Genomic DNA, 114,657 nt, shown 5'->3' with positions numbered 1-114,657 from the left:
GAATTTTCCACCTCGACCGTACTATCGCTGACGGTCAATGCCGACGCCGCCGCGTCTCCGCCGATCTCGCCGATGCCGTCGAGAAAGCCCTGCACCTGCCCGCCCAGCGCTTCGCCCTGCGCCTGCAGTTCGCCCGCCGGCCCGGCTTCGCCAGCCGCCAGCAGGTCGATCAGGCTGAGCATGTGGTCGCAGCAGCCAAGCAGCAGTGTGGTCAGCGCCGGGGTGACGCCCAGCGCGCCGTTGCGCAGCGCATCGAGGACATTCTCGACGCGGTGCGTGAAGGCTTCGATGAAATGGCATTCGATGACGCCGGCGCCGCCCTTGATCGTGTGCGCGGCGCGGAAGATGGCGTTGATCTTGTCCGGGTCGTCCGGATTCTGTTCCAGACCGAGCAGGCTGGATTCCATCTCGGCAAGCTGCTCGCGGCTTTCCTGGACAAAGACGCTGGTGATTTCATCCATGCTCGTCTCCTCTTCTCAGCCGGCTTCGTGCGCCGGAATGACCAAGGGGTCGCCCAACTCGGCGGCCAGATCGCAGAAATCGATCAGCGAACTGACGGCCTGACTGTGCGCGACGATGCGTACCCGCTTGCCCGAGCGTTGCGCTTCTTTCTTCAGCAGCACCAGCAATTGCAGGCCGGCGGCGTCGATCTCGGCCACTTGCGACAGGTTAAGTTCCAGTTCGGCGGTGGCCGCCAGCGCGTCGAGCAGTTGCTGCTTCTGCGCGAGTGCGTGGTAGATGGTCAGCGGCTGGCTGACGACGAGAGGGTCCTTGGCAGACATCGGGTACTCCTAGAAAAGTTCGATGCGCGAACTGACCGGCGCCACACCGGCTGTTTCATGCTTCAGCACGCTTTGATGCGTGCTGCGCTGGCTTTCCATCACATAGCGGCTGTACAGCGCCTGCAGATGCTCGGCGATCGGTTCGTACTTGAACGCGGGATCGTCGAAGGCGCGTAGCCGCTCCGCCAGCAGGCCGGCGTGGCCGTCAAGGCGGGAGAGCGCCTGCATCGCCTGCTCGATCTGCTGCCGGCTGACATCCTGGAACTGGACGCTGGCCTGCGCCTCCATGAACATCGCCGCCAATTGCTGGCTGCTGTCGCTGATCTGCTCGAGAACACCGGCTTCGTGCCGCATCAGTTTCTCGTAGCCATGACCGAGTTCGTTCATCTGGCTGGAGAAGAAATCGAGCAATTCCCTCTCCTGAACCAGGTTGACGTTGGACAGATTGTCCCGGAACTGCTCCTCGATGTGCTCGGCCACAGCGGCAATCCCCTGACTGATCTTGAGCACCGCGGCCTCGGTCTCGCCCGACAGCTTGCGCACTTCGTCGGCGACCACGGCGAAGCCGCGCCCCGCCTCGCCGGCGCGAGCCGCCTCGATGGCGGCGTTGAGCGCCAGCAGGTTGGTCTGGCCGGCGACGTGCTTGATCAACTGGACCAGCGATTCGAGCGAACGCGCTTCCTGGACCACCTGCGTCACCCGTAGCTGATCCTGCTCCGATTCCTGCTGGCGCTGTCGAGCATAGCCCTCCATGCGCCTCAGCACCTCCTGGTTCTGGGCGATGCGCGCTTCCGAATCCCTGGCCAGTTCGGCACTTTCGTCCGTTGTCCGGCTGACGAAACGATCAAGGCAAGCAACCACTTCGTCGATGGTCTGCAACTGGCTGACAATGGCAAAGGCGGCACTTTCGGTTTCGTCGATGACCCCCTTCAACTGGCCACGCACCACTTCGTTGAAGTCCCGTACCTGCACCAACTCGCCCGAGACCTCTTCGTTCACTTGATGGAATGCGGCTTCCTGACGAGCATGCCGCGCTGCGACATCCCCCAGGCCGAGCGAGCAGTCGCGAAAAAAGGCAAGCGAGACAAGGTATTGCCCGAGAAAGGCGACAGCGACGATAAAAACCGTACCCAAAGCGTCAGCCAGGCTGGCTGGCGCGAAAGCTCGATGGAAGACGTCATGCATCAAATAGACGGCAGCACCGGCCCCCAGCGCCACCATTGCGCTAACCAGAAAGGCCCGCCACAGGAAGCTTGTCTGGCTCATCAGCGGATAACCAGCTTGATGGTATTGAGCAACTCGTCCGCCGTCGCCGGCTTGACGATCCAGCCCGACGCCCCGGCCGCCTTCGCCTCCAGCTTGCGCGACTGCTGCGACTCGGTGGTCAGGAACAGGATCGGCACGAACTTGCAGGCCGCCAGCTTGCGCACTTCCTTGATCAGGTCGATGCCATTCATCCCCGGCATGTTGAGGTCGGTGATCAGGAGATCGATCTTCAGCCCGCCCTGCAGCTTGCGCAGCGCTTCCTCGCCACTGGCCGCCTTCTCGGTCGCATAACCGGCCTTGGCGAGAATGCCGGAAATACTCAACAGAATGGTTGCCGAATCATCGACAAGAAAGATGGTTTTCATATTGACTGCCATGCCCCACATAAACGTCTGGAAATATCTGATTCCTGGAAATCCCCGGAAATCGCTCACCCCTTGTTTTTCTCAGCCCCCTCCGGAACGCCGGCAATGGCGCTCGATCGCACTGATCAGGAGTTCGAGATTGAGTGGCTTGGCAACATGCTCGACCATGCCGGCAGCCAGGCAGTTATCGCGCTCATCCGCCAGAGCGTGCGCCGTGATACCGATGATCGGCAGCTCGGGCGCCATCTCCCGCAGGCGACGTGCCGCGGCGTAGCCATCCATGACCGGCATCATGATGTCCATGAGCACGACATCCCAGGCGTCGGCGCCACTCCGGGCAACTTCCTGCACGGCTTCCAGGCCGTTTTCCACGCAGCTCAGGCGAACCCCTTCGTCGGCCAGCATCTCCTGCAGCACCAGACGGTTGATCTCGTTATCCTCGGCCGCCAGGATGCGCACATTGCTGAGCCGCGGCCCCGTCGCAGCGACCTCGGCTCCCTCCTTGAGCGCCAGCTCGGTCGGCCGCAGGGGAAGCCGGACTTCGAACACGCTGCCGAATCCGCTACGGCTATCCACCCGAATCTCGCCCCCCATCGCCTCGACTAGACGCCGGCAGATCACGAGACCGAGCCCGGTGCCGCCAAACCGTCGGGGAATCGATGTTTCCGCCTGCTCGAAAGGCGAGAAGAGACGGCCCATTTGTTCCTGCGTCATGCCGATGCCGGTGTCGATGACACGGAACATCAAGCGCGCTTCGACCACGCCGGCTTCGAGGACGACGCTTCCCTGATCGGTGAACTTGATGGCGTTGGAAAGCAGGTTGATGAGTATCTGCAACAACCGGGTTTCGTCGCCCAGGCAAGCCGCGGGCAGCCTGTCGTCCTTGCGGATGGAGAAGCGGATGCCTTTGCTCCGCGCACGCTCCACCGTCAGATCGACGGCCCGGTCGATCAGTCGCTGCAGGCTGACCGGGCGCGATTCGAGCTGCAGCTTGCCGGCTTCGATTTTCGAGAAATCCAGGATGTCGTCGATGATCGCCACCAGCAATTCCCCGGATTCAAGAATCCGTCGGAAATTCTCTCCACATTTCCGGTCGCGATTGGCGCGGGCGCCAACTTGCGCCAAGCCGATCACGGCATTCATCGGCGTGCGAATCTCATGGCTCATGTTGGACAGGAACTCACTCTTCACCCGGCTCAGACGCTCGGCATTCAGGCGCGCCTGCTGCAGGTCGGCCGTTCGCTCGGCAACCAGTTCCTCGAGGTGTTCGCGATAGGCCGCCAGTTCCTGTTCGTTCTGGACGCGCTCGCTGACGTCCTGCTTGACGGCGATGTAGTGGCTGATCTTCCCATCGCGGTCGGGGATCGGCGTGATCGTCTGGAACTCGTGATAGAGGCTGCCGTCCTTGCGCCGATTGATCAATTGCCCTTTCCAGACCCGACCACTGGCAATCGTCTGCCAGAGGCGCTCATATTCGCCAGGGTCCTGCTGGCCGCTGCGCAGCAGTTCGCCGGGGCGCCGGCCGAAGGTTTCGTGCGCCGCATAACCGCTCATCTCGAAAAAGGCGGCATTGGCCCATTGAATGCTTCCGTCGGCCTCAGTGACAATGATCGCGTTGGCTGCGGCATCCAGCGCCGCCACCCGCAAGCGCAGTTCACTCTCGATCTCCCGGCTGGAAGTGAGGTCCTGAATGATCACGGTGGACAGTTGCCCGGCGTCATTTTCTTCAAGCGGCGCGGCCGACATGGCAACGTTGAGCGGATGCCCGTCGCTGCGCAACATGCGCAGCTCGATCTCGTAAGTCGCCCCTTGCGCGAAACGAGCGAGCTTGTCCCGCCCGACCCTGGCAAAGCTGGCCTCGTCCGGATAAAGCTTGCGTGACGACTGACCGATCAATTGATCGGCCGAATAGCCGGTCAATGCGCACAAGGCCGGATTGACTTCGATGAAGCGGCGCGCCGCATCCATGACCGCGATGCCGATCGGCGCCGAACCAAGAATGGCGCGCAAGCGTGCTTCGCTCGACGCCGGCGCGGACTTCGCCTCGACCGGCGCCTGCTTGCTTTCTTCCTTGGCATCCAGCAGCCGGCGATTCTGCTTCTCCAGTTCAATCTGGTAATGGCAGAGCTCTTCCGCCCAGAGCGCGGGATCTTCCCTGCTGCTGAGCAGCAAGTTCCTTGCCTCTGCGATATCACCATTGCGTAGCGCGCTCCGCACGCGTTCGGCAAGCATTACCGGCTCCTGCAAACGGGTATTCGGTTCGATGTCCATCCAGCCCTATCCCCTGAGACCATCCAATTCGCCACAAACTGCAGCGAAAATCGGGTGAAGACCAGATGTCACATCTATCTAAAACAACAAAGATGGCACAAAGCTTCTTTGGTGCCCAATATTCAGAAAATGCTTATCTGTTATGCCAAAGATGATATCGACTGCCGTCGACACCCGATATTCACGAAAACCGCTATTCCTGTTACCAGGAAGCCGGTAGGTGAAATCCGCAATAAACCGTCTATTCCTGATCGAAACCGCAACTGATGACGTAACGGGTCAGTTCGGCGATGCTGTGCAGATCGAGCTTGCGCATGATGTTGCGGCGATGCACCTCGACCGTGGACGGCGCAATGCTCATCTGCTCGGCAATCTGGGTCGAGGTGCGGCCCTTGGCCACCTGCACCAGAACCGCGCGCTCACGAGGGCTGAGCTGGGTCTGCGGTGGACTACCGAGCATGCCGGGGAGCGCGGCATTACCGGTCAACAAGGTTGCCGCATCGGGACAGAGATAATGGCGCCCGCTTCGTACCGCCTCGATGGCGCGCAGCAGTTCGTCGCTGGCCTCGGCCTTGGTGACGTAGGCGGCCGCGCCGGCGTCGAACATGTCCAGCACGTAGCGCCGCTCAACATAGGTGGACAACGCGATCACCTTGGTGGCCGGCATGGTGGCCAGCAACTGGCGGGTAGCCTTGATGCCATTCGTCCCCGGCATGCCGATATCCATGCATACGATATCCGCTGCGCTCTGTTGCGCCAGTTGCAGAACATCGCTGCCGTTCCCGGTCTCCCCCACGACCACCAGGCGGGGCACGCGTTCGAGCAGCAAACGCAGGGCTTCGCGGAACATCCGGTGATCATCGGCGAGAAATATGCGCTTTGTCATATTGGACTTGTTATCGACTCAATCCGCAAAAACCTCACCGGTGGGTAATGCAATCGGGTTGACGGTCCTCTCTTATGGACACAAGGACAAAAGCAGCGCTATCGCTAGCCAAGCAGGCTTCCACCACACCGGACCGCACAGTCACTTTCGCCAATCGCGCCTCACTTTCGTGGCGCCCCCCAAGCCCCCGATGCTCACCGAGTTCCGCCCCTGTTACATGTCAATCTCGCCGGCGGCAAACAAATCTAGAAAAAGCCCAGCAAATGACAGATGTGATTTATTTATAGAGCAAAGGATGATATCCATCGACCACGGAATGCGGTAGCCCGGAAACCCCCTAGCCGAACTACCCGGATACCGGTATTCCCCCCCAGGCTGCGTCGGATTGGCGCGCCCGAAACCAGCGCTTATCGCCCTTGCGGAGAGCGTAGCGCGGCGGAGCCGGCGTCGGCTCCGCTCAAGCGAACGCCGCCGCGGGAATCCGGCCAAAAATGCGCGTCCCGCTGCCTGCGGCGGACTCGAGAGCAAAGCTGCCGCCCGAGAATTCCGCCATTTCCCTCATATTGACCAAGCCCAGACCGCTTTCGAAAGAGGGCTCGCCGAGGCGCCCCACGTCAAACCCGCTACCGTCGTCGCTGATCGACAAGCTCAGACCGCAACGGTCCTGGACCATGCCAACCACGACCGTCGTGGCGTGAGCATGCTTGGCAACATTGGTCAGTGCCTCCTGGAAAATACGGAACAGCGCCGATTCCAGTTCCGCCGCCAGCACTGACGGTGGCGCCGCTACGTCGATCCGGACGACGATGCCGGTGCGACGCCGGAAATGCTGAGCATAGCTTTCCATCGCGGGAAGAAGGCCGGCGTAATCGAGCAACGACGAGCGCAACTCGGCGCTGATGTCGCGAATACTGGCAACGGTATCTTCAATCAGGGCACGGGTGTCTTCCAGGCGGGCGGTGATTTCATCGTCTCCGCTGGAACACAGGGCTTCGCTCAGCAGACCGAGGTTGATCGAGATCGCCGCCAGATTCGGACTGGTCCGGTCATGCAGATCGGCGGCCAGACGGCGGCGCATTTCCTCCTGCGTCGCCAGCAGGTGTCGAGACAGCGATTCGATCCGCCCCGCCTGGTCGCGCAGCACGTCTTCGTCACGCTTGCGGGCCGTGACATCGCGCAGTACGGCAACGAACTGACTGGCCTGTCCCTCGTCATCGAAAACCGGCGTGATCGACAGTTCATTCCAGAACGGCGTGCCATCCTTGCGATAGTTCAGCAGTTCGCCATGAAACGGCTGGCGAGTCTGCAGGGCGGCACGGATCGCCGCCCGGCTTGTCGGGTCGCTGTCCGGCCCCTGCAGGAAATTGCACTCCCGGCCACGAATTTCGGCCAGCGTATAGCCGGTGATTGTTTCGAAAGCGCTGTTCGCATAGGTGATGCGCTGCGCGGCGTCGGTGATCAGCACCCCCTGCGAAATGGCTGACAGGGCATTGTCCCGCAGACGCAGCAGATGCAGTTGATCATGCAACAGCCGCTCCGCCTCCTTGCGTCGCGTGATGTCGAGGTGGGTGCCGACGACGCGCAGCGGACGCCGGGCGCCATCCCGCTCGATCACCTTGCCGCGACTGAGAATCCAGACCCAGTGACCAGTGCGGTGACGCAGCCGGTACTCGTTTTCGAAAACGCCAGCGTCAGAGGCCAATTGTTGCTTCAGTTCCCGCTGCAGCGGATCGACATCGTCCGGATGCAGGCGACCTTCCCAGGCGTCGGCCCGCGTCACCACCGGCTCCGCCCTTTCGCCGAGCATCGCCGCCCAGCGGGCATCGACCGAGACCTGTCCGCTCGGCAGGTGCCAGTCCCACATTCCAAGATCGGCCCCGGCCAGCGCCAACTCAAGACGTTGACGACTCTCTTCCTGCTGACTTTCCTGGCACTTGCGCGCGGTGATGTCGCGAAACTGGTTGATGCTGCGCAACTCGCCCTTGCTGTCAACGAACAGGGTCGAGATGACTTCGGCGGGAAAGCGCCGGCCGCTACCGTGGATGCAGGTCAGTTCGCCCCGGGCCTGACGCGTGCGCAGGCGTTCGACGAGGCCATCGCGCAGGCGTGGATCGTCCATATCGACGATCCCGGCTCGCCCGCGACGGCGGAATTCTTCCTCACTCAGGCCGAACAGCTTGCACGCCGCCGGGTTGGCGGTGTCGATGCGACCATCCGGCCAGGCAAAGATGATCGCCTCACCGGTATGCTCGTGGATCAGCCGCCAGCGCTCCTCGCTTTCCCGGAGCCGTCTCTCGTTCTCCTTGCGGACGCTGATGTCGAGATGCGTACCGACAGCGCGCAACGGACGCCCCGCGGCATCCCATTCGAGGACCTTGCCGTGGTCCAGTATCCAGATCCAGTGACCGTCGCGATGACGGACCCGATGTTCCGATTCGTAGGCTGGTGTCTGGCGGCGGAGATGCGCGATCCAGGCGGCCTTGGTCCGCGCCCGGTCTGCCGGGTGCAGGCGGCTGCGCCAACTGTCGATGTGTGGCGCCAGTCGTTCCGGCGACTCGCCCAGCATCGATGCCCAGCGCTCGTTGAAGAGGACCCGTCCGCTGGGAATGTGCCAGTCCCACATGCCGAGATCGCCTCCGGCCAAGGCCAGTTCCAGACGCTCGCGGTCCTTTTCCCGCTGCGCCTCGACTTGCTTGCGCTCGCTGACATCCCGGGCGAAACCGATGGAACCCAGCAATTCGCCGTTCGTGTCGAAAAACGGGGCCTTGTAGGTCTCGAACCAGAGACGCTGGCCATGCGTGCATATTTCCTCCTCGACGACCATCTTCTGATGCCTGCTGATCACCTCGCGGTCGACCGCCCGATATGCTTCGGCCAATTCGCGCGGCGCGATGGCGAAATCGTCCTTGCCGACCAGAGCTTCTGCCCCGCCCAGGCCAAAGGTCAGGACGAAGGCTTCATTGACGGCGAGAAAGCGGCTTTCCGTGTCCTTCAGCCAGGCCGGAAAGGGAAGCCTGTCGAGAATGGCGCGAAAGCAGGTCTGCGGGTCGCTCGGAGAATCGGACTGCCGGCTCGCGACCATTTTCAGAACGCCTGATCACGCAGTTGTTGCGACGCGCTCCGGCGGAAACTGCCTCTGTCGTTCATCATCGATCCCTCTCTTGGCGATCCGCGGCAGTATTTCGGCTTTGTCAGAGAGGGTCAAGCACCTGCCGCGACAGGGACGACAATTGCCACCAATTGACCGACGGGAGCAGGCAATGAGCGCCGCCGACCGACAACCGGCAGAGCGCGCCTACTCGGCCGCCGCCGGCTTCAGGGCGGCCCGTAGCGCCGCTTCGCCGAGGTCCGGGCAGACTTTCTCGATGAAGGCGTGGGCATAGCTGCGCAGGTAGGTGCCGCGGCGCACCGCAAGGTGCGTGGTGTTGGCCGGGAACAGATGCGGCACCTCGATCAATTGCAGGTTGCGGTCCTGTTCCGGGTGGTAGGCGACCGAGGCGACGATGCCGACGCCCAGCCCGAGGCCGACATAGGTCTTGATCACGTCGGCGTCGATCGCCGAAAGCACGATGTCGGGCACCACGCCGGCGTCGGCGAAGGCCGCATCGACGTGGGCGCGACCGGTGAAGCCTTCGTGGTAGGTGATGACCGGATACTCGGCCAGCGCTTCGAGCGTCACCGGCCGGCAGTCGAGCAGCGGATGGCCGTCGGGCACGATGATCGCGTGGTGCCACGAGTAATAGGGAAAGGACGCCAGTTCCGGCACCTTGTTGATCGCCTCGGTGGCGATCCCGATATCGGCCCGGCCGCTGACCACCAGTTCGGCGATTTCCTGCGGGCTGCCCTGGAGCAGGGTCAGGTGTACCTTGGGATAGTCCGCCTTGAACCACTGGATGATCTTCGGCAGCGCGTAACGCGCCTGGGTGTGCGTCGTCGCCACGACGAAGTGGCCGGTCTCGCGGCTGGCGAACTGGTCGGCGATGCGGCGCAGGTTCTGGGTGTCGAGCAGGATGCGCTCGACCACCCCGACCAGTTCCTTGCCCGGCTCGGTCAGGCCGAGCAGGCGCTTGCCGCGGCGGACGAAGATCTCGATCCCGAGTTCGTCCTCGAGGTCCTTGATGTGCTTGCTGACACCGGGCTGCGAGGTATACAGCGCGTTGGCCACCTCGGTCAGATTGAACTCCTGACGCACCGTCTCGCGGACGATCCGCAGTTGCTGGAAATTCATGCTCGCTCTCCCGTCGGACACCCGGTCCGCATCATCGATCAGCGAACTTTAAGAACATCCGGTTATGCCGTGAAATAATTAAAAACGAATAGCAAATCACGAAAACGGATATAGGGTTCAATCCCGCCGCCGTTCGCGCGCCCGATGCACCCGGTAGCCGTGGCTGCGCAGCAAGCGGACGGCACCGTCGATCGACTGGCGCAGCGCCGCCGGCAACTCATCCGCCGGCCCGGCCGGCGCTGCCGGCGGCGCCAGCGTCAGACCGTGCTGCGCCAACCAGTCGATGATCGCCTGCAAGCTCTTCTGGCCGATGCCCTCGGCCCGCTGCAGGCGCCGGTAGCCGAGCGCACAGACCTCCTCGGCCGTGAATTCGGCGCGCCCGAACAGCTTGCACAAGGCGTGGCGCGCCGGCGTCGGCAGGCATGCCATGCCCGGCTCAGGCGGCGCTGGCGGCCTGCTCATCGTCCTTGCCGAAGAGCCTGAGGCGCGACGGCAGCAAGCGGACGTCCTGACCGTCGCGCAGCCCGAGTTCGAGCACGCGCTGGCGCGTGATCTCGACTTCGAAGTGCTGGCCGCTCGCGCCGTTGATGCCGTCGAGTTCGACGCGGGCGGTAACGCCGAAAGCGAGGATGCGATTGATCCGGGCGGCGATGCCGGCGCTCGCCGCCGGATCGGTGTCGATTTCCAGCTCGTGCGGCCGGGCAAAGGCGACGACTTCGGCACCGTGGGCAAAGTCATGCGCTTCGTGCGCCAGCGTGTCGTCGCCGACGCGCAGCGATGCGCCGTCGACCCGGCCGTGGAAGAGATTGACCGAGCCGAGGAAGCCATAGACGAACGGGGTCGCCGGGTGGCGATAGACTTCTTCCGGGGTGCCGATCTGCTCGACCTTGCCGTGGTCCATCAGGACGACGCGGTCGGCGACTTCGAGCGCTTCTTCCTGGTCGTGGGTGACGAAGATCGAGGTGATGTGCAGTTCGTCGTGCAGCTTCCGGAGCCAGCGCCGCAGTTCCTTGCGCACCTTGGCGTCGAGCGCGCCGAACGGCTCGTCGAGCAGCAGCACCCGCGGCTCCACCGCCAGCGCCCGGGCCAGCGCGATGCGCTGGCGCTGCCCGCCGGACAACTGCGACGGAAAGCGGTCGGCCAGCCAGTCGAGCTGGACGAGATTGAGCAACTCATGCACCTTGTCCTTGATCTTCGCTGCCGACGGCCGCTGGCCGCGCGGCTTCATGCGCATGCCGAAGGCGACGTTGTCGAACACCGTCATGTGCTTGAACAGCGCGTAATGCTGGAAGACGAAGCCGACCTGGCGCTCGCGCACATGGGTGCCGGAGGCGTCGTCGCCGTCGAGCAGGACCTGACCCGAGTCGGCCTGTTCCAGCCCGGCGATGATGCGCAGCAACGTCGTCTTGCCGCAGCCCGAAGGCCCCAGCAGGGCGACCAGCTCGCCGGTCGGGAAATCGAGGCTGATGTCGTCGAGCGCGGTGAAATCGCCGAACTGCTTGTGGATGTTCTTGACCTGGATGCTCATGATACGGATTCCTGGGTGTCCCGGTACGACCGGGCGGCCTGATGTTCGACCCAGTTCTTGATGACCAGCGTGACCAGCGCCAGCAGCGCCAGCAGCGAAGCCACGGCGAAGGCCGCCGAGAACTGGTATTCGTTGTAGAGGATTTCGACGTGCAGCGGCAGCGTGTTGGTCTGCCCGCGGATGTGCCCGGAGACGACGCTGACCGCGCCGAACTCGCCCATCGCCCGGGCGTTGGTCAGGATCACCCCGTACATCAGGCCCCACTTGATGTTGGGCAGCGTGACGTACCAGAACACCTGCCAACCTTTGGCGCCAAGGACCACCGCCGCCTCTTCCTCTTCCTTGCCCTGCGCCTGCATCAGCGGGATCAGTTCGCGGGCGACGAAGGGAAAGGTGACGAAGACGGTGGCGAGCACGATCCCCGGCACGGCGAAGATGATCTTGATGTCGTGGTCGGACAGCCAGCTGCCGAACCAGCCTTGGGCGCCGAAGACGAGCACGAAGACGAGACCGGCGATGACCGGCGAGACCGAGAACGGCAGGTCGATCAGGGTGATCAGGATCTGCTTGCCGCGGAACTCGAACTTGGCGATCGCCCAGGCCGCGGCAACGCCGAAGACCAGGTTGAGCGGCACCGAGATCGCCGCCGCCAGCAGCGTCAGCTTGATTGCCGACAGGGCGTCGGGATCGACCAGCGCCGTCAGGTAGGTTTCCCAGCCCTTGCGCAGCGCCTCGACGAAGACTGCGACCAGCGGCAGCAGCAGGAAAATGGCGAAGAAGCCGAGCGCCAGCGCCAGGATCGTCCATTTGACCAGCGGCGTCTCGCGCGTCGCCGCCTTGCTCTCGAAGCGCGACGCATGGTCGGCGCCGAGATGCATCGTGGTTGCGCCAGCCATCAGCGGTCCCTCCCGGTACGTTTGGCGGTCCACGCCTGCAGCCCGTTGATGATCAGCAGCAGGGTGAAGGAAAACAGCAGCATCACCGCGGCAATCGCCGTGGCGCCGCGGTAGTCGTACTGTTCGAGCTTGGTGATGATCATCAGCGGCGTGATCTCGGAAACATAAGGCAGGTTGCCGGCGATGAAGATGACCGAGCCGTACTCACCGACGGCGCGCGCAAAGGCCAGCGCGAAGCCGGTCAGCAGCGCCGGCAGCAGGATCGGCAGGATGACGTGGCGGAAGGTCTGCCAGCGCTGCGCGCCGAGGCTGGCGGCGGCCTCCTCGAGTTCGGTGTCGAGGTCTTCGAGGATCGGCTGCACGGTACGCACGACGAAAGGCAGGCCAATGAAGATCAGCGCCACCAGCACGCCGAGCGGTCCGAACGCGACCTTGATGCCGAGCGGTTCGAGGTACTGGCCAAGCCAGCCGTTCTTCGCGTACAGCGCGGTCAGCGCGATGCCGGCGACGGCGGTGGGCAGCGCGAACGGCAGGTCGACCAGGGCATCGACCAGCTTCTTGCCGGGAAACGAGTAACGCACCAGCGACCAGGCGAGCAGCAGCCCGAACACCGCGTTGATCGCCGCCGCCAGCAACGAGGCGCCGAACGAGAGTTTGTAGGTGGCGACCACCTGCGGCGCCGTCACCACCTCGACGAAGCGTTCCCAGTCCAGCTCGAAGGCCTTCAGGAAGACCGCGGCGAGCGGGATCAGGATAAGCAGCGACAGGTAGCCGAGCGTGTAGCCGAGGGTCAGGTTGAACCCCGGCAGGACGCGGAAGGTTTTGGCGCTGGCCATCACTTCCTCGCGACGATCTGGTCGTAGAGCGCGCCGTCGGCGAAATGCGCCTTCTGCACGGCGGCCCAGCCACCGAGCTTCTGTTCGACGGTAAAGGTGCGGATCGCCGGGTACTTGGCGGCAAGTTTCTTCAATACCGCCGGGTCGCGCGGCCGGAAGTCGTGTTTGGCGATGATTTCCTGGCCGGCCGACGAGAACAGGAAGTCGAGGTAAGCCTTGGCCAGCTTCTCGCTACCGCGCTTGGCGGCGACCTTCTGGACGATGGCGACCGGCGCCGCGGCCTCGATCGACAGCGACGGATAGACGATGTCGAACTTGCTCGAACCGAGTTCCCGGGCGATCAGGATGGCTTCGTTCTCGAAGGTCACCAGCACGTCGCCGACATCGCGCTGGGTGAAGGTGGTGGTCGCGCCGCGACCGCCGCCGTCGAGCACCGGCACATTGGCGAACAGCTTGCTGACGAAGTCCTTGGCACCAGCCTCGGAACCGCGCTTGTCGAGGGCGTAACCCCAGGCGGCGAGGTAGGTGTAGCGTCCGTTGCCGGAAGTCTTCGGGTTGGGCACGATGACCTGCAGGCCGGCGCGGGTCAGGTCGCCCCAGTCCTTGATCTGCTTCGGATTGCCCTTGCGCACCAGAAAGACGGTGGTCGTCGTGTACGGCGTCGCCTCGTGCGGGAACTGCTTGCGCCAGTCGGCGGCGACCAGGCCGCCGCGCTCGACCAGGATGTCGATGTCCGGCGCCTGGTTCATCGTGATGACGTCGGCTTCCAGGCCGCCGATCACCGCCCCGGCCTGCTTCGACGAGCCGCCGTGCGACTGGTTGATGCTGACGTCCGCCCCGCCCTGCTTCTTCCAGGCGGCGACGAAAGCCGGGTTGATCTCCTTGTACAGCTCGCGCGAGACGTCGTAGGAAACGTTGAGCAGCGAGGTCTGGGCATGCACCGCACCGGTCAGCAGGCAGGACAGCGCGAGCAAGGTGGTCTTGAGCTTGGGGATCATCGGGGGCTCCGTTCTTGTGATTGATGGCTGCAGTCTAGGGAGAGCGACAGCGCCGCCCAACGAAGAAAAGCTGATTTCGATATCCACAAAACGGATAAAGCCGGCCCGCGTCATCGGCGCGGCCGGCTTCAGGAAGGGACACCCCGGCGACTTACTTCTTGCCGTACACCTGGTCGAAGCTGCCGCCGTCGGCGAAGTGCTTCTTCTGCGCCGCCTGCCAGCCGCCAAAATCGTCGATCCTGATCAGCTTGAGCTTGGGAAAGCGCGCCAGGTCCTTCGGGTCGGCGAGTTCCGGTTTGATCGGCCGGTAGTAGTTCTTGGCAGCGATCTTCTGCCCCTCGGCCGAATACAGGTACTCGAGATAGGCGGTCGCCACCTTGGTCGTGCCGCGCTTCTCGGTCACGCCATTGACCACCGTCACCGGCGGCTCGGCAAGGATCGAGAGCGACGGCACGACGATCTCGAACTTGTCCGGGCCGAGTTCGTTGATCGACAGGAAGGCTTCGTTCTCCCAGGCCAGCAGCACGTCGCCGATGCCGCGCTGGACGAAGGTGTTGGTCGCGCCGCGGGCGCCGGAGTCGAGCACCGGCACGTGCTGCAGCAGGTCCTTGACGAAGGCCTGGGCCTTGGCTTCGCTACCGTACTTCTTCAGCGCGTAGCCCCAGGCGGCCAGGTAGTTCCAGCGCGCCCCGCCGGAAGTCTTCGGGTTCGGCGTGATCACTTCGACGCCCGGCTTGATCAGGTCGTCCCAGTCCTTGATCCCCTTCGGGTTGCCCTTCTTGACCAGGAAAACGATGGTCGAGGTGTAGGGCGAGCTGTTGTGCGGCAGGCGCTTCTGCCAGTTGGCGGGGAGCAGCTTGCCGTTCGAAGCCTGGGAAATTGCATCGATGTCGTAGGCCAGCGCCAGGGTGACGACGTCGGCTTCCAGGCCGTCGATCACCGCCCGCCCCTGCTTGCCCGAGCCGCCGTGCGACTGCTTGACCGAGACATCCTGGCCGGTCGTCGCCTTCCAGTGCTTGGCGAAGGCGTTGTTGAACTCGACGTACAGTTCACGCGTCGGATCGTAGGAGACGTTGAGCAGCGTGCTCTGCGCCTGGGCCAGGCCGGCGAACAGCGCGCCGGCGAGCAGCGCGTAACGGATGATTGAGTGCTTCATGATTCACTTCCTCGCTTGAACTAAGTGAATCCACTCTAAATGCCGGCTGCCGGCGCCAAAAATAATAAAAACTGCGTTGCTTATACGCGCCCGCCTCACTCGGGCAGGCGCGTCGCCAGCACCTCGTCGACGCGGTTCTTTTCCATGTCCATGACCTCGAAATGCCAGCCGGCCCAGTCGAAGGCTTCGGTCTTGCGGGGAATCCGCCCGAGCTGGACGATCACGAAACCGCCGACGGTGTGGTAGTTGCCCAGTTCCTCTTCCGGCAGTTCGCCGATGCCGAGCAACTGCTTCATCTCGTCGATCGGCAGCAGGCCGTCGAGCAGCCAGCTACCGTCGTTGCGCTGTATCGCCAGCGGCGACTCGACGGCGCCGGAGAGGACGTCGCCGACGACGGTGCCCATCAGGTCGGACAGGGTGACCAGCCCTTCGGTGGCGCCGAACTCGTTGGAGACCAGCGCGATCTGCGTCTGGTTGGCCTTGAAGAATTCGAGCAGGCCGATCAGCGACAGGCTGCCCGGCACGTACTGCAGGGGCTGCAGCGCCAGCTTGCCGAAGTCGAGTTCGCGCTCGGAGAGCAGTTCGCGCAGCAGGTCACTGCTATCGACAAAGCCCAGTGCGTTGCCAAGGCCGCCCTTGCTGACCAGGTAGCGCGACACGGTGCGTTCGCGCAGCAACTCGATGTTCGCTTCGTGCGCAGCACTCAGGTCGAGGCAGGCGATGTCGGCGGCCGGCGTCATGATCGCCGCCACCTTCCGGTTATCGAGGCGGAAGACGTTGCCGAGAATTTCGCTTTCGGTCTGGTCGAGGTCGCCGTGCTTGCGCCCGGCTTCGATCAGGAAGCGGATCTCGTCGGCCGCCGTCGCTTCCGCCGACCCCTTGAGCGGGAAGAACTGCAGCAGCCAGTCGGCGGTTTTCGAAACGACCGAAACCAGCGGCCGGGTCAGGCGGATCAGGAAGGCGATCAGGCCGGACAGCGCCTCGGCGACGGCTTCCGGGTGGGCCAGCGCCAGCCGCTTCGGAATCACCTCGCCGAAAACCAGCGAGAAGAAGGTGATGACGATCACCACCAGGGCGAGCGCCAGCGCATAGGCCGGCCCCGCCGTCAGCCCGAAGCCGAGCAGCCAGGCCTCGACGCGCGGCACCCAGAGCGCCTCGCCATAGACGCCGGAGAGCATCGCCAGCGCGGTGATGCCGAGCTGTGTCGTGCCGAGCAGACGGCTGGCGTTCTGGCGGAAGCCGATGACCACCGCCGCTGCCGCCTTGCCCTGCTCGGCGCGGATCGCCAGATGGGTATTGCGGCTGGCGCCGATCGCCATCTCGGCCATGGCGAGCAGGCCACAGCCCAGAATCAGGAAGACCAGAATCCAGATTTCCATCATCCTTGAAACCTCAGTTGGACGCGCTTGGAAGATTCGCCGCCGCTCTGCGCCGGCAACCGATGCCTACTCTACACCAACGCGCAAGGCCGGCAGTGGCGCGGCGCCGCTGGCATTCCCGCTCATCCGGCTGCCGTTCGGCCGACGCCAGGGAATACGGCGCGCCACCTGGCATCCGGCCGGCTCAGGGAATGAATGGCAGTTGCAGGCCCGCCGTGTCGCCGGCGCCACCGCCGACTGCCAGGCAGGCCTCGCGGAACAGGCGGCCGGCGAGGCCGGGGTGGCGGCTGCGCTGGCGGACGAAGTAGAAGTGCCGGCGCAGGTCGAACTGCGGCGTCGGCAGCTCGACCAGGCTGCCGCGCCGGAAGGCTTCGCGCAGCGCCAGGCGCGACAGGCAGCCGAGGCCGATGCCGGATTCGACGGCGCGCTTGATCGCCTCGGTGTGCTCGAGTTCGAGCGCCAGCCGGAACGCCGGCAGGCGGCTGCCGATGCAACGGTCGAACTGGCTGCGCGTGCCCGACCCCGGTTCGCGCAGGACCCAGGACTGTTCGCCCAGAGTCGCGCTGTCGACCGCCGGGCGGCCGGCCAGCGCGTGCCCCGGCGCGCAGAAGACGACCAGTTCGTCGGCCAGCCAGGGCTCGACCAGCAGGTCGGGATGCGCCACTTCGCCCTCGATCAGGCCGAAATCGCAGTCGCCCCGCAGCAGGCGGCCGGCGACGGTTTCCGAATTGGCCACCTGCAGGCTGACCGGCGAATCCGGGTAGCGGCGCATGTAATCGACGACGATCAGCGTCGCCAGGTAGTTGCCGATGGTCAGCGTCGCCCCCACCGCCAGCGGCCCGGGACGGCCGCCGCCGAGGTAGTCGTCGACCTCGCCGGCCTGCGCCAGCAGCGACTCGGCCAACGCCAGCAGGCCGCGGCCGCTGCTGTTCAGGTGCAGGCGCTTGCCGACGCGGTCGAACAGCGGACAGTCGTAGGCCCGCTCCAGCTCGACCAGCGCACTGCTCGCCGCCGACTGCGACAGCGCCAGCCGCCCGGCGGCGAGCGAAACGTTTTCGCTGCGGGCGATGGCGACGAAGATTTCGAGCTGGCGCAGGCTGAACTTCATATCGATTTCATCAATAACGAATAGAAAAATTATCCGCTTTTGTTTCAAAGCCACCAAGCCTAAGCTGCACTCACTTCCTCCCTGCCTGCCGCCGACCATGAGCAACTTCAACCGCGAAACCGTCCTTTCCGTCCATCACTGGAACGACAGCCTGTTCAGCTTCCGCACCACGCGCGACCCCGGCCTGCGTTTCATCAACGGCCAGTTCGTGACCATCGGCATGGAGGTGAACGGCCGCCCGCTGATGCGCGCCTACAGCGTCGCCAGCGCCAACTACGAGGAACACCTCGAGTTCTTCAGCATCAAGGTCCCGGACGGCCCGCTGACCTCGCGCCTGCAGCACCTGCGCCCGGGCGACGAGCTGCTGGTCAGCCGCAAGCCGACTGGCACGCTGGTGCTGCGCGACCTGAACCCGGGCAAGCGCCTGTTCCTGTTCGCCACCGGCACCGGCCTGGCGCCGTTCATGAGCCTGATCCACGATCCCGAGATGTACGAGCGCTTCGAGAAGATCATCCTCATCCACGGCGTCCGCTGGACCAGCGAACTGGCCTACCACGACTACATCGAGAACGACCTCAGGGAACACGAGTACCTGGGCGAGGAAATCCGCGACAAGCTGATCTACTACCCGACCGTGACCCGCGAGCCCTTCCGCAACGAGGGCCGGCAGACCGACCTGATCCTCTCCGGCAAGCTGTTCGCCGACCTCGGCATCGCACCGCTCGACCCGGCCACCGACCGCGGCATGATCTGCGGCAGCCCGGCGATGCTCAGGGAAATCTCGGCCATGCTCGACGGCTTCGGCTTCCACATCTCGAAGCACATCGGCGAGATGGGCGACTACGTGATCGAGCGCGCCTTCGTCGAGCAGTAAGCGGGGCCGGCCTCAGGCCGGCGGGTCGTCGGCGTAGCCGTGCTCGGCCTCCAGCTCGGCGGTGAAGCTGGCGACCAGCGCGGCGCGCCCGGCGCGCGTCGCAATCCGTTCGAGCAGCGCGGCGAAAGCCGCGTCGTCGATGTTGCCTTCGGCGCGATTGACCGCCAGCACCTGGACCAGAAATTCGATGTTCTCGCGGTCCTCGGCATCGCCCGGCTGGCGGCCCAGCGCGGCGGCGAGCGCGCCGGCCAGCGAATTGCCGGCCGGTTTGGCATCGGCCGCCGGCACGTCGGCGTGCGCCGCCTGGACGATGCGCTGCAGGTCGGGATGTCCTTCGGGTAGGGTCTTTTCCATGGAATGCGCCTTCGGTTGCAATCAGACAGTTGGCGACGTGAAGCGTCAGTGGCTGCGCCCGCAGCGCGCGGGCGGCTTCGGCGCCGGCGCCGTCATTGTGCCGGAAATGACGAAGGGCGGGCCACCCGGACCCGCCCTTCTCTCTTTAGGCTAAGACCTGTCTCAGACCGGCTCGAACAGCATGGTCGCCGCCGCGGTATTCGAGATCGGGATGTGGAAGTTGGAATGCACCACCCGCACCGCGCCCGGCACGGTGCCGCGGGCGACCAGCCAGTTGAGCAGCTCGACGCCTTCGTTGCCGGTCTGCTCGACCAGGTCGACGTCGGAGAACTGGGTGGCCCAGGTCGGGTCGTTGACCATGCTGTCCATGAACTTGAGGTCGAATTCCTTGTTGATGAAGCCGGCACGCTCGCCTTCAAGTTGGTGCGACAAGCCGCCGGAGCCGATCACCAGGACCTTGGCGTCTTCCGGGAAAGCCGCGATGGCGCGGCCGATCGCCTCGCCCAGCCGGTAGCAGCGACGCGCCGACGGCAGCGGGAAGAGCACGGTATTGACGCAGACCGGGACGCTCTTCACCGGCCACTTCTGTTCCGGCCAGAGCAAGGCCATGGGCAGCGTGAAGGCGTGGTCGACCAGCATTTCCTGGCAGGCGACCATGTCGAAATCGTCGCGCACCAGGCTGTCGCGGATGTGCCAGGAAAGGTCTTCGGCGCCCGGAAAGCTCGGCATCGTCGGAATGCCCCAACCTTCGTCCTCGCTGACGTATTCCGGCGCGGTGCCGATGGCGAAGGTCGGCTGCTTGTCGAGGAAGAAATTCAGGCCGTGGTCGTTGTAGCAGGACACGACAATGTCCGGCTTGACCTGGTCGAGCCATTCGCGGATCGCCGGGAAGCCGTCAAAGAAGGGCTTCCAGTACGGGTCCTGCTGGAGGTTGAGATGGATCGCCTTGCCCAGTGCCGGCACGTGCGAAGTGGTCAGGATGCCTACGATTTTTGCCATGATTCAGTTCCCCGCCGCGACCAGTTTGGCCTTGAAATCTTCCTTGCTCATCCCCGTCTGCAGGGCGCCGATGTCCTGCATGTCGAGGCCCAGGACGCCGCCGGCCAGCTTGCCGAGGAAATAGACGCCGCCGCCGACGCGGATCAGCGCCAGCACGTCGCGGCCGAGGATGGCCTGGGTCTGTTCCTGGCTGAGGCCGAACTTGCGGCAATAGGCGGCTTCGTCGCTGACGAACTCGTCGCGGTTGGCCTTGCTGTTGAACGAATAGCACATCTTGTTCAGCGCATAACCGCGACGGGCGGCCTCGTGATCGAAGATCGGTGCGCCGGGAATCGTTCGCTTCGGCGGACGAATGCTCATGTTGCGTCTCCTGTAAGTGTTGTGAATCGCTGCTTGCTGAGGGACTGCGATAACCCTTAGCCCGAGAGGGATTCTCCATCCGGCGAACAACAAAATAAATAGATTGCTTATAATGCAATTCATGAACGATTTCGATTATTTGGACCTCGACGGAAAACTGCTGCGCCTGCTCATCGCCGTCCATGAAGAAGGCTCGGTGACCCGCGCCGCGCTGCGCCTGGGCGTCACCCAGTCGGCGGTCAGCCACATGCTCGACAAGCTGCGCGGCATCGTCGGCGATCCGCTGTTCGTCAAGTCCGGCCGCTCGGTGGTCGCCACCGCCCAGGCCGGGGCGTTGGTCGCCGAGGCGCGCGAACTGCTCGACCGCCTGCACCAGTTCGGCAGCAAGGCCGGCTTCACCCCGGCCAGCCTCGAACGGACACTGACCATCGCCGCCAACGACCTGCAGCGCGACCTGCTGTTGCCGGCGCTGTTCGGGCTGCTCAAGGAAGAGGCGCCGGGAATCAGCCTGCGCGTCATTCCGTCCAACATCCCGAGCGCCGAACTGCTGCGCTCGGACCGCTGCCAACTGGCCATTTCGCCGCGCCCGCCGGAAGGCGCCGACATCCTGCAGCGCCGGCTGTTCAACGACAGCTACGCGGTCTTCTTCGACCCGGCAGTACGCCCGCCCCCCGCCGACCTCGCCGACTACCTGGCGGCCGAGCACATCACCGTGGTTTATGAGCCGCAACGCAACCTGGATATCGACGACCATCTGAAAAGCCGCGGCATCCAGCGCCGCTTCGCCGTCAGCGTCGCCAGCTTCGGCGGCATCCGCGCCTTTCTCAAGGGCTCGAACTACCTGGCGACCCTGCCGCATCGCCTGGGCGGCAACCAGCTAGCCGGTTTCGCCCGCACCGCAACGCCCTTCGCCTGCCCGGAGATGCCGATGTACGCGATCTGGCACCAGCGCTACCAGCACGACCCGATGATGCGCTGGCTGCTCGACAAGCTGTACCGGGTCAGCCAGGGGCTCGAGCCGACCGCCTGAGCAGCGCCAGGCTGCCGGGCAGCAGGAACAGGCCGAGCGCGCCGACCACCGGCAGCACGCCGAGCAGCGAGGCCAGCGCGCCGGCAAGCAGGCCGCCCAGCGCATCGAAGCCGAAGCGGGTCGAACCGAAGATCGAGATCACCCGGCCGCGCAATCCTTCCGGCGCGAGCTGCTGCAGCCGCGTATTGGCGGCAATGTTGGTGGCGCCGATGCCGGCGCCGATCAGGCAGACCATGGGTAGCGCCAGCGCCAGGCTGCCGACGTAGCCGGCCAGCGCAAAACCGAGCAGGCCGACGGCGGCAAGCGCGCAACTGCCGATCGCGAAATCCGGCCGGATTTCGCTCCTTGCCCGGGTCGACAGATAGAGCGAGGCGACCAGCGCGCCGGCGCCGCCCATGCCGAGCAGCCAGCCCAGCGACTGGGCGCTGCCGGCGAACACTTCCTTGGCGAAAACCGGCATCAGCACGACGTAGGAGGACGCGGTGACATTGACCATCGCCACCGCCAGCAGGGCGACCCTGGCGTCTACGGTGCTACGGACGAAGGCGGCGACCTCGACCAGCGCGCTGGCGGTCTTCAGGCCGTGCTGCCGGGGAATCTCGGCGCGGATGGCGAGCACCGCCGAAATCGGCCCCAGGTAGGACAGGGCGTTGATCAGGAAACACAGACTTTCGGGAGCGACGGCAAGGAGCAGCCCGGCGACCGGCGGGCCGATCAGGCGCCCGCTATGCACCACCGCGGCATTGAGCGCGACGGCGTTGGGCAGCGTCGTCCGGTCATCGACCAGATAGAGCAGCAGGCTCTGCCGGGTCGGCAGGTCGAAACTGTTGAGGATGCCGAGCAGGCCGGCGAGCAGCAGCAGGTGCCAGACGGCGACCGCGTCGAAGAAGACCAGCCCGGCCAGGACCAGGGCCTGCGCGGCAAACACGCACTGCAGGCCGATCATCAGGCGGCGCCGGTCGTAGCGGTCGATCATCACACCGGCGAGCGGCGCCACCACCAGTTGCGGCGCCTGCGACAGGAAGGCGGTCAGCCCGAGCAGGACCGGCGAACCGCTGATCCGGTACACCAGCCAGGACATGGCGACAGCCTGGATGAAGGTACCGAGGACGGAACAGATCTGGCCGTAGAAATAGCGCCGGAAATTCGGCTGGCCGAGCGCCGGCGCGCGGTCGACGATACGGCTGGCGAGGCCCGCCGCGCTCATTCCGGGAAGCGCTCGGTGTCGATTTCGGCCAGCGTCGCCGCGTTGTAGCGCGGACCGCTGACGGTATGCCGGTTGATCAGTGCGTCGAGGCGGTCGATCAGGTCGCTCCCCAGGCTGACCCGGGCGGCGCCGAGGTTGTCGGCGAGATGCGCCGGCGAACGGGTGCCCGGAATGACCAGCGTATGCGGCTGCCGGTGCAGGACCCAGGCCAGCGCCAGTTGCGCCATGCTGCAGCCGGCTTCGGCGGCGATGGCGCGGTAGCCGTCGAGCAGACGCCGGTTGCGCGCGTAGTTGTCGGGCGCAAAACGCGGCATCGCCAGGCGCAGGTCGCCGGGCGAAAGTTGCGCCGCCGGGTCGTTGAGCTCGCCGCCGAGGAAGCCGCGCGCCAGCGGACTGAAGGCGACGAAAGCGGCGCCGATCTCGCGGCAGATTTCGAGAACGGCGATTTCCGGCTCGCGCGACCAGAGCGAATACTCACTCTGCACGGCGCTGACCGGATGTACGGCGTGCGCCCGGCGCAGGGTTTCGGCCGACACCTCCGAGAGACCGATCGCGCGGATCTTGCCAGCCGCAACAAGGTCGGCCAGGGCGCCGACGCTGTCCTCGATCGGCACCTTGAAGTCGCGCCGATGCAGGTAGTAGAGGTCGATCACCTCGGTCTGCAGACGCTGCAGGGCGGCGTCGCAGGTCGCCTTGATGGTTGCCGGGCGACCGTCGATCACCCGCTTGCCATCGACCCCGGTCATGCCGCACTTGCTGGCCAGCACGAAACGCTGCCGGTGCGGGCCAAGGACTCGGCCGAGCAGACTCTCGTTGGCGCCGAAGCCGTACAGCGCGGCGGTGTCGAAGAAATCGACCCCGCTGTCGAGCGCCTGCAGCAGCAGGGCGGCCGCCGCCTCGGCGCTCGGCGGCTGGCCGTAGGCGTGGCTCAGGTTCATGCAGCCGAGGCCGATGACCCCGACCTCGAACGGCCCGACTTTTCTCTTCAGCACGCTCAACCCCGCTTAAGCAGCAAGCTGCTTTTCCAGCTCGCCGAGCACCCGGTAGCAATCGAAGACCTTGCCGACCGAGGCGTTCGGCTCGCGGCCCTCGCGGATCGCGGCGAAGAATTCGCGGTCCTGGAGTTCGATGCCGTTCATCGACACATCGACCTGCGAAACGTCGATCTTCTCTTCCTTGCCGTTGTAGAGGTCGTCGTAGCGGGCGATGTAGGTACCGCTGTCGCCGATGTAACGGAAGAAGGTGCCGAGCGGCCCGTCGTTGTTGAAGGACAGCGACAGCGTGCAGATCGCGCCGTTGGCGGCCTTGAGCTGGATCGACATATCCATGGCGATGCCCAAGGTCGGGTGGATCGGCCCCTGGATGGCGTTTGCCTTGACGATAGGCGAACCGCATTGGTAGGCGAAGAGGTCGACCGTGTGGGCGGCGTGGTGCCACAGCAGATGGTCGGTCCAGCTGCGCGGCTGGCCGAGCGCGTTGATGTTGCTACGGCGGAAGAAATAGGTCTGCACGTCCATCTGCTGGATGTTGAACTCGCCGGCCGCGATCTTCTTGTTCACCCACTGGTGGCTGGGGTTGAAGCGACGGGTGTGGCCGACCATCGCCACCTTGCCGGCCGCCTTCTGGGCATCGACCAGCGCCTGCGCGTCGGCCCAGGAATCGGCCATCGGAATTTCGACCTGGACATGCTTGCCGGCCTGCAGGCAGGCGATCGCCTGCGCGGCATGAACCTGGGTCGGCGTGCACAGGATCACCGCGTCCACCTCGGGCAGCGCCAGCGACTGCGCGAGGTCGGTGGCGACGTGCGGAATGCCGTACTGGGCGGCAACCTTGGCGGTCTGCTCGGGATCGCGACCGATCACCGAAACGACCTCGACATCGGCGATGTTCTTGATGGCGTCGAGATGCTTGATGCCGAATGCGCCGGGACCGGCCAGCGCGACCTTGATGGTTTGTTTCATGGGTTCTCCAGAATCAGATGGCCGACGGCGGTGTTCGACGCCGGTACATGATAAAAGCGTTTTCTGAGTACGGGCTTGGGTCCGCCCGCGATATCGGCCATCGCCCCGCGGGCGATCAGCCACATCACCAGTTCGATGCCTTCGGAGCCGGCTTCGCGCACGTAGTCGATGTGCGGCAGTTGGGACAGCCCGGCGGGATCGTCGATCAGCCGGTCGAGGAAACGATTGTCCCAATCCTTGTTGATCAGGCCGGCACGCGCCCCCTGCAACTGGTGGCTCATGCCGCCGGTGCCCCAGATTTGAACGTTCAAATCCTCGTCGAAGGATTCGACCGCGCGGCGGATCGCCTGGCCGATCTGGAAGCAGCGCCGGCCGGCCGGCACCGGGTACTGCACGACATTGACCGCGAACGGGATGACCTGGCACGGCCAGGCCTCGGGCTGCCCGAACATCAACGACAGCGGCACGGTCAGGCCGTGGTCGACGTCCATCTTGTTGACCAGGGTCAGGTCGAAATCGTCCTGGATCACCGATTGCGCGATATGCGCGGCGAGTTCAGGATGGCCGTAGACGGTCGGCACCGGCCGCGGCCCCCAGCCTTCGTCGGCCGGCTTGAACTCGCTGCCGGTGCCGAGCGCGAAGGTCGGGATCAGGTCGAGCGAGAAGGCGGTTGCGTGGTCGTTGTACACCAGGAAGACGACGTCCGGCTTCTGCTCGGCGATCCATTCTTTGCCGAAGTCGTAACCGGCGAACACCGGTTGCCAGTAGTCCTCGCCGGTCTTGCCGAGGTCGAGCGCGGCGCCGATCGCCGGCACGTGCGAGGTATAGACGGAGGCGGTGATGCGGGCCATTTATGCGTTTCCTTTCTTGCCGGCCGCGCCCTGCGGCTGGTGCTGCGGCTGGGCGTCGCCATCCTCGCCGAGGCGGCGGTTGCCGTCGGCCGAGCGGCCGCCGGCCAGCATCATCGCCCGGTATTCGTCTTCGCTCATGCCGGTCATCGAGCCGGCCATCTGCTGGAAGCTCTTGCCGTCGGTGGCGCCGATCTTGGCCAGGAAGTAGATGTTGCCGCCGGTGCGCATGCACCAGTTGAGATCGCGCGCCAGCACGGCCTGCTTCTGTTCTTCGCTCATCGGCCAGGCGTCGAGGTAGGCGCGCTCGTCGGCCTTGAAGCGGGCGCGGTTCTCGGCCGACATCAGCGACATGCAGAACTGGTTGAGCCAGTAGCCCTTGCGCGACTGCTCGGCGTCGAAAATGATCGTGCCGGGAATGTCCTGGTAGGGTTTGTCGAGCGCCATCGCTCAGAGCTCCTCGGGCCAGTAAAGGCGCATCGGGTTGGCCACCAGCAGCTTTTGCTGCAATTCGGCGGTCGGCGCGATGTGCGGGATGAAATCGACCAGCAGGCCGTCGTCCGGCATGTGGTCCTTGAGATTCGGGTGCGGCCAGTCGGTTCCCCACAGCACGCGGTCGGGAAACTCCTCGACGACGCGGCGGGCGAAGGGCACGACGTCGGCGTAGGCATTGCGTTCACCGGCGAGCGCCTTGGGGCCGCTCAGCGACAGGCGCTCGGGACAACTGACCTTGCTCCAGACGTTCGGATTGTCGCGCATGAACTTCAGGAAGAGTTCGAATTCCGGGCCGTCGACCGGCTTGCCGACGTCGGGCCGGCCCATGTGGTCGACGACGACGGTGGTCGGCAAGGCGGTGAAGAAATCCCACAGTTCCGGCAGATCGACCGCCTCGAAATAGATCACGACATGCCAGCCAAACCTGGCGATGCGGCCGGCGATTTCCAGCAGTTCATCCTTCGGCGTGAAATCGACCAGGCGCTTGACGAAATTGAAGCGCACGCCGCGCACGCCGGCGTCGTGCATGGCCTGCAACTCCTCGTCGCTGACGCTGCGGCGCACGGTGGCGACGCCGCGCGCCTTGCCGCCGCTATGGATCAGCGCGTCGAGCATGGCCCGGTTGTCGGCGCCGTGGCAGGTGGCCTGAACGACGACGTTGCGAGCGAAACCGAGGTGGTCGCGCAGCGCGTAGAGCTGCTGCTTCGAGGCATCGCAAGGCGTGTACTTGCGTTCCGGGGCGTAGGGGAATTCGGCGCCGGGGCCGAAGACGTGGCAGTGCGCGTCGACCGCGCCGGCCGGCAGCGTGAAGGCGGGCTGGCTCGGGCCGGCGTACCAGTCGAGCCAGCCGGGGGTCTTGGTGAATTCCATGATTTCCTTGGGCGTCGGTGCGTTCATGTTCAGTCGATGTACTTGAGGCCGGCCTTGGCCAGCGGTTCGCGCAGCGCGTACATGTCGAGCCCCAGTTCGCCGGCGGCGAAACGGGCGCGCTTGGCGGTCTCGTTGTTCTCGCGCGCTTCGGCGGCGTCGGCCACCTGCTGGGCGAGGGCGGCCGGCACGACGACGACGCCGTCGTCGTCGGCGATCACCACGTCGCCGGGATTGACGATGGCACCGGCGCAGACCACCGGGATGTTGACCGAGCCGAGCGTCGCCCGCGTGCAGCCCTTGGCGTGGATCGCCCGACTGAACACCGGGAAGCCCATCGCCGTCAGGTCCTTCACGTCGCGCACGCCGCCGTCGATGATCAGGCCGACGGCGCCACGCGATTTATAGGAAGTGGCGAGCAGGTCGCCGAAGAAGCCGTCGGTGCTGTCGGCGGTGCAGCCGGCGACGCAGACATCGCCCGGTTGCAGTTGTTCGGCGGCGACGTGCAGCATCCAGTTGTCGCCGGGCTGCAGCAGGACGGTCACCGCCGTGCCGCACAGGTGGGCGCCGGCGTAGATCGGGCGAATCGTCGGCTTCATCAGGCCGACCCGTCCCATCGCTTCATGGATGGTGGCGACACCGAAACGCGACAGTTTTTCAACGGCGGCGCGCTCGGCACGCTGGATGTTGCGGTTGACGATGCCAAGCTGGTTCATCGGTTGGGTCATGGTGTTCTCCTCAGCGGCCGCGGGCCTTCAGGGCGGCATCGAGCCGCGGATAGACGCGGCGGGCGTTGCCTTCGTAGATCATGTAGCGCTCTTCGGCGGTCAGGTCGGCGGCCTCGATGTAGCGCTTGGTGTCGTCGTAGTAATGGCCGGTCTGCGGATCGATGCCGCGCACGGCGCCGATCATCTCGGAAGCGAACAACACGTTCTTGACCGGGATGACGCGGGTCAGCAGGTCGACCCCCGGCTGGTGATAGACACAGGTGTCGAAGAAGACGTTGTTGAGCAGGTGTTCGTCGAGCAGCGGCTTCTTCAGCTCCTGCGCCAGGCCGCGGTAACGCCCCCAGTGGTAGGGCGCGGCGCCGCCGCCGTGCGGGATGACGAACTTCAGGGTCGGGAAGTCTTTGAACAGGTCGCCCTGGATCAACTGCATCACCGCCGTCGTGTCGGCGTTGATGTAGTGTGCGCCGGTGGTGTGGAAGCAGGCGTTGCAACTGGTCGATACGTGGATCATCGCCGGGATGTCGTACTCGACCATCTTTTCGTAGATCGGGTACCAGTGGCGGTCGGTCAGCGGCGGGCTGGTCCAGTGGCCGCCCGACGGATCGGGATTGAGGTTGATGCCGACAAAACCGTATTCCTTGACGCACTTTTCCAGCTCGGCGATGCAGGTCTTCGGATCGACACCCGGCGACTGCGGCAGCATGGCGGCGCCGATGAAGTTGTCCGGGAACAGCTCGGCAACGCGGAAGCACAGCTCGTTGCAGATCGCCGCCCAGGTCGCCGAGGTCTGGTAGTCGCCGATGTGGTGGGCCATGAAGCTGGCGCGCGGGCTGAAGATGGTGAGGTCGGCGCCGCGTTCCTTCATCAGCTTGAGCTGGTTCTGTTCGATGGTCTGGCGCAGGTCGTCGTCGCTGATCTGCAGTTCGCTGAGCTTGGGCGCCAGCGCCGGGTCCTTGAGGCTGGCGACCTGGCGATTGCGCCATTCTTCCAGCGCCTTGGGCGCCGTCGTGTAGTGGCCGTGGATGTCGATGATCATGCCGTTTTCCTTTTCGTTCGTTGTCGTCCGTCGTGCACCGGCTGCCCGGCGCCGCAGTGATTTCAGGAAAGGATTCTGCGCAAGCCCCCGGCCACTGAACAGGAAAGGCCCCGACTAGCTGCTATGCCTTTTCGTTATGAAAGAGGCGAAATTTGCAAAAAACCCGTGTTCCGCCAGTTTGCAGTGACGGAACACGGGCCGCAGGCGATGCCGGAAGCGGCGATCAGAACATGTGCGTGATGCCGGCGGCGAGCATCTTGACGTCCTTGCCGGCATCCGGCGCGGTCGCCCAGATCCCGGAAGTGCCGTTGCGCTCGTTGTCTTGCCAGGAGAGGCCGGCATAGGCGATGGTGCGCTTGCTCAGGTTGTGCGTGTAGGCCAGCGAGAAGCCCTGCGAATCCGCCTTTTTCTGGGTATTGACCGAGGAAGCGGAGTAGACGGCATGCACGGTGCCCTTGGCGGATACCGGCACTTCCACCCCGACGCCCCAGATCTTGTTGGCCGAGAGATCCATGAACTTGTCGCGCTGATACGTCGCCTTCGCCTTCAGCACGCCGAAATCGTAGGCGACGCCAAGGTTCTGGCTCTTCACTTCGAGATCGTCGTAGCGCACCACCGTCGTCCCCGGCGGGAAGCCGGCACCGCGCGCGAAGGCCAGCGAACTCAGGGTCAGCGTGGCGTTGCCATGCCCATCGATATTGTCGAAGACGGCGCCGACCGACAGCGGACCGTTGTCATAGTACAGCCCGAGCTGGGCGGTCTCGAGGCGACCATTGCCGGCGGCGGCCTCCTCGATCGGGCGGGCATAGTTCACGTCGAAACGGAAACCGGCAAACGCTGGCGACTTGTAGGCGATGACGTTGGAGAGGCGAATATCGCCGACTGGATTGATCCGGCTGCCGGCGGCCATCGCGTTGTTGCCGGTGACGTCGAAGGCGGAGGCCCCGAGCACCGTGTATCTGACCGCCCAGTCGAAGGCCGTGGTGTTCATGCGGCCGAAAGCGACGGTCCCGAAGTTGCCACTCAGGCCGAGCAGTTGCTGGCGGGCCGGGCCGGAGGTGCTGCCCTGGACGCCGGCCGCATCGCTGCGGTAGTTGCCGCCGATCCCTTCATTGAGATCGACGTTGAGCCGGTACTCGAGCACGAAGTTGACCTTCAGCCCGTTGCCGAGATCCTCGCTACCCTTGAAGCCGAGACGCGAGGTGCGCAGCAGGCCGCTATCGACCTTGTTGCGCCGCTCCTTGCCGCCGGCATCGATGCTGGCGACACCGATATCGAAGATGCCGTAGACCTGGACATTCTCCTGCGCCATAACCGGTCCGCAAAGCGCGGCGGGCACTGCCAGGGCGATGATTTTCTTTTTCAATTGAGTACTCCTCCTCAAACAAATTGACCTTCCGCAGCACGGAAAGCATCGGCGAATGACATTCGCCCTCCTCCTCAGCTTGCCGGACGGATTCCGGCAAGCTGCACGGCGCCCCGCCGCGACTGCCCAGGCAGCCCGCAGCGAGAGTCGCAATGTTCCTTGTCGTTCAGGACTGGCTGGTGACCGGGACCGCCGGCGCCTCGTCCGGCTCCACGTCGGCGACGGACTTTTCCGGGTGCGAGGCGTTCTTGACGAACAGGGCGATCGCGGCGATCACGCCGGGAATCGCCAGCACCGCGAAAATCTGCGCGAAATCGAAGTGGCGACGTTGCAGTTCGGCGACCAGGAAGGGCGCCGCGACGGCGCCGATGCGGCCGATCGCCATCATCCAGGCGACCCCGGTGGCCCGTCCGGCGGTCGGGTAGAAAGCCGCGGCCAGCGCCGGCATGCTGGTCTGCGTGGTGTTCATCACGGCACCACCGACGAAGACCATGACCACCAGCCAACCGAGGTTGCCGGCGACCTGGCCGATCGCATAGACGCAGGCGGCGGTGATCAGGTAACCGATCATGATCACGCGGTTGGCGTTGAACTTGTCCATCAGCAGGCCGAAGGCGATGGCGCCGACCCCGCCGAGCGGGAACAGCGAGGTGACGAGCAGCGCCGTCTGCGGTTCGAGCCCGGCATCCTTCAGCAGGATCGGCATCCAGTTGATCAGCGCGTAGAAAATCACGATGCCCATGCCGTAGGTCAGCCACAGCATCGCCGAACCGACGACATAGGAGCGCGACAGGATCAGCGCGACGCCGGACTTGCCCTGATCGTTGGCCACCTTGGCGACGACGGTTTCACCGAGCACGAAGCGCTCCGCCTTGCCGATGCTCGCCGAGATGCGCGCCAGCACGGCACGGATACGCTCGGCGGGAGCGCCGCGAGCGACCAGGTAGCGCACCGATTCCGGCAACGCGAACAACATGAACAGGGCGAGCACGATCGGCAGCGCGCCGCCGAGTTCGAGCACGCTACGCCAGCCCCAGTGGGGAATCATCCAGGCGGCGAGGAAGCCGCCCAGCGCGGCACCGAGCGGGAAACCGGTGAACATCGCACTGGTCAGGACGGCCCGCCGACGGGTCGGCGCGAACTCGCTGGCCAGCGTCACCGCCAGCGGCATCGCGGCGCCCAGGCCGAGGCCGGTGACGAAACGCCAGATGACCAGCTCGTCGAGGTTGCCGGACGTCGTCGACGCCAGGCTGGCGACACCGAACAGGGCAACCGCGCCGGTGAGCAGGTACTTGCGGCCGAAACGGTCGGCAAACGGGCCGATCAGCACGGCGCCGACGGCCAGGCCGGCGAGCGCGGCGCTCAGCACCGGCGCCAGTTGCGGCTTGGCGATCCCCCACTCCTTCAACAGCGACGGGGCGATGTAGCCGATGGCAGCGGTATCGAAACCATCGAGCAGGATGACCAGGAAGCTGACGGCGAAGACCAGCCACTGGAAGCGTGAAAACTTGTTGTCGTCGATGAACTGCTGGACATCGAGCGCTCGGTTCTGAGTTGTCATGAAAGTCTCCTCCGCCTTGGTTGGCGGTCTGTTATGTCGAAATTGCTGCTATTCCTTCCCTGGCCAGACCTCCGCTGGCACCATCACCTCGCCGCGCATGATCAGCCGCGCCGTGCGCAACAGCGCGGCACGGCGGACGTTCTGCGGGTTTTCCGGGTCGAGTTCGAGCTCGACGCTGAATTCGCCGGTCGGATGCTCGACCGAGATCTTTTTGCTGTGGCCGGCCGGGACGACGGCGATGCCGGCGGTCACCGAACCGTTGAGGACACAGGCGGTGCCAACGGTCACTGCCGCCAGGACGCCGATCGCGTCGTGGCAGACATGCGGGATGAAGCTGCGCGTCGCGATGCTGCCGCCCGCCTGCGGCGGCGCGACCAAGGTCATCTTCGGGTAGTTCTTGGCGCTGACGTCGCCCAGCCCCATCGCCTCGCCGCAGGCCAGGCGCAGGCGTTCGATGCGCGCTTTCAGCGGCGCATCGGCGTTGAGTTCGGCGACGCTCTCGTAACCGCTGCAGCCGACGTCGGCGGCGCGCAGGATGACGAGCGGCATGCCGTTGTCGATGCAGGTGACCTCGATGCCGTCGATCGTGTCGCGCACCTTGCCGGTCGGCAGCAGACCGGAGCAGACCGAACCGGCGGTATCGAGGAAGTTGATCGTAATCGGCGCCGAACTGCCCGGCACCCCGTCGATGTGCGCGGCGCCGGCGTAATTGACGCGGCCGCCCGGGGTTTCGACGGTGATGTCGCACTGCATGCCGGTATTGAGCGTCAGCACGCGCAGCGTCGTCGTTTCCCCCAGTGCGGCGACCATGCCGGTTTCCAACGCGAAGGGCACGACCGCGGCCAGCATGTTGCCGCAGTTGGGCGTCGTATCGACGCTGTCCTTCTCCGGCTGCAACTGGGCGAACAGGAAATCGAGATCGACGCCGGCGGTCTGGCTGGGACGAACGATGCCGACCTTGCTGGTCAGCGGATTGGCACCGCCCAGACCGTCGATCTGGCGCTTGTCGGGCGAGCCCATGACCGCCAGCAGCACGCGGTCGCGGCTGGCGATGTCGGCAGGCAGATCGGCTTCCCGGAAGAAGGGGCCGCGCGAGGTGCCGCCGCGCATGAACAGGGTTTTGATCGGAGTTTGCATGGAAATCATTGTGTACTTCGCTTTTCCGGCGGAACAGGAAAGGGAACGACTAGCAGCTATACGCTTTCGTTATGGGGGCGGTCCCCCAAAGCGCCGCCCCTGGCCTCGCCCAGCCCTTCCGGGATTCCATGCAATCCTTCAATTTCCTCTCCTGGCCTGGGTTTTCGGGCGCCACCCCGGTTTCACCCGGGGCTCCGCAATGACAAGTAATTGAGTCAGTTCGTTATCAGGAACCCTGACACAAAGGCGATGTTACGCCATTACTCGTAAAACACAATGGTGAAATGCTCCACTAATCAGTAATTTTTAGCCTCGCATCCGGGGCGGCGGACGCCGACCTGTCGCCCCGCGCGGCAGACGAAAAAAAGCCGGCTCGGCGATGAGACGCCGAGCCGGCAAGCTGGGACCGGAAAAGCGTCCCGGTTTCCAGAGGAGCAGAGAAATCAGCGTATGGCAGCGACCAGTTGCGGCACCGCTTCGAAGAGATCGCCGACCAGGCCGTAATCGGCGACCTGGAAGATCGGCGCATCCGGGTCCTTGTTGATGGCGACGATCACTTTCGAATCCTTCATCCCGGCCAGGTGCTGGATGGCGCCGGAAATGCCGATCGCGAGATAGAGATCGGGCGCGACGATCTTGCCGGTCTGGCCAACCTGATAGTCGTTCGGTACGAAGCCGGCATCGACGGCGGCGCGGGAAGCGCCGAGCGCGGCGCCGAGCTTGTCGGCCAGCGGCTCCAGGAGGGCTCGGTAGCTCTCGCCACTACCCAGGCCGCGACCGCCGGCGACGATGGTGCTGGCCGCAGCGAGTTCGGGGCGTTCGGACTTGCTCAGTTCGCGGCCGAGCAGCGCGCACTGCGCCGTGTCGTTGGCGTTGGCGACGTTCTCGATGGCCGCGTTACCAGCGCTGGCGACCGGGTCGAAGGCGGTCGTGCGCACCGTGACGACCTTGACCGGATCGGCGCTCCTGACCGTGGCCAGGGCATTGCCGGCGTAGATCGGGCGCACGAAGGTATCAGCCGAGTCGACGCCGACGATCTCGGAAATCTGCGCCACGTCGAGCAAGGCGGCGACGCGCGGCAGCAGGTTCTTGCCGAAGGTGGTGGCGGGCGCCAGGAGGTGGCTGTAGCCGGCAGCCTGGGCGAGCACCAGGGCGCTCAGGTTTTCCGCCGTCTGGCTTTGGTAATGCGCGGCGTCGGCGAGGCGGACCTTGGCCACGCCCTGCAGGCTGGCCGCCTGGCGGGCGACGGCAGCGCAATCGGCCCCGGCAACCAGCACATGGATTTCGCCGCCGATCCTGCTGGCGGCAGCCACGGTATTGAGGGTGGACGCCTTGAGCTGGGCGTTGTCGTGTTCGGCAATGACGAGAATGCTCATGATCAGATCACCTTGGCTTCGTTCTTCAGCTTGGCCAGCAGTTCGGCGACGTCCGCCACCTTGACCCCGGCGCTGCGCGAAGGCGGTTCGGCGACTTTCAGGGTGCGCAGGCGCGGCGTCACGTCGACGCCCAGTTCGGCGGGCGTCTGCGTGGCAAGCGGTTTCTTCTTCGCCTTCATGATGTTGGGCAAGGTCGCGTAACGCGGTTCGTTCAGGCGCAGGTCGGTGGTGATCACCGCCGGCAGCGCGAGCTGCAGCGTTTCCAGGCCACCGTCGATTTCCCGGGTGACCGTGGCCTGGCCGTCGGCGATTGCGATCTTCGAGGCAAAAGTCGCCTGCGGCCAGCCGGCGAGCGCGGCCAGCATCTGGCCGGTCTGGTTGGCGTCGTCGTCGATCGCCTGCTTGCCGCAGATCACCAGTTGCGGCTGTTCCCGGTCGCACAGGACTTTCAACAGCTTGGCGACGGCCAGCGGCTGCAGTTCGGCATCGCTATCGACCAGGATGGCGCGGTCGGCGCCGATGGCCAGCGCCGTGCGCAGGGTTTCCTGGCAGGCAGCAACGCCGCAGGAGACGGCGACGACCTCGCTGGCGATGCCGGCTTCCTTGAGCCGGACCGCCGCCTCGACGGCGATTTCGTCGAAGGGATTCATGCTCATCTTGACGTTGGCCAGGTCGACGCCGCTGCCATCCGCCTTGACGCGGATCTTGACGTTGTAGTCGACGACCCGTTTGACCGGGACCAGTATCTTCATGGCTTTCCTTCCGTGGAATGGTAGCGACCCAGACCGAGCAGGCGCATCGCGTTCTGCTTCAGGATCAGCGGCGCGACTTCCGGCCGGAAGCCGGCCTTCGCGAAATCGGCCAGCCAGCGGTCGGGGGTGATCAGGGGAAAATCGGAGCCGAACAGGATGCGATCCTTGAGCAGCGTGTTGGCGTACTGCACCAGTTGCGGCGGGAAATAGCGCGGCGACCAGCCGGAAAGGTCGATCCAGAGGTTCGGCTTATGCAGGCACAAGGACAGCGCCTCGTCCTGCCAGGGCCAGCTGGGGTGGGCCATGACGATCTGCATGTCGGGGAAATCGATGGCGACGTCTTCGAGCAGCATCGGGTTGGAATTGCCGACGCGCAGCCCGCCGCCGGCGCGCATGCCGCTGCCGATGCCGGAATGGCCGGTATGGAAGATCGCCGGCAATTGGTACTCGGCAATCACCTCGTAGAGCGGCCAGGCGAAACGGTCGTAGGGCTGGAAGCCCTGCACCGTCGGGTGGAACTTGAAGCCGCGCACGCCGTATTCCTCGATCAGCCGCCGCGCCTCGCGGGCGCCCATGACGCCCTTGTGCGGATCGATGCTGGCGAAGGCGATCATCAGGTCGGCGTTGGCCCGCGCCGCCTCGGCGATTTCCTCGTTGGGAATGCGCCGGCGACCGATCTGCGCCTCGGCGTCGACGGTGAACATGACCAGGCCGATCTTGCGTTCGCGGTAGTAGGCGACGGTCTCGGCAATGGTCGGCCGGCGATCCGAACCGAAATACTTGTCGGCGGCGCGGTCGAATTCGTCGCCAAAGGGGTCGTGGCCCTGGCAGCACGAGACTTCGGCGTGCGTATGGAAATCGATGGCAATCAGCTCGTCGCAATTCATCGCGCCTTCCCCTGATTCAGAAAACGGTCGATCCGCCCGGCGACTTCCGACCCGGTCTGGGTCAGCGCCGCCGTCAGCGATTCGACGAAAAAGCCGTTGCCGGCGCTCAGCTCGGCAATGCGCGGCAGCGCCGAGACGATCGCCCAGTTGGCCAGGCTGGCGTTTTCCAGCACTTGCCGCGCCAGCGCCTCGGCCCGGGCCGGGGCTTCGCCGGGGCCGACCAGGTAGTGCGAGAGGCCGAGGCGGGCGCCTTCCTCGGCGTCGAGCCGGCGCCCGGTCAGCATCATCTCGCCCATGCGGTCGGCGCCGATCAGACGGGCAATGCGCACCGAGCCGCCGCCGCCGACGAACACCCCGTGGCGCCCTTCCGGCAACTGGTAGAAGGTAGTGCTGTCGGCGACGCGGACGTGACCGAGCGCCGCCAGTTCGAGACCGCCGCCGATCACCGCGCCGGACAGCGCGACGACGATCGGCAAACCGCTTTCCTGGAGCCGGCTGAACAGCCGCTGCCAACGCTGCGAGATGGCGAACACCGCCTGCGCATCGCGCGCCCGGTGTTCGGCGAGGTCGAGACCGGCACAGAAATGCGGCCCCTGGCCGGCGATCAGGATCGCCCCGGCGCTCTCCGGCAGGTCGTCGACCGCCCGCTCGATCGCGCCGAGCAGCGCGCTGTCGATCGCGTTGCGCTTGGCCGGCCGCGCCAACGTCAGGCGCAGCAGGCGGTCGCTGAAGTCGACGTCGAGCATGGGCGTTTCAACCGGCGATCAGGAAAGGGTCCTGACCGGCGTACAAGGCATCGATCAACTCGGCGCGGCGGGTCAGCACCGCGCGCTGGTTGATCGAGCCCTTGTCGGTGACTTCGCTGTGGTCGATCGACGGCAGGGTTTCGAGCAGGCGCAGCCAGGCGATGCGGTTGGCCGAGCCGGTCGCCGTGCGGTTGAGGCGCGTCAGCAGGCCGGCGAAATGCTCGCGCACCTTCGGGTGGGTCATCACCGCGAAGAGGTCGGCATCGTCGCCGAGACCGGCCAGTTGCCGGCACTCGGGAACCCGCGCGAAAACCAGCACGCCGATCTCGTCGCGGTTCATGCCGGCGACGACGATGTCCTGGACGTAGGGCGCGCCCTCAGTGATCACCTTGGCGCGCAGCGGCCCGACGCTGACGAAGGTGCCGGACGAGAGCTTGAAGTCCTCGGCGATGCGGCCGTCGAAGACCATGCCCAGTTCGGGCCGGGCTTCGTCGACGAACTTCAGCGCGTCGCCGGTGCAGAAATAGCCGTCGGCGTCGAACACCGCCCGCGTCTGCTCGGCATTGCGCCAGTAGCCGGGCATCACGTGCGGGCCGCGCATGCGCGCCTCCAGCTTGCCGTCGGTCGGCACCAGCTTGACCTCGCAGCCGGGCGCCGGCAGGCCGACGTAGCCGGCACCGATGACGCCGCCAGTGGAGAACAGGCAGGACGGCGAAGTCTCGGTCATGCCGAGGCCGACCATCATCCGGATGCGGTGCCCGCAATGCGCTTCGGTGACGCGGTCGAGGCGGTCCCAGGCGGCTTGCGAGAGGCCGGCGCCGGCGAAGAAGAAGAGCTTGAGTTTGGCGAAGAAGACCTCGCGCAACTCGGCGTCGTGCTCGAGGACGACGGTCAGGTCTTCCCAGGCCTTGGGCACGTTGAAATAGACGGTCGGCGAAATCTCGCGCAGGTTGCGCAGGGTTTCGGCGAAGCGCTTGGGCGTCGGCTGGCCGTCGTCGATGTAGAAGCTGCCGCCGTTGTAGAGCGCGATGCCGACGTTGTGGCTGCCGCCAAAGGTGTGGTTCCAGGGCAGCCAGTCGACCAGTACCGGCGGTTCTTCGGCGAACACCGGGAAGGTCTGCAGCAGCATCTGCTGGTTGGCGCAGAGCATGCGCTGGGTCGTCGTCACCGCTTTCGGCAGCTTGGTCGAGCCGGAGGTGAACAGGAACTTGGCGATGGTGTCGGGGCCGACCGCGGCGTTGGCGGCATCGACCGTGCTCGGCTCGACCTGCAGCAGTTCGGCAAACGGAATGCTGGCGCGCTCGGACAATTCTCCTTTGCCGAGAACGACAGTGACGTCACTGTCGACCGCGCCGGCGATCGCCCGGGCGAAGGGCTCGCCGGCGGCGGCATAGACGACGCTCGGGGTGACCGTGCCGACGATGTGGCGCAGCTTGCCGAAGTCGGTGGCGACCAGCGAATAGGCCGGCGACACCGACGAATACGGAACGCCGGCATACATCGCACCGAGCATCAGCTGGATGTGTTCGAGGTCGTTGCCGGACAGCACCAGCAAGGGCCGGTCGACGCAGACACCGTGGTCGAGCAGCCACTGGCCGATGCGCCGCGCGCGCTGGAGCATGTCGCCGTAGCCGATGCGGATCCACTCGCCGTCCGGACCGCGGGCGGCCATCAGCGTGCGCTCTGGGAAATCGCGGGCGCCGTCGACCAGGCGGTCGGTCAGACGCGGCGGGTAATCGCCGAGCGCTTCGAGCGGCCGGATATGCCAGACGCCGTCGGCGTCGTGCTGGATTTCGGGGGGCGGATGGCCGATGCTGACCGGGCGGAAATCACTGTCGATGACGGTTTGGAATGCTGGGTTGTTCATGTTGTCTCCTCATTTTTTTCTGTGGGTCTGGCGCCGGCTAGCCGTACAGCGCCGCATCCGGCGCCGCGACGACGCAGGCCGCGGCCTGCACCGTCTCGCTCCAGGCACGGACCTGCGGCGCGTAGGTGGCAAACCAGAAATCGGCGATGGCGAGCACGCCGCGCAGGTAGTCGGCGTTATCGGCACCGGTGGCCAGCCCGGCGTGCGCGGCGCGTGCCGCCCGGGCCACCTGCCAGCCGGCGCAGACCAGGCCGCTCAGGTGCAGGAAGGGCACGGCGGCGGCCTGGACCAGCGCCGGCGCCCCCTGGCCCTGGGCGAGCAGGAAGTCGAGCGAGCGTTCGAGGTCGGCAAGATTGACCGACAAGGCGTGGGCATGGCCGGCCAGGTCGTTCACCAGCGCCAGGGCGGTGGTCTCGGCGCGGATGTCGGCGAGCAGTTCGCGCAGCGTGGCGCCGTTCTCGCGCAGGATCTTGCGGCCGACCAGGTCGTTGGCCTGGATGCCGGTCGTTCCCTCGTAGATCCGGGTCACCCGCGAATCGCGGTAATGCTGGGTGATGCCGGTTTCCTCGACGAAGCCCATGCCGCCGAAGACCTGGATCGCGTCGTCGCAGACCAGGTTGCCGGTTTCGGTGTTCCAGGCCTTGAGCACCGGCATCAGCAGGTCGATGTAGCGGCGGCTGCGGGCGGCGGCTTCCTGGTCGGGATTGTGCCGGGCGTGGTCGAACCAGCCGGCAGCGGTATAAACCAGCGCGCGCATGGCGAAGATGCGCGTGCGCATCGCCAGCAACTGGCGCTTGACGTCGGGATGCGCGGCGATCGGCAGGCCGGCCGAGCCCAGCACCTTGCCCTGGACGCGCTCGCCGGCGTAGCGCAGCGCCATCTGGTAGGCGCGCTCGGCGAGCGCGACGCCATGGACGCTGACGCCGAAGCGGGCGTCGTTCATCATCACGAACATGTATTCGATGCCGCGGTTCAGTTCGCCGACCAGATAGCCGACGGCGCCGCCATGGTCGCCGTAGGCCAGCGTGCAGGTCGGGCTGCCGTGGATGCCGAGCTTGTGTTCGAGGGCGACGGCGCGCACGTCGTTCTTCTCGCCCAGGCTGCCGTCGGCATTGACCAGGAACTTCGGCACCAGGAACAGCGAGATGCCCTTGATGCCGGGCGGCGCGTCGGGCAGCCGGGCGAGCACCAGATGGACGATGTTGGCGGCCAGTTCATGGTCGCCGTAGGAAATGAAGATCTTCTGGCCGGCCAGCCGGTAGCTGCCGTCGCCGGCCGGCTCGGCGCGCATGCGCACGGCGGCGAGGTCGGAACCGGCCTGCGGCTCGGTCAGGCTCATGTTGCAGGCCCACTCGCCGCTGACGATCTTCGGCAGATAGAGGGCCTTGAGCGTTTCGTCGGCCGCCACTTCGAGCGCCTCGGTCTGGCCGAGGGTGAGCTGCGGCAACATGGTGAAGGCCAGGTTGGACGAGAACCACATTTCCCAGACCGGCGCCCACAGCGATTTGGTCAGCCCCTGACCGCCGTACTCGGCGGGCAAGGACAGGCCGAGCCAGCCGCTGGCGACGAACTGGTCCCAGGCTTCCTGCCAACCGTTCGGCACGACGACCCGCTCGCCGTCGAGGTGACAGCCTTCTCGGTCGCCAACCTTGTTGAGCGGCGCCAGCACACCGGCCGCGAACTTGTCGGCTTCCTCGAGGATGCTGTGCACGAGGTCCGGCTCGGCGTCGGCGCAACCCGGCAGGGCGGCGATCCGGTCGATGCCGACCAGATGGTCGAGGATGAAGCGCATGTCGCGCAGGGGCGCAGCGTAACTGTCCATACGAAATTCCAGAATTGATCGTTTCACGCGACGGGACGGCCCGGCGACGGACCGCCCCGCCCTTGAGGCAGTGCCTTACACCGGGTAGTGGCGATGCGTGGTCTGGATGGTGATCCAGCGCAGGTCGGTGAATTCGGCAACGCCGGCCTTGCCGCCGAAGCGGCCGTAACCGGACGCCTTGACGCCACCGAAAGGCATCTGCGCCTCGTCATGCACGGTCGACGAGTTGATGTGGCAGATGCCCGACTCGATGCGCTTGGCAACCGCCAGCGCGCGACCGATGTCCTTGCTGAACACCGACGCCGACAAGCCGTACTCGCTGTCGTTGGCCAGGCGGATCGCCTCTTCGTCGCTATCGACGCGCAGCACCGTGACCACCGGACCGAAAGCCTCTTCCCGGTACAGCTCCATTTCCGGCGTCAGGCCGTCGACCAGCACCGGCTGCAGCACGGCGCCGTCGCACTGGACCGCCCCGGTGGGCAGGCTGGCGCCCTTGGCGACGGCGTCGGCGACCAGGCGCTCGACACGCGCCGCCGCTTCCGGGGTCACCATGGCGCCGAGGATGCAGCCTTCGCTGCCCGGCTTGCCGGCCCGCATCGTCGCCAGCTTGGCCGCCAGGCGCTCGACGAAGCTCGCGGCAATGCTGCGCGAGACGATGATGCGGTCGGTCGACATGCAGATCTGGCCCTGGTTGAAGTAGGCGCCGAAGGCCGCCGCCGTCACCGCCTCGTCGAGGTCGGCGTCGTCGAGCACCAGCATCGGGTTCTTGCCGCCCAGTTCGAGCACCGCCGGCTTCAGGTACTTGGCGGCGAGCTGGCCGATGATCCGGCCAACGTTGGTCGAGCCGGTGAAGTTCACGCGCTTGACCGCCGGGTTGGCGATCAGCCGCTCGACGATGGCCGGCGCGTCGGCTGGCGCATTGGAAATCACATTGACGACGCCGGCCGGGATGCCGGCTTCGACCAGAACCTCGCCGATCAACCGGTGCAGGCCCGGGGTCAGCTCGGAGGACTTGAGGACGACGGTATTGCCGCAAGCCAGCGGCACGGCGATGGCGCGCGTGCCGAGGATCACCGGCGCATTCCACGGCGCGATGCCGAGCACGACGCCGGCCGGCTGGCGCACCGCCATCGCCAGGTTGCCGTCGATGTCGGAAGGGATGACCTCGCCGCCGACCTGGGTGACCAGACCGGCCGCATCGCGCAACATGTTGGCCGCCAGCATGGCGTTGAAGCCGTACCAGATCGGCGTCGAGGCGGCTTCGTCAACGCCGGTGGCGACGAACTCCGGCGCCCGCCGGTCCATGATCTCGGCCGCTTTCAGCAACAACTCGCGGCGGGCGCTCGGCGCCAGCGCCGCCCAGGCCGGGAAGGCGGCGGCAGCAGCGGCCACCGCCGCATCGGCGTCGGCCAGGGTGGCGGCGGCAGCCAGCGTGGCGACTTCGCCGCTGACCGGATTGCGCCGCTCGAAACTGGCGCCATTGGCGGCCGGACGGCTTTCGCCGCCAATCAGCAATTCAACTTTTCTCATCGTCTCCTCCTGGATAGGAATTCCGGCGCCCCGTGGGGCTACCGGTATTTTTTGCACGTGGGCGCTTACTTGGCGCGCTGGTAGGTTTGCAGGCCCGGCTTCAGGGTCTTGTCGTCGAGGAACTGCTTCATGCCTTCCTTGCGCCCCTGCTCCGGGTCGCGGCCGATGCACTGGTCGAGCTTGGCGTACAGGTAGTCCTCGTTCTGATCCCAGTCGAGTTCGCGGCAGCGCTTGAAGCCGTTCTTGGCGTAGCGCAGCACGACCGGGTTCTTGGCGAGCAGCTTCCTGGCCAGGGCGACGACTTCGTCACGCAACTGGGCGCGCGGCACGCTCTTGTTGACCAGGCCCATCTCGGCCGCCTTCTGGCCGCTGAACGGCTCGCCGGTCATGATGTAGTAGAGCGATTCGCGGTGACCGACGGTATCGGCCATCGCCTTGCTGACCAGGTTGCCCGGCGGGATACCCCAGTTGATTTCGGACAGGCCGAAGGTCGCTTCGTCGGCGGCAATCGCCAGATCGCAGGCGACCAGCGGCGAGAAGCCGCCGCCGAAACACCAGCCGTTGACCATGGCGATGGTCGGCTTGTTGTACATGCGCAAGAGCTTCCACTGCCATTCGCAGGCTTCGCGACGCGAGCGTTCCTGGAAGATTTCCGGCTTGCCGTCGGTCTCGCGGAAGTATTCCTTCAAGTCCATGCCGGCGGTCCACGAATCGCCGGCGCCGGTCAGCACCAGGACCACGGCTTCCTCATCGAGTTCCAGCGTCTGCAGCACGTCGATCATTTCGCGATTGAGCGTCGGGCTCATCGCGTTGCGCTTTTCCGGGCGGTTCAGGGTGACCCAGGCGATGCCTTCTTCGAGCTCGACCTTAACGCAGCTCCAGCGGCCTTCATACTTGGACATATTCTGTCTCCTTAGTGGTTGGAAATATCAGGCTACCTGATATGAGTCGAATAATAAGGGATAAAAATAAAAACGCAATACCCTGCAATCGATTCCCCAATGATTAATTTTTAACACTCCCAGACGACAGCCGGCTGCGGTAAGATCGGGCCTGGATATCAGGCAACCTGCCAACCCTCACTTCCCGGACCCGCACCGTAAATTCACCGAGAATCGCCATGAACTCACCGATCGACGGCCCGAGCAGCCAAGACAAGCTCCGTCCCAGCGGCTTCTGCTACCTGATCGGCCGTCTCGACCACGCGGTCAACCGGCGCATCCGCGACGCGCTGACCGCGCTCGGCCTGAGCGTCGCCCAATACACCGCGCTCTCCTTCCTCGAATCGCAGTCGCAGATCAGCAACGCCCAGCTCGCCGAGCGCTCGCTGATCTCGCCACAGTCGGCGAACGAGATGATCAAGCTGATGGAAAAGAAGGGCTGGGTCGAGCGCGCCCCCGACCCCTCGCACGGCCGCATCGTCCGCCTCAGCCTGACCGGGGCCGGCCAGGCGCTGCTCGACCAGGCGCATGAGCAGGTCGCCCGCCTGGAAGGCGCCATGCTGACCAAGCTCTCCGCCAGCCAACGCGGCGCGCTGCAGCAGAATCTGCGGCAGGTACTGCACACGCTCAGCGCGATCATGATCGACCCCGCGCTCGCCGGCGAAACCGGCAAGGACAACTGAGCTGCCCGCCATCACCGGAGTCACCTGAATGGACCTCAAACAACTGGAGTATTTTGTCCGCGTCGCCGAGCTCGGCAGTTTCACGCGCGCCTCCATCCTCCTCGACATCGCCCAGCCGGCACTGAGCCGCCAGGTCCGGATGCTCGAACTGGAGTTCGAACAGAACCTGCTCCTGCGCAACGGCCGCGGCGTCGTCACCACCGACGCCGGCAAGCTGCTGCTCGAGTACGGCCGTGGCATCCTCTACCAGGTCGAACGCCTGCGCGAGGAACTCGGCCGGGCGCGCGGCGCGCTGGTCGGCCACGTCGCCCTCGGTTTGCCGCCGAGCCTGCTGAAGATCCTGGCGGTGCCGATCTTCCGCGAGTTCAAGGAGAACTTCCCCGCCGCCAAGCTGGCGATCCGCGAGGGCATGAGCGCCGGCATGCACGAATCGCTGGTTTCCGGCCGCCTCGACGTCGCCCTGCTCTACAACGCGACGCCATCGCCCGACGTCGACCTGACGCCGCTGCTCGAGGAAGAGCTCTTCCTGGTCAGCCCCGAAACCGACAGCCGGCCGACCACCCCGGTCGCCATCGACGAGCTGCCCGACTATCCGCTGATCGTTCCCAGCCGCCCCAACGCGATCCGCATGCTGATCGAAAGCGCACTCGCCAACCTCGGGCTGCGGCCGAGCATCGCCTTCGAGGTCGACGGGATCAACGCCATTCTCGACCTGGTCGGCGAAGGTTTCGGCTACGCGATCCTGTCGCAGACCGCCGTCGCCAACCTGGCCGGCGAGCGCAAGTTCCGGCTGCGCTCGGTCCAGGGCGACGGGCTGAAAGCCAAGCTGTCGCTGGGGATGAACTCGCACCGCCAGATCACCGCGACGCAGCGGGCGCTGATCGAGCTGATCCGGCGCGTCGTCGCCACCCGCCTGGCGCAGTAGCCGGCGGGCGGCAAGGCCGGCTCAGAACGGCAGGCCGACGTAGTTCTCGGCCAGCGAGCGCTGCGCCGCCTCCGACGAGAACAGGTAGTCGAGGTCGGTCTGCTGCAGTTTCTGGTCGTAAGGCAGGCTGTCCGGGAAGGTGTGCAGCATCGTCGTCATCCACCACGAGAAGCGCTGCGCCTTCCACACCCGGGCCAGCGCCTTGGCCGAGTAGTTGTCGAGACCGTTGTCGTCGCCCTTCTTGTAGTGATCGACCAGCGCGTGATACAGGTAATAGATGTCGGAAGCGGCGCTGTTCAGACCGCGGGCACCGGTCGGCGGCACGATGTGGGCGGCGTCGCCGGCGAGGAACAGATTGCCGTAGCGCATCGGCTCGGCGACGAAGGAACGCAGCGGGGCGATCGACTTCTCGATCGACGGGCCGGTGATCAGGCGCCCGGCCACGTCTTCCGGCAGGCGCCGCTTCAGTTCTTCCCAGAACCTCTCGTCTGACCAGTCCTCGACGGAGTCGCTGAGCGGCACCTGGACGTAGTAACGGCTCAGCACCTGCGAGCGCAACGAGCACAAGGCGAAACCGCGTTCGTGGCGGGCATAGATCAGTTCCGGCGACACCGGCTTGGTGCGCGACAGCACGCCCAGCCAGCCGAAGGGATAGACCTTCTCGTACTCCTTCAGCACGTTCTTCGGAATCGACTTGCGGCTGACGCCGTGGAAGCCGTCGGCGCCGATCACGTAATCGCAGTCGATGCGCACGATCTCGTCGCCCTGGCGGTAAGTCACGTAGGGCTTGCCGGTGAGGTCGTGCGGCTGCACGTCCTCGGCGTTGTGGATGACGATGCCGTTCATCCGGTCGCGCGCTTCGTAAAGATCGCGGGTCAGTTCGGTCTGGCCGTAGACGACGACCGAGCTGCCGCCGCTGTACTTGTGCAGATCGACGCGGCTCTGCTTGCCGTTGTGAGCGATGATGAAACCCTCGTGGATTTCCCCCTCGCGGTCCATGCGTTCGCCGCACTGCGCCTCGCGCATCAGCTCGGCAAAACCATGCTCGAGAACGCCGGCCCGGATACGGCTCAGCACGTACTCGCGGCTCTGCCGTTCGAGAACGACCGTCTCGATGCCCTGCAGGTGCAGCAACTGGGAAAGCATCAGGCCCGAGGGGCCACCGCCGATGATACAAACGCTGGTTTTCATTCTTGTCTCCTGTTGGATTGGATCGAGCGCCCGGACATCCAGCCGGGGATTTCGCAGCGCTCGAATCGTCATGTCCGTGGCTCCGGACTAGTTGCAAGACTAGGGACTGGCGGCTTCAAAGCCTTGGACGATCAAGGCAATCAATTGGACTTTTCTTTTATTGAAATCCGTATATCTGCTATATAGAAAAAGTTGATTGCGTTCCTGATGCGGCGCCAGGAAGATCAAACCAAGGCACAGCCTCGGTTTTCGGCCAGGCCCGGCCACCCCCCGCCCGAGCACCGGAACCGATTGCACTATTCCAGCAACAACCTGTCAGAAACGAGAGGACAGCAACGACCATGAGCATTCTGGTTCCCGAGTTTTCGCTCTACGGGGAACGCCAGCGCGAAACCGTCCGCGAGTTTCTGCATGTCGAGGAAATCTCGGCGCGTAGCGCGGCGCGCAACTGGCAGATAGACACCCATGTACACAACGGCCTGCTGCAACTGCTGTTCGTTTTTTCCGGCAGCGCACGCATCCGCCTTGACAGCGAGGAACAGGACTACGGCGCCGCGTTTGCCGTGGTCATTCCCGAGGGCGTCATCCATGCCTTCAAATTCCAGCCCGGCACCGAGGGCTGCGTGCTGACCCTCGACGCCGCCGGACTGGCCAGCGCCTCGCCGGACGGCAGCCAGATGTTTTCGGTGCTGCGGGGAAGCGCCGAAGTCCTCGCCCTGACGCGCGACGATACGGCGGCCCGCGTCCACGGCATCCTCGAGCAGATCAAGGCCGAGTTCGCGCACCCGGGCGCCGGCAGCACGACGCTCTACGTCTGGCTGGTGCGCTCGCTGCTGCTGCTCCTGGTGCGCGCCACGCTGCGCCAGGCAGACGCGCAACCGGACGAAGGCATGCGCGAAACGGCCGAAGGCTTTCGCCAGATGATCGAGCAGCACTATCTCGACCACTGGCCGGTCAGCAGCTACGCCCGCCAGCTCAACCTCAGCGAAAGCCGGCTCAACCGCCTGTGCGAGAAACGCTTCGGTCGCACGGCGTTCGCCCTGATTCAGGAACGCCTGTTGCTGGAAGCCCAGCGCCGGCTGATCTACACCGGCGTTCCGGTTTCCCAGCTGGCCTACGAACTGGGATTTTCCGACCCGCCGTATTTCTGCCGCTTCTTCAAGCGCCTGAGCGGACATTCTCCGGGCAGCTTCCGCGGTCGCAACCGGCAATGAAAAACGGCCGCCCAGGGCGGCCGTCCGGTAATGCGGGATGGCCGCTCAGCCGAAGACCCGCAGCGCCACCAGGGAAATGCTCGGGAAGAGCAGCAGTATGCCGATGCGCAGGACATCCCAGGCGAGGAAGGGCATGACCCCGCGGAAGATGGTCGCCATCGGGATGTCCTTGGCGATGCCGCCGATGATATAGACGTTCATCCCGACCGGTGGCGTGATCAGCCCGACCTCCATGACGACCAGAGCGACGATGGCGAACCAGATCGCCTTGTCGTCGGCGCTCAGCCCCCAGTAATCCATGCCCAGGATGATCGGCAGGAAGATCGGGATGGTCAGCAGGATCATCGACAGGCTGTCCATGACGCAGCCGAGCAGCAGGTAGACGACGATGATCGCCAGCAACACCGTCCATGGCCCGAAACCCATCTGCTGCACCCAGTTGGCCGCCTCGGCGGGAAGCTGGGAAATCGCCATGAAGGAGTTGAGGGTATCGGCGCCGAGCAGGATCAGGAACATCATGCCGGTTCCCTTGGCCGTGCCGAAACAGCACTCCAGCAGCCCCTTGCCCTTCAGGCCGCCGGATTTCCAGGCGACGACCCCGGTTGCCAGGGCGCCGATGGCAGCCGCTTCGGTCGGCGTGAACAAACCGCCGTAGATGCCGCCGATCACCACCAGGAAGACCAGCAATACCGGCCAGGTTTCGACCAGCGCCAAGAGGCGCTCGCGCCAGGAGTGACGCGGCGAGCCCGGACCGGCGGCACCCGGATTCAGGTGGGCGACGATGGAGATCACCACCATGTAGCCGATCGCGGCCAGCACCCCCGGCACGAAGGCGGCGAGGAACAGCTTGGCGATGTTCTGCTCGGCGAGGATGCCGTAGATGACCAGCGGCACCGACGGCGGAATCAGGATGCCGAGCGTCCCTCCCGCCGCCAGCGAGCCGGCAGCCAGGGAGTTATTGTATTGGTGGTGACGCAGTTCCGGCAGCACGACATGGGCCATCGTCGCCGCCGTTGCCAGCGAGGAACCGCAGATCGCGCCGAAGCCGGCGCAGGAGGCCGTCCCGGCCATCGCCATGCCACCGCGCCAGTGGCCGATGAAAGCGTTGCCGGCCTTGAACAGGGAACGCGACAGGCCGCCGTGGGTGGCGAACTGGCCCATCAGCAGGAACAGCGGCACCACCGACAGGTCGTACAGCGAAAAGCGCCCGTAGGGAGCATTCTTCAGGAAGCCGAGCAGGGGGTCGAGGCCGGACACCCAGACATAGCCGATGGCCCCGGTCAGGAACATCGTGATCCCGACCGGGATACGCGCCGCCATGAAGAACATCATGACGCCGCCCATGATCAGGCCGATTGTCGTACTACTCATCATGCTCTCCCCCGCAATTCACCATATGCGGTGTACAGCGCTGTGACACCAAGCATCACGAAAGCCGGCACCACCGGGATGTAGCCCCACCAGATCGGCAGGTTCAACACCATCGTCGCCTCGCCGTATTCACGCAAGTCAGCCATCCCTTCCCAGATGCGCCAGGCCAGGAAGAAGGAACAGGCCGCCAGCAGCAAGGCGGCAACGGCATCCAGAAACCGCTTGAGTAGCGCGGGCGCCCACAGGGTGAAGAAATCGACGAAGACGTGCCCCTTCTGTAGCTGACAATAGGGCAGACACAAGGCGATCCCCATTGCCGACAGCACCTGGACCAGTTCAAAATCTCCCGCGACGCCCCGCCCGATCAAGGCGCGCAACATCACGCTCACCGCCGACAGCAGCATCTCGATCACGAAGGCCGCGCCGGCCATGATCGCCATCGCCTGACACAGCTTCTCTATCACCCACCCCACGGCGCCCGACTGGCGCGCCACGGGCTCATCCATTACTTCAGCCATCTCGTTCTCCGCATCCATCACCGACTGCGGGCCGGCGACAGACCTGCCGCCGACCCCATCCGCGGATTATTTTTTATCGGCGTAGTGATCGACCAGGGCGTTGGCCTCGGCGAGCAGCTTGTTGCCATCGACGCCCTTGGCCGACATCTCCTTGACCCATTCGTCGTTGACCGTGCTGGCAGTCTTCTTCCACTTGGCGGTCTCCTCCGCCGGAATCTGGTAGATCGTGTTGCCGTTCTTCAGGGTCGCGGCGCGGCTGGCGGCGTCGGCGCTCTTCAACTGGCCACTGACCCAGGCCGAGGTCTCGCGGCCGCTGTTGGCGTCGATGACCTTTTTCAGGTCGGCGGGCAGGCTGTCGTATTTCTTCTTGTTCATGACGAAAACCATGGTCGTCGTCGTCAGCGTGTGGTCGCCGCCGAACTCGGCGGAGAACTTGGTCAGCTCATGCACCTTCATCGCCGGCACCACTTCCCAGGGCAGCATGGTCGCTTCGATCACCCCCTTGGACAGGGCCTCGGACATCTGCGTCACCGGCATGCCGACCGGACTGGCGCCGAGCGCCGACAAAAGACGGGTGGTGAGACGGGAAGAGCTGCGGATCTTCATGTCCTTGAGGTCGGCCATGACTTTCGGCTGGGCAGCCCGCAGGTGCAGGGTATAAGGGCCGGGCACCCAGGTCGCCAGCGGGTGGAGACCGGCAAATTCGCTTTTCAGGGTGTTCTTCTGCACAAAATCCCAGAGCGCGCGCGAGGAGCCTTCCTGCTCGCGGGTCATGAACGGCAGTTCGAACACCTCGGTCACCGGGAAACGACCGGGGGTATATCCCGGCAGCGTCCACACCACGTCGGCAACACCGTCGCGGACCTGCGACAGCAATTGTGCCGGCGTTCCACCCAGTTGCATCGCGGGATAGATCTGGCACTTGATGCGGCCGGCCGATTCGCTGGCCAGCTTGTCGCACCAGGGAGCGATGAATTTGGTATGACCCGGCGCCGTCGGCGGCACGAAATGGGCAACCTTGAGGACAACTTCCTGGGCCAGGACGGCCCCGGGAATCAGCGTGGACAGGGCGGCAAGCGCCAGCAGATGTTTGGCTTTCATGTTTTGTCTCCGTAAGTCAGTGTTATCGAGTCGCTAAAAACACACCGCTAGAATGCCCATTAGCGCTCCGGATTGTCGTCAATGCCGCCCGCCCCCGCCTAGGGAGGCAAAGCCATATCAGGTATTGAATATTGCGATACTTATTCACCATTCCATGATCGACGGAAGCAGTTAGTCAAATGCGGAATAGCACCTAGTCGGTTTATGGCATAGGGCAAATCACCGGCGACGGATAGAGTTGGCGCGGACCAATTTCCGGAAATCTTCGTGAACGAACGCCAGTTGATCCTCCTGATCGCCGGCTGCCTGATGCTGCAGCCGCTATCGACCGACCTCTATCTAGCGTCGCTGCCGCGGCTTGGCGAGGCCTTCTCGGCACCGAAAATCCTGGTCCAGCAGACCCTGGTCTTCTTCTCGGTCGGCTTCGGTCTCGCCCAGTTGCTCGGCGGCCCCCTGTCCGACCGCTTCGGTCGACGGCGCGTCATGCTCGGCGGATTGAGCGTCTACCTGCTCGCCAGCCTGGCCTGCGCCCTGGCACCGAGCATCTATCTGCTGATCGGCGCCCGCTTCGCCCAGGCCTGCGGCTGCTGCGCCGCGATCGTCGCCGCGCGCGCCCTGATCCGCGACCTCTACCCGCCGGCCATCGGCGCCGCCAAGCTGGCCCAGGCATCGAGCTACATGGCTTTCGCCGTCGTCTCGGGACCGGTGATCGGCGCCCAGTTGCAAGTCCATTTCGGCTGGCAGGCCGCCTTCGTCTTCCTCGCCTGCGTCGTTCCCTTGCTCCTGGCGCTGGCCTGGCGCTGGCAGGAAGCGCCACTCTCCGGCGCCAGCGGGCAGGCCGCCGGCTATCGCAGCCTGCTCACCCACCCGGTCTTCCGCAGCTATGCGCTGGCCGGCACCCTGAGCTACAGCAACATCTTCGTCTTCATCTCCGGCTCGTCATTCGTGCTGATCGAGCTGCTCGGCGTATCGACCGCCAATTACGGCTATTGCTTCGCCAGCGGCTGCGCCGGCTATCTCGCCGGTGCCTTCCTCTGCCGCCGTCTGCTCGCAGTGCTGGGCACGGAAAGAACCTTGCTTGCCGGCAGCACGGTGATGGCGCTGGCCGCTGCGACCTTCCTCGCCTGCTGCCTGGCGGGAGTGATGAACTGGTGGTTGCTGGTCGCCTTTCAATGCCTGTCGATGTTCTCGCACGGCATCATCTTCCCTTGCGCCCAGATCGGCTCGCTGGCGCCCTTTCCCGGCTCCGCCGGACGCGCGGCCGGGCTGTTCGGGGCGGTCAGCATGATCGGCGCGCTGACCATCAGCAACCTGGTCGGCCTCCTGCTGCACGACAGCGTGCTGCCGCTCGCCCTGCTCGCCGCCAGCACCGGCCTCCTGCAGTGGTTGCTGCTGCGCCGCGGCCAACGCAAGGGGACACTGCGCCTGGAGCATTAGGGCAGTCAGCAAACAAAAATGGGTTAAGTCGGAAAGACTTAACCCATTGGATGTTCTGGCCCGCCCGGCGCGATTCGAACGCACGACCCCTGCCTTCGGAGGGCAGTACTCTATCCAGCTGAGCTACGGGCGGAAAGGCCGCAATTGTAACCTCATCGGCGGAAGCGCGTCCATGACTCGCAGTGTATTCAATCAAGCAGGGTGCGCGCGGCTTCGTAGCGGTTCGCGAAGTATTCGCTGTCGAGACGTTCGATGCGCACCCGGCCGTTGGTCGATGGCGCGTGCACGAAGCGCTGCTCGCCGATGTAGATGCCGACGTGCGAGAACGGGCGGTTCATCGTGTTGAAGAAGACCAGGTCGCCGGGCTGCAGTTCGTGGCGACCGACGGCACGGCCGCGCCGGGCGATGTCGGCGGCGCTGCCGCTGACCTTGACGCCGGCCGCCTTGTCGAACACGTAGGCAACCATGCCGCTGCAGTCGAGGCCAGCTTCCGGGTTCTTGCCGCCGAAGCGGTAACCAGTGTCGATCAGCCCCATGGCCAGCATGACGACCTCGCTGGCTTGCCCGCTGACCGCCCGCGGCGCCTGGGTTATAGTTGATCCACCGCGTGGTCCGGGACTGCCGCAGGCAGCAAGCGCCAGGCAGACGAGCAGCGACAACCAGCAGAAAAATCGACGCATCGCTTAAAGCCTTTTCTTGAAGTTATTCGTAACTTAACGTTTTTACAGGATTTTTCAAGCCCATGAACTTGCAGAACCCGACTCTCCTGCGCACCGCCAACCTGATCGATGGTCTATGGGTCGGCGCCGACGACGGCGCCACGCTGAGCGTCGTCGATCCGGCCAGCGGCGAGCGCATCGCCGAGGTTCCCTGCTGCGGCGCCGCCGAGACGCAGCGCGCGATCGCCGCCGCCGACGCCGCGCTGCCGGCCTGGCGGGCGCTCACCGCTCGCCGCCGCGGGCAGTTGCTGCAGAACTGGAACCGCCTGATCCTCGATAATGCCGACGATCTCGCCGCCCTGATCACCGCCGAAGGCGGCAAGCCGCTGCTCGAGGCGAAGGGCGAGACGATCTACGGCGCCTCCTTCGTCGAATGGTTCGCCGAGGAAGGCAAGCGCACCTACGGCGAGAGCATTCCCAGCCCGGCGTCGACTACCCGGCTGCTGGTGGTCAAGCAGCCGATCGGCGTCTGTGCCGCGATCACGCCGTGGAATTTTCCGCTCGCCATGATCACGCGCAAGGTGGCGCCGGCGCTCGCCGCCGGCTGCACGGTCGTCGTCAAACCGGCCGAGGCGACGCCGCTGACCGCCCTGGCGCTGGCCGCGCTGGCCGAGCAGGCGGGTTTTCCGGCCGGCGTCTTCAACGTCGTCACCGGCCAACCGGCGGCGATCGGCGGCGAATTGTGCGCCAATCCGACCGTGCGCAAACTCTCCTTCACCGGCTCGACCGCGGTCGGCCGGCTGCTCATGGCGCAGTGCGCGCCGACCGTCAAGAAACTGTCGCTCGAACTGGGCGGCAACGCCCCCTTCATCGTCTTCGACGACGCCGACGTCGAGGCAGCGGTCGAAGGTGCGCTCGCCGCCAAGTACCGCAACACCGGCCAGACCTGCGTCTGCGCCAACCGCTTCCTGGTCCAGTCGGGCATCTACGAAGCCTTCGCCGCCCGTTTCGCCGAGCGCAGCGCCCAGCTCAAGGTCGGCGCCGGCAGCGAAGCGGGCGTCGCCCAGGGGCCACTGATCAACGCCGCCGGCCTGGCCAAGGTCGAAGCCCACGTCGCCGACGCCATCGCCAAGGGCGCCCGCGTGCTGTGCGGCGGCGCCCGCCACGAGCGCGGCGGCAACTTCTTCCAGCCCACCGTGCTGGCCGACGTGACGCCGGCGATGCGCGTCGCCCGCGAGGAAACCTTCGGCCCGCTGGCGCCGCTTTTCCGCTTCGACACCGAGGCAGAAGCGGTGGCGCTGGCCAATGACACCGAGTTCGGCCTCGCCGCCTATTTCTTCACCCGCGACGTCGGCCGCTGCTGGCGCGTCGGCGAGGCGCTGGAATACGGCATGGTCGGCGTCAACACCGGGATGATCTCGAACGAAGTGGCGCCCTTCGGCGGCATCAAGCAGTCGGGAATCGGCCGCGAAGGCTCGAAGTACGGCATCGAGGAATACCTCGAAGTCAAATACCTCTGCTTCGACGTGCGCTGATGAAGTTCATCCTGCTCGCCGCCGTCCTGCTCGGTCTCGGCCTGGCCTGGCGCAAGTGGCGACAGGCCGGGCGGGCGGCGTACATCGAACAGTTTCCGCTGCAGGAACGACTCGACCGCCGCCTGGCGGCGCGCCGGCCGGAACTCGACGCCGGCCAGCGGCGCGAAGTGTGCGAGGGCCTGCGCGATTACTTCCTGATCTGCAACGCCGCCGGCCGGCACATGGTGGCGATGCCGTCGCAGGCGGTCGACGATGCCTGGCACGAGTTCATCCTGTTCACCCGCCACTACCGGCAGTTCTGCCAGCGTGCCTTCGGCCGCTTCCTGCATCACACGCCGGCCGAGGCGATGCGCACGCCAACGGCCGCCGGCGAAGGACTCAAACGCGCCTGGCGGCTGGCTTGCGCGCACGAGGGGATCGACCCGAAGCAGCCGCAGCGCCTGCCCCGCCTGTTCGCACTCGACGCCACGCTGGGCATTGCCGGCGGCTTCGTCTATCGGCTCGATTGCCTGGCCGCCGGTGGCACCGGCCGCGACGGCTTTTGTGCCAGCCACATCGGTTGCAGCAGCGGCTGCAGCGGCGATTCGGGCAGCAGCGACGGAGGGAGCGACGGCGGTTGCGGTGGTGGCTGCGGCGGCGACTGACGCCGCGCTCAGCCGAGCTTCTTCAGCAGTTCCGCTTTCTTGGCGTCGAATTCTTCCTGGGACAGGATGCCCTTGCCGACCAGCGCGTGCAGTTTTTCCAGCGTCGCCACCACCTCGTCGGCACTGAGCGCAACCGGTGCCGCCGGCGTTGCCGCGGCTACCGCCTGGCCGACCATCTGGCCGAAGCCGAGACCGGCGCCCATCGCCGCCAGCCCGCCTTCGTTGCGCGCCGCGTCGGGAATGCTGCTCGCCACCTGATACTGCGTGTAGCGCGTCAGGTCGCCGACCATGCCCATGGCGATGCGCTGGTCGAGCACCTTCTGCAGTTCGTCGGGCAGGGAGAAATTCTGCAGCACCAGGGTATCGAGCTGCAGGCCGAGTTCGCCGAAGGCCGCCGCCGCCCGCGCCTGCATCGCCTGCGCCAGCGCCGCCTGGTTGGCGGCCAGATCGAGGAAGGGAATCGCCGACTGGGCGAAGAGGTCGCTCAATCCGGCGACCAGCAGGCTGCGCAACTGGCCTTCCAGTTCGTCGCGCTCATAGCGCTCGGCGCTGCCGGAGACCTGGCGGAAGAAGAGCGCCGGCTCGGCGACATGGTAGGCGTAGGTGCCGTAGGCGCGCAGGCGGACGGCGCCGAATTCGCGGTCGCGGATCGTCACCGGCGTCGCCGTGCCCCAGGTACGGTCGATCTGGCGCCGGGTCGAGAGGAAATAGACGTCGCTCTTGAACGGCGATGCGAACAGCTTGTCCCAGTGGCGCAGATTGGTCAGCAAGGGCAGCGTGGACGTGGTCAGCCGATAGCGGCCGGGAGCGAAGCTGTCGGCGATCTGCCCCTCATCGACGAACAATGCGGCCTGCGCTTCGCGCACGGTCAGGCTGGCGCCGTTCTGGATCTCCCGGTCGGCCACCGGGTAACGCCAGAGCAGCGTGCCGTCGCCGGGTTCCGTCCATTCCAGGACGTCGATGAACTGCTTGCTGAAGAAAGTTCCCAGTGACATCTGCCGCTCCCTTGTTCAGTGCTGCCGCTAGCTGTGATACCAGACGATGAACTGTTCGACCGTCATCGGCTGCGCGTAAAGATAACCCTGCCCCGCCACACAACCAAGCGCCAGCAACTGGACGCGCTGCTGTTCATCCTCGATGCCCTCGGCGAGCGGCATCATGCCGAGATCGCGGGCAAGGTCGACGATGGTGCTGACGACGCGCAGGCTGTCCGCCGAATCGAGCATGGCGACGACGAAGGAACGATCGACCTTGAGTTCATTGAGCGGCAGGCTGACCAGATAACTGAGCGAGGAATAACCGGTGCCGAAATCGTCGAGGGCGATCCGGCAGCCCAGCTTGCGCAGCCGGTGCATGATCGACGAGCCCTTGGCGCGGTCGAACATCAGCGCCGACTCGGTCAGTTCGAGGGTGAAGCGCTCGCCGGGAATGCGCCAGGTCAGCAGGTTCTGCTCGAGGAACTCCGGCAGGTCGTCATCGAGCATGTCGGCAGCCGTGAGGTTGAACGAGAGGCCGATGCCGATGCCGGCCTTTTCCAGTTCGGCGGCCGCCCGCATCGCGGCACGCAACAACCAGTCGTTGAACATCAGGCGCCAGCCATTTTCCTCGATCATTTCCATGATCAGCGGCGGCGGCACCCAGCCGGTTCGTTCGTGCCGCCAGCGCAACAGCAGCTCGCCACCGATACAGTGGCCGTCGGCCAAGTCGTTCTGCGGTTGAATGTGCAGTTCCAGGGTTTCCTGGAACAGGGCCTCGCGCAACTCCTCGGCCAGCTCGTGACGTTGCTGCCAGCTTTCGGCAAAACCGGCATCGAACCAGGCAAAGGACTGGCGTCGTCCCTGCGCGCCCCAGCGCGCCAGGCGGGCGGCGTGCAGGGCCGTCTCGGCGCTCGCTCCGTGCTGGGGCAGGAGCGCGGCACCGATGGTCGACCGCACCATGACCTTGCGACCACTGAACAGCGGCACCGGCTCACCAAACATCCGTTCGAGATGGGCGGCGGCCAGGGTCGGCTGCGACATCACCTTGACGTCGGGCAGGACGACCAGCCACTCGCCTTCGCGACCGACAAAGACCCGGTCCTCCTCGCGCAGATGGCGCCTCATCCGCCGCGCCAGCGTCGCCGGCAGGCGCTGCAGGTCGTTGGCGTCGAGGTAGGTGAAGGAGTCGCGGTTGGCCAGCGAGACCGAGAGCAGGCCAACTACCCGGCCGCCCTGCAGGAGTTCGCGCAAAAAACGCAGGGCGGCCAGTTCGCCGGGCAGGCCGCCCGCTTCCTGCTGCGCCAGTTCATCCACTTCCAGCACGCAGGTGATGGCGGCGATGACGCTGCGGCGCAGGGTGCCGACCAGGGAAAGCAGCACCCGGCCAACACTGTCGCGCCCGCCGAGCAGGATCTTTTCACAGGCATCGACGATATTGAAGAACCAGCGCAGGATTTCAACCTGGCCGTAACCCCGGCCCAGCAGTTCGTGCCAGGCACGGATCCAGCGCTGCTGCCAGTCGGAATCGGCGATTTCGCCGGGCAGCGCGACTGTCAGTTCGATGAAATGCTGTAGCGCGGCGTCCGGCTCGCTACGCGCGCATTCCGCCGTCACCGACGACTTCCACAGCGACGCCAGACTGGCCAGGGAACGCAGGTCGTCCTCACCCAGATCAAAGGCGGCAAAATCGATCAGCGATTCCGGGCTAGCCGAGGTAGTAGTCATGCGACGACAGACCATAGGCATCGTTCGGCAGCGCCCGGGCGATACGCAAGGCGGCCAGCTCCGGCTGGCGCAGGTCGACCAGACGGAAATCACGGACCGGCTGCTTGTCGTGGTCGAGCATCAACAGCACGCGCGGCCGCGAGCGCTGGACGCGGTTCTGCTGGATCACCACGCCAACCTCGCCCGATTCGAACTCGACCAGCACGCCGATCGGGTAGAGCCCGACGCATTGCACGAACTGCTCCATGAGCACCGGGTTGAACTGCTTGCCGCGCTGCTGGAACAATTCCTCGAGCGCTTCCTGGTGGCCGATTGCGTTGCGGTACGGCTTGTTGCGCAGCATCGCGCAGAAGGCATCGACCAGGCCGGCGATTTCCGCGGCCAGGCCGATGCGCTCGAAGCGCAGGCCGCGCGGATAGCCGCTGCCGTCCCAGCGCTCGTGGTGGCGGGAGACGATCTGCAGCACTTCGCCCGGCAGCTTGCCCTGAGTGGTCAGGATTTCCAGCGAACTGGCGACGTGCGAGCGCACCAGTTGCCGCTCCGCCTCGGTCAGGGCTTCCTTCTTGGCCAGTACTTCGGACGGCACCTGGGTCTTGCCAACATCCTGCAGCAGCCCGGCGATCCCCAGTTCGAGCAGTTGCTGGCCGCGCCAGCCGATATGTCCGGCGAGCAGCAAGGCATGCACCGCGACGTCCATGGCATGGTCGAAGCTGTACTGATCCAGACTCTTCAGCCGCAGCAGCCACATCACGGCGTCGGGATTGCGCTTCAGGCTGCCGGCGATGTCGCGCACACCTTCGCGGACGTTGGCGAAATCGAACTGCATTTCCGCGGTGACGTTGCGGAAGGTCTGCTTCAAGGCTTCGAGCAAATCGTCGTAGCGCGGTTCGATGTAGTCGAGTTCGCGGGTCAGCGAACGGACATGTTCGTCGCCTTCCTGACCATGCAGGAGTTCGAGGAAGCGACGGCGGCGCTGGCGCAGCACGACCTGTTCCGCGCTCAGCGGCTGGACCTCGCCATAAACGTCTTCTTCCTGGCTGCCGGCGCCACTCAAGGGCGCCGCCTGCAACTGGCGATCGACGCGCTCCTTGGGCGCCACGAAGTGCTCGTTCAGCGAGCGCGAGCGGTCGATTTGCACGAAACGGCACTTCTTGCGGAAGATCTCGACCTGCTCGGGCTTGCTGATGATGAAACCCTGCAAGGCGAACGAAAACTCGGTCCACGGACAGTCCGGTTCGGTAATGAACATGCCGATCTTCAGTTCGGCAACCGGAATGATTTCCATGGATCAGGTCTCTCTGGACGTTTCGCGGGCCAGTTCCTTGAGCCCGTACATGGGTAGATTGTCCATCCGCACCATGCTCATGGCAAGGAAAGGCTGCAACAATCCGGCGTTACCACCGGACAGCAGGCAATGCCGTTCGTTCCCCGGCAGTCGCGACCAGGCCCGTTCGATGGCGCCGACCTGCGCTTCGATGGCACCGCTGACGATGGCGTCGTCGGTGCATTGCGGCCAAGCGCGATGTTCGCCGGCGGCAAAGGGCAAACCGGCGGTATCGCGGGCGAGCGCACCGAGCATCAGTTGCTGCCCGGGCAGGATCAGACCGCCCAGGAAATTGCCGTCGCCATCGAGCGCGTCGATCGTCGTCGCGGTGCCCGCCATCACTACCAGCAGCGCCCCCGGCCGGAGCGCCCGGGCGCCGATCAGCGCGCACCAGCGGTCGACACCGAGACGACCGGGATCGCGATAGCCGTTGCGCACGCCGGCGGCCTGCGCCGTGCTTCGCACCACCTCGAGCCGCACGCCCCAATCGCCGAGCGCGGCACGGATGCCCGCCTCGGCGCCGGCACCGGCGACATTGGCGAGCATGATGCGGCGCGGCATCGGCCACTCGCCCCGGATTTCGCCCAGGGCGTCGCCGTCGGCCTGCGCGCAACTGCCGCTGCGACACCAGCCCACGCCGTCCCACAGGCCGTACTTGATGCGGCTGTTGCCGCTGTCGATGCAGAGGATCATGCGTTTACCCGCAGGCTGACGTCGCCGGCGAGGATGCGCTCGCAGCCGGTAGCGGTTTCCAGCAGCAAGGCGCCGTCGTCGGCGACGCCGCGGCAGATGCCGCTGCGCTCGGCGCAGCCATCTTCTATCAACCGCACGGCCCGGTCCTGCCAGGCATGGCGCGCCTGCCACTCGTCCTTGACGGCGGCAAAGCCGCACTCGGCGAAGTCGTCGAGTACACCGAGCAAGGCAACGAGGATCGTCGCCAGCAGATCATGACGCTCGGGCAGTGCCGGCAGCGCCTGCGCCAGCCCGGCGACCGGCTGCGCGAACTCGCCTGCCGGCGTCTGCAGGTTGAGGCCGATGCCGATGCAGACCTGCGCCTCGCGCCGGCCGCCAGCCAGCTCGATCAGGATGCCGGCCAGCTTGGCGTCACCGGCAGGGGTTGCGAGCAGCACGTCATTCGGCCATTTCAAGCGAACGCCGCTGGCGCCCAGGCGTTCCAGCGCCCGCACCAGGGCGACGCCAACCGCCAACGACAGGCCGCCGAGGCCGGCCAGGCCGCGCTGGCTGCGCCAGAGGACGGAAAACATCAAGCAGCCGTCGGCGCTCGATAACCAGCTACGCCCGCGCCGGCCACGACCGGCAAGCTGCCGGTCGGCGACGATGACGCTACCGGAGGGCGCGCCACGCTCGGCGCGGCGCAACAATTCGCTGCTGGTCGAGTCGCACTCGGCCAGCGCATCGACGTCGAAACGGCCGGCCAGGGGACCGAGCCGCGCTTTCAACAGGACAGGATCGATCAGGGGCATGCGGAAGATTTTACTCTCCCGCCGCCTCCTTGCCGCCGTCGATGCCGAGATCGGCGATCTTGCGGGTGATCGTATTGCGGCCGATGCCCAGCGCCTGCGCCGCCTCGATGCGGCGGCCGCCGGTGTGGGCCAGCGCGCGCGAGATCAGGATGCGCTCGAAGCTCTGCGACAAGAGGCCATGCACGTCGGGCACGCCGCGCGCCAGCAAGCGGTCGACTTCGCCTTCCAGCGCCTTTTCCCAATCGCCGACCAGCACCTGCGGCGGCGCCTCGCGCAACTCGCTCGGCAGGTCGCCGACTTCGACCTGCTGCCCTGGCGCCATCACGGTCAACCAGTGACAGAGGTTTTCCAGTTGCCGGACGTTTCCCTGGAACTCCAGACCGCAAAGATACTTGAGCGCGCCCTCGGACAGGCGCTTCGGTTCGACACCCAGTTCGCGTGCGCTCTTCTGCAGGAAGTGGCGGGTGAGCAGCGGGATGTCCTCGCGCCTTTCGCGCAGCGCCGGCAGGCGGATACGGATGACGTTGAGGCGATGGAAGAGATCCTCGCGGAACAGGCCGTCCTTGACCCGGCTTTCCAGGTTCTGGTGGGTTGCGGCGATGACGCGGACGTTGGCCTTGATCGGCGAATGCCCGCCGACCCGGTAGAAGTGCCCGTCCGACAGCACGCGCAGCAGGCGGGTCTGCAGTTCGGAAGGCATGTCGCCGATTTCGTCGAGGAACAGCGTGCCGCCCTCGGCCTGCTCGAAACGGCCGCGCCGCTGCGCCTGGGCGCCGGTGAAGGCGCCGCGCTCGTGACCGAAGAGCTCGGATTCGAGCAGGTCCTTGGGAATCGCCGCGGTATTGATCGCCACGAAGGGACGCTCGGCACGTGGGCTGTGCCGGTGCAGCGCGCGCGCCACCAGTTCCTTGCCGGAACCCGATTCGCCGGTGATCAGCACGGTCGCGTGCGACAGCGCGAGGCGGCCGATGGCGCGGAAGACTTCCTGCATCGCCGGCGCCTGACCGAGAATCTCGGGCACCAGCCCCTCTTCCTCGGCCGCACCACTCTGGTGCATCGATTCATCGATCGCCCGCCGGATCAGTTCCAGCGCCTGATCGACGTCGAAGGGCTTGGGCAGATATTCGAAGGCGCCGCCCTGGAAGGCGGCAACCGCGCTTTCCAGGTCGGAATAGGCGGTCATGATGATGACCGGCACGCCGGGGTGGCGGTTCTTCACCTCCTGCAACAGGTCGAGCCCGGACTGGCCGGGCATGCGGATGTCCGAGACCAGCACCTGCGGCGCGTCCTCGCCGCTTTCCAGGCGGGCGATCGCCTCGCTCGCCGAAGCGTAGCTCTCGAACGCGATGCCTTCGCGCGACAGGGTCTTTTCCAGCACCCAGCGTATCGAACGGTCGTCGTCAACGATCCATACCGGTTTCATGTCATGCCTCGTTCTCTTTGCTTGTCCAATCCGTATAGCAAGACTCAGGCCGGCTCGATGGGCAAACGGATGGTGAATACCGTCTGCCCCGGACGGCTGTAGCAGTCGATGCTGCCGTGATGGTGCTGGACGAAATTCTGGGCGATCGTCAGCCCCAGCCCGTTGCCACCCTCGCGCCCGGAGACCAGCGGATAGAACATGCGCTCGCGGATGTCCTCGGGGATGCCCGGCCCGTTGTCGATGACCTTGAGTTCCAGCGCCATGCGGTAGCGCTTCTTGGCCAGCGTCACCTGGCGCAGCGCCCGCGTGCGGAGGACGATCTCGCCCTGGCCGGCCATCGCCTGCGCCGCGTTGCGGGCGATGTTGAGGACGGCCTGAATCAGTTGCTCACGATCGCCGACCAGCTCGGGCAGGCTGATGTCGTAGTCGCGGCGAATCTTCAGGCCTTCGGAAAACTCGGCCATCAGCAGGCTGCGCACCCGTTCGAGGATTTCGTGGATGTTCACCGTCGTCGGCAGCATCGCCCGGTGCGGCGTCAGCAAGCGCTGCATCAGGTCCTGCAGGCGGTCGGCCTCCTTGATGATGACCTGGGTGTATTCCTTGAGCGCCGGGTTGCCGAGTTCGTGTTCGAGCAGTTGTGCCGCGCCGCGGATGCCGCCGAGCGGATTCTTGATTTCGTGCGCCAGGTTGCGGATCAGTTCGCGGTTGGCCTGCTGCTGTTCGAGCAGGCGTTCCTCGCGCGTCGCCGCCAGGTGGTGCTCGATCGGCTGCAGTTCGAGCAGCAGGCGCATGCCGGCGGCGATGTCCGGGCGCAACGGGGTCACCGTGCAGTTGAGGTGCAGGGTTTCGCCGTCGGCGCGGCCGAGGGCGATGTTCTGGCCGGTGTAGCCCCAGTTGTTCTGCAAACCGTTGTCGATCGCCGACTGCAGTGTTGACGAGCACTTGCAGACCTCGCTCAAGCGCCGCCCGAGCACGCTCCGACTACTGACCGCGAGCAGGTTTTCACCAGCCGGGTTGAGGTAGCGGATGCATTGGTCGTCGTCGATCAGCAATACCGCCGACGCCAGGAGATCGAGCCCGGCGAAATTGGCGTGGGTCACGCCCATGCGACGCCCCCGCAACTACGCTGCCTTGCTTGCTTTAATGACCCGCTGTTCATTATCATCCTGGAACTCCTTTTTCCCGTCTGCGCCATGACCGTCGCCATCCGCGCCTCCCGCTTGCTGCTGCTCGCCGTGCTGGCTTCCCTGGGCGCCTGCGGCAAAGCCCCGGAGCGCACAGAAGACAAGCGCACCGTCATGGTGCATATTGCCACAGCCGCACCATCATCGGGCATGCAGCTGACTGGTGAGGTCCGCGCCAGGCACGAGGTGGAGCTGGCTTTCCGGGTTGGCGGCAAGATCGAGGCGCGCCTTGTCGATGCCGGTAGCGAAATCCGTGCCGGCCAAGTCCTGGCCCGTCTCGATCCGCAGGACCTGAAACTCGCGGCGAGCGCTGCCGCCGCCCAGGTCGCCGCCGCCGAGAGCGAAGTCGCGACCGCCGGCGCCGAACGCGAGCGTTACGCCGGCCTGCTGGCGCGCAAGTTCGTCAGCCAGGCCGCCTTCGACACCCGCCAGCATGCCCTCAACGCCGCCCAGGCGCGCCTCGAACAAGCCCGCGCGCAGCGCAGCATCAGCGCCAACCAGGCCGACTACGGCAGCCTGCGCGCCGATTTCCCGGGCGTCGTCGCCGCCGTCCTCGCCGACGCGGGCCAGGTGGTCGGCGCCGGCCAAGCGGTGCTGCGCATCGCCCGCCCGGAAGAAAAGGAAGTCCTGGTCGCCGTGCCGGAAGGCCGCGTCGCCTCGCTGCGCCAGGCCGAAAAGATCACCGTCCGCCTGTGGTCGGCGCCCGAGCTGGCGATCGCCGGCAAGCTGCGCGAGCTGGGCGCCGTCGCCGACCCGCAGACGCGTACCTACCCGGCGCGCATCAGCCTGCTGGAAGCGCCAGCGCAGGCGATGCTGGGCATGACGGCCAGCGTCAGCCTCGACGCGGCGCCGGTCGCCGCACTGGTAGTGCCGCTGGCGGCGGTCGGCGACAACGGCCAGGGGCCTTTCGTCTGGGTCGTCGAGGCCGGCAAGCTGCGCCGGGTAGCGGTGCGCGTCGGCAACTTCCGCGCCGACGGCGCCGAGATCGTCGGCGGCCTGCGCGGCGGCGAAGCGGTGGTGATCGCCGGCATCTCGCAACTGATCGAGGGCCAGGCGGTGGTCACCCGCCCCGCCCCGGCTCCTGCCGCGCAGCGCTGAGATGAGCCAGCGCTTCAACCTGTCCGACTGGACGCTGCACCACCGGACGCTGGTCGGCTATTTCATGCTCGCCCTTGCCCTGATGGGCATTGTCGCCTACGGCCGCCTGGGCCAGGCGGAAGACCCGCCGTTCACCTTCAAGGCGATGGTGATCCAGGCCTACTGGCCGGGCGCCACCGCGCAGCAGGTGGAACAGCAACTGACCGAGCGGATCGAGAAAAAGCTGCAGGAACTGCCTTCGGTCGACCGCCTGACCAGCTATTCGCGCGCCGGCGAAGCAACGGTGATCTTCTTCGCCAAGGACAGCTACCGTTCGGCGCAGATGCCGGAAATCTTCTACCAGGTGCGCAAGAAGATCGGCGACATCCGCCAAACCCTGCCCGAAGGCATCCAGGGCCCCTTCTTCAACGACGAATTCGGCGACGTTTTCGGCAACCTGTTCGCGGTCACCGGCGAAGGCCTCGACTACCCGCTGCTCAAGGACCAGGCCGAACGCCTCCGCGATGCGCTGCTGCCGGTCAAGGGCGTCGGCAAGATCGACATCTTCGGCATCCAGGACGAGAAGATCTTCGTCGATATCGACAACGCCAAGCTGGCGACGCTGGGCATTGCCCCAAGCGCCATTGGCCAGGCGCTGGCGCAGCAGAACGCGGTCAACGGCGCCGGTTTCTTCGAGATGGACGACGAACGCATCCAGTTGCGGCCGAGCGGCGCCTTCGCCAGCGAACAGGCAGTGGCCGACACCCTGATCCGCAGCAACAACCGCAGCTTCCGGCTCGGCGACATCGCTACCGTGCACCGCGGCACCAGCGAGCCGCCCGGCATCCAGGTCCGCTTCGCCGGCAAGCCGGCGCTGGTCATCGGCGTCGCCATGGCGCCGGGCGGCGACATCATCGCCCTGGGCAAGGCGCTGGAGCAGAAGCTCGCCAGCCTGCGGCCAACGCTGCCGGTCGGCGTCGACATCCACGAGGCGGTCAGCCAACCAGCCGCCGTGACGCGCTCGATCGACGCCTTCGTCAAGGCCCTGGCCGAGGCGGTAATCGTCGTCCTCGCCGTCACCTTCATCAGCCTCGGCCTGCGCACCGGCATGGTGGTCGCCGTCTCGATCCCGCTGGTCCTTGCCGCCACTTTCCTCGCCATGCACAGCCTCGACATCGGCCTGCACAAGGTGTCGCTCGGCGCGCTGGTGCTGGCGCTCGGCCTTCTGGTGGACGACGCGATCATCGCCGTCGAGATGATGTGGGTGAAGATGGAACAGGGCTGGGAGCGCACCCGCGCCGCCTCCTTCGCCTTCACCAGCACCGCCGGCCCGATGCTTTCCGGCACCCTGGTCACCGTCGCCGGTTTCATCCCGATCGCCCTGGCCAAGTCGTCGACCGGCGAATACGCCTTCGCCTTCTTCCAGATCAACGCCATCGCCCTGCTGATTTCCTGGCTGGCCGCCGTCATCGCCATTCCCTGGCTCGGCTACAAGCTGCTGCCCGACCCGCGTGCGGCGCAGACGCCCGGCCGGCTCGCCGCGCGCTGGCCGCGCCTCGACCGCCTGGCACGCCGGCTCGGCGCCTACGGACCGGCCCATCCGGTCGATCACGATGTTTACGGCACGCCGTTCTACCAGCGCTTCCGGCGCTTCGTCGGCTTCTGCGTCGATCATCGCTGGCTGGTGATCGGCGTCACGCTGCTGCTGTTCGTGCTCGCCATCTTCGGCATGGGCAAGGTGCAGAAGCAGTTCTTCCCCAACTCGACCCGACTCGAACTCAACGTCGAACTGCGCCTGCAGGAAGGCGCCTCGCTGACCGCCACCGGAAACGCCGCGCGGGCGCTGGAAAGCTGGCTGGAGGCCGACCGCGCCAGCCACGACGATTTCTCCCATTACGTCTCGTGGATCGGCAGCGGCGTTCCCCGCTACTTCCTGTCGCTCGACCGCCAGTTGCCGGCCAGCAACGTCGCCCAGTTCATCATCGAAACACGCGACATGGCGGCCCGCGAAGCCCTGCGCGAACGCCTGATCGCCCATTACCGGCAGGCGCCCGACGGGGTTCGCGCCAACGTCGCGCGGATCGAGAACGGGCCGCCGGTCGGTTACCCGGTGCAATACCGGGTGGCCGGCGAGGACATCGCCGCGCTGCGCCGCATCGCCGAGGAAGTGGCGACCATCATGCGCAGCGACGAACGGCTGTCGAACGTCAATTTCGACTGGCACGAGCTGTCGAAGACGATCGCCGTCGACATCGACCAGGACAAGGCGCGCCTGCTCGGCGTTTCCAGCCAGGACGTCGCCGCCCTGCTCGCCATGTCGCTGCAGGGCTACAGCGTCAGCGCACTGCGCGAAGGCAGCAAGCGCATCGAGGTTGTCCTGCGCGGCGGCGACAAGGAACGCCACGACCCGGCCGCCCTCGCCGGCCTGATGCTGCCGACGCCCGCCGGGCGCAGCGTGCCGCTGTCGCAGATCGCGCGCCTGACGCCGGTCTTCGAACCCGGCCTGGTCTGGCGCCGCGACCGCGTGCCGACCATCACCGTGCGCGCCAACCTCTACGGCACGACGCAGCCGGCGACCATCGTCGACCATCTGCAAGGCCCCATCGACAGCCTGCGCCAGCGCCTGCCCGCTGGTTTCAGCATCGTTCCCGGCGGCTCGGTCGAGGAATCAGCGAAGGGCGGCAACTCGGTCAGCGCCGGTTTGCCGCTGTTCATCCTGGCGGTCGTCACCATCCTGATGATCCAGCTGCAGAACGTCTCGCGCGTCGTCATGGTGCTGCTCACCGCGCCGCTCGGGATGATCGGCATCACCCTCTTCCTGCTCGTCTTCAACCAGCCCTTCGGCTTCATGGCGCTGCTCGGAACGATCGCCCTGTTCGGCATGGTGATGCGCAACTCGGTGATCCTGGTCGACCAGATCGAGCAGGACCTGGCAAGCGGCCGCGCCCGTTGCGAGGCAATCGTCGAATCGACGGTGCGCCGCCTGCGGCCGATCGTATTGACTGCAGCAGCAGCGGTGCTGGCAATGATCCCGCTGTCGCGCAACGATTTCTTCGGACCGATGGCGATCGCCATCATGGGTGGCCTGATCGTCGCCACTGCGCTGACGCTGTTCTTCCTGCCGGCGCTCTACGCCGCCTGGTACAAGGTCGGCAAGACCGCCGCCTCAGCGTAGTCCGCCCAGTTCCTTCTGGATCGCCTGCAGGTTGCGCTCGTGCTGGGCAACGCGGTCGCGGTAGGGTGCCGTCCGTTCGGCCGGATTGCCGGTGCGCACGGCTTCCTGTTCGGCCAGTTCCTTGCGCGCCTGCTCCAGCTTGCGTTGCTCGCCGGCCAGTTCCTGTTCGAGAATCAGGCGACGGTCGCCATCACGCGCTTTCTGGGTGTCTTCCTGGACACGCGGGAAACCCGCCGGGGTCGGGTTACCGGCGGCGCGCGGGGCGCTGCGCGGCGCCGGGATCGTGTTGTGCTCTTCGCTGACGATCGCCTGGCAGTTCTTGTTGACCCGGCTGTTGGAGATCAGCACGCCGCCGCCGGCATCGGTGCACTTGTAGATGGTCTGGGCCGACAGCGCCAGCGGTGCCAGCGCCAGGGAGAGAATTAGCAGCTTGCGTGTCATCGTCATGCTTCCTGGAAACCGGGTCAGTGTACCGGAGTAAACGAGCGACTTGCCGAAAAGTGAACAAAAAAAGGGCGGGGAAACCCCCGCCCTTCCTGATTCCGGCGAGATATCAGCAGGAATAGTAGAGATCGAACTCGACCGGGTGCGTGGTCATGCGGATCTTGTTCACTTCTTCCATCTTCAGGGCGATGTAGGCATCGATCCAGTCGTTGGAGAAGACACCGCCACGGGTCAGGAACTCGCGATCCTTGTCCAGGTTTTCCAGGGCTTCCTCGAGCGAAGCGCAGACGGTCGGGATCTTGGCATCCTCTTCCGGCGGCAGGTCGTAGAGGTTCTTGTCAGCCGGGTCGCCCGGGTGGATCTTGTTCTGGATACCGTCCAGACCGGCCATCAGCAGCGCCGAGAAGCACAGGTAGGGGTTGGCGATCGGATCCGGGAAGCGGGTTTCGATACGACGGGCCTTGGTCGAAGCGACGAAGGGGATGCGGATCGAAGCCGAACGGTTCTTCGCCGAGTAGGCCAGCTTGACCGGCGCTTCGTAGTGCGGGACCAGACGCTTGTACGAGTTGGTACCCGGGTTGGTGATCGCGTTCAGCGCCTTGGCGTGCTTGATGATGCCGCCGATGTAGTAGAGGGCGGTTTCCGACAGGCCAGCGTACTGGTCACCGGCGAACAGGTTCTTGCCGTCCTTCCAGATAGACTGGTGCACGTGCATGCCCGAGCCGTTGTCACCGACGATCGGCTTCGGCATGAAAGTGGCGGTCTTGCCGTACTGGTGGGCAACGTTGTGCACCACGTACTTCAGGATCTGGGTCCAGTCGGCACGCTTGACCAGGGTCGAGAACACGGTACCGATTTCACACTGGCCGGCGTTGGCCACTTCGTGGTGGTGCACTTCGACCGGCACGCCCAGCGATTCGAGGGTGAGAACCATGGCCGAACGGATGTCGTGCAGGCTGTCGACCGGGGGAACCGGGAAGTAGCCGCCCTTGACGCCCGGACGGTGGCCGGAGGAGCCATTGCCGTCGTTGGCTTCGCCGGACTTCCAGGCGGCTTCGCCGGAATGGATCTTCAGGTTGCAGCCGGACATGTCGACCGACCATTCGACGCCGTCGAAAATGAAGAATTCGGGTTCCGGACCGAAGTAGGCGGTGTCACCGACGCCGCAGGACTTCAGGTAGGCTTCGGCGCGCTTGGCGATCGAGCGCGGATCGCGGTCGTAACCACGACCGTCGGCCGGATCGACGACGTCGCAGGAGAGGACGACGGTGGTTTCGTCGAAGAAGGGATCGACGTAGGCGGTGGCCGGATCCGGCATCAGCAGCATGTCGGAAGCCTGGATACCCTTCCAGCCGGCGATCGAGGAGCCGTCGAAGGCATGGCCGTTTTCGAACTTGTCTTCGTCAAAAGCGGAGACCGGCACGGTAACGTGCTGTTCCTTGCCACGGGTGTCGGTGAAGCGGAAATCGACGAACTTGGCGTCGTTTTCCTTGATCATGTTGATCACGTCTTGCGGGGTTGCCATACGCGTTAGTCTCCTAAGAAAACAGGATGCCGGCCGGGCCGGCGCCATTCAAAATCCAGCGCCTGAGAGATAGCAGAAAGCATGCCAAGGGTCCCGAGCGAAGTTTTTCATTGTGCCACAAGGGACTGGCAGGGAATATAGGCAAATGCACGCACCGTTTTTGTGCATTCAGGGATAGACGGCACCACTATGGTGCCGCCGTGCAATTCAGGCGCAGCGCGTGCACCACCGGCACCGCCTTCAAGCGCTCGGCCAGACGCGACTCCATCTCGCACAGCGAAGCACAGCCGGCCAGAGAACCCAGGGCAAAATAGAGATCGACCTCGACCTGACCTCCGACATAGTGCAGGACAATCCGATCCGGCGCCGGCAGATCGACGAGCAGCGGCGCCAGTTGGGGCAACAGCGATTCGCGCCCGGGCAGGCCGAGCGCCGAACGATCGGGCTCGACATCATCGTCGGGATCGACGTGCACCAGCACATCAAGTACTTCCGGGTGCTCCCTGAGCACGGCCGCCCGCGCCGATTCAGCGATATGGTGCCCTTCCGAGACGCTGATCCGCGGATCGACCTGAACATGCGCATCAACCAGCACCTGGTGCGCCATGCGCCGCGTGCGCAGGGCATGCAGGTCGAGCACACCGGGCGTCGCGCACAAGGTGTTGCGGATCGCCGTGACGCGGGCTTCGTCGAGCCCGGTGTCGATCAGCTCCTCGATCGCCTCCCAGGCCAGCTTGCCGCCCATGCGCAGGATCATGAAGCCCATCAACGCCGCCGCCAGCAGGTCGAGGAAGCCCCAACCGAGCAGCGCGCCGCCGATGCCGACCACGACCACCAGCGCCGACGCCGCGTCGGCCCGGGTATGCAAGGCGTTCGCGGTCAGCAGTTGGGAACGCAGTTTCTCGGCAACCCTGATCAGGTAACGGTAGAGGCCTTCCTTGGCGACAACGGTGAAAACGGCAATCCAGAAAGCTTGCATGGCGATCGCCGGTTGACTGCCATGTTCGCCGAGGCGCATCGAGGAATCCCACAGAATACCGGCGCCGATCAGCACCAGAGAGACGCCGAGCGCCAGCGTCGCCGCCGTCTCGACGCGGCCATGGCCGTAGGGGTGAGCGCGGTCGGCGGGCACCACGCTCTGCCGGCTGGCCCAGATGACGAGAAAATCGGACAACAGATCGGAAAAGGAGTGCAAGCCGTGCGCCACCAGCGATTGCGAGTGCGCCAGCCAACCGACGATCAGTTGGGCGACGGTCAGCGCGAGGTTGACCAGCACGCTGATCCAGGTCGCCTTCTGTGCCTCGCCGGCACGGTCCGCAGCACTGCCCGGCGGCCCGGAATCCACTTTTCCCATCGGGTCTGTCCTATATACTGTAGGGCCAAGATTCTAGCAGCGATCCACCATGGGCAAACTCAGCGACATTCTCGACATCGCGCATTCCCGGGCCGAAGGCCTGGAACGTCCCTATCAGGGTGAGCTGTTGCCGGCCGAAGCCTACGAGCTCCTGCAGCACGCCCCGGGCGCCCGCCTGGTCGACGTGCGGACGCGAGCCGAATGGGACTGGGTCGGCCGCATTCCCGGCGCCGTCGAGATTGAATGGAACCAGTACCCGGGTGGCACCCGCAATCCGCATTTCCTCGCCGAACTGCGCCGCCAGGTCGATCCGGAAGCGCTGCTCATGTTCATCTGCCGCAGTGGTGTCCGTTCGATCGGCGCCGCCGCAGCCGCCAGCGACGCCGGCTACACCAACTGCTACAACGTGCTCGAAGGCTTCGAGGGCGACAAGGACGCCAAGGGCCATCGCAACACCGTCGGCGGCTGGCGGCGCGCCGGCCTGCCCTGGCATCAGGGATAATTCGAGTTTCTGCGCGGCCGTCCGCGCCATTTCCGGAATCAGCATGCACACCGCGACCCTTTCCTTCGCCCCCTTCAACGACCTTGCCGACGACGACTGCCAGGAGCGCATTCGCGCCGCCCGCGCCAAGCTCGGCAAGAAGGCCGTGATCCTCTGCCACCACTACCAGCGCGCCGACATCTACCAGCACGCCGATCTCACCGGCGACTCGCTGAAGCTGTCCAAGCTGGCGGCGCAGACCGACTCCGAATACGTGATCTTCTGCGGCGTCCACTTCATGGCCGAAGTCGCCGACATCATGACCGCGCCGCACCAGATCGCGATCCTGCCCGACCTCGCCGCCGGCTGCTCGATGGCCGACATGGCCAATCTGGCCAAGGTCGAACGCTGCTGGCGCGAGCTGGGCGCAGTGCTCGACGTCGAAAACGAAGTCACCCCGGTCACCTACATCAACTCGGCCGCCGACCTCAAGGCCTTCTGCGGCGAACACGGCGGCATCGTCTGCACCTCGTCGAACGCCGGCACCATCGCCAAATGGGCCTTCGACCAGCGCCCCAAGGTGCTGTTCTTCCCCGACCAGCACCTCGGCCGGTGGACCGGCCACAACATGGGCTTCCCGATGGACGAGATGGTGGTCTGGGACCCCGACCTGGAAATGGGCGGCCTCACCCCGGAACAGATCAAGAAGGCGCGCATCCTGTTGTGGAAGGGTCACTGTTCGGTGCACCAGATGTTCCAGAAATCGCACATCGACGCCTTCCGCGCCAAGTACCCGGACGGCAAAGTGATCGCTCACCCCGAGTGCAATTTCGAGGTCTGCGCCGCCTCCGACTACGTCGGTTCGACCGAGCACATCGTCAAGACGATCAAGGAAGCGCCGGCCGGCACGCGCTGGCTGGTTGGCACCGAACTCAACCTGGTCGACCGGCTGGCGAAGGAAGTGCTGCCGCAGGACAAGATCGTCCAGTTCATGGCCACCACCGTCTGCATGTGTTCGACGATGCAGCGCATCGACCCGCAGCACCTGGCCTGGACGCTGGAAAATCTGGTCGACGGCAAAGTGGTCAACCAGATCAAGGTACCGGAACACGAGGTCGAGTTCGCCCGCCTCGCGCTCGACCGCATGCTCGCCATTTCCTGACCGGACGCCCATGCCGCAGGCCCTGCACGTCGTCACCTACAACATCCACAAGGGGTTCTCGCAGTTCAACCGGCGGATGATGGTGCACGAACTGCGCGAGCGCCTGCGTCACCTCAACCCCGACCTGGTTTTCCTGCAGGAAGTGCAAGGGCTGCACCTCGGCCACGCCGAGCGCCATGCCGACTGGCCGGATTCGCCGCAACACGAATTCCTCGCCGAAGACATCTGGCAGGCGGCCTACGGCCGCAACATGATCTACGACCACGGCCACCACGGCAACGCGATCCTCTCGCGCTTCCCGATCATCCACGCGCACAATCAGGACGTCACTCACCTGCACTTCGAGAAACGCGGCCTGCTGCATTGCCGGATCGAACTGCCGGACGGCCCGCCAGCGCATTGCGTGTGCGTCCATCTTTCGCTGTTCGGCCATTCGCGCCGCCGCCAGATGGACGCCCTGGCCGATTACCTGGATCGTCTCGACGACCCAGGCGCGCCGCTGATCGTTGCCGGCGATTTCAACGACTGGCGCAGCCGCGCCTGCCAGCAACTGGCCGCCCGCCTCAAGCTGCAGGAGGTTTTTTCGCAGGAAGTCGGCGGCCGCCCGGTACGCAGCTTTCCCGCCGCCATGCCGATGTTCCGGCTCGACCGCATCTACGTGCGCGGCTTTGCCGTGCGCGAAACCAGCGTGCACTTTGGCCCGCCGTGGTCGGCAATCTCCGACCACGCGGCGCTGTCGGCGCGACTGACGAGGCATGAGTCCTGACTTCCTGCCCGGCAACCGCCTGACGCTGCTCAATTCCGGGCGCGACTACTTTCCCGCGCTGCTCGCGGCGATCGCCGGCGCGCAGCGGGAAATCTACCTGGAAAGCTACATCTTCGCCGCCGACCCGATCGGCCACGAGGTCGCCTCGGCGCTGTGCGAAGCAGCACGGCGCGGCGTTGTCGTCAATCTGCTGGTCGACGGTTTCGGCGCTCGCAATTTCGCCGACGACTTCCGGCCGCAACTGGCCGCCGCCGGCGTCCGCGCCCTCTTCTACCGCCCGGAGATCCGCCGCTTCCGCTTGCAACGGCATCGCCTGCGCCGCCTGCACCGCAAACTGGCGGTGATCGACGGCACGACCGCTTTCGTCGGCGGCATCAACATCGTCGACGACGACAATGCGCCAGCCGAGATGCGGCCGCGCTACGACTACGCGGTGCGTGTCGAAGGTCCGCTACTGGCGCCGATCCACCATGCCGTCCGGCGCATGTGGGAAATCGTCACCTGGGTCAATTTCCGCCGCCGCTTCCGCCTGGCGCCGCTGCTCCCGCCCTGCTGCACGACCGCCGGCGAGCAGACCGCCGCCTTCCTGATCCGCGACAACATCCGCCACCGCAACGACATCCTCAACGCCTACATCGACGCGATCGAGGCGGCGCAAGAGGAAATCCTCATCGCCAACGCCTATTTCCTGCCCGGCATCCGTTTCGGCCGCGCCCTTTACGCGGCGGCGCGGCGCGGCGTACGGATCGACATCCTGCTCCAGGGCAAGACCGACCATCCGCTGTTGCGCTACGCCACCCAGACCCTGTACGCCAGCGCGCTGGCCGCCGGCATCCGCATCTTCGAATACGAAAAGAGCTTCCTCCACGCCAAGGTTGCGGTCATCGACCGCCGCTGGGCCACCGTCGGCTCCTCCAACATCGACCCCTTCAGCCTGCTGCTCGCCAAGGAAGCCAATGTCGTCGCCCGCGACCGCGCTTTCGCCGAAGAACTGCGCGCCAGCCTGTACGAGGCGATCGATACCGGCAGCCGCGAACTACGCGCGCAGGACATCGCCGGCCAGCCCTGGCATTCGCGTTTCCTGCGCTGGCTCAGCTACGGCCTGGTCCGCCTGCTGGTCGGCATCGCCGGTTACGGCGACCGTCACTGGCGGGGCGGCGAGCCGGTCAAGCCGCAGTCGCCGGAACGCTGATCGCCGGCACCCGGGGAATTGTGGCGAATGACCAGTTGACCAGTGCCCAGTCCCAAACCTCGGCCACTTTGGCGACCGCCAGCTCGGCTGGCGCCGGCTGCCCGAGAAAACGCAAAGCCCGCACCAGCTCGGCTGCCGCCTTTCCGGCCACCAGCGCCGGCGCCAGCGTCTGCTTCGACCACTTCTCGCCGGCCGGGTTGGTCGCCACCGGCAGATGGGCATAAGACGGTCGAGGATAAGCCAGGCACTGCTGCAGCCATAATTGCCGCGGCGTCGAGGCAAGCAGATCGGCACCGCGCACGATGTCGGTGATGCCCTGGCAGGCGTCATCAACGACCACCGCCAGTTGATAGGCGTGAATGCCGTCGGCGCGACGCAGGACGAAATCGCCGACCTGCTCGGCCAGACGCTGCTCGACGACACCTTGCAAGCGGTCCTCGAAGCCGAGCGGCGTATCGTCAACCCGCAGCCGCCAGGCCCGCACCTCTACCCCCGGAGCCAGTCCGTCGCGGCAGCTTCCGGGATAGAGCAGACCGCCATCGATCGCGGTCCGGCTGGCCCGCGCCGCGATGTCGCTCCGCGAACAGGCGCAGGGATAAAGGAGTCCGCGTCGGCGCAGCATGTCCAGTGCGGCCTCGTAGGCCGACAAGCGGCTGCTCTGGTAAAGCACCTGACCGTCCCAGGCAAACCCGCAGGCGTCCAGCGTGCGCAGGATCGCGTCGGCGGCACCGGGAATGTTGCGCGGAGTATCAATGTCCTCGATCCGCAGCAACCACTCGCCGCCCCGGCTGCGAGCCTCGAGACAGCTCGCCAAGGCGGCGACCAGCGAGCCGAAGTGCAACGGCCCGGTCGGCGACGGTGCGAAGCGCCCGCGATACGGCACCGCGGCGGTCACGAACATGGCAGTTGATTTTTGTTACACACGCGCCGGAAACTTGCTCCATACTTAGCACTCTCAGACAGCGAGTGCTAAAATAGTTCTGTCAGATCAAGGAGGATTCTACGCTATGACCCATGCCCTGGCGCTTCCCGTACCCTCGGCCGTTGGCAACATTGACGCCTACATCCAGGCGGCGAATCGTTACCCCATGCTGTCCGAAGCGGAAGAAACCCGGCTGGCCGAGCGCTTCCACAACGACGGCGACGTCGATGCTGCACGCCAACTGGTGCTCTCGCACCTGCGTCTGGTGATCTCGATCGCCCGCGGCTACCTCGGCTACGGATTGCCGCATGCCGACCTGATCCAGGAAGGCAACATCGGCCTGATGAAGGCGGTCAAGCGCTTCGACCCCAGCCGTGGCGTTCGCCTGGTCTCCTTCGCGATGCACTGGATCAAGGCCGAGATTCACGAATACATCCTGAAGAACTGGCGACTGGTCAAGGTTGCCACGACCAAGGCCCAGCGCAAGCTGTTCTTCAACCTGCGCAGCATGAAGGCTGATTACGAAGGCGTCGACACGCTCTCCGGTCGACAGGCGGAGGAAGTGGCGCAACGCCTCGGCGTCAAGCGCGAGGAAGTGGTCGAAATGGAAACCCGCCTCAGCGGCCGCGATCTTGCGCTCGATGGCAACCCGGACGACGGCGAGGACAGCTTTGCGCCGATCGACTACCTGGCCGACAGTCGTTACGAACCGACCCGGATGCTCGAGCACAAGGCCCGGGCCCGTCTGCAGGACGAGGGCCTGCACCAGGCGCTGGCTGCCCTCGATCCGCGCAGCCGGCGCATCGTCGAAGCCCGTTGGCTGGCCGACGACGAAGCAGCAACGCTGCATGAACTGGCCGCCGAGTTCGACGTCTCAGCGGAACGTATCCGCCAGATCGAAGCCAAAGCCTTGCAGAAGATGCGAGGACTGCTCGCTGCCTGACCGCGCCGCCCTGCGCCAGAATCCAGGCCCGCCCCGGCTCCCGGGGCGGGCTTTTTTCTGGGCCATCGCTGACGCCCCGGGCATCTGAAGCGGAGCAATTAATACCAATGGCGTAGCACCATCGTACGATACCGGCATAATTGCCAACGGAATATGATCGCGGCCTATTCATATTCAGTGGAGCAATGCCATGTCTGCCGTCATCGCCAGGATTTCCGCCGTTTCCGGTGAAGTTGTCGCCCGTGCCGCCAATGGCGGCGTCCGCCGCCTGAAGAGCGGCGACTCCATTTTCGAAGGCGAAACGATCATTGCCGGGCATGACGGACAGGCCATGCTCAAACTGGCCGACGGCCGCAACGTCTCGGTCGGCCCCGGCGAATCGGTCAGCGTCGATGCCGAAGTGGCAGCCATCCATACCCCGCCCGATGCCGGCAACAGTGCCGTGTTCACCAAGCCGGCCGCGCTCGGCAAACTGGCCAAGCTGGTCAAGGCAGGCGGCAATCTGGACGACGTGATCGACGAGGAAGGCGGAACCGCCGCCGGCAATGCCGGCGATTCCAGCGAAGGCCACTCCTTCGTCGAATTCCAGCGCATCAGCGAAGCCGTCGGCGAGGGCAATAGCTACCGCATCGACGCCAACGCGCTCAACTCGCCCGATCTCGAACGCGAACAGCCCGGCATCTTCGACACCACGCCGCCGCCGGTCACCGCCGAACTCGACGCCGGCTCCGACACCGGAATCATCGGCGACGCCATCACCAATGACAACACGCCGACCATCACCGGCACCAGCGAACCCAACGCCACGCTGACCGTAACTTTCCCCGAGACCGGCGAAGTCCTGACCACCGTCACTGCCCCCGACGGCACCTGGAGCGTGACCCCGACCCAGCCGCTGAGCGACGGTCCGCACAAGATCGTCGTCGTGGCCAGCGATGAAGCCGGCAACGAAACGACGACCAACGTCGAACTCACCGTGGACGCAACGCCGATCCCGGCCCCGACCGTCAACATCGTCGAAGATGCCAACAACGACGGTTTCATCAATCGCGCCGAGGCCAACGGCGAAGCCGACATCCGCGTTTCCTTCGACGTCACCAAGGTCGCCGCCGGCGACACCGTCCGCATCAGCGACGGCACCACCACCAAGGAGATCGTCGTCAGCGCCGCCGACCTGAGCAAGGGCTACGTCAGCACCAGCTTCCCGCTGCCGGCCGACGGCACCCTGCTCAATGTCAGCGCCCAGATTTTCGACATCGCCGGCAACCAGTCTCCGGCCGCCACCGATTTGGCCAAGGTCGACCTCAGCGCGCTGCTCGACGTCCAGATCAAGGTCACCGAAGACAGCAATCAGGACGGCACCATCACCGCCGCCGAACTCAACGGCAGTGTCGGCGTTGATATTCTCCTGCCGGTGGACGCGGTGGCCGGCGACCTCGTCACCGTCACTGCCAGCGGTAACGCCACCCAAACCATCACTCTGAATCAGGCGCAGATCGACGCCCACAAAGTCACCGTCGAACTGACGCCGCCGTCGGTCAAGGGCAGCACGCTGGAAGTGACCGCCCAGGTCACCGACGCCGCCGGCAACAAGTCGGCGATCGCCAGCAAGACCGTGCTGATCGACGCCGAAGCACCCAAACTGACCGCCCAGCTCGACCCTGCCTCCGACAGTGGCACCAAGGGCGACAACCTGACCAACGACAACACCCCGACCATCAGCGGTGTCACCGACCCGGGCGCCACGGTCACCGTCACCGTGCCGATCACCGGCGAAACACTGACCACCTCTGCCGACGACAAGGGCAACTGGCAGATCACGCCGACCCAGCCGCTGCCCGACGGCACGATCCCGATCCAGATCACGGCGACCGATGCGGCGGGCAACCCGACCAGCACGACCCTGCCGCTGGTCATCGATACCACGCAATTCAGCGGCCTTGAGGTCTCCCTCCTCGAAGACGAGAACGACGACAAGTTCATCAATCTCAACGAACTCAAGGATAACGACATCGACGTCCGCGTCGCTCTGCCCAACGGCGCCGCCGCCGGCGATACGCTGACCGTCAGTGCCTCCGGCAACGCCGCCCAGACCGTCGTCCTCACCGCCGCCCAGATCGCCACCGGCCACGTCGACCTAGCCTTCACGCCGACCGCCAACAACACCGACTTCGTCGTCACCGCCAGCATCGCCGATGCCGCCGGCAACGCCGCCGGCCCGGTCAGCGACAGCGCCCGCCTCCAGCTCTCGGCGCCCGACGCACCGGTCGTCACCATCACCGAAGACGCCAACGGCGACCGCTGGATCAACGCCGCCGAACTTCAGGGCAGCATCGACGTCAGCGTCGGTCTGCCGAGCACCGCCGCTGCCGGCGACACCTTGCTCACCACGGTAAATGGCGTCGTCCAAGCGGAAATCCTCCTCACCGCCGCCGACATCGCCAATCACAGCGTCAGCCTGCCCGGCATCGCCAACCCCGGTGAAGGCGCCACCCTTACCGTCACCGCGCAGATCCGCGACGTCGCCAACAACCTCGGCAGCATCGGCAGCAACGACGCCCGCATCGACACCACGCCGCCGGCCGTCACCGCCCAGCTTGATCCGGCATCGGACAGCGGCACCAAGGGCGACAACATCACCAACGACAACACCCCGACCATCAGCGGCACCGGCGAACCCGGCGCCAGCATCGTCGTCACCCTGCCCGGCACCGGCGAAATCCTGAAAACCACCGTCACGCCGGGCGGTACCTGGTCGGTCACCCCGCTCCAACCGCTCGCCGACGGCCCCGCCCCGATCAAGGTCACCGCCACCGACATCGCCGGCAACACGAGCAGCACCAGCGTCGACCTGGTCATCGACACCGGCATCCCCAACAACCTGCAGCCGCCCGCCGTGCTCATCGTCGAAGACGCCAACGGCGACGGCTACATCAACCGCAGCGAAGCCACCGGCAACGCCGACGTCCGCATCGGCTTCGCCAAGGACCTGGTCAATGTCGGCGATATCGTCAAGGCCTCCGACGGCACCACCACCCGCGAAGTCACCGTCACCGCCGCCGACAAGGCCAACGGCTACGTCGACACCGACTTCCCGCTGCCCGCCGACGGCGCCACCCTCAAGGTCAGCGCCTTCATCGTCGATGCTGCCGGCAATACCAGCAACACCGGCAGCGCCAGCGCCATCGTCGACCTCACCGAGTTCAAGAACCTCACCATCGCCATCCGCGAGGACGAGAACGACGACGGCTTCATCAATCAGGCTGAACTGAAAGACAACGACATCGACGTCCGCGTCACCATCCCGCAGGGCGCCGCCGTCGGCGACACGCTGACCATCACCGCCGTCGGCAACGTCGACCAGGTGTTCACCCTGACCGCCGCCCAGATCGCCGGCGGCTTCATCGACGTCAAGTTCAATCCGACCTTCAGCAACACCGACTTCAAGGTCACCGCCAGCATCGTCGATGCCGCCGGCAACAGTGCCGGCCCGGTCGAGGACAGCGCCCGCATCATCAACACGCCGCCCAGCGAGCCGATCGTCACCATCCTCGAGGACGCCAACAACGACACCTGGATCAACGCTGCCGAACTGCAGGGCGCGATCGACGTCAGCATTGCCCTGCCGGCCACTGCCGTTGCCGGCGACACCCTGCTGACCAGCGTCAACGGCGTCGCCCAGGCGGCGATCGTCATCACCCAGGCCGACATCCTCAAGGGTTCGATCGCCCTGCCCGGGATCGCCAACCCGGGTGAAGGCGTCAAGCTCACCGTCGACGCCCAGATCAGGGACGCCGCCGGCAACATCGGCAAGACCGGGAGCGACAGCGCGACCATCGACACCCGCATCCCCAACGACGGCGATGCGCCGACCGTCACCCTCACTCAGGACAACAACCCAGACGACGGCCTGATCAACACCGCCGAACTCGGCGGCAGGGACAAGCTCGGCGTCAGGATCGAATTCGTCGGCAGCAAGGTAGAGGTCGGCGACACCGTTCATGTCACTGACGGCAGCACCACCCAGAAGATCACCATCAGCAGCACCGACAAGGCCAACGGCTACGTCGCCGCCGAATTCCCGGCGCCGGCATCCGGCAACAGCATCAAGGTCGACGCCTGGATTGTTGACCCTGCCGGCAACAAGACCGATACCGGCAGCGACAGCGCCAAGATCGACACCGGCACGCCGAACGACGGCTTCGCCCCGACCGTGACCATCACCGAGGACGTCAACAACGACGGCTTCATCAACCGCGCCGAAGCCAGCGGCAACGCCGACGTCAAGATCGCCTTCACCAAGGACAAGGTCGAGGTCGGCGACACCGTCCGCGTCACCGACGGCACCACCACCAAGGATATCGTCATCAGCGCCGCCGACCAGGCCAACGGCTACGTCACCACCGATTTCGCCATGCCGGCCGACGGCACCACGCTGAACGTCTCCGCTTTCCTCTTCGACCCCGCCGGCAACAAGTCCGGCACCGGCAGCGACTACGCCAAGGTCGACCTCAGCACCCTGCAGGGCCTCAGCCTGACCATCACCGAGGACAGCAACGACGACCGCTTCATCAACGCCAACGAATTGAAGGGTACCGTCGGCGTTGAAATCGTCCTGCCCAAGGACGCCATCGCCGGCGACCTGATCACCATCAACGCCACCGGCAACGCCACCCAGACCATCACCCTGATCCAGCCGCAGATCGACGCCGGCAAGCTCACCGTCGAACTCACCGCGCCGCCCAACGGCACCAAGCTCGAGGTCTCCGCCCAGGTCGCCGACGCCGCCGGCAACAAGTCCAACATCGCCAGCGACGACGCCACCATCGCCCTCGTCTCGCCCGGCGCCCCCATCGTCAGCATCACCGAGGACGCCAACAACGACGGCTACCTCAACGCTGCCGAACTGCAGGGCAACATCGACGTCAGCATCGAACTGCCGGCCGGCACCAAGGCCGGTGAGTCGCTCCTCGTCTCGATCAACGGCGTCGCCCAGGCGCCGATCGTCCTCAGCGCCGCCGACATCGCCAGCGGCAGCCTCAAGCTCGCCTTTGCCAGCCCCGGCGACGGCCAGCCCTTTGAAGTCGCCGCCCAGGTCAAGGATAGCGCCGGCAACCTGAGCCCGACCGGCATCGATTCCGCCACGGTCGACACCACCGTCTTCTCCGGCCTCGCCATTGCCATCGCCGAAGACGCCAACGACGACGGCTTCATCAACCAGGCCGAATTGAAAGACAAGGACATCGACGTCCGCGTCACCATCCCGCAGGGCGCCGCCGTCGGTGACACGCTGACCGTCACTGCCGTCGGCAACGTCGACCAGGTATTCACCCTGAGCGCCGCCCAGATCGCCGCCGGCTTCATCGACGTCAAGTTCAACCCGACCGCCGACAACACCGACTTCAAGGTCACCGCCAGCATCGTCGACGTCGCCGGCAACGCCGCCGGCCCGGTCGACGACACGGCCCGCATCATCACCGCGCCACCCAGCGAGCCGATCGTCACCATCCTCGAGGACGCCAACAACGACACCTGGATCAACGCCGTCGAACTGCAGGGCAACATCGACGTCAGCGTCACCCTGCCGGCCACCGCCGTCGCCGGCGACACCCTGCTGACCACGGTTAACGGCGTGGCCCAGGCGCCGATCACCATCACCCAGGCCGACATCCTCAAGGGCTCGATCGCCCTGCCCGGCATCGCCAGCCCCGGCGATGGCGTCAAGCTCACCGTCGACGCCCAGATCAAGGACGCCGCCGGCAATATCGGCAAGACCGGGACCGACAGCGCGACCATCGACACCAGCATCCCCAACGGCGGCAATCCGCCGACCGTCACCATCACCGAGGACGCCAACGACGACAAGCTGATCAACGCCGCCGAACTCAACGGCAACGTCGACGTCAAGATCGAATTCGACGGCAGCAAGGTCGATATCGGTGACACCCTGCGCGTCTCCGACGGCACCACCACCCGCGACTTCGCGCTCACTGCCACCGACAAGGCGAACGGCTACCTCCTCACCGACTTCCCGGCACCCGCCTCCGGCCAGACCATCACCGTCACCTCGACCATCTTCGACGCCGCCGGCAACACCACGCTGCCCGGCAGCGACAGCGCCACGATCGACACCAGCAAGCCCAACGACGGCTTTGCGCCGGTCGTCACCATCACCGAGGACGCCAACAACGACGGCTTCATCAACCGCACCGAGGCCCAGGGCGACGTTGACGTCAAGGTCGCTTTCGCCAAGGACAAGGTCGAGGTCGGCGACACCGTCCACGTCAGCGACGGTAGCACGACCAAGGATATCGTCATCAGCGCCGCCGACCAGGCCAACGGCTACATCACCACCAGCTTCCCGCTGCCCGCCGACGGCACGCCCCTGACCGTTTCCGCCTTCCTCAGCGATCCGGCCGGCAACCAGTCCGACACCGGCAGCGACTACGCCAAGGTCGACCTCAGCACCCTGCAGGGTCTCAGCCTGAGCATCACCGAGGACGCCAACGACGACGGCTTCATCAACGCCACTGAGCTGAAGGATACGGTCGGCGTTGAAATCGTCCTGCCCAAGGACGCCATCGCCGGCGACCTGATCACCATCAACGCCACCGGCAACGCCACCCAGACCATCACCCTGATCCAGCCGCAGATCGACGCCGGCAAGCTCACCGTCGAACTCACCGCGCCGCCCAACGGCACCAAGCTCGAAGTCTCCGCCCAGGTCGCCGACCCTGCCGGCAACAAGTCCAACATCGCCAGCGACAGCGCCACCATCAACACCACCGCGCCCAGCCTCACCGCGCAACTGGACCCGGCATCCGACAGCGGCACCAAGGGCGACAACCTGACCAACGACAACACGCCGACCATCATTGGCGTCAGCAACCCCGACGCCAAAATCACCGTCACCATCCCCAGTACCGGCGAACAACTGAGCACCACCGCCGACAGCAACGGCAACTGGCAGGTCACCCCCAGCCAGGCCTTGCCCGACGGCCCGACCGCGGTTCAGGTGACGGCGGTCGATGGCATCGGCAACAGCAGTACGACGACCCTGCCGCTGGTCATCGACACCACGCAATACGCCAACCTCGCCGTCGCCATCGCTGAAGACGAAAACAACGACGGCTTCATCAACCTCAACGAACTCAAGGACAACGACATCGACGTCCGCGTCGCCCTGCCCAGTGGCGCTGCCGCCGGCGACACGCTGACCGTCACCGCCTCCGGCAACAGCACCCAGGTCGTCACCCTGACCGCTGCGCAGATCGCCGCCGGCCACGTCGACCTCGCCTTCACGCCGACCGCCAACAACACCGACTTCGTCGTCACCGCCGCCATCGCCGACGCCGCCGGCAATGCCGCCGGCCCGGTCAGCGACAGCGCCCGCCTCCAGCTCTCGCCGCCCGACGCCCCGCTCGTCACCATCGGCGAAGACGCCAACAGCGACGGCTGGATCAACGCCGCCGAACTGCAGGGCAACATCGACGTCAGCATCGGCCTGCCGCCTACCGCCGCCGCCGGCGACACCCTGCTCACCACGGTCAACGGCGTCGCCCAGCCGGGCATCGTCCTCAGCGCCAGCGACATCGCCAACGGCAGCGTCAGCCTGCCCGGCATCGCCAACCCCGGTGAAGGCGCCACCCTTACCGTCACCGCGCAGATCCGCGACGTCGCCAACAACCTCGGCAGCATCGGCAGCAACGACGCCCGCATCGACACCACGCCGCCGGCCGTCACCGCCCAGCTTGATCCGGCATCGGACAGCGGCACCAAGGGTGACAACATCACCAACGACAACACCCCGACCATCAGCGGCACCGGCGAACCCGGCGCCAGCATCGTCGTCACCCTGCCCGGCACCGGCGAAATCCTGAAAACCACCGTCACGCCGGGCGGCACCTGGTCGGTCACGCCGAGTCAACCGCTCGCCGACGGCCCCGCCCCGATCAAGGTCACCGCCACCGACATCGCCGGCAACACGACCAGCACCAGCGTCGACCTGGTCATCGACACCGGCATCCCCAACAACCTGCAGCCGCCCGCCGTGCTCATCGTCGAGGACGCCAATGGCGACGGCTACATCAACCGTAGCGAAGCAAACGGCAACGCCGACGTCCGCATCAGCTTTGCCAAGGACCAGGTCAATGTCGGTGACGTCGTCAAGGCAAGCGACGGCACGACGACCCGCGAGATCGTCATCAGTGCCACCGACAAGGCCAATGGCTACGTCAGCACCGATTTCCCGCTGCCCGCCGACGGCGCCACCCTCAAGGTCACTGCCTACATCGAGGACAGCGCCGGCAATGTCAGCAACACCGGCTCGGCCAGCGCCATCGTCGACCTCACCGAATTCAAGAACCTGAGCATTGCCATCACCGAAGACGCCAACGACGACGGTTTCATCAACAAGGCCGAACTGAAGGACAACGACATCGACGTCCGCGTCACCGTCCCGCAGGGTGCCGTCGCCGGCGATACGCTGACCGTCACCGCGGTCGGCAACGTTGATCAGGTATTCACCCTGACCGCCGCCCAGATCGCCACCGGTTTCATCGACGTCAAGTTCAACCCGACCGCCGACAACACCGACTTCAAGGTCACCGCCAGCATCGTCGATGCCGCCGGCAACAGCGCCGGCCCGGTCGAAGACAGCGCGCTGATCGTCATCTCGCCGCCGAGCGCGCCGATCGTCTCGATCCTCGAAGACGCCAACAACGACCGCTGGATCAACGCCGCCGAACTGCAGGGCAACATCGACGTCAGCGTCACCCTGCCGGCCACCGCCGTTGCCGGCGACACCCTGCTGACCACGGTCAATGGCGTGGCCCAGGCGCCGATCACCATCACCCAGGCCGACATCCTCAAGGGCTCGATCGCCCTGCCCAGTATCGCCAACCCCGGCGATGGCGCCACGCTCACCGTCGATGCCCAGATCCGCGATAGCGCCGGCAACGTCGGCAAGACCGGCAGCGACAGCGCGACTATCGACACCAGCATCCCCAACGGCGGCAATGCACCGACCGTCACCATCACCGAAGACGCCAACAACGACGCGCTGATCAACGCCGCCGAACTCAACGGCAACGTCGACGTCAAGATCGAATTCGACGGCAGCAAGGTCGATATCGGCGACACCCTGCGCGTTTCCGACGGCATCACCACCCGGGACTTCGCGCTCACCGCCGCCGACAAGGCGAACGGCTACATCACCACCGACTTCCCGGCCCCCGCCTCCGGCCAGACCATCACCGTCACCTCGACCATCTTCGACGCCGCCGGCAACACCACGCAGCCCGGCAGCGACAGCGCCACGATCGACACCAGCAAGCCCAACGACGGCTTCGCCCCGACCGTGACCATCACCGAAGACGCCAACAACGACGGCTTCATCAACCGCACCGAAGCCAACGGCAACGCCGACGTCAAGATCGCCTTCAACAAGGACAAGGTCGAGGTCGGCGATACCGTCCGCGTCACCGATGGCACCACCACCAAGGATCTCGTCATCAGCGCCGCCGACAAGGCCAACGGCTACGTTACCACCGACTTCGCCATGCCGACCGACGGCAGCACCTTGAACGTCTCCGCCTTCCTCTTCGACCCCGCCGGCAACAAGTCCGACAGCGGCAGCGACTACGCCAAGGTCGACCTCAGCGCCCTGCAGGGTCTCACCCTGACCATCACCGAGGACGCCAACAACGACGGCTTCATCAACGCCAGCGAACTCCAGGGCACCGTTGGCGTCGAGATCGTCCTGCCCAAGGACGCCATCGCCGGCGACCTGATCACCATCAACGCCACCGGCAACGCCACCCAGACCATCACCCTGATCCAGCCGCAGATCGACGCCGGCAAGCTCACCGTCGAACTCACCGCGCCGCCCAACGGTACCAGGCTCGAGGTCTCCGCCCAGGTCGCCGACGCCGCCGGTAACAAGTCCAACATTGCCAGCGATGCCGCCACCATTTCCCTCGTCTCGCCCGGCGCGCCCATCGTCAGCATCACCGAGGACGCCAACAACGACGGCTATCTCAACGCTGCCGAACTGCAGGGCAACATCGACGTCAGCATCGAACTGCCGGCCGGCACCAAGGCCGGTGAGTCGCTCCTCGTCTCGATCAACGGGGTCGCCCAGGCGCCGATCCTCCTCAGCGCCGCCGACATCGCCAGCGGCAGCGTCAGCCTGGACTTCCCCAGCCCCGGCGACGGCCAGCCCTTCGAAGTCAGCGCCCAGGTCAAGGATAGCGCCGGCAATCTGAGCCCGACCGGCAGCGACTCCGCCAAGGTCGACACCACCGCCTTCTCCGGCCTTGCCATCGCCATCGCCGAAGACGCCAACGACGACGGCTTCATCAACAAGGCCGAACTGAAGAACGACGACATCGACGTCCGCGTCACCATCCCGCAGGGCGCCGCCGTCGGCGACACGCTGACCGTCACTGCGGTTGGCAACGTCGACAAGGTATTTACCCTGACTGCCGCCCAGATCGCCACCGGCTTCATCGACGTCAAGTTCAACCCGACCGCCAGCAACACCGACTTCAAGGTCACCGCCAGCATCGTCGATGCCGCCGGCAACGCCGCCGGCCCGGTCGACGACAGCGCGCGCATCATCGACACCCTGCCCAGCGAGCCGATCGTCACCATCATCGAGGATGCCAACAACGACACCTGGATCAACGCCGCCGAACTGCAGGGCAACATCGACGTCAGCGTCACCCTGCCGGCCACCGCCGTCGCCGGCGACATCCTGCTGACCACGGTCAATGGCGTTGCCCAGGCGCCGATCACGATCACCCAGGCCGACATCCTCAAGGGCTCGATCGCCCTGCCCGGCATCGCCAGCCCCGGCGATGGCGCCAAACTCACCGTCGACGCCCAGATCAAGGACGCCGCCGGCAACATCGGCAAGACCGGCTCCGACAGCGCGACCATCGACACCAGCATCCCCAACGGCGGCAATCCGCCGACCGTCACCATCACCGAGGACGCCAACGACGACAAGCTGATCAACGCCGCCGAATTGAACGGCAACGTCGACGTCAAGGTTGAGTTCGACGGCAGCAAGGTCGATGTCGGCGATACCGTCCATGTCTCCGACGGCACCAGCAGCAAGAACTTCGTCATCACTGCCGCCGACAAGGCCAACGGCTACATCCTCACCGACTTCCCGGCACCGGCTTCCGGCCAGACCATCACCGTCACCTCCTACCTCTCCGACCCGGCCGGCAACCAGTCCAAACAAGGTTCCGACGCCGCCACCATCGACACCGACCTGCCCAACGGCGGCAATCCGCCCGAAGTAACCATCACCGAAGACGCCAACAACGACGGCTTCATCAACCGCGCCGAAGCCAGCGGCAACGCCGACGTCAAGGTCGCTTTCGCCGCGGACAAGGTCGAGGTCGGCGATACCGTCCGCGTCACCGACGGCACCACCACCAAAGACATCGTCATCAGCGCCGCCGACAAGGCCAACGGCTACGTCACCACCGACTTCGCCATGCCGCCCGATGGCAGCTCGCTGAACGTCTCCGCCTTCCTCTTCGACCCGGCCGGCAACAAGTCCGCCACCGGCACCGACTACGCCAAGGTCGACCTCAGCACCCTGCAGGGCCTCAGCCTGACCATCACCGAGGATGCCAACAACGACGGTTTCATCAACGCCACCGAGTTGAAGGGTACCGTCGGCGTCGAGATCGTCCTGCCCAAGGACGCCATCGCCGGCGACCTGATCACCATCAACGCCACCGGCAACGCCACCCAGACCATTACCCTGATCCAGCCGCAGATCGACGCCGGCAAGCTCATCGTCGAACTTACGGCGCCGCCCAACGGCACCAAGCTCGAGGTCTCCGCCCAGGTCGCCGACGCCGCCGGCAACAAATCCAATGTCGCCAGCGACGACGCCACCATCGTCACCGATCCGATCGGCGCCCCGACCGTCAACATCACCGAGGACGCCAACAACGACGGTTACATCAACGCCGCCGAACTGCAGGGCAACATCGATGTCAGCATCAAGCTGCCCAGCGGCACTCAGGCCGGCGATTCGCTGCTCGTCTCGATCAACGGCGTCGCCCAGACAGCAATCGTCCTCAGCGCCGCCGACATCGCCGGCGGCAGCGTCAACCTGGACTTCCCCAGCCCCGGCAATGACCAGCCCTTCGAAGTCACCGCCCAGGTCAAGGACTTCGCCGGCAACTTCAGTCCCACCGGTTCCGACGCCGCGCAGGTCGATCCCAGCGTCTTCTCCGGTCTCGCCATCGCCATCACCGAAGACGCCAACGACGACGGCTACATCAACAAGGCCGAACTGAAGGACAACGACATCGACGTCCGCGTCACCATCCCGCAGGGCGCCGCCGTCGGTGACACGCTGACCGTCACCGCGGCCGGCAACGTCGACCAGGTGTTCACCCTGAGCGCTGCCCAGATCGCCGCCGGCTTCATCGACGTCAAGTTCAACCCGACCGCCGACAACACCGACTTCAAGGTCACCGCCAGCATCGTCGATGCCGCCGGCAACGCCGCCGGCCCGGTCGACGACACGGCCCGCATCATCACTGCGCCGCCCAGCGAGCCGATCGTCACCATCCTCGAAGACGCCAACAACGACACCTGGATCAACGCGGCCGAACTGCAGGGCAACATCGACGTCAGCATCACCCTGCCGGCCACCGCCGTTGCCGGCGACACCCTGCTGACCACGGTCAATGGCGTGGCCCAGGCGCCGATCACCATCACCCAGGCCGACATCCTCAAGGGCTCGATCGCCCTGCCCGGCGTCGCCAGCCCCGGCGATGGCGTCAAGCTCACCGTCGACGCCCAGATCAAGGACGCCGCCGGCAACGTCGGCAAAACCGGCAGCGACAGCGCGACTATCGACACCAGCATCCCCAACGACGGCAATCCGCCCACCGTCATCATCACCGAGGACGCCAACAACGACGCCCTGATCAGCGCGCCGGAACTCAGCGGCAACGTCGACGTCAGGATCGAATTCGACGGTTCCAAGGTCGAGGTCGGCGATACGTTGCGCGTCTCCGACGGCGTCAACACCAAGGACTTCGTCATCAGCGCTGCCGACAAGGCGAACGGCTACATCACCACCGATTTCGCGGCGCGCCCCGCCGGCGAAACCATCACCGTCGACGCCTACATGTTCGACCCGGCCGGCAACGTCGGCAAAACCGGTAGCGATCAGGCCCGCTTCGCGCTGATCCAGCTCGGCGACCTGCTCGCCACCGTTTCCGAAGAGGGACTGGCCGGCGGCATCAAGGACAGCAGCGGCAACCCGGGCGATGTTGCCGATAGCGCGACGGCCAGCGGCAACATCGGCGTCACCGGTGCCGGCGGCGCCTCCCTGCTGGTCAGCGTTGCGCCACCGAGCGAAGCCCTGAGCGCCGACGGCGTGCAGATCGTCTGGTCGGGCAGCGGCAGCAGTGCTTCACCGCTGATCGGCACGGCCGGCCAGGGCGGCCCCGAAGTGCTTCGGGTCACGGTCGACAGCAACGGCAACTACGAAATCAAGCTATCGCAAGCCATCGACCACGCGGCCGGCCAGGACGAAAACGTCGAAACCCTGCACTTCGACCTCACCGCCGACGATGGCTTGAGCAGCACCCAGGCGACCCTGACGCTGGACATCGAGGACGATGCGCCGAAGGCAGTTCCGGAAACCGAAGCCGACGCCATGCGCCATCAGGACACCAACATCCTGCTCATCCTCGACAATTCGGGCAGCATGGCCGGCAGCCGCATCGAGATCCTGCGCAACTCGGTGCGCGAACTGATTCAGAGTTACGACATGCTCGGCGACGTTGCCGTCCGCATCGTCGTCTATAGCTCCTCGGCCAAGTCTTATACCGAAGGCTGGGTCAGTGCCGCCGACGCCATCGCCTACGTCAATGCCCTGGGCACAGGCGGTGCCACCAACTACGACGCGGCCCTGCTCAAAGCCATGGAAGCCTTCCAGTCGTCCGGCAAGATCCCTGACGGCACCAATGTCGCCTACTTCCTGTCCGACGGCGAACCGAACGCTTCCAGCGACTGGGACGGCAGCGGTCCGCTGCCGGCGCGCCAAGGCATTCAGGCGGAAGAAGAAGCGCTCTGGAAGTCCTTCCTCGAAACCAACAAGATCAACGCCTTCGCCTTCGGCATGGGCAGCGACACCACCCAGGCCAGCATGAATCCGGTCGCTTACAACGGTGTCACCAAGACTGATACCGACGCCGTCATCGTCGCCAACGAAAGCGAACTCGGTCCGATCCTGCGCGATACCGTCAATGCCAATTTCAAGGGTAACTTCCTCGACGGCACCCTGCACCAGGGCTCCGGGGTCGGTGCCGACGGCGGGCATCTGACCTCGTTCAGCATCGACGGCACCACCTATCTGCTCGACGGCACCGTCAGCGGCACGGCAATCGGCACCGCCGACAAGTTCGACGGCCAGAAGTGGACGGTGTTCACCGATGCCGGCGGCAAACTGGTGGTCGACATGCTCAGCGGCGATTACATCTATACGCCGCCGATCAAGAGCAACGCGACCACCGAGCAGATCGGCTTCGCCATCATCGACAACGACGGCGACCACGCTGCCTCGACGCTATCGCTGACGGTCACCCCGCCGCCGGCCAAAATCTTCGGTGGCAGCGGCGATGACACGCTCAATGGCGGCAACTATGGTGACTATATCGACGGCAAGGAAGGCAACGACCTGATCGTCGGCGGCCAGGGCGACGACACCCTGATCGGCGGTCTCGGTGCCGACACCTTCAAATGGTCGCTCGGTGACCAGGGAACGACGAAGACGCCGGCCAGCGACGTGATCAAGGACTTCAGTGCCGGCAACGGTGGTGACGTCCTCGACCTGCGCGACCTGCTGCAGGGCGAGAACAGCGGCAACCTGACCAACTACCTGCACTTCTCGGCCAGCGGTAGCGACACCCTGATCCAGATCAGCAGCCAGGGCGCCTACACCGGCAGCAACCACGCCACGGCCACCGACCAGACCATCCTGCTGCAGGGGGTTGCGCTCGACAGCCTGGCTGGTGCCGGGGCCAACGATGCGCAGATCATCAACGAGTTGCTGAAGGCCAACCTCAAGGTCGATCTCTGATCGCCCTCCCCCGCCAGCCCACCGCGCGCCGCGCGGCGGGCCTCAGAAAACGCCCAGCACCGCCTGGGCGTTTTTGTCGACCTCGGCGATCAGCGCCGCCACCGGCATCCGGCGCAGCGCGGCAATTTCTCCGGCAATGCGCGGCAGTTCGGCCGGCGCGTTGCGGCCGCGATTGAGCCAGGCCGGGGGAATATCCGGCGCGTCGGTTTCGAGGACGATCGCGTCGACCGGCAAGGCAGCGGCCAGCGCGCGGATGCGCGTCGATCCGCTGTAGGTCGCCGCACCGCCAAAGCCGAGCTTGAAACCGAGTTTGATGAATTCCGCGGCCTGCTGCGGGCTGCCGTTGAAGGCATGGGCGATGCCGCCGCGCACGCGAACCCGCCGCAACTCGCGCAGCACGGCGTCCACCGCGCGCCGGACGTGGAGAATCACCGGCAAGTCGAGCGCCCGCGCCAGCTTGAGCTGGCTGACGAAAAAACGCGTCTGGCGTTCGATGTCGCTGCCGGCAACGAAGAAATCGAGGCCGATCTCACCGATCGCCAGCGGCCGTTCGGCGTCCACCCAGGAAGCGAGATGCTCGAGGTCGGCATCTCCGGCGGCATCGACATAAAGCGGATGGATGCCATACGCTGCCACGCACAACGGACTATCGGCGACAATCCGCCGCTGTCTGGCGAAGGCGGCGAAGGCGACGCCCGGAACGACGACCCGGCTCACCCCGGCGGCCTGCGCCGCCGCCAGTACCGCCTCCCGATCGGCATCGAACTCCGCCGCGTCGAGGTGGCAGTGGGTGTCGATCATCCGCGCAGGAAAGGGAAATCGGGCGCCGGGCGGCGGCCGTCGATCAGATCGCTCAAGGCCGCCGCCGAACCACAGGCCATCGTCCAGCCAAGCGTGCCGTGACCGGTGTTCAGCCACAGATTGGGCAAGCGCGAGCGCCCGAGATAGGGAACGTTGGACGGCGTCGCCGGGCGCAGACCGCACCAGAACTGCGGCTCGCCAGCCAGACGCAGGTCGGGAAACAACTGCCGGGTGCGCCGCATCAAGGCCTGGCAACGCAGTTCGTCGAGTGCCAGATCGTAACCCGCGAACTCGGCGGTGCCGGCGACGCGCAGACGGTTGCCGAAACGGGAAAAGACCAGCTTGTGCTCGTCGTCGGTCAGGCTGACGGTCGGCGCCACGGCACCGTCGGCGAGCGGCAGCGTCGCCGAATAGCCCTTGGCCGGACAGATCGCCAGGCGTATCCCGAGCGGCCGCAGGAGCAGGGGCGAGTAGCTGCCGAGGGCAACGACATAAGCGTCGGCGGCGAGCAAGGACGATTCGCCCTGCGCATCGCGCACGACAACGCCGGCGACACGACCGCCGGCACTGGCGATCCGCTCGATGCTCTGTTCGTGACGGAAAACGACGCCGGCAGCGGCTGCCCGGGCAGCCAGCGCCTGGGTGAAACGATGGGCATCACCGGATTCGTCGGACGGCGTGTAGTCGCCGCCGACCAGCAGTTTTTCCGCCCCCGCCAGCGCCGGCTCGAGGGCCACGCAGGCCCGGACGTCAAGCATCTCTCGGTCGAGGCCGAAACGGGCCATCAGGCGGGCCGCGCTCATTGCCGCCGCCAGTTCGTCCTGATCGGTGTAGATATGCAGGATGCCGCGCTGCAGCTGCTCGTATTCGAGCCCCAGTTCTTCGCGCAAACGCTGCAACTGGCCGCGGCTGTACAACGCCAGCGCCAGGATCGCCGCGATGTTGGCCTGCGTCCGGCCGGGCAGGCACTGGCGCAGGAAACGCAAACCCCACAGCCATTGTCCCGGGTCGGCGCGCCAATGCCAGCGCAAGGGCGCATCCGGGCGCCCCAGCCATTTCAGCAAGCGTGGCAGAACATGTGGATTGGCCCAGGGTTCGGCGTGTGAAACCGATATCTGCCCACCGTTGGCAAAGCTGGTTTCGAGGCCGGCCGCGGCTTGCCGGTCCACGACCGTGACCTGATGACCGGCGGCATGCAGATACCAGGCGCTGGCGGTACCGACAACCCCCGCCCCGAGGACCAGTATCCTCAAGCCTCGCCCCCCTTCTCCCGGGCGATGCGGCTGACTTCCGGCAAATGCCTGATACCGCGCATCACCGCTGCGAGATGCTTGCGGTTGGCAATCTGGATGGTGAAATGCAGGGTCGTGAACAAGCGCTCGGGATCGGCTTCCATCGACACATGTTCGATGTTCGAAGCGGCCTCTGAAATGGCGGCGGCAACCTGCGCCAGCACGCCGCGCTTGTTCTTCACCTCGACCCGGATACGCAGGTCGAACAGCTTGCCTTCTTCGGGCTCCCACTCGACATCGATCCACTTCTGCGGCTCGCTCGAACGCGACTTGCGGATCGCCGGGCAATCGTGGGTGTGGATGATCATGCCACTGCCCTTGCGGATCGAACCGATGATCGGATCGCCGGGAATCGGCTGGCAGCATGGGGCAAGCTGGATCGCCATGCCTTCGTTGCCATGGATCGCCAGGGTCAATCCGCCCGGTACCGCTGCCGCCATGCCCTCGCGCGCCAGCAGGCGACGGGCGACGACCGAGGGCAGGCGCTTGCCGAGCCCGATATCGGCGTAAACCTCGTCGATCGACTGCTGGCCGCCCGCCTTGACCAGCGCCTCCCAGGCGGCGGTCGGAATCGAAATCGGCACCACGCCGAGCGAGAGCAACTCCTGACGCAGCAGGCGCTCGCCGAGACGGGCCGATTCGACGTTCTGGGTCGTGCGCAGAAAATGGCGGATCTTGCTGCGCGCGCGGCCGGTCTTGACGTAGTTGAGCCACACCGGGTTCGGCGATGCGTCGGGTGAGGTGATGATCTCGACCAGATCGCCGTTCTTCAGCTCCGTACGCAGCGGCGCCAGTTCGTGGTTGATGCGCGCCGCCGAACAATGGTTACCGACGTCGGTATGCACCGCGTAGGCGAAATCGACCGCCGTCGCCCCATGAGGCAAAGCCATGATCTTGCCCTTGGGCGTGAACACGTAAACCTCGTCCGGAAAGAGATCGACCTTGACGTCCTCGAAGAACTCGGCCGAATTCCCGGTCTGCGACTCGAGCAGCGACTGCAGCCACTTGTGCGTCTTGATCTGCAACTCGGCGCTGCTCTCGCTGCCATCCTTGTACAGCCAGTGCGAAGCGACGCCATCCTGGGCGACGTGATGCATCTCGCGGGTACGAATCTGGACTTCCACCGGCGTGCCATAGGGGCCGATCAGCGTCGTGTGCAGCGACTGGTAGCCGTTGGCCTTGGGAATCGCGATGTAGTCCTTGAACTTGCCCGGCACCGGCTTGTACAGGCTGTGCAGGGCACCCAGCGCCAGATAGCAGTTCGGCACCTTGTCGACGACGACGCGGAAGCCGTAGATGTCGAGCACCTGCGAGAAGGAAAGCCGCTTTTCCTTCATCTTGCAGAAGATCGAATAGAGACTTTTCTCGCGCCCGAAGACTTCCGCTTCCAGCCCGGCATGCGCCAGCTTGTCGCAGACGCTTTCCTGGATCCGGGTCAGCAGTTCGCGCCGATTGCCCTTCGCCGCCTTCAGCGCCTTCGCCAGCACCTCGGCACGATGCGGGTGGATCAGCCGGAAAGCGGTGTCCTGCAACTCCCGGTAGAGCCGGCTCAAGCCCAGGCGCAAGGCGATCGGCGCGTAGATTTCGAGGGTTTCCCGGGCGATGCGCACGCGCTTGTCGGCGCGCATTGCCGACATCGTCCGGATGTTGTGCTGGCGATCGGCGAGCTTGATCAGCACGACGCGCAGGTCGCGCGCCATCGCCATCAGCATCTTGCGGAAGTTTTCCGCCTGCGCCTCCTTGTACGAGGCGAATTCCATCTTGTCCAGCTTGGACAGGCCGTCGACCATTTCGGCGACTTCCTTGCCGAACTTCTCGGCCAACTCCTGCTTGGTCGCCCCGGTGTCCTCCATCGTGTCGTGCAGGAGGGCGGCACAGATCGCATCGGCGTCCATGCACCATTCGACGACGGCGCTGGCCACCGCCAGCGGATGGGTGATGTAGGGTTCGCCCGACATGCGCTTCTGGTGCGCATGCGCCTGCTCGGCGTAGGCGTAGGCCGCCTCGATGCGTGCTACATCAGACGGCGGCAGGTAGTCGAGACGAGCGATGAACTGGCGGTAGACCTCGTCTCCGACAACCGGTGGGCGGTGTTGAGGCGCAGGCTCCATCCGGGTTCACCGCCCCGCGCGGTCAGGCCTGACCGCGGTTGAGCACTTCCAGGCCGACCTTGCCGATGGCCATCTCGCGCAGGGCGATGACGGTCGGCTTGTCCTTCTCGGCATCGACCAGCGGCGTCGCGCCGTTGGCGATCTGGCGCGCCCTGTGGGCAGCCGCCAGGGTCATCTGGAAGCGGTTGGGAATCCTTTTCAGGCAATCATCGACGGTAACGCGAGCCATGTCTAACCTCAGTTCAAATCCGTTTACATCAGCCGGGCGAACAACGCGGGATGGCGCAATCGCTGCCGACCGGGCTGCAGGCGGGGAACGCGCACGATGGCGCGCAGATCGTCCAATGCCTGCTCCAATTGGTCGTTAATAATAACATAGTCGAATTCCCCGACATGGCGCATCTCCGCCTCAGCCGCGGCAAGACGACGCTCGATGACGTCCGGCGCGTCGGTGCCGCGGCCGGTCAGGCGACGGGTCAGTTCGTCGAGCGACGGCGGCAGGATGAACACCCCGATCGCTTCCGGAAACAGCCGACGCACCTGCTGCGCGCCCTGCCAGTCGATTTCGAGCAGGACATCGCGGCCGGCGGCAAGCTGGTCGGCGATCCACTGCTTCGAGGTGCCGTAGAAGTTGCCGTGGACTTCCGCCCACTCCAGGAATTCGTCGCGGGCGATCATCGCCCGGAAGGCGTCGACGGCGACGAAATGGTATTCGCGCCCATCCGCCTCGCCCGGTCGCGGGCTGCGCGTGGTGTGGGAAATCGACAGGCGGATCGCCGGCTCGCGTTCGAGCAGCATCCTGATCAGCGTCGTCTTGCCGGCGCCCGAGGGCGCCGCAATGATGTAAAGATCGCCCGCCATCTACCCTCCGCTCATTCCAGGTTCTGGATCTGCTCGCGCATCTGCTCGATCAGCAGCTTGAGCTCCATCGCCGCCTGCGAAACCTCGGTGATCGCCGACTTCGACGCCAGCGTGTTGGCCTCGCGGTTGAGTTCCTGCATCAGGAAATCGAGGCGCTTGCCGCTGGCGCCGCCGGCCTTCAGCACCCGCTCGACCTCGTCGAGATGGGCAGTCAGGCGCGACAGTTCCTCGGCGACGTCGATGCGCGTCGCGAACACCGCCACTTCCTGCAGGATGCGGTCGTCACTGGCGTTGCCCAGCGCTTCCTGCAGACGTTGCCGCAGCTTGTCGGTGAACACGGCCTGCGCCTCGGGAATGCGCGGCGCGACATCGCGGACGATGGCGCGCATGGCATTGACCCGGTCGACGATCATCGCCGCCAGCTTTTCGCCTTCGCGGGCGCGGGTTGCCGTGAAATCGTCGAGCGCTTCGCGGGCCAGTGCCAGGACGACCGGGCCGAGCGCGGCAAAATCGATTTCCTGGTCGCCGAACATGCCCGGCCAGCGCAACACCTCATTGACCGACAGCGGCGCCGCTTCCGGCATCGCCGTGCGCACCTGGTCGGCGAGGCCGCGCAGGGCGGCGAGCAATTCGTCGTTGAGCGTCAGTTGCTCGCCGCGCGCCACGGCCGCATTGAACGACAGGCGGCATTCGACCTTGCCCCGCGACAGACGGCTGGCGAGCAGTTCGCGCAGCGGCAATTCCATGCTGCGCAAATCTTCCGCAACCCGGAAATGAAAATCCAGATAGCGGGAATTGACGCTTTTTAGTTCCAATTGCAGCGTTCCCCGCTCAAGATCGCGGGTTTTCACTGCATATCCGGTCATGCTGCAAATCATCGGGGCTCGCTCTCCAGCTTTACAGGTCGGACAACACGCCCGACAATGCCTGCGATTGCATGATAACCGCGAGATCGATGGCGCAACAAGCCAACCACCCGCTGCCTGGCGGCCACCAGCTGGAGGAGTACACCATAGAACGCCAGCTGTCGCTGGGCGGGTTTTCCATCGTCTATCTGGCCCGCGACCCCGACAACAACCAGGTCGCGATCAAGGAATACCTGCCCAACAGCCTGGCCCTGCGTGCCAAGGGCGACATCTGCCCGGTCATCACCGACGATCACCTCGGCGCCTTCCGCTACGGGATGAAGTGCTTCTTCGAGGAAGGCCGCGCCCTGGCCCGCCTGTCGCATCCGAACGTGATCCGCGTGCTGAACTTCTTCCGCGCCAACGAAACCGTTTACATGGTCATGGAATATGAACATGGCCGCACCCTGCAGGAATTCATCCAGAAACACCAGGGGCATATTTCCGAACGCTTCATCCGCGGCGTGTTCACCCGCATGCTCAACGGCCTGCGCGAAGTTCATTCGCACAAGCTGCTGCACCTTGACCTCAAGCCCTCGAACATCTACCTGCGCAGCGACAACACGCCGGTGCTGATCGACTTCGGCGCCGCCCGCCAGACCCTGGTCAGCGACCAGCCGATGCTCAAGCCGATGTACACCCCGGGCTTCGCCTCGCCGGAGCACTACGGCAACCGCCAGGATCTCGGCCCGTGGAGCGACATCTACAGCGTCGGCGCCTCGATGTACGCCTGCCTCGACGGCGCCGCGCCACAGGCCGCCGACGAGCGCCTGCGCAAGGACACGCTGACGCCGGCCATGGTGCGCTGGGAAGGCCAGTATTCTGACCGCCTGCTCGAAATCATCGACTGGTGCCTCAGCCTCAACCATCTCTACCGTCCGCAAAGCGTCTTCGCGCTGCAGAAGGCACTGGTCGCCGACACGCACCCGCCGCATGCCCGCCTGGAAAGCGGCTGGATCGGCCGCTTCGTCGACAAATTCAGGAATTCGCCGCGATGAGATTCACCATCTACCAGGAAAGCCGCCAGGGCGGACGCGCCAACAACGAAGACCGCAGCACCTACTGCTATTCGCGCGACGCGCTGCTGATGGTGATCGCCGACGGGATGGGTGGCCATCACCACGGCGAGATCGCCGCCCAACTGGCGGTGCAGACCATGGCTGCGGCGTTCCAGAACGAAGCCAAACCGCTGCTCGACGACCCCTTCGACTTCCTGCACCGCGGCATGACCCATGCCCACCATGCGATCCGCGATTACACCGCGCGTCACGACCTCGACGACTCGCCGCGCACCACCTGCGTCGCCTGCGTCATCCAGGACAACGTCGCCTATTGGGCGCACGCTGGCGATTCCCGCCTCTACCTGATGCGCAACGGCCGCGTCATCGCCCAGACGCGCGACCACTCGCGCATCCGCCTGCTGCTCGACGAAGGCCTGATCACCGAAGCCCAGGCGGCGCGTCACCCCGACCGCAACAAGATCTATAGCTGCCTGGGCGGGCCGAGCCTGCCGGACATCGATTTCTCGCGCAAGACGCCGCTCGAACACGGCGATGTCGTGCTGCTGTGCACCGACGGCCTGTGGGGCGTCACCTCCGGCGAAATGATGGCGGTCGCGCTGAAAGGCGCCAACCTCCTGCAGGCCCTGCCGATGCTGGTCAACCAGGCCGAGACCAAGGCCGGCAGCCACGGCGACAACCTGTCGGCGGTCGCCGTCTGCTGGGAAGACAACTACGTCGAAGCCCTGAGCAGCGCGATCTCGACACAAACCATGCCGGTCGGTGAAGTCACCACCAAACTCGACGAGTTCGGCCGCAACCCGACCTACAAGAGCGAACTCTCCGACGACGAGATCGAAGCGGCGATCGAGGAAATCCGCGCCGCCATCGACAAGTTCAACCCCAAGAAGTAAAGGAATCCCCATGCGTCCCAGCCAGCGCCAGCCGGACCAGCTCCGTGCCGTCCGCATCACCCGCAACTTCACCCGCCATGCCGAAGGTTCGGTGCTGATCGAAATGGGCGACACCCGCGTGCTGTGCACCGCCTCGGTCGAGGAGAGCCTGCCGCCCTTCCTGCGCGGCAAGGGCCAGGGCTGGGTCACCGCCGAATACGGCATGCTGCCGCGCTCGACGCACACGCGCAGCGCGCGCGAGGCGGCCAAGGGCAAGCAGACCGGCCGCACCCAGGAAATCCAGCGCCTGATCGGCCGCAGCCTGCGCGCCGTGACCAATCTCAAGGCCCTTGGCGAACGCCAGATCACGCTCGACTGCGACGTCCTGCAAGCCGATGGCGGTACCCGCTGCGCCTCGATCACCGGCGCCTGGATCGCCCTCTATGAAGCCTGCGAGAAGCTGGTGCAGTCCGGCAAGCTGCCGGCCAACCCGGTCAAGGACCACGTCGCCGCCGTCTCGGTCGGCATCTATAACGGCAGCGCGGTGCTCGACCTCGACTACCCGGAAGACTCCAACTGCGACACCGACATGAACGTCATCATGACCGGCAACGGCGGCATCGTCGAAGTCCAGGGCACGGCCGAAGGCGAACCGTTCAGCCGCGAGCAGATGAACGTGCTGATGGACCTCGCCCAGATGGGCATCCGCCAGCTGGTCGCCGAACAGCAAAAGGCGCTCGCCGCATGAAGAAGCTCGTCCTCGCCTCGAACAACGCCAAGAAGATGAAGGAGCTGAACGCGCTCCTCGCGCCACTCGGCTTCGAAGTCATCCCGCAAGGCCAGCTTGGCATCCCGGAAGCCGAGGAACCGCACTGCACCTTCGTCGAGAACGCCTTGGCCAAGGCCCGCCACGCCGCCCAGCACAGCGGCCTGCCGGCGCTCGCCGACGATTCCGGCCTGTGCGTCAAGGCACTCGGCGGCGCCCCCGGCGTGATCTCCGCCCGCTACGCTGGCGAACCGAAATCCGACGCCCGCAACAACGAAAAGCTGCTCGCCGACCTCGCCGCCTTCCCGCAGATGACCGAGCGCAAGGCGCACTTCGTCTGCGTCCTCGTCCTCGTACGTAGCGCCGACGACCCGCAGCCGATCATCGCCGAAGGCGAATGGCCCGGCGAAATCCTCGCCGCTCCGCAAGGCGCCGACGGCTTCGGCTACGACCCGCTGTTCTACGTCCCTACCTACGCGTGCACCGCCGCCGAACTCGACCCGACGGTCAAGAACAAACTCTCGCATCGCGGCCAGGCGATGCAGAAGCTGATCGAGCGGCTGCCGGAACTCTGACCCTCACCTCGCCCGCCGTTTCCGGTATGCTGGTCGCCCAGCAGGTTTAATTCATATGTCATCCGGAATTCAGCCATGAGCGAACAGCCCCTCCGCTTCACTGAACCGCCGGCCGGCTACACCGACTGGCTGGCCGACCTGAAAACCCGCATCCACACGGCCCAGCAGCGCGCAACGCTGGCGGTCAACCGCGAACTGGTGCTGCTCTACTGGCAGATCGGCCGCGACATCCTGGCCCGGCAAGGCGAACAGGGCTGGGGCGCCAAGGTCATCGACCGCCTGGCCGAGGATTTGCGCCAGGCCTTCCCCGCCATGAAAGGCTTCTCGCCGCGCAACCTCAAGTACATGCGCGCCTTTGCCGAAGCCTGGCCGGACGAGGCAATTGTGCAAGGGGTGCTTGCACAATTGCCTTGGTACCACCAGATCGCGCTGCTGGACAAACTCCCCGGCCCCGAAACCCGCCGCTGGTACGCCGCCAAGGCCATCGAGCACAACTGGTCGCGCAATGTCCTGGTGATGCAGATCGAAGCCCGGCTACTGGAGCGCAGCGGCAATCTTGTCTCGAATTTTCCCGACACACTGCCCGCAGCGCAATCCGACCTCGCCCGCGAGGCGCTGAAAGACCCCTACCGTTCCGATTTCCTCGGCCTGACCGAAGCGGCGCACGAACGCGACATCGAAAACGCCCTGATGCAGCACGTCACCGACTTCCTGCTCGAACTGGGCGCCGGCTTTGCCTTCGTCGGCCGGCAGGTGTTGCTGAACGTCGGCGGCGAGGAATTCTTCATCGACCTACTGTTCTATCACCTCAAGTTGCGCTGCTACGTCGTGATCGAACTGAAAGGCGGCAAGTTCAAGCCCGAACACCTGGGACAACTCGGCTTCTACATGACCGCTGTCGATCGCCAGATCAGGCACGCCCAGGACAACCCGACCATCGGCCTGCTGCTGTGCAAGAGCAAGAACAAGGTAGTGGCCGAATACGCACTGGGCGACAAAGGCCAGCCGATGGGCATCGCCGAGTACAAGCTGCTGGAATCCCTGCCCGAGGAATTGCAGACGAGCTTGCCGAGTATTGAACGGATCGAGGCAGAACTGGCAAAAAACGAGGCATTTGCGCCGGGAGAAACGCAGTGAAATCCCAAGCGGGAACAGCCCCGACCAACCGCCCGCGTCCGCTTCACCTTCTCATCTCTCTGGGACTCTCCTTCCTGCTGCATTCCTCCCCGGCGCAAAGCCAGAATGTACCGGCGGAACTGATCGGCGTCTGGCAGGGAACGATCGGCAAGCGGCAGATCGTCGCCTGCTGGGATCAGACTGGCGGCCACTACTATCCGCTGCGCAAACCATTGCGCATCAGCCTGTCGGCCCCCGACGGGGAAAATCCCCACTGGATCGAAAACCTGGGCATCGAAACCAGCAGCACCTGGCAACTGGACAAGCCGACCGGCAAGCGGCTGACGGGAACCTGGCGGCAAAGCGAAGCGGCACCGCCATCGCCGATCCGGCTTAGCCGCGTCAAGCTGAACCAGGCCAGGGAAGGCCAAACACCCGACTGCCTTTTCGATAGCCCACTCCAGACCGCGTTCAACGCACCGCGCATTGCCGCACAGAAGATCACGACGGGGCAAGCCAAGGTATTCATGGGCAGAACCTACCGGGTCATCCAGGCCATGCAGGGCAATGTCGCGTCGCTGGAACTGGAGGGCGAAGGCGAGCCAATTCAACGCGCCAACAAACGCCTGCGCCAACTATTGCAGGACAGCATCGCCGCTTATCTCGCTTGCGACAGCTTCGATCCGCCCCGCCAAGGCGACTGGACCGACAGCGTCCGTTTGCGCTTCTGGGACGATGACTGGCTATCCTGGTCGTCGCATGGCGAGTGGTATTGCGGCGGCGCCCACCCCTCTTTCAACAACGAAACCCGGGTGCTTAGCCTGCACACCGGCAAGGAAGCAGACCTCTGGTCCTGGTTCCGCGTGGTCAAAAAGAGCGAAGGCAATCCGGACCAGATCTGCGATTCCCTGGAGGATCGCTGCCTTCCGAAAAATCTCGCCAGGCGCATCGCCAAAACGAAACCCGAGGTAGACAAGATCGCCCCCTGCAAACCGGAAGACTTCGACTTCGGCATGGTCGACGGTGGCTACGACATCGGCCTGACCCCCAAGGGAATCGCGTTCATCCCGTGGCTCCCCGAACCCGCGCGTATCATGCGCATCTGCTACGCCCGCTACACGATTCCCTTTGCCGATCTGCAGCCCTATCTGACCCCCGTTGGCAAGGCAGCCGTAGCGCAAATCCTGCGCGGCGCAGCCGAGCCACCCGCCCCACCGTCACCCCCACCGGCCGAAGCGAAGAACACCGCGCTCCCGGATTGAATCCCGCCCCCTCGAAGCATGTCGATCACCATCCCGATCATTCCCGCCCCGTCCCGCTCGCCTGCCAGCTCGCCCGACAGCCCGCTCGAATTCCGCAAATCCCCGGTTCTCTCGCTCTACGTCCATATCCCGTGGTGCGTGCGCAAGTGTCCGTATTGCGACTTCAACTCGCACGAGAACGGCGGCGAGATTCCCGAGCGCGAGTACGTCGATGCGCTGATCGCCGACTTGCAATCGGCGCTGCCGCTGATCTGGGGCCGGCCGGTGCAGACGGTGTTCTTTGGCGGCGGCACGCCCAGCCTGCTGTCGCCGGGCGCCATCGACGAGCTGATCGGCGCCTTCCGGGCGCTGGCGATGTTGTCGCCGGAGGCCGAAATCACGCTCGAAGCCAATCCCGGCACGGTCGAGGCCGGCAAGTTCGCCGGCTTTCGCGCCGCCGGGGTCAATCGGCTGTCGCTCGGCATCCAGAGCTTCAACGACGAGCACCTCAAGGCGCTCGGCCGCATCCACGGCAGCGCCGAAGCGAAGCGCGCGGCGCAACTGGCCGGCGAGCACTTCGAGCGCTTCAACCTCGACCTGATGTACGGCCTGCCTTATCAAACGCAGGAGCAAGCGCTCGCCGACATCGACAGCGCGCTGTCCTTCGCGCCGCCGCACCTCTCCTGCTACCAGCTGACGCTGGAGCCGAACACGCACTTCGCCGCCTTCCCGCCCGACCTGCCCGAGGGCGACCTGTGCGCCGACATGCAGGAAGCCATCGAAGCCCGGCTGGCCGCCGCCGGCTACGCCAACTACGAGACCTCGGCCTTCGCCCAGCCCGGCCGGCAGTGCCTGCACAACCTCAACTACTGGCATTTCGGCGACTACCTCGGCATCGGCGCTGGCGCCCATTCCAAGCTGACGCTGCACGACCGCGTGCTGCGCCAGATGCGCCACAAGCACCCCAAGGCCTATCTGGAAAACGTCCGCGCCGGCCGGCCGATCCAGGAAGAACACGACGTCGCCGCCGCCGAACTGCCCTTCGAATTCATGATGAACGCGCTACGCCTGGCCGACGGCTTCGCCCCCAGCCTGTTCGAACTGCGCACCTCGCGGCCACTCGCCGCCATCCTGCCGCAACTCAAGGCAGCGCAGGCCGACGGCCTGCTCGACCTCGGCCCGGAAAGAATCGCGCCGACCGCCAAGGGCCGGCGCTTCCTCAACGTGTTGCTGGAACGCTTCCTCTAGCCGCCGACCGGCGTACACAACTCGACCAAGAAACCCTCCAGGTCGGCCACGTAAGCCACCGTCTGCCACCAGGGCATCGCCTCCGGCGCCTGCACCAGGCGCGCGCCGGCTGCCACGGCACGGTCGACCGCCGCCGCGACATCGTCGCAGACGAAGGCAATCTCGAAACAGGGCGCGCCGCTGACCGGCGCCGACGGCTGCTTGCCCAGCTGACGCATCAGCGCCCGCGAGGAAAAGGCAAGCGCCGTGCCGCCGGTCTCCAGCTCGCCGAAATCGCCGCTCTCATGCAGAAAGCGCACGCTCAGCCCGAAGGCGGCAACGTAGAAGTCGAGCGTCCGGCGGACGTCGTCGACGTAAAGGATGGTGTAGCCGAATTTCATCGGACGCTCCCGGCAGACGCCACCCGGCCTCAGCCGAACAGCCCGCCCTTCTTCAGCATGCCCAGCCCCTGGCCGAGCAGGTCGCCGCCCTGCGGCAACTGGCCGTTCGGCGTCAGTTGATCGACCAGACCGGGCAGCAGATCGGCCAGCCCGTTCGCCGCTTCCTGCGGCGCCATCCCGGCCTGCCCGGCCAGCTTGCCGAGGAAATCGCCACCGAGCACCGAACTCAACTGATCGCCCGAGATCGGCAGGTTCTTGCCGGTCGACACCCAGGAATTGACGATCTCACCCAGCCCGCCTTGCTGGAAAGCCTGCACCAGCCCGCCAATACCGCCCGGATACTGATTGACCAACTGCATGGCCATCTCGGCCAGCCCGTTACCCTTGCCACCGAGTGCATTGGCGGCCAGCCCGCCGACTACCTGATCGAGAAGACCCATGATTCGCTCCTGAGGGGAAAAGGCCATCGTACCGGGATGATGCAAAGGGTAGGTTAAGAATTGTGACGTGGGGACAAGACCAGTCGGAAGCAGCTGCGTTATATGTTTCAAGGGCTGCTCGGCGGCCATTGCGGCGGCCATTGGGGAGCTTCGAGCTTAGTAACCGGTTTGAATGGAAAGCAGACTTTACTGAAACTAGAAAAGCCGGAGCGACACAGGTTAATATGCCTTGTACATGAAGCCGCAAGCAGAAACAGCCACATTCGGTTGTATTGGGAGATCACACGTGCAGAAATCATCTGCCCGCATTGCGGGAAGGCCTTCAAGATTAAGGAGGCGGGTTACGTGGACATCAGCGCAAAAATGAGTCGTCAACGGAGGCAAGATGGCAGAAGTGAATCGTTCCAAGCTAATGCGTATTACGGTGCGCAATATAGGTTGCATCGGTAACGACGGAGTCGAGATCGAGCTAGACAATGTTGTCTGTTTGGTCGGCAAGAACAACGCTGGAAAATCCACCGTCCTGCGCGCCTATGAGCTAGCGAAAGGATCGGTGGGCTTCGATTTTGCTAAAGATCGCTGCCAATACGCTCCGAAGGACCAACCATCCGAGGTGTTACTTGAGGTGCACATTCCGGACGGCATCGGCAATGTCGATGCCAAGTGGAAGACTGAAAAGGACGGCTTCCTGATCGTTAAGAGCCGATGGCAATGGGCGGGCCCGAGTTATCAAAAGGTACGCACTACCTGGGATCCCACGGGGGGCGCCGATGGTAAAGGCGCATGGGCTGACGACTTGAAGGCGGGCGGTGCCGATCCAGTTTTCAATTCTAGATTGCCGCGTCCGTTGCGTATTGGTTCTCTGGACGATGCAGCGAAGACAGAGGAAATGCTGCTAGCCCTTGCGCTCGGGCCGTTGCTTTCCAGCCTTGAAAAGGAACGTGTCAATCCAGAGTCTGCACTCTCCAAGGCAATCTCCAGTGTGTCTGATCGCCTTGACGCTCTCAGTGGTGCGCACGAAGATCACTTTAATACCATTGCCGGTCGTATCGCGACAGGCTTTCGGGGGGTCTTTCCCCGCTTGGACGTCAAGCTGAAGATTGGTGCGGCCCCGTTGGTCCCCAAGCTTGGGGACCTAATCAAGGGCGGATCAAGCCTCAAGGTTCAAGACGGCGCTGCAGAAACAGACCTAATTCAGCAAGGTACGGGAGCTCGACGCGCACTATTTTGGTCGATGCTTCAGGTTCACAACGAATTGTCTCGAGACAAGGAAATTCGACAAGACTACCGTAAGCGACTCGAGAAGGAGCTTGGCGAAGCCGAGAAAAAACTGGCGAAGACAAAGGAGGCTGCTAATAAGCACGCCCTAGAGGAGACTATCGGCCAGCTTAAGGCGCTGCTAGAGGCCCACGATGGCGGGGCACCGATTCCCGACAGCCCTGATGACCCTGCCTTCCCCGGCTACCTGCTGCTGATCGATGAGCCAGAGAACGCATTGCACCCGATGGCAGCACGAGCCGCCCAACGCCATCTATACGAGCTGGCAGAGAGCCCCGATTGGCAAGTGATCATGACAACCCACTCTCCCCATTTTGTTAACCCTTTTGAAGATCACACCACCATCGTTCGTCTCGAACGTGCCGGCGATGGTGAGGCGGCATTCGTCGCGCCGAAGACTTACCGCTCTGATTTGATTGAGTTTGAAGGGGATGACAAGCAGCGCCTCCAAGCTCTACAGCACATCGACCCAAGCTTTTCTGAAATATTCTTTGGTTCATATCCTGTTCTAGTCGAAGGGGATACAGAGCATGCTGCTTTCATGTCGTCGATCCTCGAACGTCAACATGGGTTGATGGATCGGGTCACGGTTATTCGAGCTCGGGGGAAGGCGATTCTGGTACCCCTGATTAGGGTGATGACGCACTTTAAGATCAACTTCGGGATCGTTCACGATACCGATTCACCGTTCAATAAAAATGGTCACAAGAACGGTATGTGGACGGAGAACGAGAAGATTCGCAACGCGGTCTTGGGTGCTCGTACTGCTGGGTTGGAGGCTCGTCACAGGATCAGCATTCCAGACTTTGAACGATTTCTTGGAGGCGAGGAAGAATCGAAAGACAAGCCCTTGAACACTTACCTCGTCGTCGCCAAAGACAACAAAAAGGCACAACAAGTGCAGGACCTAATGACGGCGCTCTTTACATCTGCCCAGCATGAACCCTTTGTTGACGGAGCTCTGGGTGAAGGAGACTACCTGTCTTGGCTAACCAAAGTTGTCCAAGCTTGGGCCAAGGAAAATGGCGTTTCTAACGATGTGCGATTCAAGGGAGCTTGACTGGCTAGCGGCACAAAGCAAGTGCTATGGCTTAGCCTCAAGAGTTAAGTACCTACCGAATCGGCCCGCGTTAAGCGTACACCTCGAAGGTCTGCTTCGATTCCCGGAACCGCCGGTGTATTGGACGAAATCGGACTTCCTCGGCCGAACTACAGCCCTTCAAAAAACAACTAGACGACCGGTCTAATCAAGCGCACAATGCCACCCCATGAAAACCCGTCACGACAACACCCGCCAGCATGTCCTTGAAACCGGCCAGCGCATCATTGCCGGCAAGGGCTTTGCCAGTGTCGGGTTGAACGAGATTCTGACCGCGGCCGGGGTGCCCAAGGGGTCGTTCTACCATTACTTCGAGTCCAAGGAGCAGTACGGGCAGGCGCTGCTGGAGGATTACTTCGCGCGTTATCTGGCCGATCTCGATGCGCTGTTCGCGGCCGAGGCGCTGAGTGCGCAGGAGCGGCTGGCGTGTTACTGGCAGCGCTGGCTGGACAAGCAGGCGGCGTGCGCCGAGCAGCAGTGCCTGGTGGTCAAGCTGGGCGGCGAGGTGGCGGATTTGTCCGATCCGATGCGCGAGACGCTGCGCGACGGTACCGGGCAGATTGTCAGCCGCATTGCCCGGCTGCTCGAAACCGGCATGGCCGACGGTTCGATCCCGCCGCTCGATGCCGCCGCGACGGCGCAGACGCTGTATCAGTTGTGGCTGGGCGCCAGCCTGCTGGCGAAGTTGCAGCGCCAGGCGCAGCCGCTGGAGAATGCCCTGCAGTTCACCCGGCAGTTGTTGAGCCGCTGATTGATTTCCGGGCCGTCCGTCGACGGCCCTTTTTTGACGCAAGAAACTAGACGACCGGTCTAATCAAACCTCAGGAGAAACGCCATGACCACGCTGTTCGAGCCGATCCAGATCGGCGACATCGCCCTCGCCAACCGTATCGTGATGGCGCCGTTGACGCGCAATCGTGCCGTTGCCGGCAATTGCCCCGGCCCGCTGACCGTCGAGTATTACCGCCAGCGCGCCAGCGCCGGCCTGATCATTGCCGAAGCCAGCCCGATTTCGCCGATGGCGCAGGGTTACCTCGACACCCCGGGCATCTGGTCGGCCGAGCAGGTCGCCGCCTGGCGCGCCGTGACCGACGCCGTGCATGCCGAGGGCGGCAAGATCGTGCTGCAGTTGTGGCACGTCGGCCGCATTTCGCATGTGTCGCTGCTGCCGGACGGCGCCGCGCCGGTGTCGTCGACTGCCCGCACCGCCGAGGCCAGCACCTTCACCCGCGACGGCTTCGTGCCGGTGTCGGCGCCGCGTGCCCTGCGCGACGACGAGCTGCCCGGTCTGGTCGAGGATTACCGCAAGGCGGCGCGCAACGCCATTGCCGCCGGTTTCGACGGCGTCGAGATCCACGCCGCCAACACCTACCTGCTGGAGCAGTTCCTGCGCGACAGCGTCAATGACCGCAGCGGCCCCTACGGCGGCAGCATCGAGAACCGCGCCCGCCTGTTGTTCGAGGTGGTCGACGCCATCGTCGGCGAGATCGGCGCCGGCCGCACCGGCATCCGCCTGAGCCCGCTGACCACCTTCACCGCGCCGCTCGACAGCAACCCGCAGGCGCTCTACGGCTACGTGATCGACAAGCTGGCCGGCTACGGCCTGGCCTTCCTGCACATCATCGAAGGCGAAACCGGCGGCACGCGCACGCCGGCCGCCAGCTTCGACTACGCCGCCGCGCGCCGCGCCTTCAAGGGGCCGTGGCTGGTGAACAACGGCTACACCAAGGAGCTGGCCGAGCAGGTGATCGCCGATGGCGGTGCCGACCTGATCGCCTTCGGCCGCGGCTTCATCGCCAACCCGGACCTCGTCCGCCGCCTGCGCGAAGGCGCGCCGTGGAACGAACTGCGCGCCGACAAGCTGTACGGCGGCGGGGCCGAGGGTTACACCGACTATCCGACCTTGGCGTAAGCGCCCACTCCCAACCCCGGGCGCGGCGGCACGCAGAGGCCGCCGCGCCAGACAGAGAACAGCATGACTTCTTCCGACCGCTGGCGTCCGATCCTGGCGCTGATCGTCCTTACCTCGATCTGGGGCTACACCTGGGTGCTGGCCAAGCACGGGCTGGAATACGCGCCGCCCTTCGCCTTCGCCGCCGAGCGCTGCATCGGCAGCGCCGTGGCGCTGTTCATCGCGCTGCGCCTGACCGGCCGCAAGCTGACGCTGACCGCCCCCGGCGCGACGCTGGGCATCGCGCTGACCCAGGTCGCCGGTTTCATGATCTTCCAGACCTGGGCGCTGGTCGAAGGCGGACCGGGCAAGACGGCGGTGCTCATCTTCACCATGCCGATCTGGACCCTGCTGCTGGCCTGGCCGATCCTCGGCGAACGGGTGCGCGGCACGCAATGGATCGCCGCCGCGTGCACGCTGATCGGCCTGCTGCTGATCATCGAACCGTGGGAAATGCACGGCGGCCTGCTGAGCCCGGCGCTCGGCATCGTCGCCGCCATCTGCTGGGCGATCGGCACCATCCTGGTCAAACGCCTGCGCGGTCGCCAGCCGGTGGACCTGCTGACGCTGACCGCGTGGCAGATGGCGCTCGGCTCGATTCCCCTGGTCATCCTGGCGCTGCTCGTGCCGGAACGGCCGACCGACTGGACCTGGAGCTACGCCGGCATCCTCGGCTTCATGTCGGTGTTCAGCACGGCGCTCTGCTGGTGGCTGTGGATCTACATCCTCGACCGCGTGCCGGCCTGGGAAGCCAGCCTGTCGGTGCTGGGCACGCCGGTGGTCGCCATCCTGTCGTCGCGGCTGACCTTCGGCGAAGCGTTCAAGAGCAGCGAAGTCGCCGGCATCCTGCTCATCGGCGGCGGCCTGGCGCTACTCTCGCTGCTCGGCTGGATCGCCAGCCGACGCCCGGCGGTCGCCGCCATCAATCAACGTCTGCAGGAGGAAAAGGCATGAACCCGCTCGCCGAGGTGAAACTCTCCCTGCTCGATCTGGTCGCCGTGCGCCAGGGCGGCAGCGTGGCCGAGGCGCTGCGGATCGCCACCGACGCCGCGCGCCACGCCGAAAAGCTTGGCTTTGCCCGCTACTGGCTGGCCGAGCACCACAACATGCCGGGCATCGCCAGTTCGGCCACCGCCGTACTGGTCGGCCACATGGCCGGCGCGACCAAGACGATCCGCGTCGGTTCGGGCGGCGTCATGCTGCCCAACCACGCGCCGCTGGTCGTCGCCGAAGCTTTCGGCACGCTCGCCGAGCTGTATCCGGGGCGGATCGACCTCGGCCTCGGCCGCGCCCCCGGCACCGACCGCTTGACCATGCACGCGCTGCGCCGCGAGCGCATCGAGCGCGAGGACGATTTCCCGCGCGACGTCGCCGAGTTGCAGCGTCTGCTCGCCCCGGCCCAGCCCGGCCAGCCGCTGGTCGCCGTGCCCGGTGCCGGCACCGAGGTGCCGATCTGGCTGCTCGGTTCCAGCCTGTTCTCCGCCCGCCTCGCCGCCGAGCGCGGCCTGCCCTACGCCTTCGCGTCGCACTTCGCGCCGGCCCTGCTGCACCAGGCGCTGGCCGTCTATCGCGGCAACTTCCGGCCGTCGCCGACGCTGGCCCAGCCTTACGTGATCGTCGGCGTGCCGCTGGTCGCGGCCGAAAGCGACGACGAGGCGGACTTCCTCGCCACCAGCATCTTCCAGCGCGTGCTCGGCATCCTGCGCGGCGACCGCCGGCCGCTGCCGCCACCCGTGGCCGGCTTCCTCGCCGGGCTGTCGGTGCAGGAAAAAGCCGGCATCGGCGATTTCCTCGGCGCTGCGGTGATCGGCGGGCCGGACCGCGTGCGCGAAGGACTGAGCGCGCTGCGCCAGGCGACGCAGGCCGACGAGCTGATGCTGGTCTGCGACATCTTCGACCCGGCGCTGCGCCTGCGCGCGCTCGACATCGCCACGGCGGCGTGTCGCGCCGACTGAGGTTTTTGCGGCAAACTTGCGGATACCCCGAGCAATCATCAAAACAACGGAGACAGCCATGAACCATCTGTTCGAATTCAACTATCACAACCCGACGCGCATCGTCTTCGGCCCCGACAGCTTTGCGCAACTGCCTTCGCTGCTGCCAGCCGACGTACGCGTGCTGCTCCTCTACGGTGGCGGCTCGATCAAGCAGAACGGCGTCTACGACGGCATCCGCGCCGCGCTGGCCGGGCGCGACCTGGTCGAGTTCGGCGGCGTCGAGGCCAACCCGACGCAGACCACGCTGGACCGTGCGGTCGACCTGGTCAGACGCGAAAAAATCGGCTTCATCCTCGGCGTTGGCGGCGGCTCGGTCTCCGACGGCGCCAAGTACGTCGCCGCCGCCGCGCTTTACGACGGCGACGGCTGGGACATCGTGATCGGCAAACACCAGCCGCAGCAGGCGCTGCCGGTCGGCATCGTACTGACGCTGCCGGCCACCGGTTCGGAATCGAACGCCGGCTCGGTGGTCACCAACACTGCGACGCAGGACAAGCGCGCCTTCTTCGTGCCGCCCGCCCGGCCACGCTTCGCCGTGCTCAACCCGGCGGTGATGGGCAGCCTGCCGCTGCGCCAACTGGAAAACGGCATCGTCGATGCCTTCGTCCACGTCTGCGAGCAATACCTGACCTACCCGGTCGGCGCGCTGGTCCAGGACGGTTACGCCGAGGCGGTGATGAAGGCACTGGTCAAGCTGGCCGCGACCTTCGACCGGCATGCCGAGCCGGATTGGCAACAGAACCTGATGTGGGCGGCCAACCAGGCGCTGTGCGGCATCATCGGCGTCGGCGTGCCGCAGGACTGGGCGACGCACCGCATCGCCGTCGAACTGACCGCGCTGTGGGGCATCGACCACGGCCGCACGCTGGCGATCATCCAGCCGGCGCTGCTGCGTGAGCTGATCGAGTACAAGCGGGAAAAGCTGGAACAATTCGGCCGCGAAGTCTTCGGCCTCAACGCCCCGAGCGCCGAAGATGCCATCGCCGCCATGGAAGCCTTCTACCGCAGCGTCAACATGCCGCTCCATCTGCGCGACGGCGGCATCAGCGAACCCGACGCCGCCGACCGCGTCCTGGCCGGCCTGCGCGCGCACGGCAAGATGGCGCTCGGCGGTCATGCCGGGATCGACGAAGCGAAGACGGAAAGGATCGTGCGCGCGGCTTGCGCTTGAGACTGCGCCGGGTGACGGGACGGATTCAGCGTTCGTCGCCGGCCTGCGGCGCGACGTCGGGCACTTTGTCGAGAATCGCGCGCAGCTCGTCCAGGTTTCCCCGGGCTGCGCGTTCGCTGAAGAAACTGGCGGTTTCCAGCGCGGAAACTTTCTCCGCAACCGCCAGCGCGATGAACTGGTTCAATGAGGTGTTGTCGCGCTGAGCGAGCAGGCGGGCGCGTTCGTGCAGGGAATCGGGCAGGCGCAGGGCAAGTTGGCTCATGGTGTTTCCTCCATCAGGAGCAGGCATGCGGCCGGCAACAGCAGGCGCAGGCGGAAATTGTCAGCAGCCGGCTGAAAATCGCGCTGGTTGAAAGTAACCAGCGCATCAGCGCCGGCATTCAGGGCGGTCTCCAGGACCATTTCATCCTTGGGGTCGCGTAATTGCGGCCGCCAAAGGTAATTCATACTGACCGGTTCGGCCAGAATGGCGAGCGCATCCAGAAAGCGATCGATTTCGATCCCGGACAGACCATGCATGCGCTGGATTTCCTGGCGTTTAAGCACGCTCTCGTATTCCAGCCATAGTGCTGGCGCCGCCAAAATCCGCAAACGTTGCGCGAGGGCAAGGCGCAACAACTCGTGCGACGCACCACGGCGGCTGCTCAGACCGGCAACAAGGATGTTGGTATCCAGGACGACTCGCATGATATTGCCCATGATTCTACTGGCAGTATCAAATGTCAAGGCAAGCCGAAAGAATGCCCTTAGGCCAGAAACTCGCCGTCCACGTAGTACCAGCGCCCGTCCTCGCGGACGAAACGGGAGAGTTCGTGCAGCCGGTGGCCGCGCCCGGCGATGCGGTAGCGGGCGACGAAGTCGACCGTCGCGTGCGTCTCGTCCTGAAGTTGGTGAGCGCGTACTTCCAGGCCCAGCCATTTGCTGTCGTCGGCTGCGAGGTCGAGTTCGCTCGGCCGCGTCGAGGCGTGCCAGGTCGCCAGCAGGTAGTCTTCGAGCTTGAGGACGTAGGCGGCGTAGCGCGAGCGCATCAGCGCTTCGGCGCTTGGCGCCGGCTTGTCGCCGGCGTGCAGCGGCCCGCAGCAGGCGGCGTAAGGCTTGCCGCTGCCGCAGGGACAGGCGTCGCCGGGCTTCAGGCTTCCCACGGCGGGGTGTCGCCGGTGGCTGGTGCCGCAGCCGGCGCTTCGGCTTCGACCTGTTCGCCGCCCAGGGCTTCGACCAGTTGCGGCAGGAAGCGCACCAGTTCGCCGGTCATCAGCGCGAAATCGGCGTCGAACTGCTCGTCGGCATGCTCGGCGCTCTTCTCGGCTTCTTCCTTGAGGATGTCGAGGAAGGCCAGCCGCTTGATCTCCAGCTTCTCGGTGAGAACGAAGGAGATGCGCTCGTCCCAGGTCAGCGCCAGGCGCGTCGGCAGCTTGCCGGCGGCGAGGTGCGACTTGATCTCGGCACCGACTTCGTCGCCTAGCGGATGGCGGACGTAGCGCACGGCGGCCTTTTCCTCGGCGACCGATTTCAGTTCGCAGTCGCGGTCGACGGTGAAGCCTGCCGGCGCTTCGCCACCGGCCAGCCAGTCGGCCATCGCCGATTGCGGCGAAAGTTGCGTGTGCAGCGCCTTCAGCGGGAATTCGTCAAGGCAGTGACGCAGGTGTTCGATGACTTCCTCGGCCTTGGCCGGGCTGCCGGCGTCGACGACGAACCAGCCGTTCTGCGGGTCGATCCAGACGAAGGTCGAGCGCTTGCGGGTGAAGGCGCGCGGCATCAGCTCCTCGGTGACGCGCTCCTTGATTTCCTTCATCTGCTTGCGGCCGGGCGGGTAGCCCTGCTGATCGGCGATCTGCTCGGCGCGTTCCTGCGCCGTTTCATTGACCACTGACGACGGCAGCAGGCGCTGCTCGACAGCCAGCGCGATCAGCCACTGGCGGTTGTTGGCGTAGATCAGCGCGCCGTCCTTGCGCGGCGACACCCAGCCACGGGACATCGGCTGGTTGGACGGGCAGCGGGTGAATTCACCGCGCGCCAGTTGCTCGTCGAGCTTGGCCAGGTCGATCGCCCACGGCGTCGGCAGGCGGTAGATCTGCAGGTTCTTGAACCACATGTCAGCGTTTCCTGAATACGAGATCCCAGACACCGTGGCCCAGACGCAGGCCGCGGTTCTCGAATTTGGTCAGCGGCCGGTAATCCGGACGCGGGGCGAAGCCGGCCAGACCGGCGGCGGAATCGGCGTCGAGCGCCATGGCCAGCGCCTCGGGCGCGGGATTGGCGACGCTGTTGTCCAGGCTGGGCTCACGGCCGAGCACGTCGAGCATCTGCAGCGCGTAGTTTTCCCAGTCGGTGGCGCAGTGGATGTAGCCGCCCGGCTTCAGGCGCGAGGCGAGCAGCGCGACGAAGGGCGGCTGGATCAGCCGGCGCTTCTTGTGCCGCGTCTTGTGCCAGGGATCGGGGAAGAAGATGTGGATGCCGTCGAGCGAACCTTCAGCGAGCATGTCGCGCACCACTTCGACCGCGTCGTGGTTGCCGATGCGCAGGTTGCTCAGGTTCTTCTCGGCGATCAGCTTGCACAGCGCGCCGACACCGGGAACATGGACTTCCAGCCCGAAGTAGTCGTTTTCCGGGTGGGCCTCGGCGATGCGCGCCGTGGTCTCGCCCATGCCGCAGCCGATTTCCAGGATTTTCGGCGCCTGGCGGCCGAACACCGCCGTCAGGTCGATGTTTTCCGCCTGGTAGGGCACGCCGATCTTCGGCAGCATCGTCTCGTAGTAGCGCTGCTGCGCTTCCGACATGCGGCCGGCGCGGCGGACGAAGCTCTTGATGTGGCCATGCCCGGTACGACCGGCGGTGTATTCACCTTCGTCGCCTTCGGCGGCGGGGTGGATCAGCAGGTCGTCGCTCATGAACCGATCAGTCCGGAAGTCGGCGACGAGGGGTCGGCCGAGTAGTATTTGCGCGCCATGCGGCCGGCCAGGAAAGCCTCGCGGCCGGCTTCGATGCCCTTCTTCATGGCGCTGGCCATCAGCACCGGGTCCTTGGCGTGGGCGATGGCGGTGTTCATCAGCACGCCGTCGCAGCCGAGTTCCATGGCGATGGTGGCGTCCGAGGCGGTGCCGACGCCGGCGTCGACGATGATCGGCACCTTGGCGTTGTCGATGATCAGGCGCAGGTTCCACGGATTGACGATACCCATGCCGGAGCCGATCAGCGAGGCCAGCGGCATCACCGCGACGCAGCCGATCTCTTCGAGCATCTTGCACTGAATGGGATCATCGGCGCAGTAGACCATGACCTCGAAACCATCCTTGACCAGCGTTTCGGCGGCCTTCAGCGTTTCCGGCATGTTCGGGAAGAGGTTGGTCGGGTCGCCGAGGACTTCGAGCTTGCACAGCGGGTGGCCGTCGAGCAGCTCACGCGCCAGGCGCAGGGTGCGCACGGCATCGTCGGCCGTGTAGCAGCCGGCGGTATTGGGCAGGATGGTAAATTGTGACGGCGGCACCGCGTCGAGCAGGCTGGGCTGGCTGGCGTCCTGGCCGATGTTCA

General features: G+C 65.4%; 97 protein-coding genes and 1 tRNA gene (2 of these 98 cut by a window edge). 29 read left to right on the top strand and 69 right to left on the bottom strand.

All coding sequences use genetic code 11. From position 1 onward, the window contains the following. The 16 genes from ACLIIZ_RS02810 to ACLIIZ_RS02735 form a co-directional block, all read right to left on the bottom strand. Nucleotides 1-461, bottom strand: the 5' end (the start) of a protein-coding gene (locus ACLIIZ_RS02810) for a chemotaxis protein CheA (protein WP_416690678.1). The gene continues 1,765 nt to the left of window position 1, outside the view; 461 of the gene's 2,226 nt are visible here — the first part of the coding sequence; its start codon is at nt 459-461; its stop codon lies off the left edge, out of view. Nucleotides 462-476: 15 nt separating this feature from the next. Continuing rightward, nucleotides 477-782 (bottom strand): STAS domain-containing protein, encoded by a 306-nt coding sequence (locus ACLIIZ_RS02805; RefSeq protein WP_416690677.1) that lies wholly within the window; start codon nt 780-782, stop codon nt 477-479. A 9-nt stretch (nt 783-791) separates the two neighbouring features. Then, nucleotides 792-2,048 carry a methyl-accepting chemotaxis protein gene (locus tag ACLIIZ_RS02800; protein ID WP_416690676.1) on the bottom strand — a complete coding sequence of 419 codons (1,257 nt, stop codon included), beginning with the start codon at nt 2,046-2,048 and terminating at the stop codon, nt 792-794. Further along, a complete protein-coding gene (locus ACLIIZ_RS02795; RefSeq protein ID WP_416690675.1) occupies nt 2,048-2,413 on the bottom strand; it encodes a response regulator in 366 nt (121 codons plus the stop codon). The genes ACLIIZ_RS02800 and ACLIIZ_RS02795 overlap by 1 nt, the downstream gene beginning before the upstream one ends. Before the next feature lie 81 nt (nt 2,414-2,494). Further along, the gene (locus ACLIIZ_RS02790) at nt 2,495-4,684 is read right to left on the bottom strand and encodes a PAS domain-containing hybrid sensor histidine kinase/response regulator (protein ID WP_416690674.1); all 2,190 of its coding nucleotides are present in this window, start codon (nt 4,682-4,684) and stop codon (nt 2,495-2,497) included. A 241-nt stretch (nt 4,685-4,925) separates the two neighbouring features. After that, nucleotides 4,926-5,570 (bottom strand): response regulator, encoded by a 645-nt coding sequence (locus tag ACLIIZ_RS02785; RefSeq protein ID WP_416690673.1) that lies wholly within the window; start codon nt 5,568-5,570, stop codon nt 4,926-4,928. A 457-nt stretch (nt 5,571-6,027) separates the two neighbouring features. Further along, entirely contained in the window at nt 6,028-8,652 is a 2,625-nt protein-coding gene (locus ACLIIZ_RS02780; RefSeq protein WP_416690672.1) for a PAS domain S-box protein, read from the bottom strand. A gap of 213 nt (nt 8,653-8,865) precedes the next feature. Next, the gene (locus ACLIIZ_RS02775; protein ID WP_416690671.1) at nt 8,866-9,798 is read right to left on the bottom strand and encodes a CysB family HTH-type transcriptional regulator; all 933 of its coding nucleotides are present in this window, start codon (nt 9,796-9,798) and stop codon (nt 8,866-8,868) included. 117 nt (nt 9,799-9,915) lie between these two features. After that, entirely contained in the window at nt 9,916-10,227 is a 312-nt protein-coding gene (locus ACLIIZ_RS02770) for a hypothetical protein (RefSeq protein ID WP_416690670.1), read from the bottom strand. A gap of 7 nt (nt 10,228-10,234) precedes the next feature. Continuing rightward, complete coding sequence (locus ACLIIZ_RS02765) at nt 10,235-11,326, bottom strand: sulfate/molybdate ABC transporter ATP-binding protein (protein WP_416690669.1); 1,092 nt, start codon at nt 11,324-11,326, stop codon at nt 10,235-10,237. Then, nucleotides 11,323-12,222 carry a sulfate ABC transporter permease subunit CysW gene (gene cysW, locus ACLIIZ_RS02760; protein WP_416690668.1) on the bottom strand — a complete coding sequence of 300 codons (900 nt, stop codon included), beginning with the start codon at nt 12,220-12,222 and terminating at the stop codon, nt 11,323-11,325. Before cysW ends, ACLIIZ_RS02765 begins: the two co-directional genes overlap by 4 nt. Next, nucleotides 12,222-13,058 (bottom strand): sulfate ABC transporter permease subunit CysT, encoded by an 837-nt coding sequence (cysT, locus tag ACLIIZ_RS02755; protein ID WP_416690667.1) that lies wholly within the window; start codon nt 13,056-13,058, stop codon nt 12,222-12,224. The genes cysW and cysT overlap by 1 nt, the downstream gene beginning before the upstream one ends. Then, nucleotides 13,058-14,056 (bottom strand): sulfate ABC transporter substrate-binding protein, encoded by a 999-nt coding sequence (locus ACLIIZ_RS02750; RefSeq protein WP_416690666.1) that lies wholly within the window; start codon nt 14,054-14,056, stop codon nt 13,058-13,060. Before ACLIIZ_RS02750 ends, cysT begins: the two co-directional genes overlap by 1 nt. 151 nt (nt 14,057-14,207) lie before the next feature. Further along, a complete protein-coding gene (locus ACLIIZ_RS02745) occupies nt 14,208-15,212 on the bottom strand; it encodes a sulfate ABC transporter substrate-binding protein (RefSeq protein WP_416690665.1) in 1,005 nt (334 codons plus the stop codon). Nucleotides 15,213-15,307: 95 nt separating this feature from the next. Beyond that, a complete protein-coding gene (locus tag ACLIIZ_RS02740; RefSeq protein WP_416690664.1) occupies nt 15,308-16,591 on the bottom strand; it encodes a hemolysin family protein in 1,284 nt (427 codons plus the stop codon). A gap of 184 nt (nt 16,592-16,775) precedes the next feature. Then, a complete protein-coding gene (locus ACLIIZ_RS02735) occupies nt 16,776-17,699 on the bottom strand; it encodes a LysR family transcriptional regulator (protein WP_416690663.1) in 924 nt (307 codons plus the stop codon). 97 nt (nt 17,700-17,796) lie between these two features. Between ACLIIZ_RS02735 and ACLIIZ_RS02730 the strand changes: the two genes are divergently transcribed. Further along, nucleotides 17,797-18,573: a ferredoxin--NADP reductase gene (locus tag ACLIIZ_RS02730; protein ID WP_416690662.1), complete on the top strand. Its 777-nt coding sequence runs from the start codon at nt 17,797-17,799 to the stop codon at nt 18,571-18,573. Nucleotides 18,574-18,585: 12 nt separating this feature from the next. Here the strand turns inward: ACLIIZ_RS02730 and ACLIIZ_RS02725 are convergent, their stop codons facing one another. The 3 genes from ACLIIZ_RS02725 to ACLIIZ_RS02715 all read right to left on the bottom strand — a co-directional run bounded on the left by ACLIIZ_RS02725 (nt 18,586) and on the right by ACLIIZ_RS02715 (nt 20,286). After that, nucleotides 18,586-18,927: a hypothetical protein gene (locus ACLIIZ_RS02725; RefSeq protein WP_416690661.1), complete on the bottom strand. Its 342-nt coding sequence runs from the start codon at nt 18,925-18,927 to the stop codon at nt 18,586-18,588. A gap of 162 nt (nt 18,928-19,089) precedes the next feature. Next, on the bottom strand, nt 19,090-19,926 hold the full coding sequence (locus ACLIIZ_RS02720; RefSeq protein WP_416690660.1) for a class III extradiol dioxygenase family protein: 837 nt from the start codon (nt 19,924-19,926) through the stop codon (nt 19,090-19,092). A gap of 3 nt (nt 19,927-19,929) precedes the next feature. Then, a complete protein-coding gene (locus tag ACLIIZ_RS02715; RefSeq protein ID WP_416690659.1) occupies nt 19,930-20,286 on the bottom strand; it encodes a protocatechuate 4,5-dioxygenase subunit alpha in 357 nt (118 codons plus the stop codon). Between the two features lie 121 nt (nt 20,287-20,407). On the opposite strand from ACLIIZ_RS02715, the gene ACLIIZ_RS02710 reads away from it, so the two are divergent. Next, nucleotides 20,408-21,316 carry a LysR family transcriptional regulator gene (locus ACLIIZ_RS02710; protein WP_416690658.1) on the top strand — a complete coding sequence of 303 codons (909 nt, stop codon included), beginning with the start codon at nt 20,408-20,410 and terminating at the stop codon, nt 21,314-21,316. Here ACLIIZ_RS02710 and ACLIIZ_RS02705 read toward each other — a convergent pair. The 19 genes from ACLIIZ_RS02705 to ACLIIZ_RS02615 all read right to left on the bottom strand — a co-directional run bounded on the left by ACLIIZ_RS02705 (nt 21,288) and on the right by ACLIIZ_RS02615 (nt 42,404). Next, nucleotides 21,288-22,523 (bottom strand): MFS transporter, encoded by a 1,236-nt coding sequence (locus ACLIIZ_RS02705; RefSeq protein WP_416690657.1) that lies wholly within the window; start codon nt 22,521-22,523, stop codon nt 21,288-21,290. The two genes, ACLIIZ_RS02710 and ACLIIZ_RS02705, sit on opposite strands and share 29 nt — an antisense overlap. Next, nucleotides 22,520-23,515 carry an aldo/keto reductase gene (locus ACLIIZ_RS02700; RefSeq protein ID WP_416690656.1) on the bottom strand — a complete coding sequence of 332 codons (996 nt, stop codon included), beginning with the start codon at nt 23,513-23,515 and terminating at the stop codon, nt 22,520-22,522. The genes ACLIIZ_RS02705 and ACLIIZ_RS02700 overlap by 4 nt, the downstream gene beginning before the upstream one ends. 12 nt (nt 23,516-23,527) lie before the next feature. Further along, nucleotides 23,528-24,484, bottom strand: coding sequence for a Gfo/Idh/MocA family oxidoreductase (locus ACLIIZ_RS02695; protein ID WP_416690655.1), 957 nt, complete (start codon nt 24,482-24,484; stop codon nt 23,528-23,530). Then, a complete protein-coding gene (locus ACLIIZ_RS02690) occupies nt 24,481-25,335 on the bottom strand; it encodes a class III extradiol dioxygenase subunit beta (RefSeq protein WP_416690654.1) in 855 nt (284 codons plus the stop codon). The genes ACLIIZ_RS02695 and ACLIIZ_RS02690 overlap by 4 nt, the downstream gene beginning before the upstream one ends. Beyond that, the gene (gene ligA / locus ACLIIZ_RS02685; protein WP_374324159.1) at nt 25,336-25,779 is read right to left on the bottom strand and encodes a protocatechuate 4,5-dioxygenase subunit alpha; all 444 of its coding nucleotides are present in this window, start codon (nt 25,777-25,779) and stop codon (nt 25,336-25,338) included. It abuts the gene before it with no gap. A gap of 3 nt (nt 25,780-25,782) precedes the next feature. Then, nucleotides 25,783-26,724, bottom strand: coding sequence for an amidohydrolase family protein (locus ACLIIZ_RS02680; RefSeq protein ID WP_416690653.1), 942 nt, complete (start codon nt 26,722-26,724; stop codon nt 25,783-25,785). A 2-nt stretch (nt 26,725-26,726) separates the two neighbouring features. Then, on the bottom strand, nt 26,727-27,422 hold the full coding sequence (gene ligK / locus ACLIIZ_RS02675; RefSeq protein WP_416690652.1) for a 4-carboxy-4-hydroxy-2-oxoadipate aldolase/oxaloacetate decarboxylase: 696 nt from the start codon (nt 27,420-27,422) through the stop codon (nt 26,727-26,729). 10 nt (nt 27,423-27,432) lie between these two features. After that, nucleotides 27,433-28,458, bottom strand: a complete 1,026-nt coding sequence (locus tag ACLIIZ_RS02670; RefSeq protein WP_416690651.1) for an amidohydrolase family protein — start codon at nt 28,456-28,458, stop codon at nt 27,433-27,435. 223 nt (nt 28,459-28,681) lie between these two features. Then, nucleotides 28,682-29,824 (bottom strand): porin, encoded by a 1,143-nt coding sequence (locus tag ACLIIZ_RS02665; RefSeq protein ID WP_416690650.1) that lies wholly within the window; start codon nt 29,822-29,824, stop codon nt 28,682-28,684. Between the two features lie 166 nt (nt 29,825-29,990). Then, nucleotides 29,991-31,385 carry an MFS transporter gene (locus ACLIIZ_RS02660; RefSeq protein ID WP_416690649.1) on the bottom strand — a complete coding sequence of 465 codons (1,395 nt, stop codon included), beginning with the start codon at nt 31,383-31,385 and terminating at the stop codon, nt 29,991-29,993. A gap of 48 nt (nt 31,386-31,433) precedes the next feature. Then, complete coding sequence (locus ACLIIZ_RS02655; RefSeq protein WP_416690648.1) at nt 31,434-32,522, bottom strand: 4-oxalomesaconate tautomerase; 1,089 nt, start codon at nt 32,520-32,522, stop codon at nt 31,434-31,436. A gap of 443 nt (nt 32,523-32,965) precedes the next feature. Next, entirely contained in the window at nt 32,966-33,898 is a 933-nt protein-coding gene (locus ACLIIZ_RS02650) for an electron transfer flavoprotein subunit alpha/FixB family protein (protein WP_416690647.1), read from the bottom strand. A gap of 2 nt (nt 33,899-33,900) precedes the next feature. Further along, nucleotides 33,901-34,650 (bottom strand): electron transfer flavoprotein subunit beta/FixA family protein, encoded by a 750-nt coding sequence (locus ACLIIZ_RS02645; protein ID WP_416690646.1) that lies wholly within the window; start codon nt 34,648-34,650, stop codon nt 33,901-33,903. Continuing rightward, nucleotides 34,647-35,537 carry an amidohydrolase family protein gene (locus ACLIIZ_RS02640; RefSeq protein WP_416690645.1) on the bottom strand — a complete coding sequence of 297 codons (891 nt, stop codon included), beginning with the start codon at nt 35,535-35,537 and terminating at the stop codon, nt 34,647-34,649. The genes ACLIIZ_RS02645 and ACLIIZ_RS02640 overlap by 4 nt, the downstream gene beginning before the upstream one ends. After that, the gene (locus ACLIIZ_RS02635) at nt 35,534-36,283 is read right to left on the bottom strand and encodes a crotonase/enoyl-CoA hydratase family protein (RefSeq protein WP_416690644.1); all 750 of its coding nucleotides are present in this window, start codon (nt 36,281-36,283) and stop codon (nt 35,534-35,536) included. Before ACLIIZ_RS02635 ends, ACLIIZ_RS02640 begins: the two co-directional genes overlap by 4 nt. A gap of 7 nt (nt 36,284-36,290) precedes the next feature. Continuing rightward, a complete protein-coding gene (locus ACLIIZ_RS02630) occupies nt 36,291-38,150 on the bottom strand; it encodes a feruloyl-CoA synthase (RefSeq protein WP_416690643.1) in 1,860 nt (619 codons plus the stop codon). 37 nt (nt 38,151-38,187) lie between these two features. Further along, nucleotides 38,188-39,972 carry an acyl-CoA dehydrogenase gene (locus ACLIIZ_RS02625; RefSeq protein WP_416690642.1) on the bottom strand — a complete coding sequence of 595 codons (1,785 nt, stop codon included), beginning with the start codon at nt 39,970-39,972 and terminating at the stop codon, nt 38,188-38,190. Nucleotides 39,973-40,047: 75 nt separating this feature from the next. Next, nucleotides 40,048-41,502 carry an aldehyde dehydrogenase gene (locus ACLIIZ_RS02620; RefSeq protein WP_416690641.1) on the bottom strand — a complete coding sequence of 485 codons (1,455 nt, stop codon included), beginning with the start codon at nt 41,500-41,502 and terminating at the stop codon, nt 40,048-40,050. Nucleotides 41,503-41,567: 65 nt separating this feature from the next. Then, on the bottom strand, nt 41,568-42,404 hold the full coding sequence (locus ACLIIZ_RS02615; RefSeq protein ID WP_416690640.1) for a p-hydroxycinnamoyl CoA hydratase/lyase: 837 nt from the start codon (nt 42,402-42,404) through the stop codon (nt 41,568-41,570). A gap of 218 nt (nt 42,405-42,622) precedes the next feature. On the opposite strand from ACLIIZ_RS02615, the gene ACLIIZ_RS02610 reads away from it, so the two are divergent. Both ACLIIZ_RS02610 and ACLIIZ_RS02605 read left to right on the top strand, forming a co-directional pair. Then, nucleotides 42,623-43,126 carry a MarR family winged helix-turn-helix transcriptional regulator gene (locus ACLIIZ_RS02610; protein ID WP_416690639.1) on the top strand — a complete coding sequence of 168 codons (504 nt, stop codon included), beginning with the start codon at nt 42,623-42,625 and terminating at the stop codon, nt 43,124-43,126. A 28-nt stretch (nt 43,127-43,154) separates the two neighbouring features. Beyond that, on the top strand, nt 43,155-44,051 hold the full coding sequence (locus ACLIIZ_RS02605; RefSeq protein ID WP_416690638.1) for a LysR substrate-binding domain-containing protein: 897 nt from the start codon (nt 43,155-43,157) through the stop codon (nt 44,049-44,051). A 21-nt stretch (nt 44,052-44,072) separates the two neighbouring features. On the opposite strand, the gene pobA is transcribed toward ACLIIZ_RS02605, so the two are convergent. After that, nucleotides 44,073-45,242, bottom strand: a complete 1,170-nt coding sequence (gene pobA / locus ACLIIZ_RS02600) for a 4-hydroxybenzoate 3-monooxygenase (RefSeq protein WP_416690637.1) — start codon at nt 45,240-45,242, stop codon at nt 44,073-44,075. 341 nt (nt 45,243-45,583) lie between these two features. Between pobA and ACLIIZ_RS02595 the strand changes: the two genes are divergently transcribed. After that, entirely contained in the window at nt 45,584-46,456 is an 873-nt protein-coding gene (locus ACLIIZ_RS02595; RefSeq protein WP_416690636.1) for a helix-turn-helix domain-containing protein, read from the top strand. 45 nt (nt 46,457-46,501) lie between these two features. Here ACLIIZ_RS02595 and ACLIIZ_RS02590 read toward each other — a convergent pair whose 3' ends face one another. From ACLIIZ_RS02590 to ACLIIZ_RS02580, 3 genes are all read right to left on the bottom strand, one after another. Further along, entirely contained in the window at nt 46,502-47,827 is a 1,326-nt protein-coding gene (locus ACLIIZ_RS02590) for a TRAP transporter large permease (RefSeq protein WP_416690635.1), read from the bottom strand. Further along, a complete protein-coding gene (locus tag ACLIIZ_RS02585) occupies nt 47,827-48,345 on the bottom strand; it encodes a TRAP transporter small permease (protein ID WP_416690634.1) in 519 nt (172 codons plus the stop codon). Before ACLIIZ_RS02585 ends, ACLIIZ_RS02590 begins: the two co-directional genes overlap by 1 nt. 66 nt (nt 48,346-48,411) lie before the next feature. Next, a complete protein-coding gene (locus tag ACLIIZ_RS02580; RefSeq protein WP_416690633.1) occupies nt 48,412-49,446 on the bottom strand; it encodes a TRAP transporter substrate-binding protein in 1,035 nt (344 codons plus the stop codon). Between the two features lie 267 nt (nt 49,447-49,713). On the opposite strand from ACLIIZ_RS02580, the gene ACLIIZ_RS02575 reads away from it, so the two are divergent. After that, nucleotides 49,714-50,883, top strand: a complete 1,170-nt coding sequence (locus tag ACLIIZ_RS02575; RefSeq protein WP_416690632.1) for a multidrug effflux MFS transporter — start codon at nt 49,714-49,716, stop codon at nt 50,881-50,883. Between the two features lie 56 nt (nt 50,884-50,939). Here the strand turns inward: ACLIIZ_RS02575 and ACLIIZ_RS02570 are convergent. Continuing rightward, a tRNA-Arg gene (locus tag ACLIIZ_RS02570) sits at nt 50,940-51,016 on the bottom strand. A gap of 55 nt (nt 51,017-51,071) precedes the next feature. After that, a complete protein-coding gene (locus ACLIIZ_RS02565) occupies nt 51,072-51,563 on the bottom strand; it encodes an NlpC/P60 family protein (protein WP_416690631.1) in 492 nt (163 codons plus the stop codon). A 62-nt stretch (nt 51,564-51,625) separates the two neighbouring features. Here ACLIIZ_RS02565 and ACLIIZ_RS02560 point away from each other — a divergent pair, with 62 nt between their 5' ends. Then, the gene (locus tag ACLIIZ_RS02560; RefSeq protein WP_416690630.1) at nt 51,626-53,077 is read left to right on the top strand and encodes an NAD-dependent succinate-semialdehyde dehydrogenase; all 1,452 of its coding nucleotides are present in this window, start codon (nt 51,626-51,628) and stop codon (nt 53,075-53,077) included. Further along, nucleotides 53,077-53,721, top strand: coding sequence for a glycine-rich domain-containing protein (locus tag ACLIIZ_RS02555; RefSeq protein ID WP_416690629.1), 645 nt, complete (start codon nt 53,077-53,079; stop codon nt 53,719-53,721). The genes ACLIIZ_RS02560 and ACLIIZ_RS02555 overlap by 1 nt, the downstream gene beginning before the upstream one ends. 8 nt (nt 53,722-53,729) lie before the next feature. On the opposite strand, the gene ACLIIZ_RS02550 is transcribed toward ACLIIZ_RS02555, so the two are convergent. The 7 genes from ACLIIZ_RS02550 to glnL are packed head-to-tail and all read right to left on the bottom strand — an operon-like array spanning nt 53,730 to nt 61,760. Further along, on the bottom strand, nt 53,730-54,716 hold the full coding sequence (locus ACLIIZ_RS02550) for an SPFH domain-containing protein (protein WP_416690628.1): 987 nt from the start codon (nt 54,714-54,716) through the stop codon (nt 53,730-53,732). Nucleotides 54,717-54,743: 27 nt separating this feature from the next. After that, nucleotides 54,744-56,423 carry an EAL domain-containing protein gene (locus ACLIIZ_RS02545; protein WP_416690627.1) on the bottom strand — a complete coding sequence of 560 codons (1,680 nt, stop codon included), beginning with the start codon at nt 56,421-56,423 and terminating at the stop codon, nt 54,744-54,746. After that, nucleotides 56,404-57,708: an HD-GYP domain-containing protein gene (locus tag ACLIIZ_RS02540; RefSeq protein WP_416690626.1), complete on the bottom strand. Its 1,305-nt coding sequence runs from the start codon at nt 57,706-57,708 to the stop codon at nt 56,404-56,406. The genes ACLIIZ_RS02545 and ACLIIZ_RS02540 overlap by 20 nt, the downstream gene beginning before the upstream one ends. Nucleotides 57,709-57,711: 3 nt before the next feature. Beyond that, nucleotides 57,712-58,440 (bottom strand): type III pantothenate kinase, encoded by a 729-nt coding sequence (locus ACLIIZ_RS02535; RefSeq protein WP_416690625.1) that lies wholly within the window; start codon nt 58,438-58,440, stop codon nt 57,712-57,714. Then, nucleotides 58,437-59,231, bottom strand: a complete 795-nt coding sequence (locus tag ACLIIZ_RS02530; protein ID WP_416690624.1) for a biotin--[acetyl-CoA-carboxylase] ligase — start codon at nt 59,229-59,231, stop codon at nt 58,437-58,439. Before ACLIIZ_RS02530 ends, ACLIIZ_RS02535 begins: the two co-directional genes overlap by 4 nt. Before the next feature lie 10 nt (nt 59,232-59,241). After that, the gene (ntrC, locus tag ACLIIZ_RS02525; protein ID WP_416690623.1) at nt 59,242-60,654 is read right to left on the bottom strand and encodes a nitrogen regulation protein NR(I); all 1,413 of its coding nucleotides are present in this window, start codon (nt 60,652-60,654) and stop codon (nt 59,242-59,244) included. Between the two features lie 44 nt (nt 60,655-60,698). Continuing rightward, complete coding sequence (gene glnL / locus ACLIIZ_RS02520) at nt 60,699-61,760, bottom strand: nitrogen regulation protein NR(II) (protein ID WP_416690622.1); 1,062 nt, start codon at nt 61,758-61,760, stop codon at nt 60,699-60,701. An 87-nt stretch (nt 61,761-61,847) separates the two neighbouring features. On the opposite strand from glnL, the gene ACLIIZ_RS02515 reads away from it, so the two are divergent. Together ACLIIZ_RS02515 and ACLIIZ_RS02510 are read left to right on the top strand one after the other, a co-directional pair. After that, nucleotides 61,848-62,936 carry an efflux RND transporter periplasmic adaptor subunit gene (locus tag ACLIIZ_RS02515; RefSeq protein WP_416690621.1) on the top strand — a complete coding sequence of 363 codons (1,089 nt, stop codon included), beginning with the start codon at nt 61,848-61,850 and terminating at the stop codon, nt 62,934-62,936. 1 nt (nt 62,937) lies between these two features. Next, nucleotides 62,938-66,090, top strand: coding sequence for an efflux RND transporter permease subunit (locus ACLIIZ_RS02510; protein WP_416690620.1), 3,153 nt, complete (start codon nt 62,938-62,940; stop codon nt 66,088-66,090). Here the strand turns inward: ACLIIZ_RS02510 and ACLIIZ_RS02505 are convergent. The 3 genes from ACLIIZ_RS02505 to ACLIIZ_RS02495 form a co-directional block, all read right to left on the bottom strand. Further along, nucleotides 66,082-66,531 carry a DUF4124 domain-containing protein gene (locus tag ACLIIZ_RS02505; protein WP_416690619.1) on the bottom strand — a complete coding sequence of 150 codons (450 nt, stop codon included), beginning with the start codon at nt 66,529-66,531 and terminating at the stop codon, nt 66,082-66,084. The two genes, ACLIIZ_RS02510 and ACLIIZ_RS02505, sit on opposite strands and share 9 nt — an antisense overlap. A gap of 112 nt (nt 66,532-66,643) precedes the next feature. Continuing rightward, on the bottom strand, nt 66,644-68,059 hold the full coding sequence (glnA, locus tag ACLIIZ_RS02500) for a type I glutamate--ammonia ligase (RefSeq protein WP_416690618.1): 1,416 nt from the start codon (nt 68,057-68,059) through the stop codon (nt 66,644-66,646). Between the two features lie 187 nt (nt 68,060-68,246). Continuing rightward, on the bottom strand, nt 68,247-69,413 hold the full coding sequence (locus tag ACLIIZ_RS02495) for a cation diffusion facilitator family transporter (RefSeq protein ID WP_416690617.1): 1,167 nt from the start codon (nt 69,411-69,413) through the stop codon (nt 68,247-68,249). Nucleotides 69,414-69,462: 49 nt separating this feature from the next. On the opposite strand from ACLIIZ_RS02495, the gene ACLIIZ_RS02490 reads away from it, so the two are divergent. Genes ACLIIZ_RS02490 through clsB form a run of 4 tightly spaced genes read left to right on the top strand, consistent with a single transcriptional unit; the run spans nt 69,463 to nt 73,014 of the window. Beyond that, entirely contained in the window at nt 69,463-69,915 is a 453-nt protein-coding gene (locus ACLIIZ_RS02490; RefSeq protein WP_374324875.1) for a rhodanese-like domain-containing protein, read from the top strand. Between the two features lie 43 nt (nt 69,916-69,958). Next, the gene (nadA, locus tag ACLIIZ_RS02485) at nt 69,959-71,056 is read left to right on the top strand and encodes a quinolinate synthase NadA (RefSeq protein ID WP_416690616.1); all 1,098 of its coding nucleotides are present in this window, start codon (nt 69,959-69,961) and stop codon (nt 71,054-71,056) included. Nucleotides 71,057-71,066: 10 nt separating this feature from the next. Beyond that, on the top strand, nt 71,067-71,822 hold the full coding sequence (locus ACLIIZ_RS02480) for an endonuclease/exonuclease/phosphatase family protein (RefSeq protein ID WP_416690615.1): 756 nt from the start codon (nt 71,067-71,069) through the stop codon (nt 71,820-71,822). Beyond that, the gene (gene clsB / locus ACLIIZ_RS02475; protein ID WP_416690614.1) at nt 71,812-73,014 is read left to right on the top strand and encodes a cardiolipin synthase ClsB; all 1,203 of its coding nucleotides are present in this window, start codon (nt 71,812-71,814) and stop codon (nt 73,012-73,014) included. Before ACLIIZ_RS02480 ends, clsB begins: the two co-directional genes overlap by 11 nt. Here clsB and gluQRS read toward each other — a convergent pair. After that, nucleotides 72,989-73,915, bottom strand: a complete 927-nt coding sequence (gluQRS, locus tag ACLIIZ_RS02470; RefSeq protein WP_416690613.1) for a tRNA glutamyl-Q(34) synthetase GluQRS — start codon at nt 73,913-73,915, stop codon at nt 72,989-72,991. The two genes, clsB and gluQRS, sit on opposite strands and share 26 nt — an antisense overlap. Before the next feature lie 106 nt (nt 73,916-74,021). Between gluQRS and rpoH the strand changes: the two genes are divergently transcribed. Continuing rightward, nucleotides 74,022-74,879, top strand: a complete 858-nt coding sequence (gene rpoH / locus ACLIIZ_RS02465) for an RNA polymerase sigma factor RpoH (protein ID WP_416690612.1) — start codon at nt 74,022-74,024, stop codon at nt 74,877-74,879. A gap of 190 nt (nt 74,880-75,069) precedes the next feature. After that, complete coding sequence (locus ACLIIZ_RS02460; protein WP_416690611.1) at nt 75,070-90,006, top strand: retention module-containing protein; 14,937 nt, start codon at nt 75,070-75,072, stop codon at nt 90,004-90,006. Between the two features lie 42 nt (nt 90,007-90,048). On the opposite strand, the gene ACLIIZ_RS02455 is transcribed toward ACLIIZ_RS02460, so the two are convergent. Genes ACLIIZ_RS02455 through ACLIIZ_RS02430 form a run of 6 tightly spaced genes read right to left on the bottom strand, consistent with a single transcriptional unit; the run spans nt 90,049 to nt 95,949 of the window. Then, nucleotides 90,049-90,807: a TatD family hydrolase gene (locus ACLIIZ_RS02455; protein ID WP_416690610.1), complete on the bottom strand. Its 759-nt coding sequence runs from the start codon at nt 90,805-90,807 to the stop codon at nt 90,049-90,051. Continuing rightward, complete coding sequence (locus tag ACLIIZ_RS02450) at nt 90,804-92,060, bottom strand: D-amino acid dehydrogenase (RefSeq protein ID WP_416690609.1); 1,257 nt, start codon at nt 92,058-92,060, stop codon at nt 90,804-90,806. The genes ACLIIZ_RS02455 and ACLIIZ_RS02450 overlap by 4 nt, the downstream gene beginning before the upstream one ends. Next, a complete protein-coding gene (locus tag ACLIIZ_RS02445; protein WP_416690608.1) occupies nt 92,057-94,210 on the bottom strand; it encodes a RelA/SpoT family protein in 2,154 nt (717 codons plus the stop codon). The genes ACLIIZ_RS02450 and ACLIIZ_RS02445 overlap by 4 nt, the downstream gene beginning before the upstream one ends. A 22-nt stretch (nt 94,211-94,232) precedes the next feature. After that, nucleotides 94,233-94,439 carry a DNA-directed RNA polymerase subunit omega gene (gene rpoZ, locus ACLIIZ_RS02440; protein ID WP_416690607.1) on the bottom strand — a complete coding sequence of 69 codons (207 nt, stop codon included), beginning with the start codon at nt 94,437-94,439 and terminating at the stop codon, nt 94,233-94,235. A gap of 23 nt (nt 94,440-94,462) precedes the next feature. After that, nucleotides 94,463-95,071: a guanylate kinase gene (gene gmk, locus ACLIIZ_RS02435; RefSeq protein WP_416690606.1), complete on the bottom strand. Its 609-nt coding sequence runs from the start codon at nt 95,069-95,071 to the stop codon at nt 94,463-94,465. An 11-nt stretch (nt 95,072-95,082) separates the two neighbouring features. Next, nucleotides 95,083-95,949: a YicC/YloC family endoribonuclease gene (locus tag ACLIIZ_RS02430; protein WP_416690605.1), complete on the bottom strand. Its 867-nt coding sequence runs from the start codon at nt 95,947-95,949 to the stop codon at nt 95,083-95,085. Nucleotides 95,950-96,026: 77 nt separating this feature from the next. On the opposite strand from ACLIIZ_RS02430, the gene ACLIIZ_RS02425 reads away from it, so the two are divergent. The 7 genes from ACLIIZ_RS02425 to hemW all read left to right on the top strand — a co-directional run bounded on the left by ACLIIZ_RS02425 (nt 96,027) and on the right by hemW (nt 102,813). Beyond that, nucleotides 96,027-96,974, top strand: coding sequence for a serine/threonine protein kinase (locus ACLIIZ_RS02425; RefSeq protein ID WP_416690604.1), 948 nt, complete (start codon nt 96,027-96,029; stop codon nt 96,972-96,974). After that, nucleotides 96,971-97,888, top strand: coding sequence for a PP2C family protein-serine/threonine phosphatase (locus ACLIIZ_RS02420; protein WP_416690603.1), 918 nt, complete (start codon nt 96,971-96,973; stop codon nt 97,886-97,888). Before ACLIIZ_RS02425 ends, ACLIIZ_RS02420 begins: the two co-directional genes overlap by 4 nt. Nucleotides 97,889-97,898: 10 nt before the next feature. Further along, on the top strand, nt 97,899-98,615 hold the full coding sequence (rph, locus tag ACLIIZ_RS02415; protein ID WP_416690602.1) for a ribonuclease PH: 717 nt from the start codon (nt 97,899-97,901) through the stop codon (nt 98,613-98,615). After that, a complete protein-coding gene (gene rdgB / locus ACLIIZ_RS02410) occupies nt 98,612-99,208 on the top strand; it encodes an RdgB/HAM1 family non-canonical purine NTP pyrophosphatase (protein ID WP_416690601.1) in 597 nt (198 codons plus the stop codon). The genes rph and rdgB overlap by 4 nt, the downstream gene beginning before the upstream one ends. A 75-nt stretch (nt 99,209-99,283) precedes the next feature. Then, nucleotides 99,284-100,345, top strand: a complete 1,062-nt coding sequence (locus tag ACLIIZ_RS02405; protein ID WP_416690600.1) for a PDDEXK nuclease domain-containing protein — start codon at nt 99,284-99,286, stop codon at nt 100,343-100,345. Next, nucleotides 100,342-101,586: a hypothetical protein gene (locus ACLIIZ_RS02400; protein ID WP_416690599.1), complete on the top strand. Its 1,245-nt coding sequence runs from the start codon at nt 100,342-100,344 to the stop codon at nt 101,584-101,586. The genes ACLIIZ_RS02405 and ACLIIZ_RS02400 overlap by 4 nt, the downstream gene beginning before the upstream one ends. Before the next feature lie 18 nt (nt 101,587-101,604). Further along, on the top strand, nt 101,605-102,813 hold the full coding sequence (gene hemW / locus ACLIIZ_RS02395) for a radical SAM family heme chaperone HemW (protein WP_416690598.1): 1,209 nt from the start codon (nt 101,605-101,607) through the stop codon (nt 102,811-102,813). Here the strand turns inward: hemW and ACLIIZ_RS02390 are convergent. Together ACLIIZ_RS02390 and ACLIIZ_RS02385 are read right to left on the bottom strand one after the other, a co-directional pair. Next, a complete protein-coding gene (locus ACLIIZ_RS02390) occupies nt 102,810-103,193 on the bottom strand; it encodes a VOC family protein (protein ID WP_416690597.1) in 384 nt (127 codons plus the stop codon). The genes hemW and ACLIIZ_RS02390 overlap by 4 nt on opposite strands. Before the next feature lie 29 nt (nt 103,194-103,222). Further along, nucleotides 103,223-103,633, bottom strand: a complete 411-nt coding sequence (locus tag ACLIIZ_RS02385) for a YidB family protein (protein ID WP_416690596.1) — start codon at nt 103,631-103,633, stop codon at nt 103,223-103,225. A 385-nt stretch (nt 103,634-104,018) separates the two neighbouring features. On the opposite strand from ACLIIZ_RS02385, the gene ACLIIZ_RS02380 reads away from it, so the two are divergent. From ACLIIZ_RS02380 to ACLIIZ_RS02355, 6 genes are all read left to right on the top strand, one after another. After that, nucleotides 104,019-105,971 carry an ATP-dependent nuclease gene (locus tag ACLIIZ_RS02380; RefSeq protein ID WP_416690595.1) on the top strand — a complete coding sequence of 651 codons (1,953 nt, stop codon included), beginning with the start codon at nt 104,019-104,021 and terminating at the stop codon, nt 105,969-105,971. 208 nt (nt 105,972-106,179) lie between these two features. Then, nucleotides 106,180-106,761, top strand: coding sequence for a TetR/AcrR family transcriptional regulator (locus ACLIIZ_RS02375; RefSeq protein ID WP_028993600.1), 582 nt, complete (start codon nt 106,180-106,182; stop codon nt 106,759-106,761). A gap of 84 nt (nt 106,762-106,845) precedes the next feature. After that, nucleotides 106,846-107,922, top strand: coding sequence for an alkene reductase (locus tag ACLIIZ_RS02370; RefSeq protein ID WP_416690594.1), 1,077 nt, complete (start codon nt 106,846-106,848; stop codon nt 107,920-107,922). A gap of 63 nt (nt 107,923-107,985) precedes the next feature. Next, the gene (locus ACLIIZ_RS02365; RefSeq protein ID WP_416690593.1) at nt 107,986-108,915 is read left to right on the top strand and encodes a DMT family transporter; all 930 of its coding nucleotides are present in this window, start codon (nt 107,986-107,988) and stop codon (nt 108,913-108,915) included. Further along, nucleotides 108,912-109,916, top strand: a complete 1,005-nt coding sequence (locus ACLIIZ_RS02360) for an LLM class flavin-dependent oxidoreductase (protein WP_416690592.1) — start codon at nt 108,912-108,914, stop codon at nt 109,914-109,916. Before ACLIIZ_RS02365 ends, ACLIIZ_RS02360 begins: the two co-directional genes overlap by 4 nt. A gap of 58 nt (nt 109,917-109,974) precedes the next feature. Beyond that, the gene (locus tag ACLIIZ_RS02355; protein ID WP_416690591.1) at nt 109,975-111,129 is read left to right on the top strand and encodes an iron-containing alcohol dehydrogenase; all 1,155 of its coding nucleotides are present in this window, start codon (nt 109,975-109,977) and stop codon (nt 111,127-111,129) included. Between the two features lie 25 nt (nt 111,130-111,154). Here ACLIIZ_RS02355 and ACLIIZ_RS02350 read toward each other — a convergent pair whose 3' ends face one another. The 6 genes in view from ACLIIZ_RS02350 to ACLIIZ_RS02325 are tightly spaced (at most 47 nt apart) and all read right to left on the bottom strand, a layout consistent with a single transcriptional unit that may run on beyond the window. Continuing rightward, complete coding sequence (locus ACLIIZ_RS02350) at nt 111,155-111,391, bottom strand: toxin-antitoxin system HicB family antitoxin (RefSeq protein WP_121456537.1); 237 nt, start codon at nt 111,389-111,391, stop codon at nt 111,155-111,157. Further along, nucleotides 111,388-111,828: a putative toxin-antitoxin system toxin component, PIN family gene (locus ACLIIZ_RS02345; RefSeq protein ID WP_416690590.1), complete on the bottom strand. Its 441-nt coding sequence runs from the start codon at nt 111,826-111,828 to the stop codon at nt 111,388-111,390. The genes ACLIIZ_RS02350 and ACLIIZ_RS02345 overlap by 4 nt, the downstream gene beginning before the upstream one ends. Nucleotides 111,829-111,875: 47 nt before the next feature. Then, complete coding sequence (locus tag ACLIIZ_RS02340) at nt 111,876-112,262, bottom strand: YchJ family protein (protein ID WP_416690693.1); 387 nt, start codon at nt 112,260-112,262, stop codon at nt 111,876-111,878. Beyond that, entirely contained in the window at nt 112,259-113,221 is a 963-nt protein-coding gene (locus ACLIIZ_RS02335; protein WP_416690589.1) for a recombination-associated protein RdgC, read from the bottom strand. The genes ACLIIZ_RS02340 and ACLIIZ_RS02335 overlap by 4 nt, the downstream gene beginning before the upstream one ends. Nucleotide 113,222: 1 nt before the next feature. Then, on the bottom strand, nt 113,223-114,017 hold the full coding sequence (trmB, locus tag ACLIIZ_RS02330) for a tRNA (guanosine(46)-N7)-methyltransferase TrmB (protein ID WP_416690588.1): 795 nt from the start codon (nt 114,015-114,017) through the stop codon (nt 113,223-113,225). Beyond that, nucleotides 114,014-114,657, bottom strand: partial view of a thiazole synthase gene (locus ACLIIZ_RS02325; RefSeq protein ID WP_416690587.1) — the 3' portion only. Its footprint extends 139 nt past the window's final position; 644 of the gene's 783 nt are visible here — the last part of the coding sequence; the start codon falls outside the window, past its right edge — the gene reads right to left on this strand; the stop codon is at nt 114,014-114,016. Before ACLIIZ_RS02325 ends, trmB begins: the two co-directional genes overlap by 4 nt.

Origin of the sequence: Azonexus caeni, assembly GCF_048146105.1 — a bacterium.
Taxonomy (GTDB): domain Bacteria; phylum Pseudomonadota; class Gammaproteobacteria; order Burkholderiales; family Rhodocyclaceae; genus Azonexus; species Azonexus aromaticus_B.
The sequence above is the reverse complement of the archived record's forward strand: the minus strand, read 5'-3'. Positions and strand labels throughout refer to the sequence as shown.

Coding starts and splice junctions, on each gene's coding strand:
- ACLIIZ_RS02805 (WP_416690677.1), bottom strand. CDS start 782: ATGTCTGCCAAGGACCCTCTCGTCGTCAGCCAGCCGCTGACCATCTAC.
- ACLIIZ_RS02800 (WP_416690676.1), bottom strand. CDS start 2,048: ATGAGCCAGACAAGCTTCCTGTGGCGGGCCTTTCTGGTTAGCGCAATG.
- ACLIIZ_RS02795 (WP_416690675.1), bottom strand. CDS start 2,413: ATGAAAACCATCTTTCTTGTCGATGATTCGGCAACCATTCTGTTGAGT.
- ACLIIZ_RS02790 (WP_416690674.1), bottom strand. CDS start 4,684: ATGGACATCGAACCGAATACCCGTTTGCAGGAGCCGGTAATGCTTGCC.
- ACLIIZ_RS02785 (WP_416690673.1), bottom strand. CDS start 5,570: ATGACAAAGCGCATATTTCTCGCCGATGATCACCGGATGTTCCGCGAA.
- ACLIIZ_RS02780 (WP_416690672.1), bottom strand. CDS start 8,652: ATGGTCGCGAGCCGGCAGTCCGATTCTCCGAGCGACCCGCAGACCTGC.
- ACLIIZ_RS02775 (WP_416690671.1), bottom strand. CDS start 9,798: ATGAATTTCCAGCAACTGCGGATCGTCCGCGAGACGGTGCGTCAGGAG.
- ACLIIZ_RS02770 (WP_416690670.1), bottom strand. CDS start 10,227: ATGGCATGCCTGCCGACGCCGGCGCGCCACGCCTTGTGCAAGCTGTTC.
- ACLIIZ_RS02765 (WP_416690669.1), bottom strand. CDS start 11,326: ATGAGCATCCAGGTCAAGAACATCCACAAGCAGTTCGGCGATTTCACC.
- cysW (WP_416690668.1), bottom strand. CDS start 12,222: ATGGCTGGCGCAACCACGATGCATCTCGGCGCCGACCATGCGTCGCGC.
- cysT (WP_416690667.1), bottom strand. CDS start 13,058: ATGGCCAGCGCCAAAACCTTCCGCGTCCTGCCGGGGTTCAACCTGACC.
- ACLIIZ_RS02750 (WP_416690666.1), bottom strand. CDS start 14,056: ATGATCCCCAAGCTCAAGACCACCTTGCTCGCGCTGTCCTGCCTGCTG.
- ACLIIZ_RS02745 (WP_416690665.1), bottom strand. CDS start 15,212: ATGAAGCACTCAATCATCCGTTACGCGCTGCTCGCCGGCGCGCTGTTC.
- ACLIIZ_RS02740 (WP_416690664.1), bottom strand. CDS start 16,591: ATGGAAATCTGGATTCTGGTCTTCCTGATTCTGGGCTGTGGCCTGCTC.
- ACLIIZ_RS02735 (WP_416690663.1), bottom strand. CDS start 17,699: ATGAAGTTCAGCCTGCGCCAGCTCGAAATCTTCGTCGCCATCGCCCGC.
- ACLIIZ_RS02730 (WP_416690662.1), top strand. CDS start 17,797: ATGAGCAACTTCAACCGCGAAACCGTCCTTTCCGTCCATCACTGGAAC.
- ACLIIZ_RS02725 (WP_416690661.1), bottom strand. CDS start 18,927: ATGGAAAAGACCCTACCCGAAGGACATCCCGACCTGCAGCGCATCGTC.
- ACLIIZ_RS02720 (WP_416690660.1), bottom strand. CDS start 19,926: ATGGCAAAAATCGTAGGCATCCTGACCACTTCGCACGTGCCGGCACTG.
- ACLIIZ_RS02715 (WP_416690659.1), bottom strand. CDS start 20,286: ATGAGCATTCGTCCGCCGAAGCGAACGATTCCCGGCGCACCGATCTTC.
- ACLIIZ_RS02710 (WP_416690658.1), top strand. CDS start 20,408: ATGAACGATTTCGATTATTTGGACCTCGACGGAAAACTGCTGCGCCTG.
- ACLIIZ_RS02705 (WP_416690657.1), bottom strand. CDS start 22,523: ATGAGCGCGGCGGGCCTCGCCAGCCGTATCGTCGACCGCGCGCCGGCG.
- ACLIIZ_RS02695 (WP_416690655.1), bottom strand. CDS start 24,484: ATGAAACAAACCATCAAGGTCGCGCTGGCCGGTCCCGGCGCATTCGGC.
- ACLIIZ_RS02690 (WP_416690654.1), bottom strand. CDS start 25,335: ATGGCCCGCATCACCGCCTCCGTCTATACCTCGCACGTGCCGGCGATC.
- ligA (WP_374324159.1), bottom strand. CDS start 25,779: ATGGCGCTCGACAAACCCTACCAGGACATTCCCGGCACGATCATTTTC.
- ACLIIZ_RS02680 (WP_416690653.1), bottom strand. CDS start 26,724: ATGAACGCACCGACGCCCAAGGAAATCATGGAATTCACCAAGACCCCC.
- ligK (WP_416690652.1), bottom strand. CDS start 27,422: ATGACCCAACCGATGAACCAGCTTGGCATCGTCAACCGCAACATCCAG.
- ACLIIZ_RS02670 (WP_416690651.1), bottom strand. CDS start 28,458: ATGATCATCGACATCCACGGCCACTACACGACGGCGCCCAAGGCGCTG.
- ACLIIZ_RS02660 (WP_416690649.1), bottom strand. CDS start 31,385: ATGACAACTCAGAACCGAGCGCTCGATGTCCAGCAGTTCATCGACGAC.
- ACLIIZ_RS02655 (WP_416690648.1), bottom strand. CDS start 32,522: ATGCAAACTCCGATCAAAACCCTGTTCATGCGCGGCGGCACCTCGCGC.
- ACLIIZ_RS02650 (WP_416690647.1), bottom strand. CDS start 33,898: ATGAGCATTCTCGTCATTGCCGAACACGACAACGCCCAGCTCAAGGCG.
- ACLIIZ_RS02645 (WP_416690646.1), bottom strand. CDS start 34,650: ATGAAGATACTGGTCCCGGTCAAACGGGTCGTCGACTACAACGTCAAG.
- ACLIIZ_RS02640 (WP_416690645.1), bottom strand. CDS start 35,537: ATGAATTGCGACGAGCTGATTGCCATCGATTTCCATACGCACGCCGAA.
- ACLIIZ_RS02635 (WP_416690644.1), bottom strand. CDS start 36,283: ATGCTCGACGTCGACTTCAGCGACCGCCTGCTGCGCCTGACGTTGGCG.
- ACLIIZ_RS02630 (WP_416690643.1), bottom strand. CDS start 38,150: ATGAACAACCCAGCATTCCAAACCGTCATCGACAGTGATTTCCGCCCG.
- ACLIIZ_RS02625 (WP_416690642.1), bottom strand. CDS start 39,972: ATGGACAGTTACGCTGCGCCCCTGCGCGACATGCGCTTCATCCTCGAC.
- ACLIIZ_RS02620 (WP_416690641.1), bottom strand. CDS start 41,502: ATGAGAAAAGTTGAATTGCTGATTGGCGGCGAAAGCCGTCCGGCCGCC.
- ACLIIZ_RS02615 (WP_416690640.1), bottom strand. CDS start 42,404: ATGTCCAAGTATGAAGGCCGCTGGAGCTGCGTTAAGGTCGAGCTCGAA.
- ACLIIZ_RS02610 (WP_416690639.1), top strand. CDS start 42,623: ATGAACTCACCGATCGACGGCCCGAGCAGCCAAGACAAGCTCCGTCCC.
- ACLIIZ_RS02605 (WP_416690638.1), top strand. CDS start 43,155: ATGGACCTCAAACAACTGGAGTATTTTGTCCGCGTCGCCGAGCTCGGC.
- pobA (WP_416690637.1), bottom strand. CDS start 45,242: ATGAAAACCAGCGTTTGTATCATCGGCGGTGGCCCCTCGGGCCTGATG.
- ACLIIZ_RS02595 (WP_416690636.1), top strand. CDS start 45,584: ATGAGCATTCTGGTTCCCGAGTTTTCGCTCTACGGGGAACGCCAGCGC.
- ACLIIZ_RS02590 (WP_416690635.1), bottom strand. CDS start 47,827: ATGAGTAGTACGACAATCGGCCTGATCATGGGCGGCGTCATGATGTTC.
- ACLIIZ_RS02585 (WP_416690634.1), bottom strand. CDS start 48,345: ATGGCTGAAGTAATGGATGAGCCCGTGGCGCGCCAGTCGGGCGCCGTG.
- ACLIIZ_RS02580 (WP_416690633.1), bottom strand. CDS start 49,446: ATGAAAGCCAAACATCTGCTGGCGCTTGCCGCCCTGTCCACGCTGATT.
- ACLIIZ_RS02565 (WP_416690631.1), bottom strand. CDS start 51,563: ATGCGTCGATTTTTCTGCTGGTTGTCGCTGCTCGTCTGCCTGGCGCTT.
- ACLIIZ_RS02560 (WP_416690630.1), top strand. CDS start 51,626: ATGAACTTGCAGAACCCGACTCTCCTGCGCACCGCCAACCTGATCGAT.
- ACLIIZ_RS02555 (WP_416690629.1), top strand. CDS start 53,077: ATGAAGTTCATCCTGCTCGCCGCCGTCCTGCTCGGTCTCGGCCTGGCC.
- ACLIIZ_RS02550 (WP_416690628.1), bottom strand. CDS start 54,716: ATGTCACTGGGAACTTTCTTCAGCAAGCAGTTCATCGACGTCCTGGAA.
- ACLIIZ_RS02545 (WP_416690627.1), bottom strand. CDS start 56,423: ATGACTACTACCTCGGCTAGCCCGGAATCGCTGATCGATTTTGCCGCC.
- ACLIIZ_RS02540 (WP_416690626.1), bottom strand. CDS start 57,708: ATGGAAATCATTCCGGTTGCCGAACTGAAGATCGGCATGTTCATTACC.
- ACLIIZ_RS02535 (WP_416690625.1), bottom strand. CDS start 58,440: ATGATCCTCTGCATCGACAGCGGCAACAGCCGCATCAAGTACGGCCTG.
- ACLIIZ_RS02530 (WP_416690624.1), bottom strand. CDS start 59,231: ATGCCCCTGATCGATCCTGTCCTGTTGAAAGCGCGGCTCGGTCCCCTG.
- ntrC (WP_416690623.1), bottom strand. CDS start 60,654: ATGAAACCGGTATGGATCGTTGACGACGACCGTTCGATACGCTGGGTG.
- glnL (WP_416690622.1), bottom strand. CDS start 61,760: ATGGGCGTGACCCACGCCAATTTCGCCGGGCTCGATCTCCTGGCGTCG.
- ACLIIZ_RS02515 (WP_416690621.1), top strand. CDS start 61,848: ATGACCGTCGCCATCCGCGCCTCCCGCTTGCTGCTGCTCGCCGTGCTG.
- ACLIIZ_RS02510 (WP_416690620.1), top strand. CDS start 62,938: ATGAGCCAGCGCTTCAACCTGTCCGACTGGACGCTGCACCACCGGACG.
- ACLIIZ_RS02505 (WP_416690619.1), bottom strand. CDS start 66,531: ATGACACGCAAGCTGCTAATTCTCTCCCTGGCGCTGGCACCGCTGGCG.
- glnA (WP_416690618.1), bottom strand. CDS start 68,059: ATGGCAACCCCGCAAGACGTGATCAACATGATCAAGGAAAACGACGCC.
- ACLIIZ_RS02495 (WP_416690617.1), bottom strand. CDS start 69,413: ATGGGAAAAGTGGATTCCGGGCCGCCGGGCAGTGCTGCGGACCGTGCC.
- ACLIIZ_RS02490 (WP_374324875.1), top strand. CDS start 69,463: ATGGGCAAACTCAGCGACATTCTCGACATCGCGCATTCCCGGGCCGAA.
- nadA (WP_416690616.1), top strand. CDS start 69,959: ATGCACACCGCGACCCTTTCCTTCGCCCCCTTCAACGACCTTGCCGAC.
- ACLIIZ_RS02480 (WP_416690615.1), top strand. CDS start 71,067: ATGCCGCAGGCCCTGCACGTCGTCACCTACAACATCCACAAGGGGTTC.
- clsB (WP_416690614.1), top strand. CDS start 71,812: ATGAGTCCTGACTTCCTGCCCGGCAACCGCCTGACGCTGCTCAATTCC.
- gluQRS (WP_416690613.1), bottom strand. CDS start 73,915: ATGTTCGTGACCGCCGCGGTGCCGTATCGCGGGCGCTTCGCACCGTCG.
- rpoH (WP_416690612.1), top strand. CDS start 74,022: ATGACCCATGCCCTGGCGCTTCCCGTACCCTCGGCCGTTGGCAACATT.
- ACLIIZ_RS02460 (WP_416690611.1), top strand. CDS start 75,070: ATGTCTGCCGTCATCGCCAGGATTTCCGCCGTTTCCGGTGAAGTTGTC.
- ACLIIZ_RS02455 (WP_416690610.1), bottom strand. CDS start 90,807: ATGATCGACACCCACTGCCACCTCGACGCGGCGGAGTTCGATGCCGAT.
- ACLIIZ_RS02445 (WP_416690608.1), bottom strand. CDS start 94,210: ATGGAGCCTGCGCCTCAACACCGCCCACCGGTTGTCGGAGACGAGGTC.
- rpoZ (WP_416690607.1), bottom strand. CDS start 94,439: ATGGCTCGCGTTACCGTCGATGATTGCCTGAAAAGGATTCCCAACCGC.
- gmk (WP_416690606.1), bottom strand. CDS start 95,071: ATGGCGGGCGATCTTTACATCATTGCGGCGCCCTCGGGCGCCGGCAAG.
- ACLIIZ_RS02430 (WP_416690605.1), bottom strand. CDS start 95,949: ATGATTTGCAGCATGACCGGATATGCAGTGAAAACCCGCGATCTTGAG.
- ACLIIZ_RS02425 (WP_416690604.1), top strand. CDS start 96,027: ATGGCGCAACAAGCCAACCACCCGCTGCCTGGCGGCCACCAGCTGGAG.
- ACLIIZ_RS02420 (WP_416690603.1), top strand. CDS start 96,971: ATGAGATTCACCATCTACCAGGAAAGCCGCCAGGGCGGACGCGCCAAC.
- rph (WP_416690602.1), top strand. CDS start 97,899: ATGCGTCCCAGCCAGCGCCAGCCGGACCAGCTCCGTGCCGTCCGCATC.
- rdgB (WP_416690601.1), top strand. CDS start 98,612: ATGAAGAAGCTCGTCCTCGCCTCGAACAACGCCAAGAAGATGAAGGAG.
- ACLIIZ_RS02405 (WP_416690600.1), top strand. CDS start 99,284: ATGAGCGAACAGCCCCTCCGCTTCACTGAACCGCCGGCCGGCTACACC.
- hemW (WP_416690598.1), top strand. CDS start 101,605: ATGTCGATCACCATCCCGATCATTCCCGCCCCGTCCCGCTCGCCTGCC.
- ACLIIZ_RS02390 (WP_416690597.1), bottom strand. CDS start 103,193: ATGAAATTCGGCTACACCATCCTTTACGTCGACGACGTCCGCCGGACG.
- ACLIIZ_RS02385 (WP_416690596.1), bottom strand. CDS start 103,633: ATGGGTCTTCTCGATCAGGTAGTCGGCGGGCTGGCCGCCAATGCACTC.
- ACLIIZ_RS02380 (WP_416690595.1), top strand. CDS start 104,019: ATGGCAGAAGTGAATCGTTCCAAGCTAATGCGTATTACGGTGCGCAAT.
- ACLIIZ_RS02375 (WP_028993600.1), top strand. CDS start 106,180: ATGAAAACCCGTCACGACAACACCCGCCAGCATGTCCTTGAAACCGGC.
- ACLIIZ_RS02370 (WP_416690594.1), top strand. CDS start 106,846: ATGACCACGCTGTTCGAGCCGATCCAGATCGGCGACATCGCCCTCGCC.
- ACLIIZ_RS02365 (WP_416690593.1), top strand. CDS start 107,986: ATGACTTCTTCCGACCGCTGGCGTCCGATCCTGGCGCTGATCGTCCTT.
- ACLIIZ_RS02360 (WP_416690592.1), top strand. CDS start 108,912: ATGAACCCGCTCGCCGAGGTGAAACTCTCCCTGCTCGATCTGGTCGCC.
- ACLIIZ_RS02355 (WP_416690591.1), top strand. CDS start 109,975: ATGAACCATCTGTTCGAATTCAACTATCACAACCCGACGCGCATCGTC.
- ACLIIZ_RS02350 (WP_121456537.1), bottom strand. CDS start 111,391: ATGAGCCAACTTGCCCTGCGCCTGCCCGATTCCCTGCACGAACGCGCC.
- ACLIIZ_RS02345 (WP_416690590.1), bottom strand. CDS start 111,828: ATGGGCAATATCATGCGAGTCGTCCTGGATACCAACATCCTTGTTGCC.
- ACLIIZ_RS02335 (WP_416690589.1), bottom strand. CDS start 113,221: ATGTGGTTCAAGAACCTGCAGATCTACCGCCTGCCGACGCCGTGGGCG.
- trmB (WP_416690588.1), bottom strand. CDS start 114,017: ATGAGCGACGACCTGCTGATCCACCCCGCCGCCGAAGGCGACGAAGGT.